At 43.9% G+C, this 115,343-nt stretch carries 94 protein-coding genes and 1 tRNA gene (1 of these 95 only partly in view); 43 read left to right on the plus strand and 52 right to left on the minus strand.

Going from position 1 to position 115,343, the window contains the following annotated elements:
* From HY064_08035 to HY064_08045, 3 genes are all read left to right on the plus strand, one after another.
* A protein-coding gene (locus HY064_08035; GenBank protein ID MBI3510598.1) for an aspartate kinase crosses the window boundary here: on the plus strand, nucleotides 1-225 show its end. Its footprint begins 1,056 nt before the window's first position; the window shows 225 of its 1,281 coding nt (coding positions 1,057-1,281); its start codon lies beyond the left edge, outside the window; its stop codon occupies nucleotides 223-225.
* Nucleotides 226-330: 105 nt separating this feature from the next.
* Nucleotides 331-990, plus strand: coding sequence for a response regulator transcription factor (locus HY064_08040; GenBank protein MBI3510599.1), 660 nt, complete (start codon nucleotides 331-333; stop codon nucleotides 988-990).
* A 126-nt stretch (nucleotides 991-1,116) separates the two neighbouring features.
* On the plus strand, nucleotides 1,117-1,317 hold the full coding sequence (locus HY064_08045) for a helix-turn-helix transcriptional regulator (GenBank protein MBI3510600.1): 201 nt from the start codon (nucleotides 1,117-1,119) through the stop codon (nucleotides 1,315-1,317).
* Here HY064_08045 and HY064_08050 read toward each other — a convergent pair whose 3' ends face one another.
* Complete coding sequence (locus tag HY064_08050) at nucleotides 1,318-3,384, minus strand: tetratricopeptide repeat-containing sensor histidine kinase (GenBank protein ID MBI3510601.1); 2,067 nt, start codon at nucleotides 3,382-3,384, stop codon at nucleotides 1,318-1,320. It abuts the gene before it with no gap.
* 222 nt (nucleotides 3,385-3,606) lie between these two features.
* Between HY064_08050 and HY064_08055 the strand changes: the two genes are divergently transcribed.
* Nucleotides 3,607-6,765 (plus strand): VCBS repeat-containing protein, encoded by a 3,159-nt coding sequence (locus tag HY064_08055; GenBank protein MBI3510602.1) that lies wholly within the window; start codon nucleotides 3,607-3,609, stop codon nucleotides 6,763-6,765.
* A 98-nt stretch (nucleotides 6,766-6,863) separates the two neighbouring features.
* The gene (locus HY064_08060; GenBank protein ID MBI3510603.1) at nucleotides 6,864-7,238 is read left to right on the plus strand and encodes a DUF1987 domain-containing protein; all 375 of its coding nucleotides are present in this window, start codon (nucleotides 6,864-6,866) and stop codon (nucleotides 7,236-7,238) included.
* A gap of 10 nt (nucleotides 7,239-7,248) precedes the next feature.
* Here HY064_08060 and HY064_08065 read toward each other — a convergent pair whose 3' ends face one another.
* The 9 genes from HY064_08065 to rplU all read right to left on the minus strand — a co-directional run bounded on the left by HY064_08065 (nucleotide 7,249) and on the right by rplU (nucleotide 15,638).
* The gene (locus HY064_08065; protein ID MBI3510604.1) at nucleotides 7,249-8,199 is read right to left on the minus strand and encodes a hydroxyacid dehydrogenase; all 951 of its coding nucleotides are present in this window, start codon (nucleotides 8,197-8,199) and stop codon (nucleotides 7,249-7,251) included.
* Between the two features lie 2 nt (nucleotides 8,200-8,201).
* Nucleotides 8,202-9,602, minus strand: a complete 1,401-nt coding sequence (mgtE, locus tag HY064_08070; protein MBI3510605.1) for a magnesium transporter — start codon at nucleotides 9,600-9,602, stop codon at nucleotides 8,202-8,204.
* Between the two features lie 44 nt (nucleotides 9,603-9,646).
* Nucleotides 9,647-10,420 (minus strand): 16S rRNA (adenine(1518)-N(6)/adenine(1519)-N(6))-dimethyltransferase RsmA, encoded by a 774-nt coding sequence (gene rsmA, locus HY064_08075; GenBank protein MBI3510606.1) that lies wholly within the window; start codon nucleotides 10,418-10,420, stop codon nucleotides 9,647-9,649.
* 18 nt (nucleotides 10,421-10,438) lie between these two features.
* On the minus strand, nucleotides 10,439-10,741 hold the full coding sequence (locus HY064_08080; GenBank protein ID MBI3510607.1) for a DUF4286 family protein: 303 nt from the start codon (nucleotides 10,739-10,741) through the stop codon (nucleotides 10,439-10,441).
* Nucleotides 10,742-10,812: 71 nt separating this feature from the next.
* Nucleotides 10,813-12,660, minus strand: coding sequence for a tetratricopeptide repeat protein (locus tag HY064_08085; protein ID MBI3510608.1), 1,848 nt, complete (start codon nucleotides 12,658-12,660; stop codon nucleotides 10,813-10,815).
* A gap of 2 nt (nucleotides 12,661-12,662) precedes the next feature.
* Nucleotides 12,663-13,250 (minus strand): hypothetical protein, encoded by a 588-nt coding sequence (locus tag HY064_08090; GenBank protein ID MBI3510609.1) that lies wholly within the window; start codon nucleotides 13,248-13,250, stop codon nucleotides 12,663-12,665.
* A gap of 2 nt (nucleotides 13,251-13,252) precedes the next feature.
* Nucleotides 13,253-14,521: a serine--tRNA ligase gene (gene serS, locus HY064_08095; GenBank protein MBI3510610.1), complete on the minus strand. Its 1,269-nt coding sequence runs from the start codon at nucleotides 14,519-14,521 to the stop codon at nucleotides 13,253-13,255.
* 169 nt (nucleotides 14,522-14,690) lie between these two features.
* Nucleotides 14,691-14,954, minus strand: coding sequence for a 50S ribosomal protein L27 (gene rpmA / locus HY064_08100; protein ID MBI3510611.1), 264 nt, complete (start codon nucleotides 14,952-14,954; stop codon nucleotides 14,691-14,693).
* A gap of 66 nt (nucleotides 14,955-15,020) precedes the next feature.
* Nucleotides 15,021-15,638, minus strand: a complete 618-nt coding sequence (rplU, locus tag HY064_08105; GenBank protein MBI3510612.1) for a 50S ribosomal protein L21 — start codon at nucleotides 15,636-15,638, stop codon at nucleotides 15,021-15,023.
* 168 nt (nucleotides 15,639-15,806) lie between these two features.
* On the opposite strand from rplU, the gene HY064_08110 reads away from it, so the two are divergent.
* Together HY064_08110 and HY064_08115 are read left to right on the plus strand one after the other, a co-directional pair.
* Nucleotides 15,807-17,312, plus strand: a complete 1,506-nt coding sequence (locus HY064_08110; protein MBI3510613.1) for a VWA domain-containing protein — start codon at nucleotides 15,807-15,809, stop codon at nucleotides 17,310-17,312.
* A gap of 245 nt (nucleotides 17,313-17,557) precedes the next feature.
* Nucleotides 17,558-17,875: a hypothetical protein gene (locus HY064_08115; GenBank protein MBI3510614.1), complete on the plus strand. Its 318-nt coding sequence runs from the start codon at nucleotides 17,558-17,560 to the stop codon at nucleotides 17,873-17,875.
* A gap of 95 nt (nucleotides 17,876-17,970) precedes the next feature.
* On the opposite strand, the gene HY064_08120 is transcribed toward HY064_08115, so the two are convergent.
* The 3 genes from HY064_08120 to kynU all read right to left on the minus strand — a co-directional run bounded on the left by HY064_08120 (nucleotide 17,971) and on the right by kynU (nucleotide 21,942).
* On the minus strand, nucleotides 17,971-19,146 hold the full coding sequence (locus HY064_08120; GenBank protein MBI3510615.1) for a Fic family protein: 1,176 nt from the start codon (nucleotides 19,144-19,146) through the stop codon (nucleotides 17,971-17,973).
* An 87-nt stretch (nucleotides 19,147-19,233) separates the two neighbouring features.
* Nucleotides 19,234-20,586, minus strand: a complete 1,353-nt coding sequence (locus HY064_08125; GenBank protein ID MBI3510616.1) for an FAD-dependent monooxygenase — start codon at nucleotides 20,584-20,586, stop codon at nucleotides 19,234-19,236.
* Nucleotides 20,587-20,673: 87 nt separating this feature from the next.
* A complete protein-coding gene (gene kynU, locus HY064_08130; GenBank protein MBI3510617.1) occupies nucleotides 20,674-21,942 on the minus strand; it encodes a kynureninase in 1,269 nt (422 codons plus the stop codon).
* A 132-nt stretch (nucleotides 21,943-22,074) separates the two neighbouring features.
* Here kynU and HY064_08135 point away from each other — a divergent pair, with 132 nt between their 5' ends.
* Together HY064_08135 and hemL are read left to right on the plus strand one after the other, a co-directional pair.
* Nucleotides 22,075-23,313 (plus strand): T9SS type A sorting domain-containing protein, encoded by a 1,239-nt coding sequence (locus HY064_08135; protein ID MBI3510618.1) that lies wholly within the window; start codon nucleotides 22,075-22,077, stop codon nucleotides 23,311-23,313.
* Nucleotides 23,314-23,372: 59 nt separating this feature from the next.
* A complete protein-coding gene (hemL, locus tag HY064_08140; protein ID MBI3510619.1) occupies nucleotides 23,373-24,665 on the plus strand; it encodes a glutamate-1-semialdehyde 2,1-aminomutase in 1,293 nt (430 codons plus the stop codon).
* Here hemL and HY064_08145 read toward each other — a convergent pair.
* Both HY064_08145 and HY064_08150 read right to left on the minus strand, forming a co-directional pair.
* A complete protein-coding gene (locus tag HY064_08145) occupies nucleotides 24,645-25,535 on the minus strand; it encodes a hypothetical protein (GenBank protein ID MBI3510620.1) in 891 nt (296 codons plus the stop codon). The two genes, hemL and HY064_08145, sit on opposite strands and share 21 nt — an antisense overlap.
* Nucleotides 25,532-26,164: a hypothetical protein gene (locus HY064_08150; GenBank protein MBI3510621.1), complete on the minus strand. Its 633-nt coding sequence runs from the start codon at nucleotides 26,162-26,164 to the stop codon at nucleotides 25,532-25,534. The genes HY064_08145 and HY064_08150 overlap by 4 nt, the downstream gene beginning before the upstream one ends.
* Before the next feature lie 165 nt (nucleotides 26,165-26,329).
* Between HY064_08150 and gcvP the strand changes: the two genes are divergently transcribed.
* From gcvP to HY064_08165, 3 genes are all read left to right on the plus strand, one after another.
* Nucleotides 26,330-29,185 (plus strand): aminomethyl-transferring glycine dehydrogenase, encoded by a 2,856-nt coding sequence (gene gcvP, locus HY064_08155; protein ID MBI3510622.1) that lies wholly within the window; start codon nucleotides 26,330-26,332, stop codon nucleotides 29,183-29,185.
* Nucleotides 29,186-29,313: 128 nt separating this feature from the next.
* A complete protein-coding gene (locus HY064_08160; protein ID MBI3510623.1) occupies nucleotides 29,314-30,330 on the plus strand; it encodes a T9SS type A sorting domain-containing protein in 1,017 nt (338 codons plus the stop codon).
* A 127-nt stretch (nucleotides 30,331-30,457) separates the two neighbouring features.
* Nucleotides 30,458-31,807 (plus strand): T9SS type A sorting domain-containing protein, encoded by a 1,350-nt coding sequence (locus HY064_08165; GenBank protein MBI3510624.1) that lies wholly within the window; start codon nucleotides 30,458-30,460, stop codon nucleotides 31,805-31,807.
* 61 nt (nucleotides 31,808-31,868) lie between these two features.
* Here HY064_08165 and HY064_08170 read toward each other — a convergent pair whose 3' ends face one another.
* Nucleotides 31,869-32,633 (minus strand): ABC transporter ATP-binding protein, encoded by a 765-nt coding sequence (locus HY064_08170; GenBank protein MBI3510625.1) that lies wholly within the window; start codon nucleotides 32,631-32,633, stop codon nucleotides 31,869-31,871.
* A complete protein-coding gene (locus HY064_08175; GenBank protein ID MBI3510626.1) occupies nucleotides 32,630-33,379 on the minus strand; it encodes an ABC transporter permease in 750 nt (249 codons plus the stop codon). The genes HY064_08170 and HY064_08175 overlap by 4 nt, the downstream gene beginning before the upstream one ends.
* A 100-nt stretch (nucleotides 33,380-33,479) precedes the next feature.
* Between HY064_08175 and HY064_08180 the strand changes: the two genes are divergently transcribed.
* Nucleotides 33,480-33,641 carry a hypothetical protein gene (locus HY064_08180; protein ID MBI3510627.1) on the plus strand — a complete coding sequence of 54 codons (162 nt, stop codon included), beginning with the start codon at nucleotides 33,480-33,482 and terminating at the stop codon, nucleotides 33,639-33,641.
* 474 nt (nucleotides 33,642-34,115) lie between these two features.
* On the opposite strand, the gene HY064_08185 is transcribed toward HY064_08180, so the two are convergent.
* The 7 genes from HY064_08185 to HY064_08215 form a co-directional block, all read right to left on the minus strand.
* The gene (locus tag HY064_08185) at nucleotides 34,116-34,277 is read right to left on the minus strand and encodes a hypothetical protein (protein MBI3510628.1); all 162 of its coding nucleotides are present in this window, start codon (nucleotides 34,275-34,277) and stop codon (nucleotides 34,116-34,118) included.
* Nucleotides 34,278-34,334: 57 nt separating this feature from the next.
* On the minus strand, nucleotides 34,335-35,834 hold the full coding sequence (locus HY064_08190) for a T9SS type A sorting domain-containing protein (protein MBI3510629.1): 1,500 nt from the start codon (nucleotides 35,832-35,834) through the stop codon (nucleotides 34,335-34,337).
* Between the two features lie 388 nt (nucleotides 35,835-36,222).
* Nucleotides 36,223-36,567, minus strand: a complete 345-nt coding sequence (locus tag HY064_08195) for a hypothetical protein (GenBank protein MBI3510630.1) — start codon at nucleotides 36,565-36,567, stop codon at nucleotides 36,223-36,225.
* Between the two features lie 225 nt (nucleotides 36,568-36,792).
* The gene (locus HY064_08200) at nucleotides 36,793-38,493 is read right to left on the minus strand and encodes a T9SS type A sorting domain-containing protein (protein ID MBI3510631.1); all 1,701 of its coding nucleotides are present in this window, start codon (nucleotides 38,491-38,493) and stop codon (nucleotides 36,793-36,795) included.
* A gap of 207 nt (nucleotides 38,494-38,700) precedes the next feature.
* The gene (locus tag HY064_08205) at nucleotides 38,701-39,411 is read right to left on the minus strand and encodes a response regulator transcription factor (protein MBI3510632.1); all 711 of its coding nucleotides are present in this window, start codon (nucleotides 39,409-39,411) and stop codon (nucleotides 38,701-38,703) included.
* A gap of 29 nt (nucleotides 39,412-39,440) precedes the next feature.
* A complete protein-coding gene (locus HY064_08210; protein ID MBI3510633.1) occupies nucleotides 39,441-41,660 on the minus strand; it encodes a response regulator in 2,220 nt (739 codons plus the stop codon).
* Nucleotides 41,657-42,064 (minus strand): STAS/SEC14 domain-containing protein, encoded by a 408-nt coding sequence (locus HY064_08215; protein ID MBI3510634.1) that lies wholly within the window; start codon nucleotides 42,062-42,064, stop codon nucleotides 41,657-41,659. Before HY064_08215 ends, HY064_08210 begins: the two co-directional genes overlap by 4 nt.
* A 242-nt stretch (nucleotides 42,065-42,306) precedes the next feature.
* Here HY064_08215 and HY064_08220 point away from each other — a divergent pair, with 242 nt between their 5' ends.
* Nucleotides 42,307-42,570 (plus strand): ferrous iron transport protein A, encoded by a 264-nt coding sequence (locus HY064_08220; GenBank protein MBI3510635.1) that lies wholly within the window; start codon nucleotides 42,307-42,309, stop codon nucleotides 42,568-42,570.
* Nucleotides 42,571-42,594: 24 nt separating this feature from the next.
* Nucleotides 42,595-44,760: a ferrous iron transport protein B gene (gene feoB / locus HY064_08225; GenBank protein MBI3510636.1), complete on the plus strand. Its 2,166-nt coding sequence runs from the start codon at nucleotides 42,595-42,597 to the stop codon at nucleotides 44,758-44,760.
* A 55-nt stretch (nucleotides 44,761-44,815) separates the two neighbouring features.
* Here the strand turns inward: feoB and HY064_08230 are convergent, their stop codons facing one another.
* A complete protein-coding gene (locus tag HY064_08230; GenBank protein ID MBI3510637.1) occupies nucleotides 44,816-46,366 on the minus strand; it encodes a T9SS type A sorting domain-containing protein in 1,551 nt (516 codons plus the stop codon).
* A 280-nt stretch (nucleotides 46,367-46,646) separates the two neighbouring features.
* Nucleotides 46,647-46,871, minus strand: a complete 225-nt coding sequence (locus HY064_08235; GenBank protein ID MBI3510638.1) for a PspC domain-containing protein — start codon at nucleotides 46,869-46,871, stop codon at nucleotides 46,647-46,649.
* A 425-nt stretch (nucleotides 46,872-47,296) separates the two neighbouring features.
* Here HY064_08235 and HY064_08240 point away from each other — a divergent pair, with 425 nt between their 5' ends.
* From HY064_08240 to HY064_08255, 4 genes are all read left to right on the plus strand, one after another.
* Entirely contained in the window at nucleotides 47,297-47,626 is a 330-nt protein-coding gene (locus HY064_08240) for a hypothetical protein (GenBank protein MBI3510639.1), read from the plus strand.
* A 107-nt stretch (nucleotides 47,627-47,733) separates the two neighbouring features.
* Nucleotides 47,734-49,035 (plus strand): tyrosine--tRNA ligase, encoded by a 1,302-nt coding sequence (locus HY064_08245; protein MBI3510640.1) that lies wholly within the window; start codon nucleotides 47,734-47,736, stop codon nucleotides 49,033-49,035.
* Nucleotides 49,036-49,229: 194 nt separating this feature from the next.
* Nucleotides 49,230-49,442: a hypothetical protein gene (locus HY064_08250; GenBank protein MBI3510641.1), complete on the plus strand. Its 213-nt coding sequence runs from the start codon at nucleotides 49,230-49,232 to the stop codon at nucleotides 49,440-49,442.
* Nucleotides 49,427-49,681: a type II toxin-antitoxin system RelE/ParE family toxin gene (locus tag HY064_08255; GenBank protein ID MBI3510642.1), complete on the plus strand. Its 255-nt coding sequence runs from the start codon at nucleotides 49,427-49,429 to the stop codon at nucleotides 49,679-49,681. Before HY064_08250 ends, HY064_08255 begins: the two co-directional genes overlap by 16 nt.
* A gap of 136 nt (nucleotides 49,682-49,817) precedes the next feature.
* On the opposite strand, the gene HY064_08260 is transcribed toward HY064_08255, so the two are convergent.
* Complete coding sequence (locus HY064_08260; GenBank protein ID MBI3510643.1) at nucleotides 49,818-51,134, minus strand: amidohydrolase; 1,317 nt, start codon at nucleotides 51,132-51,134, stop codon at nucleotides 49,818-49,820.
* Complete coding sequence (locus tag HY064_08265) at nucleotides 51,134-54,199, minus strand: amidohydrolase family protein (GenBank protein MBI3510644.1); 3,066 nt, start codon at nucleotides 54,197-54,199, stop codon at nucleotides 51,134-51,136. The genes HY064_08260 and HY064_08265 overlap by 1 nt, the downstream gene beginning before the upstream one ends.
* A gap of 117 nt (nucleotides 54,200-54,316) precedes the next feature.
* Between HY064_08265 and HY064_08270 the strand changes: the two genes are divergently transcribed.
* The 3 genes from HY064_08270 to hflX all read left to right on the plus strand — a co-directional run bounded on the left by HY064_08270 (nucleotide 54,317) and on the right by hflX (nucleotide 56,413).
* Complete coding sequence (locus tag HY064_08270; GenBank protein MBI3510645.1) at nucleotides 54,317-54,766, plus strand: cytochrome B; 450 nt, start codon at nucleotides 54,317-54,319, stop codon at nucleotides 54,764-54,766.
* Nucleotides 54,767-54,777: 11 nt separating this feature from the next.
* Complete coding sequence (locus HY064_08275) at nucleotides 54,778-55,122, plus strand: c-type cytochrome (protein MBI3510646.1); 345 nt, start codon at nucleotides 54,778-54,780, stop codon at nucleotides 55,120-55,122.
* 85 nt (nucleotides 55,123-55,207) lie between these two features.
* The gene (gene hflX / locus HY064_08280; protein MBI3510647.1) at nucleotides 55,208-56,413 is read left to right on the plus strand and encodes a GTPase HflX; all 1,206 of its coding nucleotides are present in this window, start codon (nucleotides 55,208-55,210) and stop codon (nucleotides 56,411-56,413) included.
* Between the two features lie 98 nt (nucleotides 56,414-56,511).
* Here hflX and HY064_08285 read toward each other — a convergent pair whose 3' ends face one another.
* A complete protein-coding gene (locus HY064_08285) occupies nucleotides 56,512-57,834 on the minus strand; it encodes a T9SS type A sorting domain-containing protein (protein MBI3510648.1) in 1,323 nt (440 codons plus the stop codon).
* A 193-nt stretch (nucleotides 57,835-58,027) separates the two neighbouring features.
* On the opposite strand from HY064_08285, the gene HY064_08290 reads away from it, so the two are divergent.
* Both HY064_08290 and HY064_08295 read left to right on the plus strand, forming a co-directional pair.
* Nucleotides 58,028-58,405 (plus strand): hypothetical protein, encoded by a 378-nt coding sequence (locus tag HY064_08290; GenBank protein ID MBI3510649.1) that lies wholly within the window; start codon nucleotides 58,028-58,030, stop codon nucleotides 58,403-58,405.
* A gap of 8 nt (nucleotides 58,406-58,413) precedes the next feature.
* Complete coding sequence (locus tag HY064_08295) at nucleotides 58,414-64,119, plus strand: gliding motility-associated C-terminal domain-containing protein (GenBank protein MBI3510650.1); 5,706 nt, start codon at nucleotides 58,414-58,416, stop codon at nucleotides 64,117-64,119.
* A 99-nt stretch (nucleotides 64,120-64,218) separates the two neighbouring features.
* Here HY064_08295 and HY064_08300 read toward each other — a convergent pair whose 3' ends face one another.
* The 3 genes from HY064_08300 to HY064_08310 form a co-directional block, all read right to left on the minus strand.
* Complete coding sequence (locus HY064_08300; GenBank protein MBI3510651.1) at nucleotides 64,219-65,991, minus strand: L,D-transpeptidase family protein; 1,773 nt, start codon at nucleotides 65,989-65,991, stop codon at nucleotides 64,219-64,221.
* 288 nt (nucleotides 65,992-66,279) lie between these two features.
* On the minus strand, nucleotides 66,280-67,206 hold the full coding sequence (locus HY064_08305) for a T9SS type A sorting domain-containing protein (protein ID MBI3510652.1): 927 nt from the start codon (nucleotides 67,204-67,206) through the stop codon (nucleotides 66,280-66,282).
* Nucleotides 67,207-67,407: 201 nt separating this feature from the next.
* Nucleotides 67,408-69,255: an ABC transporter ATP-binding protein gene (locus HY064_08310; protein ID MBI3510653.1), complete on the minus strand. Its 1,848-nt coding sequence runs from the start codon at nucleotides 69,253-69,255 to the stop codon at nucleotides 67,408-67,410.
* 136 nt (nucleotides 69,256-69,391) lie between these two features.
* Between HY064_08310 and HY064_08315 the strand changes: the two genes are divergently transcribed.
* On the plus strand, nucleotides 69,392-69,904 hold the full coding sequence (locus tag HY064_08315; protein ID MBI3510654.1) for an acyl-CoA thioesterase: 513 nt from the start codon (nucleotides 69,392-69,394) through the stop codon (nucleotides 69,902-69,904).
* Nucleotides 69,905-70,129: 225 nt separating this feature from the next.
* On the opposite strand, the gene HY064_08320 is transcribed toward HY064_08315, so the two are convergent.
* Together HY064_08320 and dusB are read right to left on the minus strand one after the other, a co-directional pair.
* Entirely contained in the window at nucleotides 70,130-70,720 is a 591-nt protein-coding gene (locus HY064_08320) for a TM2 domain-containing protein (protein ID MBI3510655.1), read from the minus strand.
* A 43-nt stretch (nucleotides 70,721-70,763) separates the two neighbouring features.
* A complete protein-coding gene (gene dusB / locus HY064_08325; protein ID MBI3510656.1) occupies nucleotides 70,764-71,756 on the minus strand; it encodes a tRNA dihydrouridine synthase DusB in 993 nt (330 codons plus the stop codon).
* Between the two features lie 144 nt (nucleotides 71,757-71,900).
* Here dusB and HY064_08330 point away from each other — a divergent pair, with 144 nt between their 5' ends.
* The 3 genes from HY064_08330 to HY064_08340 all read left to right on the plus strand — a co-directional run bounded on the left by HY064_08330 (nucleotide 71,901) and on the right by HY064_08340 (nucleotide 76,439).
* Nucleotides 71,901-72,722, plus strand: a complete 822-nt coding sequence (locus HY064_08330) for a CPBP family intramembrane metalloprotease (protein ID MBI3510657.1) — start codon at nucleotides 71,901-71,903, stop codon at nucleotides 72,720-72,722.
* A gap of 66 nt (nucleotides 72,723-72,788) precedes the next feature.
* Nucleotides 72,789-75,194 (plus strand): gliding motility-associated C-terminal domain-containing protein, encoded by a 2,406-nt coding sequence (locus HY064_08335; GenBank protein ID MBI3510658.1) that lies wholly within the window; start codon nucleotides 72,789-72,791, stop codon nucleotides 75,192-75,194.
* 171 nt (nucleotides 75,195-75,365) lie between these two features.
* The gene (locus HY064_08340) at nucleotides 75,366-76,439 is read left to right on the plus strand and encodes an HU-CCDC81 and SPOR domain-containing protein (protein ID MBI3510659.1); all 1,074 of its coding nucleotides are present in this window, start codon (nucleotides 75,366-75,368) and stop codon (nucleotides 76,437-76,439) included.
* 22 nt (nucleotides 76,440-76,461) lie between these two features.
* On the opposite strand, the gene HY064_08345 is transcribed toward HY064_08340, so the two are convergent.
* From HY064_08345 to HY064_08355, 3 genes are all read right to left on the minus strand, one after another.
* On the minus strand, nucleotides 76,462-77,022 hold the full coding sequence (locus HY064_08345; GenBank protein ID MBI3510660.1) for a CopD family protein: 561 nt from the start codon (nucleotides 77,020-77,022) through the stop codon (nucleotides 76,462-76,464).
* 140 nt (nucleotides 77,023-77,162) lie between these two features.
* Entirely contained in the window at nucleotides 77,163-79,100 is a 1,938-nt protein-coding gene (locus tag HY064_08350) for an NAD-binding protein (GenBank protein MBI3510661.1), read from the minus strand.
* Between the two features lie 251 nt (nucleotides 79,101-79,351).
* Nucleotides 79,352-79,645, minus strand: a complete 294-nt coding sequence (locus HY064_08355) for a hypothetical protein (GenBank protein MBI3510662.1) — start codon at nucleotides 79,643-79,645, stop codon at nucleotides 79,352-79,354.
* A gap of 171 nt (nucleotides 79,646-79,816) precedes the next feature.
* On the opposite strand from HY064_08355, the gene HY064_08360 reads away from it, so the two are divergent.
* The 4 genes from HY064_08360 to HY064_08375 all read left to right on the plus strand — a co-directional run bounded on the left by HY064_08360 (nucleotide 79,817) and on the right by HY064_08375 (nucleotide 84,829).
* A complete protein-coding gene (locus HY064_08360; GenBank protein MBI3510663.1) occupies nucleotides 79,817-81,292 on the plus strand; it encodes a hypothetical protein in 1,476 nt (491 codons plus the stop codon).
* A 288-nt stretch (nucleotides 81,293-81,580) separates the two neighbouring features.
* Nucleotides 81,581-82,327, plus strand: coding sequence for a 3-oxoacyl-[acyl-carrier-protein] reductase (fabG, locus tag HY064_08365; GenBank protein ID MBI3510664.1), 747 nt, complete (start codon nucleotides 81,581-81,583; stop codon nucleotides 82,325-82,327).
* A gap of 78 nt (nucleotides 82,328-82,405) precedes the next feature.
* Entirely contained in the window at nucleotides 82,406-84,496 is a 2,091-nt protein-coding gene (locus HY064_08370; GenBank protein MBI3510665.1) for a hypothetical protein, read from the plus strand.
* Between the two features lie 156 nt (nucleotides 84,497-84,652).
* Nucleotides 84,653-84,829 carry a hypothetical protein gene (locus HY064_08375; protein ID MBI3510666.1) on the plus strand — a complete coding sequence of 59 codons (177 nt, stop codon included), beginning with the start codon at nucleotides 84,653-84,655 and terminating at the stop codon, nucleotides 84,827-84,829.
* A 107-nt stretch (nucleotides 84,830-84,936) separates the two neighbouring features.
* Here the strand turns inward: HY064_08375 and uvrB are convergent, their stop codons facing one another.
* Nucleotides 84,937-86,964: an excinuclease ABC subunit UvrB gene (gene uvrB / locus HY064_08380; protein ID MBI3510667.1), complete on the minus strand. Its 2,028-nt coding sequence runs from the start codon at nucleotides 86,962-86,964 to the stop codon at nucleotides 84,937-84,939.
* 92 nt (nucleotides 86,965-87,056) lie between these two features.
* Here uvrB and HY064_08385 point away from each other — a divergent pair, with 92 nt between their 5' ends.
* Together HY064_08385 and HY064_08390 are read left to right on the plus strand one after the other, a co-directional pair.
* Nucleotides 87,057-87,809 carry a glycosyltransferase family 2 protein gene (locus HY064_08385; GenBank protein MBI3510668.1) on the plus strand — a complete coding sequence of 251 codons (753 nt, stop codon included), beginning with the start codon at nucleotides 87,057-87,059 and terminating at the stop codon, nucleotides 87,807-87,809.
* Nucleotides 87,810-87,948: 139 nt separating this feature from the next.
* On the plus strand, nucleotides 87,949-89,610 hold the full coding sequence (locus HY064_08390) for a T9SS type A sorting domain-containing protein (protein MBI3510669.1): 1,662 nt from the start codon (nucleotides 87,949-87,951) through the stop codon (nucleotides 89,608-89,610).
* A gap of 241 nt (nucleotides 89,611-89,851) precedes the next feature.
* Here HY064_08390 and HY064_08395 read toward each other — a convergent pair whose 3' ends face one another.
* From HY064_08395 to HY064_08405, 3 genes are all read right to left on the minus strand, one after another.
* Nucleotides 89,852-91,579 carry a glycosyltransferase family 39 protein gene (locus HY064_08395; GenBank protein MBI3510670.1) on the minus strand — a complete coding sequence of 576 codons (1,728 nt, stop codon included), beginning with the start codon at nucleotides 91,577-91,579 and terminating at the stop codon, nucleotides 89,852-89,854.
* The gene (locus tag HY064_08400) at nucleotides 91,576-92,220 is read right to left on the minus strand and encodes a phosphatase PAP2 family protein (protein MBI3510671.1); all 645 of its coding nucleotides are present in this window, start codon (nucleotides 92,218-92,220) and stop codon (nucleotides 91,576-91,578) included. The genes HY064_08395 and HY064_08400 overlap by 4 nt, the downstream gene beginning before the upstream one ends.
* Before the next feature lie 116 nt (nucleotides 92,221-92,336).
* A complete protein-coding gene (locus tag HY064_08405; protein MBI3510672.1) occupies nucleotides 92,337-93,242 on the minus strand; it encodes a hypothetical protein in 906 nt (301 codons plus the stop codon).
* Nucleotides 93,243-93,460: 218 nt separating this feature from the next.
* Between HY064_08405 and HY064_08410 the strand changes: the two genes are divergently transcribed.
* Nucleotides 93,461-93,534, plus strand: a tRNA-Met gene (locus HY064_08410).
* Nucleotides 93,535-93,581: 47 nt separating this feature from the next.
* The gene (locus tag HY064_08415) at nucleotides 93,582-93,833 is read left to right on the plus strand and encodes a GIY-YIG nuclease family protein (protein ID MBI3510673.1); all 252 of its coding nucleotides are present in this window, start codon (nucleotides 93,582-93,584) and stop codon (nucleotides 93,831-93,833) included.
* A gap of 153 nt (nucleotides 93,834-93,986) precedes the next feature.
* On the opposite strand, the gene HY064_08420 is transcribed toward HY064_08415, so the two are convergent.
* The gene (locus HY064_08420; protein MBI3510674.1) at nucleotides 93,987-95,135 is read right to left on the minus strand and encodes an alpha/beta hydrolase; all 1,149 of its coding nucleotides are present in this window, start codon (nucleotides 95,133-95,135) and stop codon (nucleotides 93,987-93,989) included.
* Between the two features lie 239 nt (nucleotides 95,136-95,374).
* On the opposite strand from HY064_08420, the gene HY064_08425 reads away from it, so the two are divergent.
* Both HY064_08425 and HY064_08430 read left to right on the plus strand, forming a co-directional pair.
* Nucleotides 95,375-95,713 (plus strand): hypothetical protein, encoded by a 339-nt coding sequence (locus tag HY064_08425; protein ID MBI3510675.1) that lies wholly within the window; start codon nucleotides 95,375-95,377, stop codon nucleotides 95,711-95,713.
* A gap of 10 nt (nucleotides 95,714-95,723) precedes the next feature.
* Nucleotides 95,724-99,086, plus strand: coding sequence for a PKD domain-containing protein (locus tag HY064_08430; protein MBI3510676.1), 3,363 nt, complete (start codon nucleotides 95,724-95,726; stop codon nucleotides 99,084-99,086).
* 192 nt (nucleotides 99,087-99,278) lie between these two features.
* Here the strand turns inward: HY064_08430 and HY064_08435 are convergent, their stop codons facing one another.
* The 6 genes from HY064_08435 to HY064_08460 all read right to left on the minus strand — a co-directional run bounded on the left by HY064_08435 (nucleotide 99,279) and on the right by HY064_08460 (nucleotide 106,323).
* The gene (locus HY064_08435) at nucleotides 99,279-100,175 is read right to left on the minus strand and encodes a universal stress protein (protein MBI3510677.1); all 897 of its coding nucleotides are present in this window, start codon (nucleotides 100,173-100,175) and stop codon (nucleotides 99,279-99,281) included.
* Nucleotides 100,176-100,224: 49 nt separating this feature from the next.
* Nucleotides 100,225-100,593, minus strand: coding sequence for a response regulator transcription factor (locus HY064_08440; protein MBI3510678.1), 369 nt, complete (start codon nucleotides 100,591-100,593; stop codon nucleotides 100,225-100,227).
* A gap of 11 nt (nucleotides 100,594-100,604) precedes the next feature.
* Nucleotides 100,605-101,084 (minus strand): hypothetical protein, encoded by a 480-nt coding sequence (locus HY064_08445; GenBank protein ID MBI3510679.1) that lies wholly within the window; start codon nucleotides 101,082-101,084, stop codon nucleotides 100,605-100,607.
* A gap of 166 nt (nucleotides 101,085-101,250) precedes the next feature.
* On the minus strand, nucleotides 101,251-101,943 hold the full coding sequence (locus HY064_08450) for a response regulator transcription factor (protein ID MBI3510680.1): 693 nt from the start codon (nucleotides 101,941-101,943) through the stop codon (nucleotides 101,251-101,253).
* A gap of 28 nt (nucleotides 101,944-101,971) precedes the next feature.
* A complete protein-coding gene (locus HY064_08455) occupies nucleotides 101,972-102,661 on the minus strand; it encodes a response regulator transcription factor (protein MBI3510681.1) in 690 nt (229 codons plus the stop codon).
* Nucleotides 102,658-106,323 carry a PAS domain S-box protein gene (locus HY064_08460; protein MBI3510682.1) on the minus strand — a complete coding sequence of 1,222 codons (3,666 nt, stop codon included), beginning with the start codon at nucleotides 106,321-106,323 and terminating at the stop codon, nucleotides 102,658-102,660. Before HY064_08460 ends, HY064_08455 begins: the two co-directional genes overlap by 4 nt.
* A gap of 599 nt (nucleotides 106,324-106,922) precedes the next feature.
* On the opposite strand from HY064_08460, the gene HY064_08465 reads away from it, so the two are divergent.
* Nucleotides 106,923-107,609, plus strand: a complete 687-nt coding sequence (locus HY064_08465; GenBank protein ID MBI3510683.1) for a response regulator — start codon at nucleotides 106,923-106,925, stop codon at nucleotides 107,607-107,609.
* Nucleotides 107,610-107,632: 23 nt separating this feature from the next.
* The gene (locus HY064_08470; protein ID MBI3510684.1) at nucleotides 107,633-108,091 is read left to right on the plus strand and encodes a response regulator; all 459 of its coding nucleotides are present in this window, start codon (nucleotides 107,633-107,635) and stop codon (nucleotides 108,089-108,091) included.
* A 284-nt stretch (nucleotides 108,092-108,375) separates the two neighbouring features.
* Here HY064_08470 and HY064_08475 read toward each other — a convergent pair whose 3' ends face one another.
* Nucleotides 108,376-108,828, minus strand: a complete 453-nt coding sequence (locus HY064_08475) for a response regulator (protein ID MBI3510685.1) — start codon at nucleotides 108,826-108,828, stop codon at nucleotides 108,376-108,378.
* Nucleotides 108,785-110,386, minus strand: a complete 1,602-nt coding sequence (locus HY064_08480) for a PAS domain-containing protein (GenBank protein ID MBI3510686.1) — start codon at nucleotides 110,384-110,386, stop codon at nucleotides 108,785-108,787. Before HY064_08480 ends, HY064_08475 begins: the two co-directional genes overlap by 44 nt.
* A 323-nt stretch (nucleotides 110,387-110,709) precedes the next feature.
* Here HY064_08480 and HY064_08485 point away from each other — a divergent pair, with 323 nt between their 5' ends.
* Nucleotides 110,710-111,114: a response regulator gene (locus tag HY064_08485; GenBank protein ID MBI3510687.1), complete on the plus strand. Its 405-nt coding sequence runs from the start codon at nucleotides 110,710-110,712 to the stop codon at nucleotides 111,112-111,114.
* Nucleotides 111,115-111,267: 153 nt separating this feature from the next.
* Here the strand turns inward: HY064_08485 and HY064_08490 are convergent, their stop codons facing one another.
* Nucleotides 111,268-111,759, minus strand: a complete 492-nt coding sequence (locus HY064_08490; GenBank protein ID MBI3510688.1) for a hypothetical protein — start codon at nucleotides 111,757-111,759, stop codon at nucleotides 111,268-111,270.
* 279 nt (nucleotides 111,760-112,038) lie between these two features.
* Here HY064_08490 and HY064_08495 point away from each other — a divergent pair, with 279 nt between their 5' ends.
* Both HY064_08495 and HY064_08500 read left to right on the plus strand, forming a co-directional pair.
* On the plus strand, nucleotides 112,039-112,575 hold the full coding sequence (locus HY064_08495; protein MBI3510689.1) for a hypothetical protein: 537 nt from the start codon (nucleotides 112,039-112,041) through the stop codon (nucleotides 112,573-112,575).
* Nucleotides 112,576-112,618: 43 nt separating this feature from the next.
* Entirely contained in the window at nucleotides 112,619-113,188 is a 570-nt protein-coding gene (locus tag HY064_08500; protein MBI3510690.1) for a DUF4382 domain-containing protein, read from the plus strand.
* A 23-nt stretch (nucleotides 113,189-113,211) separates the two neighbouring features.
* On the opposite strand, the gene HY064_08505 is transcribed toward HY064_08500, so the two are convergent.
* Nucleotides 113,212-115,323, minus strand: a complete 2,112-nt coding sequence (locus HY064_08505) for an MASE1 domain-containing protein (protein ID MBI3510691.1) — start codon at nucleotides 115,321-115,323, stop codon at nucleotides 113,212-113,214.
* Nucleotides 115,324-115,343: the final 20 nt, after the last annotated feature.

The raw sequence follows: 115,343 nt of genomic DNA on the forward strand, positions 1-115,343 counted from the left end.
AGTTTTTCCGTAAGTGTGGATGGAGATGAGCGAAAACTTCCGGAACTGATAAAGGAACTGCGCGAAAAATTCCGCGTACTCTACAATGAAAATGTGGAACTGGTCACCATCCGTTATTATGATCAGCCCACCATTGATCGTGTGACCGCAGGAAAAAGAATTTTTCTCGAAGTGAAATCACGTTACACGGTTCAGATCGTTATGAAAGACCTGAATGAAAAATGAAAATAAAAGCAAGCGTCAAATTCCAACCGGAGTCATTTTCTAAAAATATTTTTTTGGAATTTGTTTTTTGTTTTTTTGAGATTTTATACAAATTACCGGAATCAAATGAGTAAACCTGTCCGCATAGCGCTTGCCGACGATCATCCTTTGTATCTCGAAGGACTGGAAATGCTTTTAAATTCATCGAAGGAAGCGAAAGTGGTGGCCAAAGCAAATGAAGGCAATGCGGCGATGAAAATGATCGGCGAAAACGAATTCGACATTTTATTGCTCGATCTTCATTTGCCGGGAAAAAGCGGGATGGAAATTGCTACGGAACTCGGAAAGAAGAAAATTAATTTCAGGATCATCATGCTCACGATGCAGCGCGGCGGGCGTTACGTGGATAAACTGAAAAAGCTCGGCGTGAAAGGATACTTACTGAAAAATATTTCCATGGAAGAATTGATGAAAGCGATCGTTCTTGTGAATGAAGGAGGTGAAATATTTCCTGATGAGACAAAAGAATATGATCATGATGAAGATGTGCTCTTGCGTTCATCGGCCATTATCATCGAAAATCCCGATGCGCAACTCACGGAACGCGAAAAAGAAATTCTCGTTCTCGTGTGTAAAGAATTCTCGAGCGCCGAGATCGGAAAAAAATTATTCATCAGCACAGGAACCGTGGACACACACCGGAAAAATATTCTTCTCAAGCTCGGTGTGAGCAATGCCGTAGGATTGGTGAAGTATGCGCTGAAGCATGGGTTACTGGAAGAGTAGGGGGAACGAATTGCGAACTTCGCGCCTCTTCTGTTTCTCGCCAGGCGCGAAGTTCGCAATCCGTTCCCGTCCCAAAATCCCTTTTTACAGGATTGAAAATAATTTTTTCCCGCCGCAACTTGCGGCATGATTTCGAAAGAACTTTCAGGAAGGGAAAAAGAAATACTGTTGCTGGTGTGTGCGGAGATGTCGGCCGAAGAAATAGGAGAGAAGCTGAGCATAAGCCCGTGCACCGTTTATACACACCGGAAAAATATTCTTGCAAAGACCGGGTCGAAAAATAAAATAGGGTTGGTAAAATACGCGATCAGAAAAGGAATGATCTGATCAGGAAATTATTTTCGCGGTGAATGTACTTCCGGAAGAAGAACTTTCTATGCTGAGTTCTCCTCCCATCTTCGATAAATATTCTTTCACAAGCCCGAGGCCAAGACCCGTTCCGCTTTCACCCATGGTTCCTTTCGAAGATCCTACCGTTTTTCTCTGTTGAATTTTTTGCAGTACATCAACAGGAATTCCGGCGCCATGATCAGTGATTGAAATTGAAACTGCATTCTTTTCTTTTGCAACGCGAATGACGACTTGGGTATTTTCCGGTGAGAATTTGATCGCATTGCTGATGAGATTTCTCAGGACCAGCCGCAGCATATTCTTGTCGGTATTCACCATGATATTTTTTTCACCGTTGACGATCATGGAAATTTTCTTCAGCGCGCAATGTGCATCGTATAGGCCCGCCTGCTCGCGAATGATCTCGCCGGGCGAAAAAATTTCTTTCCGCACATTCACGCCCATGCGCTGGAGCGCCGACCAGTGAAGAAGATTATCGAGAAAACCCTGCAGCGGTTGAATGGAACGATCCAGTTTTTCAAATGAATCCGAGAGTTGTTCGCGCGACATATTTTCTTTCTGAGCAAGCACGGCCTGGTTGTAATTGCTGATCGCTTTCACCGGGTTCGAGAGATCATGCGAGATGATGGAAAATAATTTATCCTTCGAATGATTAAGCTCGGTAAGTTCATCTTCCGATTCAATGAGTTTTTTGTTCAGTTCTTTGAGCGTATTATTCTGCGCGGTGATCTGGTTATTTTTTTCTTCCAGTTTTTTTGCGCTGTTCTTTTTCGAACGGTAGGCATAGAAAGAGAAAGCGAGGATAAGCGCAAGAATTCCTACACCGGAAAAAAGAAAAACATTCTGTGTTTTTTCTTCGGCAAGAGCGAGATCGCGTTCACGTCCTTTTGCTTTCAGGTCGAGGTTTTCTTTTTCTTTTTGTGCGGTTTGAAATTTCACCTGCAATTCATTCAGCACTTTTAATTTCTGTTCATTGAAGATGGAATCTTTTTCTTCCTGGTAAAGTGTAAGATAGTTCAGTGCAAGATCATAACGTTTCATGTCGGAGTACAAGCGCGAATATTCCAGGTAAAGATCGCGGCGTGTTTCGCGCCCCTGGTAAATGGTCACGAGCGAGTCGGCGCTCTTCAGCAAAGCTTCTGCTGCGGGGAATTTTTTTTCAAGGCGTTTTGTAAAAGCAAGGTCGAGCAGGCAAATAGATAACGAATTTGTTTCGCCGATCACTTTTTTCAGTTCGTAGGATTGCAGAAGATATTTTTCCGCATTCGCATAGTCGCCCGTATTCCTGTAGAGGACACCGAGGTTGAGCAAACTCTGCGACATTCCCGATTTATCACCGATGCTGTCGCGTATGTGATAGGCGTGCAGGTGAAGAATGAGTGCGGTATCATACCGGTGAATGTCATCATAATGCGATGCGATGTTATTGAGAACTGCAGCAAAATTTTTCCATTGTTTCTGTTGCTCAAAAATATGTTCGGCCTTCACATAATAATTCAGCGACTGTTCCGTGTCGTTCATCGCGATGAGGATAAGGCCAAGATTGTGATAAGAAACGCCGAGTGATTTCTGATCATTTATTTTTTCACGGATGCCGGCAGAGAGGAGTACATATTTCAGCGCGGAATCGAGATCGCCTTTCTCTTTGAAATAAAGTCCGACATCGCTGTATCCATTGGCAAGCCCGCGTTGATAATTTTCTTTTTGCGCCAATTCAATTGCTTTCCACTTGTAAGCAAACGCCGAGTCCACCTTATCCATGTGATAAAAACAACTTCCCAGGATGGTATAGGCATCGCTCTCCCGTTTTGCATTCCCGCACTGTTTTGATTCGCGCAATAATAGTTTGCCATAATAAAATGCACTGTCTTCATTCATTCCCCAATAAGACTGCGAAAGTTTAACAAGTGTTGCAAGACGCGAAGTATCCTTCTGAACAGATAGTGCATGAAGAAGACTGTCCACTCTCTGGCGTTGTTTTGCAGCCATCGGTATTGCGAAAAATCCGGATAGCAGCAGGAAAATCAACAGGAACTTTTTCATTCGCATACTTCCGAAAAATAAGCATTTCCCCAATCAGGAAAGAAAATACCTAATTACGGGATTGTACAGGGGGCGTAATGGACGGACATTTGAAACGAAAATCAAAAAGAAAAAAATGCGTCGCCCCGTAGTGTATTCCGAATTGCATGCGAAGATATTTCACATCACAATCGCTTTTGTAGTGGTTACTTCCCTGGCCATTTTATTTTTTGTACCGGTAAAATGAGAACGGTAAAAAACATATTCATTTTTTTTCTTGTGTATGCGTGCGCAGATGTGTGCGCGCAGAACGTGACGAACTATACTTTTTCTGCGGTTGCAGGAACGTACACGCAGATTACCGGAAGTCCCGGTGTAACTTCTCCGAATCTGACCTGGGGATCACTTGATGACGGTTATATCAATTCTATTCCTATCGGATTTCAGTTTATTTACGAAGGATATGTTTGTACTTCACTCTCTGCATCAACGAATGGTTTCGTGAAACTCGGCGGAACTTTTTCATCTAATTCTTATGCAACGAATAATCTTGCAACAGGAACACCACGGGCTATGCTCGCCCCACTTTGGGATGATCTCATGATGAACGCTGCAAATAATATTTCCTACATCACTTCAGGAGTTGCACCGAACAGAATATTTACCATCGAATGGAATAATGTGCATTGGTCGTTCACTGCCGGATCGGCGGGCATTTCTTTCCAGGTGAAACTTTATGAATCAAACAGGAGAATTGAATTTGATTACCGCCAGGACGCAGGTGCGTTGAATTTTGCTTCAGCTTCGATCGGGCTTGGCGGATTTTCTTCAGGAAATTTTTTATCACTCAACGGAACGGGCGCTTCACCGGGCGCAAGTTCTTCCACTGAGACAACGAATCTGTCTGCAAAACCCGCAACAGGGCAGATCTATCGGTGGGATCACTATGCGATAAAACCATCGATCACTTCTTTCACTCCGGGCTCCGGGCAATATTCAAGTGTAGTAACCATAAATGGAAGTGGATTCGACGCGGTACCGGCTTCAGACATTGTTTTTTTCGGTGCGACCAAAGCAACAGTTCTTACTACAAGTTATAATTCAATCACTGTTTCTGTTCCAAAAGATCTGACGCATGAACGAATTACGCTTACCACTTTAAGTTCTCATTTATCAGCCAGGTCCGGTGATATTTTTGATCTGACATTTGGTTGCGGAGGATCGCTTTTCAATGGATCATTTGCAGCCAATGTAGATTTCAGTACATCCGCTACGTATTCGCTTACCATGGAAGATGTGGATCTTGACGGGAAAACAGATATTATCGCTACGGTAAGCGGGGGCGTGGAAATTTTCAGGAACACCTCGGCCAACGGTGTGATCAATTCATCATCTTTTGCATCACCGGTATTTTTTGCGACCTCAGGGAACTGTTCCAGTGTTGTGTTTGCTGATATGGATGGAGACGGAAAACCGGATATGATCGCAGGTGATGTTTCTTTAATCGGTGAAGACTCTGTTTGTGTTTTCAGGAACACCGGCACACCGGGAGTGATCAATGCAGCGAGCTTTGCTCCAAAAATAAATCTTGAAGCAGGAATTTATCCCCGCGTAACTACAGGCGATATTGACGGTGATGGCAAAATTGATATTGTTACTGCAAATGCCGGGGATAATAATATTTCAATTTTCCGGAATAATTGCACAGTAGGTTCAATTGTTTCCGGTTCTTTTTTTCTTCGTGTAGATTTTCCTGCGGGAAATAATTCCACAAAAGCACAGGTTGCCGACATTGATGGTGATGGCAAACCCGATGTGATCTGTTCCAATGGCGGGGATAATACAGTTTCAGTTTTCAGGAATACTGCAACTTCCGGCATCATTACTTCCGCGTCGCTTGCATCACGCGTAAATTTCGCAACAGGAGCGTGGCCGCTTTCAATACAGGTGGCAGATCTGGATCTTGATGGCAAAGCAGATCTTGTAGTAGGAAACAACAGTTCGAGTGCGAATTCTGTTTCTTTTTTCAGAAATATAAGTTTGGTGGGTACGGTAAATTTTACTCCCAAATATGATGTTGGAGTAGCTAACGGAGTTCAAGGTGCAGCTATCGGAGATTTGGACGGCGATGGTAAACCCGATGTAGCTGTTTCTGCCGCTTATAATGTTGGTGTGCTTTCATCTTTAAAAAACAATAGTGTACCAGGCAGCCTGAGTTTTATTAGTGGCGGAAATTATTTAGCAGCAGTTGCGCCGGCAGATATTGTGGTTGGTGATGTAGATCAGGATGGGAAGCCGGATCTTATTTCTGCAAATGGAGCAGGGGCTTCGATCTCGGTCGATCATAATCTCGTTTCCAATTTCAGCACTATTGCTGCTTCATCAGTTCTGAATTCTATTTCGTTTTGCGACGATGGTACGTGGAAGACCTATGCTAATCCTGCTAATCCAACTGAAGTTTTATTTGCAGTTAAGGACAATGGAAATAATCTCGGGACGGTTACTGTGAATGAATATCGCGATGCAGCTGTTGGTACTTACAATACGGTGCACTACCTGCAACGTCATTTCCAGGTCGCTCCTGCTAATCAACCTTCGACAGTTGTGCAGGTGAGATTGTTTTTCACGAATGCAGAATTTTCCGCACTGCAAACTGCAGATCCCACGATCATCAGCATTGCGAATTTGTGCGTAACAAAATATGACGGCCCAACGGAAGACGGAACGTATTATCCGAATGATGCAACTTCGCTCACAGCTATTCCATCTTCCTCCATTACCAGCGGAAGTATGTATGGTGGAGATTATCTTCAATTTTCGATCTCCTCTTTTTCCGAATTCTGGATCCACGGGCAAAGCGGCGTTCTTCCAATAGAATTGCTGAGTTTTGATGCCATGCAAAATGAATCGAACGTCGATCTTAACTGGTCAACGGCAAGTGAAACGAACAATCATTTTTTCACGATCGAAAAAACGCGCGATGGAAATAATTTTGAAACGGTGGCCATCGTGGACGGCGCAGGCAACAGCACTTCTACAAAAAATTATTCTACTGTTGATGCCGATCCTTACCCGGGAATTTCCTATTACCGGCTCAAGCAAACCGATTATAACGGGCAATATTCTTATTCGGAATTCCGCGAAGTTAATTTTTCCGATTCGCACGATCTTTTTTCTCTTTATCCCGATCCTTCCAATGGGAATTTCAATATTGCCTGCCCCGGCGCTGATGATGATGTGGTGACCCTTGAAATTTTTGATGAACAGGGAAGAAATATTTCCATGGAAGAGACGACCGTTGGCTCGGTCAGAAGTCAGAAAGTTGAACTCCCCGATGGTGTTTATTCAGTGGTTTTAATAAAAGGTGATGAAAGATTTGTGAAGAAGATGATCATCTATTGATCCGTTTTTACAGGATCAATAAATGTATTTACAAACGACAGATTTATTAAAACGGATGTTCTCATCTATTCAGGCGAAATTCCGATATTTGAGAATCTATGAATGACTTACACATCGCCTCAACCATCCGTACAGCCGGAGTTGATTTCAATGCGGCGAGCGCAACGCTCCTGATCCGCGGGAATTCTATCCCGGAAAATTCAGACGGATTTTTTCAACCGCTTCACGACTGGGTGGAAGAATTCCGGAATACGCACAAAGGGAAAGTGAAGTTCCGCGTGTTCATGACTTACTTCAACACGGCGACCATCCGTCATATTATTTCGCTCATGAAACGGCTCATCCATTATTATGGGAATGATCTTGTGATCGAATGGGGTTATGAAAAGGGAGATGAAGAGATCCGCGATCGCGGACAGGATATTTCCGAAGTGGTGAAATTCAATTTTGTTTTTGACGAAGTGAACGATTGATCATCAGTTTCTAATCCGGAATTTCGAATGCGGTGATGATTTTTTCGGCAAGAACTTTCGCGATCTTTTCGTGACTTTCAAAAGTCCATCCCGCAATGTGCGGCGAGAGCATCACCTTTTCCGAATGAATAAGGAACCGGAAAGGTTCAGGTAATTTTTCTGCATCAATATCTTCGAAGGAAATACTTTCGTATTCAAGCACATCAAGACATGCACCGATTATTTTTCCGGAACGGATCGCTTTCACCAGTGCAGAAGTATCCGCATTTTTTCCACGTGCAGTATTAATAAACCAGAATGGTTTTTTAAAATGCGAAATGAGATCTTCATTCACCAGGTGATGTGTTTCTTCTGTCAATGGTAAATGAATGCTGAGCACATCGCTTTCAGAAAAAACTTCTTTCATTGTCACTTCTTTTACAAATTCGTTCCCGAAATTCTTTTTGTATTTGTCGTATGCGATCACGTTTACATCAAATCCTTTCAGCCGTTGTGCAAAAGCACTTCCCATATTTCCGTAACCGATGATGCCCACCGTTTTTCCCTGTAATTCATAACCGCGGTTTTCTTCGCGTTTCCATTTTCCTTCCCGCACTTCGCGATCAGCCCGTGAAAGATTATTCATCAGCGACAATAACATTCCGATAGCATGTTCGCCCACGGCGTCACGATTTCCCTCCGGCGCATGCACACATTTTATTCCTTTCGATTCGGCATACTTCACATCAATATTTTCCAGTCCTGCACCTGCACGCGCAATGCATTTCAGTTTTTTTGCTGCATCGATGAATTGCACATCAATTTTAAAACGGCTCCGGATGACCACAGCATGATATCCCGAAATATTTTTTTCAATGGTAATTTTCGGATCCGAATAATTCTCATCGCACACGAATCCTTTTTCACGAAGAGCAGTGATCAGTGAAGGATGATTGGAATCGAGAAACAGAATTTTATTCATGATCAGAGCAGAATTCCATTGAGAAAAATTATCGCGATCGAAAAATAGATCACGATCCCTGTCACATCCACCAGTGTTGCAACGAATGGAGCAGAGGACGCAGCAGGATCGAGCCCGAGGCGTTTCAGGAAAAGCGGGAGAACAGATCCAACGAGCGTTCCCCATGCAACAACACCTACCAGCGTAATTCCAATGGTGAGTGAAATGAGTGTAACATGTTCTGTCAATGCCGGATCTTTCGTGATGAATGACCAGATGAAAACGCGAAGCACGCCGATCGCGCCGAGAATTAATCCAAGCACCAAACCCACGCGCAATTCTTTACTTACAATTTTCCACCAGTCGCGGATCTTTATTTCCCCGAGCGCGAGTGCACGTATGATGAGCGATGACGCCTGCGATCCCGTATTGCCCCCGCTTGAAATGATGAGTGGAATAAATGTGGCGAGGATCACAGCACGTTTCATCTGGTCTTCAAAATGCGCCATGGCTGATGCAGTGAATGTTTCGCCAATGAAAAGTATCACTAACCAACCTGCTCGCTTGCGGACCATTTGCCAGAACGGTGTGCTCATGTAAGGTTCTTCGAGCGCTTCCACACCTCCCATTTTCTGAACGTCCTCGGTTGTTTCTTCGCGGATCACATCTACGATATCATCAAAAGTTATTCTTCCCACGAGACGGTTGATACTGTCCACAACAGGAATTACAACGAGATCATATTTGTCCATCAGTTGCCCGACTTCTTCCGCATTCGTATTGACTTTCACGCTGATGATATCCGGATTATAAACTTCGCGGATCGGTGTATTGAGCGGAACGGTGAGCAGGTTTTTCAGCGAGAGAAGTCCCACTAATTTTTCATCATCATCAACCACGTAGATCGTGTAAATATTTTTTACTTCTTCGGCCTGCAGCCGTAATTCTTTCACGCATTGCCGGACGGAATTATTCAAATGCACTTTCACTAATTCTTTCGCCATCACCCCACCGGCAGTGTCGGGATCATAATTGAGAAGATCCACAATGTCTCCTGCCTGATCCGTGTCCTCTACGTGCGCAAGGACAGCATCCTGTTCTTTATCGGTAAGTTCAGCGAGAACGTCGGCAGCATCATCCGATGCAAGATTGTCAATGACCTGTTCCGCGATCTGCTTTGGTGAAAGTTTATCGAGAATTTTTTCACGCTTATCATCCTCGAGAAGAAGAATAGCCTGTGCCGCCATTTCTTCGCGCAGGTAATTATAAACTTCCACGGCTTCCTCATCTTCCAGCCGATTGAGAATTTCCGCTGCATCGGCAGGATGGAGTTCATCGAAAATATAACGCAATACATTTTCATTGCGCGAATGCAGAGCTTCACGCAGCTTGTCAAGAAAAGTATCCGTTACTTCGTACGACATTAAAAAACAAGATTGAATTGTCCGTTGAAAAAAGACGGGCAAAGTTAAGGTTTCCCCACTAAAAGCGAGAGTGCGATGAAATCATCGACGCTCAGTTGTTCGGCACGTTTGGTAAAAAAAACATGGCCTTCATTTCCGGGAAGGATTTTAAATGCATGAAGTGCATTACGAAGTGTTTTTCTGCGCTGGTTAAAACCGGCCTTCACTACTGCAGTGAAATGTTTTTCATCAACCGGTAATACAATGCGTTGATTTCTCACCAGTCGTATCACGCCCGATTTCACTTTTGGAGGAGGGGAAAAAACATGTTCACTTACGGTGAAAAGGTATTCGATGTTGTACCACGTTTGAAGGAGAACCGAAAGTATCCCGTACGTTTTATTCCCGGGTTGTGCTGCAACACGACCGGCCACTTCTTTCTGGAACATACCGGCAGCTTCCGGAATAAGATCACGGTGTTCAATGATCTTAAAAAGGATCTGCGAAGAAATATTGTAGGGAAAATTCCCGATGACCGCGATTGGTTCGTGGAATTTTTCAGAAAGTGTGAGCCGGAGAAAATCCCATTCGATGATGCGGCCGGTGAGAACCGGGTAATTTGTTTTTAAATATTCTACCGATTCGCGATCCACCTCCACTACCCAGGTTTCAAATTCCTTCCGCTCCAGTAAATATTTTGTGAGCACTCCCATTCCGGGCCCGATCTCCAGAACTTTTTTATAAGTATCGCTGTGTACGAGTGAAGCTGCGATCTTCCTGGCAATATTTTCATCGCGGAGAAAATGCTGGCCAAGATGTTTTTTAGCCCTTATTGTCATACAAAATATATCTAGGCCTCACTCCACTTCTTCGAGTAACGTGCGGAATGCAACAAATTGGTCTTTGTATTTTTCAGAATGTTCCTTCTGCAATTCCGCAGCAAAGTTTTGCAGGTAACGATCGATGGCCGCTTTATTCGGCGCGCGGTACTGGATGGAATAACTGGTTCCCGATTCTTCTTCGATCATCAAACGGAAAATTGTTCCGGAAGAAAAACACCCTGTCGCAACTACATCGGGAATGTGTTTGGTCTTCATCCAGTTCAGCCATTCGTCATGAACGGAGTCGTTGATGTTTACGGTGACGTTATAAAGGATCATCAGGACTTGTCTTCAGTTTTTGGTTTACTGTTTACTGTTGCACAAAACTGCAAACCGTAAACAGAAAACAGTTATTGTGAAATTTTATCTCCCCTCAGTTCACGGAAACGTTTCCGTGCATCAGTGGCAAAAGTACTTCCCGGGTAATTTGTAAAAACATCCTGATAATACTCCATCGCTTTTGCTTTATCGTTCAGTTTCGTGTCGTAAAGTTGCGCGAGTTCAAACGTGGCATCGTCACCAAGAATATCCGTACCATAATTTGAAATTATTTTTTCGAGATAACCTGCTGCTTCGGTCCACTTCTGCTGCTTGTAAGCGATTTGGTAACGCAGGTGAAGCACATCGTCTTCGAGTGCATGCGTGGGGTATAATTTGTCAATGGAATCAAGATCGAGAATGGCAATGTCGTAGCGATTCTGAAAGATCATCAGGTCGGCATGTGCAAATTTCATCAGCGGATCGGGATTACTGTCGAGCGCAAGATTTTCTGTAATGAGAATGGAAAGATACATCGCATCGTTCGAAATTAATTTTGAAGTGGCGCTCTTTAGAACATCCAGTTGCACCTGCGCCCATTTGAAATCGCCGATGTAAAAAGCAATTTTCGCATTGCGGTATTTTGCTTCCTGGCCTATAGGGTCATATTCAAATGCTTTCTCCACCTGCGAATAACGAAGCGATGCTTCCCACACTTGCCCGTCGAGCAGGAGCACATCACCGAGTTCGAGTTTTACCTGTGCCACCTGCATAGGAGAGAGGCCGGTGATCGTGAGCGCGTCCTCCAGCATTTTGATGGAATTCTTCGTATCAAAAAGATAAAAGGCCTGCAGGTGCGCGAGTGTGCGTATGAGTTCCACCGTTTTTACATCGCGGCCAAGTTCATCGAGCGTGGAATTCATTTCCGATTGCAAAGAAATAATTTCATCCTGCGTGTAATTTCCACCGACCGTGATCTTCTGGTATTCGGTATTTATTTTTTCAATTCTTGCTTCCCGGTAATTGAACCCATTCTTACCGAGACCGATCACATAATCATAAGCATCTTCTGCCGTTTCATAATCTCCATTCGCGCGCGCGGTCGCAGCGAGTGCAAGAATATCGGAGCCATCCAGTTTTTTTCTTTTGTCGATCGCTTTTGCCTGGATGAGTGCGGCCGGGAAATTTTTCTGCTGCATGTAAAACCAGATGAGCATTTCGGACCAGATCATCTCATCCGGATTTTTCTGTGCGCGCCTGATCAATTCTGTTTTCAGTACAGGTGCAATGAGATCGTTTTCATCTGCATCGAGTTTTGCCTGCAGGCGATTCTGCACTTGCTGTTTGTAAGCCACATTGATCGTGAGCATATCAAGGTATTCATTCACCATCGACACATAATCTTTTTTTATCGCGTACACATCGGCAAGTTCCACGTTGAAGGTGTAAACATCTTTCAACACTTTTCTTCCCTGTAATAATGCCTTGATCGCAAAATCCGGTTCGTTCACACCCAAAAATGCATTGGCAAGATCGATCACCGCGTTGGCCGAATAACTTGCGTCGACCGCATTCACACCATTCATAAATTCTTTTTTCTCTTTTGCAGAATCTCCTTCTGCTCCATAAACTCTACCGAGATCGACATGAAAAGTAAGATCGCCGGGATTGCGCGAACTCTGTTTCTTCACGGTCTTCTCTGCTTTCTTGAAATCTTTTGTGTAGAGCAGGCAATTCAGGTAATAATCATAATACACATTGATCGGCGTGCGATTATACAATTTCTCATAATACACTTCTGCTTTTTCATAATCACCCTCTGCGTAATACTGCGCTGCGAGTTGTTCATCAGTAGAATTATTTTTTCCGGGAATACTGTCCTGCGCTTTTACGAAAAGCGGTGCGATGAAAAGAAAGATCAGCAGCAGGAAGTTTTTCATGGTCAATGACCGTTTTGATTGCGAGCGGCGAGTTTCATATTGAGCCCGGCCATAAAGCCGGCAACCTTTGGTGAAAGTGTATCGTAACCTGACTTCGCCTGCTCAAGCATAGAACGCAGATCGCCGGCATGCTGGTATAAATAATTCACTCTTTCTGTTTCGCTCTCAATGCATTTTTCAGGTGTAAGCCCATCCGCAAGTGTATTATTCTTCAGATCATGTTCAAGATTATCAAGACTCCTGCGCGATGAGTCGGCTTGTAAAAGAATTTTAGAATAGGAATCGGCAACGGTCTGGTAATTTCTCAATAGCGAGCGATAATAATTCAGGAACAGCGCAGTTTTAAAATCGAGTGTGTCGCCCAGCAGGTTGATGTTGTACTGGATGAACTGGGCGTTGTTTTTCAGTTCTGCTTCCTTTTTTTCCGCTTCGTCTTTGTCCACTTTCAGGAGTAAACTGTCGGTCTGGCTGAGTTTCACTCTCAATGAATTGATCTCGGTGATCTCTTTGTCATTTCTTTCGCCGCATGAAAAAAGAAAAAGCAAGGGAAGAAATGCAATAAGAAGATGCCTGGCGATGCGGAATTTCATATTCAGTTAATGATTTTGAAACCGGTATAGGGTTGTAATGCTTCGGGAATTTTTATTCCGTTTTCAGTTTGATTATTTTCCAGCAATGCTGCTACGATGCGCGGGAGAGCGAGTGCGCTGCCGTTGAGCGTGTGTGCGAGTTGTGGTTTTGCATCGCCTTCTTTGAAACGCAATTTCAAACGATTGCTCTGGAAACTTTCGAAGTTGGAAACAGAACTAACTTCAAGCCATTTTTCCTGCGCTGCAGAAAAAACTTCCATATCATAAGTTTGTGCCGAAGCAAAACTCATATCGCCACCGCAGAGCAATAATGTGCGGAAAGGCAATTCCAGTTCTTTTAAAAGTGAGGCAACATATTCGCGCATCTCTTCGAGAACAGCATAGGAATTTTTCGGGTGAGCGATCTGTACAATTTCCACTTTGTCGAATTGATGCAGGCGATTCAATCCGCGCACATCTTTTCCGTACGATCCTGCTTCGCGGCGGAAACACGGGGTGTAACCGCAATTTTTTATAGGGAAATCTTCTGCTTTCAGGATCACATCGCGGTAAATATTCGTGATCGGAACTTCGGCGGTGGGAATAAGATAAAGATCATCGACAGTAGCGTGGTACATCTGTCCTTCTTTATCCGGAAGTTGGCCCGTGCCGAAACCGGAATCTTTATTCACCATAATCGGAGGTTGTATTTCAGCATAACCTGCCGCCGTAGCGCGATCGAGAAAAAAGTTGATGAGTGCTCGCTGCAGTTTGGCGCCCTTTCCTTTGTAAACCGGAAACCCCGCGCCGGTGAGTTTCACGCCCAATTCAAAATCAATCAGGTTGTATTGCGCTGCAAGATCCCAGTGTGGTTTTGCACCGGCATGAAGTTTTGGAATTTCTCCGTGTGTAAAAACGGTTTTATTTTCGGCAGGAGTTTTTCCTTCGGGAACAATTTCATTCGGAAGATTTGGTAAAAGCACCAGCGTATCGATCGTTTCTTTTTCTATGCCATCCAGGATCCCCTGCATTTTTTTTTCAGAATCTTTCAGCGCCAGGCTTTTATTCTTCACTTCATCGGCTTCCGCTTTTTTTCCCGCTTTCATCAATTCACCGATCTGTTTGGCGATTTGGTTTGCTTCTGCTTTGAGCGCATCAAGTTCGGCCTGTGTTTTTCTGCGGTCAGCATCAAGCGTAAAAACTTTTTCTACGATCTCGTTTTTAAAATGTTTTTTAGCAAGGCGGCGGATGACTTCCTCTTTGTTATCGCGGATGAATTGTAACTGGAGCATAAGTAGATTGAGAATGAGAAGTAAAGTTACGGAAAAGCAGCAGTGGCAGTCTGCCGCATCATTCGGAAAGTGAAAAATCCAAATAGAAAAAACCCGCAAGGTTAGCTTACGGGTTTTAATTTCTTAAAGAGCCGGTGACTGGAGTTGCAGCTAAAAAACTGCCGCTTGTTTATTCGGCTTTCGCGGGTTCAACAGAAACGTAAGAACGATCATCGCGTTTCTTCGTGAATTTCACAACGCCGTCTGTCAATGCAAATAATGTATGATCTTTTCCCATACCTACGTTCGCGCCTGCGAAGTGGCGTGTGCCGCGCTGACGTACGATGATGTTGCCGGCCACAGCGAATTGTCCGCCGTAGATCTTTATGCCCAATCGTTTTGCTTCCGATTCGCGGCCATTCTTTACTTTACCTTCACCTTTTTTGTGTGCCATTTTGTTATGAGTTATGAGTTATGAGTTATGAGTTCGGGAAGAACTTTCTACTCATGACAGTTCAACTTATTTTTTCTTAGTCGTTTTTTTTGCTGCTGTTTTTTTTGCAGGAGCTTTTTTTGATTTAGTAGTTTTCTTCTTCGGAGATTCTTCTTCATCGGTCGAATCATCTTCTCCCTCAATTTCGGGAACTTCTGTCACCTCTTCTTCTGATTCTTCTTCCTCTTCCTCCTGTCCCTCTTCGAGTTCTTCTTCTTCCTCTTCTTCACCGTTCTCAAAAGTCTGCGGAAGCAGTTTCACTCTTGAACGTTCTTTCAATTCGAGAATTGAAGCAAGTTCGAGTTTTGCATCTTCTGCAGAAAGTTTTTCTCCTTTGCCCAGAACCGCCTGGATGAGAAGTTCAGTGAGTTGCTGGCGGTGTCCGTTCAATTTGCGATAACCCTTGCGGCGTTTCTTTTTGAACACGATCACTTTGTCGCCCTGGAGATGAGAGATCACTTTTGCTGCAACACGCGCGCCGTCTACAACGGGTGTGCCGACGGTGATCTTTCCGTCGTTGTCAATGAGAAGGACCTTGCTGAATTCAACAGATGTACCTTCTTTAGCTTCGAGGCGGTGCACAAACACTCTCTGTTTGCGCGACACTTTGTACTGGAGCCCGGCTATTTCTACAATTGCGTACATGGTTATTTTTTAATTTGTTAAGCCAGCCCCGCATTGTGCGTAACCGGCGTTTTCCCTAAAAGGGAGGCGAAGATAAGAAGAATGTGGCAATTTGCCAATGGATATTAAAAAATGTGCTCACCTTACGTGGCATTGCCTTTGCGGAATAATTGAACTGAAAATAGCTGCGTGAAAACATTTTTTACTGATTCCATTCCACAAATAATTGCAACTATTTTTTGTTGCGTGAATTCTTATTTTCTCACTGCGCAGAATGGAAACCTTGTCATCAATCCGAGTTTCGAATCAAGCACAACTCCGCCGATAAAAACCTGGATCCCGTGGATGCATGCAGGCGATACTATTGTTCCGGGCTGGACAACTCCCAATGGAATGTCGTCCGATTATTTCAATTCAGATATTTCTTCCTGCGATGGAGTTCCCATCGTATTGGCAAGAACAGGGCAGGGCAGATGTGGATTGATATTCGGAAGAGAGGATTATTCCAGTGGAGAAGATGATAATTATCGTGAATATGTGCAGGGAAGTTTTTCGCATCCGCTCGTTGCCGGAAAAAAATATTCAGTGAAATTTTATGTGGCGCTCGATCGTTCCAGCAATAAAACTGTAAAGGATGTGGGCTGTTTTATTACAAAAGATCCGGGAAGGCCACATGCACTTGTTCTCGATCCGCAACTTGACACCAACAAACTGAAAGCGGCTCAATGTCCGTGGTGTCCGCAGGATATGATGCTGGATTTTCTTGCAAATCCGCAGATCGTGGATGATGAATACATCAGTGCTTCTGACGGATGGGTGAAAATTTCCGGGATCTATACAGCAACGGGCGGAGAAAAATATATCACGATCGGAAATTTTTCGCATTCGAAATACAAATCAATTGCTGCATACAACGACACGGTTCGCTCGTCCGATCATATTCGCCGCAGCGCTTACTTCTGGCTCGACGATGTTTCTGTTACGCTTTACGATAGCACTGCCTATAAAAACACGATGGAAGATCCGGGAGATTATTATTTATTTCTTCTCGATGTATCGGGCTCCATGAAATTTTCGGATCATCTTGAGTTGATGAAAAATGAAATAAAAAAATTTGCTGATAGTCTGAACCCCGATAACAATATCGGCCTCCTTGCTTTTTCAGATCATTGCAATTTGCTTCTTCCGTTCACACCTGCGACAGATTCCCGGCGCATCGATACGATGATCGGCAAACTTGTTGCCGGCGGAGTTACCGATGGTGATCTTGCCATTCGCACCGTGAGTTGGTTCCTGGATTCGCTGCAACTTCAATCACGTTGCCACATCATCATGGCGACGGATGGAATTTTTGAAATAAAAACAACAACGATGGAACTTGCCGATTCTCTTTTGGGAAAAGACAGTGCGGATCTTTGCGTTTTGCAATTCGGCAATAAAAGAAATGTTGATCTCCGGAAAATTTCTCAGTCAGTTCCTGGCAGCAAATATGTGAGTGTGCATCACGAAAAAAATATTGCTGCAATTCTCGACAAGCAACTTCCGCCGTCAAATGCAGCCGATCGCCCGCGAAGAGATCCGGATGCAGTTTATTACACGAGCACGCTCGAACTTCTTTACGAGAATATGCGCGCCTGCCCGCAGTGTTATCCCAATACTTCGCGCAGAACCTGGTGGAAAATTTATCATGAGTGACGGAAAGATTCGAGATTTGAGATTGGGAATTTGAGATTTGAGATTCAGGATTTGAAGGCTTGGAAGAGTTATCCGATAATTTATTGTAAGCAGTGTTCAAATTTCAAATCTTCGAATTATTAATTAACTCCGGATTATGCGCGTGATCAGTTTCTTTCCCCTATTTAACAAAATAAAAAACCGAATAATGAAGTTTGCGATTCCTAAACCGTAACTTGTGAACTTAACTAAAATCCCAAACCAATATGAAAAAGATTATTTTTTCTGCAATCGGCTTTGCAACACTGACCGCCGCAGTTCTTATCGGCAGTTCTTTTACTGCAAACAAAAAAACAAATGTGTCGGGCGAAATTGAATTCAGGGTGACGAATAACACCGGAAGTGAATTCGAATATTGTGTGAACGGCGGGCATAATGATATAGATAACGGATCGACAAAAATTTTCGACTACGAACCGGGCCAGGAGTTTTATCTTGTTGAGAATGATAATTGCGGGCATCTTTGGTTTAAAGTAACCGACGATATGGCGGGAAAAACCTATAATGTCACAGATTTGAAATAATTCAGAGTTTCAAAAAAAACAAAAACGGGCTTGCAGCAATGCAGCCCGTTTTTTTTTATAAAAAAAATAATTTCCCATTCTGCGAATTGTCGTTCTCACTTCCTGAAAAGTTCCATGTATTCTTCAAATACAAATATTCTGTTCCTTCTGAATCCTGTTCTCTCTTTCAGAATTTTCAGTCGCACGAGATCTTTCGCGAGCGCATGAGCAGTTGGTTTCGAAACGCTGAGTTCATCCATGAATTCACTGGCGTTGATGATCGGTTTCTGCAATAAAAAATGCAGCGCCTTCATCGCGAGTGGAGCGCGTTTGCCGAGTTTCGGAATTCTCTTCTGTTCAATGTTCGCTTTCAACGCGACGATCGCTTTCAGTGTAGCCGTGCTTTTATCTGCGGTCTCAATTATTCCGGTGAGAAAAAAATTCAGCCAGTGCGAAAGATCATTTCCAGTGTGCGCGCGCGTGAGATGCTCGTAATACAAACCGCGATTGCGTTCGAAATAATCAGAAAGATAAAGCGCAGGTTTTTCCAGCACTTCTTTGTCCACGAGATAAAGTGTGATGAGCAATCTTCCGATACGTCCGTTGCCGTCGAGAAACGGGTGAATGGTTTCGAACTGGTAATGCGCAATGGCAATTCGAACCAAATGCGGAACACTGATCGAATCGTTGTGCAGGAATTTTTCGAGATCGCTCATCAGTTCTTCCACGTGTGAAGCTTGCGGAGGAACGAACACTGCATTCTTAGGAGAGGAACCACCGATCCAGTTCTGCGATCTGCGAAATTCCCCCGGCGATTTATTTTTTCCCCGCCTGCGTAGCGCAGACCTGAGCTTCGGCGGGCAGGCCCGCACGCCGCGCATGAGCACACGATGCGTATCACGCAACAGGCGTTTCGACAACGGAAGTTTTTTCAGCGAGTTCATCGCCGACTTCAATGCGCTTATATAATTCTGTACTTCCTGCCAGTCGTCGCGCAGTTCCGGATCCACTTGTGTTTTCTCAAGTACAGTATCATCCATGAATGTCTGCGTTCCTTCGATGCGGCTGGAAGTGGTCGCTTCTTTCGCTACGTGCATGCGAATGAAAAGATCTGCATCGGGAAGCACTTCGCTGTGGGCATTCAATGCGCTGAGCTTGGCAGTGGCTTTCTCGAGAAGCGTATGGATCTCCGGTGCATGAATTTCCCAGGGATGATTCACTTTCTCCGGGAGGAAGAATTTGTAATCATCGGCGCTGAGGTATTTGCCCGCACGGAAGTCTTTGATGTCCATAGGACAAAGTTAACTATAAAAATCTATAGTTAAACATGTGTGATAAAGATTAACTAAGGAATTCTGTGGTTAAAGATGGGGAAATGCTCAGATCCTGGAGAGGATCGCCTTCTCCACTTCTTCCGTCTGAAAATTATTCTCAATTCCGGGAATGCCCGCCATCACTTCCTGCATGATCTGTTCATTGCGCATACCACGTTCTTTCGCTATGGAATATCGAATGTCCGGACGATATGTGACCATCGTGTATTGCGGGATCCATTTGTCCGGATGTTTTTCGGAAAACCACGCTTCAATTTTTTTCTGCAGAATAAATTTCGCATCCGCTGTTTTGTCGCGCATCTCCACAAAATTTCCGATGGCAAGATCCGCTACAGCATCTCCGTCGGGTTTTCGTAACTGCTGATATTCTTCCATGATATCGTGCCAATTCTCTTTGTGTTTATCAATGAGTTCGTTCAACACCACGCAATCTTCAAATCCGCAATTCATGCCTTGTCCATAGAATGGAACGATCGCATGTGCAGCATCACCGATCAATGCGAGTTTGTCATCGAACGTCCACGGAAAACATTTTACGGTGACGAGTGAGGCAGTTGGATTGTGCATGTAATCTTCGATCAGCGTTGGCATTAATGGAATGGCATCGGGAAAAGTTTTTTCAAAGAATGCTTTTACATCTTCTTTCGTTTTGATATTCCCGAATGAATTTTCTCCTTCAAATCGCATGAAGAGTGTACAAGTGAATGTTCCGTCAATATTCGGCAGCGCGATCATCATAAAATCTTTTCTCGGCCAGATGTGCAGCGCGTTTTTCTCCATGAGAAATTCGCCGTTTGGTCCTGAAGGAATGTGCAATTCTTTATAGCCGTGCTCGAGATAGAACTGGCGATACTCAAAACGATCGTGCCCGAGCATTGCGCTCAATCGCGCAGCGGAGAATGCGCCGTCACTTCCGAAAACGAGATCGCTCGTCACAGAATGTTCTTCTTTGGAATTTTCATTGGTGAATTTTGAAATTCCTTTTCGTGAATCGACAGCAGTGCAGAATTCGCTGAAATTTATTTTCACATTGCTCATTGATTCCGCGAGATCCATCAGCTTCATATTTATTCCCGCACGAGAAACAGAATTGATGAACTGTCCTTTCTTTCCGTACGGCTGAAAATTTGTAGAACCATCCTGCGCGTGAATGAAACGTCCGTGCATGGGAATGGCAATTTTCCTGATCTCATCACCAATGCCAACTCCGTCGAGTCCGCGCAAACCACGATCGCTCAATGCGAGATTGATGGATTTTCCCGCGCTCATTTTATTCTTGCGCATATCCGCGCGACGCTCGTACACATTCACATTATACCCGCGCTTCGCGAGATAAATGGAGAGGAGAGAACCGACGAGTCCTGCGCCGACAACTGTAATTGATTTTGAATTACTCATAAGGTGGGAACGAATTGCGAATTCATGCGAAAATGCGAATGTGCGAAATATTGAATGGTGTTATGATGATAATTATCAGATTAAATTCTATTTCATTGCTTCTACTAATTTCTCTCCGAATCTCCACACATCTTCAAACGAATTATACAGCGGCACCGGCGCCATACGAATCACATTTGGATTTCTCCAGTCGGGCCATACACCATTGCGCATAAGTTTGTCGAACAAATCGCGCCCGTATCCATGTGCGATCACGCTCACCTGGCATCCGCGCTGCGCCCAGTCGCGCGGGGTGATGATCTCGAGACAATTTTCATGGTCGGTGGAAATGTCATCGATCACGTATTCGAGAAAACCGGAAAGCCGGGTTGTCTTATTACACAACCTGTCCATTCCCACCTCATCAAAAATTTCCAGTGCCGCATTGTGGGCCGCCATAGAAAAAACAGGAGCATTGCTCAATTGCCATCCTTCTGCGCCGGGAATAGGAACGAATCCCTTTTCCATTTTAAAACGCACATCTTTATCATGTCCCCACCATCCGGCAAAACGTTTCAACTCTGTGTGCGCATGTTTTTCGTGAATGAAAACTCCGCCCACACTTCCGGGGCCACTGTTGAGATATTTGTAAGAGCACCAACACGCAAAATCCACATTCCAGTCGTGGAGATGTAAAATAATATTTCCTGCAGCATGAGCAAGATCGTAACCTACATACGCGCCCGCCTTGTGCGCAGCCGTTGTGATCGTTTTCATGTCGAACACCTGGCCGCTGTAATAATTCACTCCACCGATGAAAACGAGTGCGAGTTCGTCTTTATGTTTTTCGATCGTGGAAATAATATCTTCCGTGCGGATGTTGTGTTCTCCTTCGCGAGGATGCAATTCAATGATCGCATCTTCGGGATCGTATCCGTGAAATCTCACTTGCGATTCCACCGCATATTGATCGGAAGGAAATGCTTTTTGCTCGATGAGAATTTTATAACGCAATCCACGCGGACGATAAAACGAAACGAAAAGAAAATGAATATTCGAAGTGAGTTGATTCATAACTACAACTTCAATTGGTTTTGCTCCAACGAGCCGTGCTGTTTTTTCTGTAAGTAATTCGTGATAGGAATACCAGGGATTCTTCGCGTGAAAATGTCCTTCCACTCCGTGTACTTCCCAATCTTCGAGTTCCTGCTCAATGAATTTCCGAACTGTTTTCGGTTGAAGTCCGAGAGAATTACCGGTAAAATAAACAACATCTTCTCCGTTGAATTGCGGAATATGAAAACGGTCGCGGAATTTTCTCAGCGGATCTTTTTCGTCCTGTTCGCGCGCAAAGGCAATGGTGTTATCGAAATGCATGATGTTTTCTGTAGTGGCAAATATACGAGTGAAGTTCAGGTAATGGCTATGGAGGTTTGGGGTATTGGGAGCATTTGTTTAACTTGAACACCTAATCAAACCAATGAAATGAAAAAAAATTATTTTTTATTAATGATCTTGTTTTCGGTGATGGGGCTTCACGCGCAGCGCACAGAATGCATTACCGATCACAACGAAAATATTAAAAAACAGAATGATGCTGCGTACAGGAATGATCGCGCTGCCTATGAAAATTCTGTTCAGCAATGGATCGCGGCACACGCGGGAAATTCAGTTCAGAGTGTGATCACTATTCCGGTTGTCGTTCACGTCATCTACAAAACTGCAGTACAGAATATTTCCGACAACCAGGTTTATTCGCAGATGCAGGTGCTCAATGAAGATTATGGAAGAACAAATCCCGACACTGTAAATACGCCTTCAGGATTTCAATCTGTTGCTGCGAATACAGGAATTCAATTCTGTCTTGCGCAGGTTGATCCAGGTGGAAATGCAACCACCGGTATCGAACATATTCCTACTGCTGTCACTTCATGGACGCAGAATGACAATGTAAAACATACTTCACTCGGAGGAAAAGATGCGTGGGATCCGACGCGGTATTTCAATATATGGGTTTGCAATTTAGGAGCGGGACTTCTAGCGTACGGAGAATTTCCTACGGGAACCGTGAGCCAGACATTCGGAGCGGTGGTTTTGTATTCTGCATTCGGAAGTAATCACACTTCTTACGGAACTTTTGCAGATATCATGGCGCCTTATGATTATGGAAGAAGTGCGACGCATGAAGTCGCTCATTGTTTTAATCTTTATCATATTTCGCCGAGTAACACTTGCGTGGACAATGACCAGGTGACGGATACTCCCCCGATAGAACTTTTCCCTACCGGGGGATGTCCGGCTTATCCTTTGCTTGATGCATGCAACACGGTTACTCCGGGCGCCATGTTTATGAATTATATGTTTTATGAAGATGATAACTGCATGAATTTATTTACTGCGGGGCAAGCGGTGAGAATGAATGCCGTTCTGAATGTTGCTCCTTACAATTCGCTGGTTACTTCCAATGCGTGTGTGCCACTTGGGATAAATTCTTTTTCAAATGAGAATGAAATTTCGGTTACGCCAAATCCTTCTTCCGGAAAATTTATTCTGAATGTGAAGAAGAATTCCGGTGCGGATATAGTGGTGTATGATAATTATGGAAATCTGGTAATGAAGATTGATCGCGCTGAAGTGGAGAAAGGAATATTTGAAATGGATCTTTCGTCAATGGCGGATGGAATTTATTTTATCCGGATGAATGGGAATGAAGAAGCGGGCGGTAAAAAAATTATCATTTGCCGGTAGTTGGCAGGAACATCTTTCGCAGATTTGCATTTGAATTTAATCAGCGCTAATCCGCGACTATGAAACGATCGAAATCGGAAGAACTTTTTTCCAAAGCAAAAAAATATTTTCCCGGCGGAGTGAATTCTCCTGTGCGCGCATTCCGTTCGGTGGGCGGAACACCGGTATTTATTTCGAAAGGAAAGGGATCGCGTGTGTGGGATGCCGACGGAAATGAATTCATTGATTACTGTTGTTCGTGGGGGCCGCTCATTCTCGGTCATGCGAATGAAGAAGTGGTGAACGCGGTGAAAAAAACAGTGGAGAGCGGAAGTTCATTCGGTGCGCCTACGGAACTGGAAAATAAATTAGCGGAATTAATCCTGTCGAATAATCCGTTCATTGAGAAAATTCGTTTCGTCAGTTCAGGAACAGAAGCCGTGATGAGCGCGATACGCCTTGCGCGCGGATGTACCCAAAAAAATAAAATATTAAAATTCGAAGGATGTTATCATGGCCACAGCGATTCTCTTCTTGTAAAAGCAGGATCGGGGCTCGTTACGTTCGGAAATTCTTCTTCCGCGGGAGTTCCGGAAGTTTTTGTCAATGAAACCATCGTTGTCCCGTTGAATAATATCAAAGCGGTGGAAGAAGCATTTACGAAATTCAAAAATGAAATTGCAGGTGTGATCATCGAACCCGTGCCGGCGAATAACGGGTTGTTGCTACAGGAAAAAAGTTTCCTGGAATTTTTGCGCGATATCACGAAGAGAAATAATTCGCTTTTAATTTTCGACGAGGTCATTTCCGGTTTTCGAATTGGATTCACCGGCGCCGCAGGATATTTTAATATTCATCCTGACATTATCACGTACGGAAAAATAATCGGTGGCGGATTGCCGGTGGGAGCATACGGAGCTTCTGCAGCGGTGATGTCACACATTTCTCCCGATGGAAATGTGTACCAGGCAGGAACATTATCCGGCAACCCGGTAGCGATGGCAGCGGGAATTGCTCAACTGGGACAATGTCTTCAGAAAGATTTTTATTCTTCGCTCGAAAAAAAATGTGAACGACTCGTAAATGGAATCCGCAAATTTGTAAGCGAAAAAAAATATCCCGTAAAAATATTTTCCACCGCATCCATTTTCTGGCTGGCATTCACCGATAAGGAAAAAATTTCTGCCGCCGGGGAGATCGACCCCGCGTCAATGGAAAAATTCAGAAAATTCTATCACGCGCTGCTGGAAAAAGGAATTTACCTCGGCCCATCGGGATATGAGGTCGGATTTATTTCTTCAGCGCATACCGAAGACGACATTGACCGGACCATAACCGCGATCTGTGAAAGTTCAGAGTTGGCCTGCCAGTAAGATCATTCCACCGAGGAGCAGCATCGTGCCATCAATGAGAAACGAAAAATAATATTCGTGCCGTGATGTGGAACTTTTGTAAATGAGAATGGAAGTGATCATGCACCAGAGCGTGTACGCGGGCGCGAAGAGGAGATCACCGGTTTTGAAAAAGAAAAAAATCATCCAGCAAATTCCTGCAGAAAGAAAAAGTGTGAACAAAGCAAGAATAATAGAATTCCTGACACCGATCATCGCCGGGATCGTACTCAGTTTTTTTCCGTCATAATCATTATCACGGATATCGAATGGAATGGTGAGTGAAAATATCAGCAGCCCGATCACAAGCGACCAAAGCAGAATAGGAACAGAGAACCACGCCGAATGCGGAACGTGAGCGGCGGCGGCAGGAAGTAGCGCGCAACTCATCAACCACACTATTGTGATCACAAAAATTTTCGCCCCGGGAATGTCGCGCAACCGCAGCCATTTTCTTTTTCCTGGGATCACCGGAAATGCGTAAGCGAAAGAAAGCGCCGCAGGTATCAGTGCAATGATCTGTGAGCGGAAGAGGAGCCGCGAATACGACCAGGCAAATGCAACGGCAGCTGCAGCGGAAAGTACGGTGAGCAGTATTCGATGTTGCGTGTTCCAGTGATGACGGAAAAATTTCCGGTTGATGCTGTGCTTTTCATAAGCAGAAGGAAGCCGCTGCAGGTTGTACCCGAAAAAAGTTCCGCAGAAAATAAAAATGAAAAGTTCCCGGCGTAGTTGGAAACCGAAAAGATGCTGCGTCACCATCGTGAGCGCCACAGCGCACAGTGCAATGTGAAAATTACCGAACAGGTAGAAATTGAAAATGTATTTCGGAAAATTTCCGCGCGGGTTCATTTTTGGAAACCATTCACCGCACCCGACATCGCGAACCCTGCCACCATTCCTATTCCTCCCCACAGGAGCGTACGAGCGAGTCGGCGCTGGCGTGCGTCTTTTTCATAACCGAGCACATACGTATCGTACTTGATATTCTCCGGGTTGGAAACGCTGCCCGGTTTTATTTTCACCCGGAAAAAAGTGGAAGCGCCGCTGTAAATGAACGGTGGAAGAAACGTGAGGAAAAAACTTTGTGAATAACCGCCTGCTGCGCCGAAAAGAAAAGCACCAGCACACGCCATCCGACAATGATAATAGGCACGTGAATCACGTTCGCCGTAAATGAAATATTTTACTTCCTGGGGTGTGAAATAATTTCCGAAGAGCGTATCCTGTTTGTAGAAAACAGATTCACTTCCGTCTTTCGCATATTTTACCGAGTAAACAAGATCGAGATCCACGAAATCTGCTTTGAAATTTCCTTTCTTGGTCGGTGTGAGAATCTTTAATTGCTCATCGGTGGAATCTTTCACAATTCCCTGAACCGTTTTTCCGCTCATCAGGAAAACAGTGTCGAGAGGAGTGGTTTGTGAATGGAGAAATCCGGCGGAAAATAAAAGGCACAGTATAGAGTAAATCCTGTTCATACAACTTGTCTTGCTTTTTCAAAGATAACGAATCGGAAGTTATTCACCATCGTTGGAAACTCTTCCGCGCTAAATTTCAATTCTCATTATCTTTGTCCGCATTTTTCAAGATGATTTACTGAATAGAAAACGAAAATAATTATCTCTTTCAACACCAACTTCCCAATGGCTACAGATCAATTCTCAAGACGACACATCGGCCCATCCGAACAGGAAAAAAATGAAATGCTCCAGGCGATCGGCGTTTCCGATCTTGATCAGTTGATTAGTGAAGTGATACCTTCCGGCATTCGCCTGAAAAAACCGCTTGCTGTTGCCGATGGTATCAGTGAATTTGAATACCTCCGTGAACTCGAAAAAATTGCCGCGAAGAATAAAATATTTACCAGTTGCATGGGTCTTGGTTATTATGGCACCATTGTCCCGCCGGTCATCCAGCGTAATATTCTCGAGAACCCTGGCTGGTACACCGCCTATACTCCTTACCAGGCAGAGATCTCGCAGGGGCGCCTGGAAGCATTGCTGAATTTTCAAACTATGGTAATGGATCTTACCGCGATGCCAATGGCGAATGCTTCTCTGCTCGATGAAGCCACCGCTGGAGCTGAAGCGATGACCATGCTTTTTGCGAACAGGAAAAAAGATGCAGTGACCCGCGGCGCAAATAAATTTTTTGTAAGCGAAAAATGTTTTCCTCAAACGATTGATGTGCTCCGAACTCGCTCTGCTCCTCTGAATATTTCGATTGTTACAGGCGATCATCATTCATTTGAATTCACCGGTGATTTTTTCGGAGCTATGCTGCAATATCCCGATATCGACGGAGAAATTACGGAACTAAAAAAATTTACAGATGATGCGCATACTGCCGGTTGTGGTGTTGCTGTTGCAACAGATCTTCTCGCACTCGCGATGATCACTCCTCCCGGGGAATGGGGCGCTGATGTGGTATTCGGAAATTCACAGCGATTCGGTGTGCCCATGGGATATGGCGGACCTCACGCCGCTTTTTTTGCAACGCGTGAAGAATTCAAACGTCTTTTGCCGGGAAGGATCATTGGCGTTTCTGTCGACAGCAATGGAAAACATGCGTTGAGAATGGCGCTTCAAACGAGAGAGCAACACATCAAGCGCGATAAAGCAACATCGAATATCTGCACGGCGCAGGCATTGCTTGCGATCATGGCGGGAATGTATGCCGTGTATCACGGTCCTTCCGGCATACGCGCGATCGCTGACGAGGTGCATGCCAACGCGTGTGCGCTTGCAACTGCAATGGAAAAAACAGGATTCATCCGCATCAATAAAAATTTCTTCGACACGGTTTCTTTCCAGGTTCCTTCCGGAAAAAATATCGATGGAATAAAAAAATTGGCAGAAGCTGCGGCAATTAATTTCCGCTATGGAAAAAATTCAATTCACATCAGTCTCGATCAAACCATCCAGGATGCTGATATGGAAAAGATTCTTTCTGTCTTCGGGGTGAATGAAATTGTTGCTGCAAAATCTCCGAATGATAAATCGATCCAGCGTTCCGGAAAAATTCTTTCGCATCCTGTTTTCAATTCTTATCATTCGGAAACAGAGATGATGCGTTACATAAAAAAATTAGAGAACAAAGATCTTTCACTGGTACATTCCATGATTTCACTCGGATCCTGCACCATGAAACTGAATGCCGCCGCCGAACTGATGCCGATCTCCTGGCCTGCATTTGCAAATCTGCATCCGTTTGCTCCGTTGGAACAAGCAGCAGGATATAAGCAGGTAATTGATGAATTGAATGTTGCACTGAGTGAGGTCACCGGTTTTGCGGCAATGTCATTCCAACCTAATTCCGGTGCGCAGGGAGAATATGCAGGTCTTATGGTGATCCGCGCTTATCATGCATCGATGGGAAATTCACATCGCAACCTGGCGCTTATTCCTTCTTCTGCTCACGGAACAAATCCTGCTTCTGCTGCATTGGCAGGAATGGAAATAATAGTGGTGAAATGTGATGAGAAAGGAAATATAGATGTGAATGATCTGCGTGAAAAAGCAGAATTGAATAAGGAAAAACTGAGTTGCCTCATGGTAACTTATCCTTCCACTCACGGCGTTTATGAAGAATCGATCACCGAGATCACATCCATCATCCATCAATTCGGCGGACAGGTTTATATGGACGGTGCGAATATGAATGCGCAGGTTGGATTAACGAGTCCCGGAAATATCGGGGCCGATGTTTGTCATTTGAATTTGCATAAAACATTTGCAATTCCACATGGCGGTGGTGGTCCGGGTGTGGGTCCCATAGGCGTTGCAAAACATCTCGTTCCTTTTCTTCCATCACATCCGCTGATAAAAGCGGGTGGAGAAAAAGGAATAACAGCGGTATCGGCTGCTCCATTCGGAAGTTCACTCATCCTTCTGATTTCTTATGGCTATGTGAAAATGCTGGGAGGAAACGGAATGACGGAATCCACAAAAGCTGCCATCCTAAATGCAAATTACATCAAAGAAAAACTGAAGGGGAATTTCTCGACACTTTATACCAATAAGAATGGACGCGTTGCGCACGAGATGATCCTTGAATGTAGCGAATTCAAACGCACAGCGAAAGTAGAAGTAGGTGATATAGCAAAACGATTGATGGATTATGGATTTCATGCGCCCACAGTTTCTTTTCCGGTGCACGATACATTGATGGTGGAACCCACGGAAAGCGAATCGCGCGCAGAACTCGATCGTTTTTGCCATGCGCTTATCCATATCAGGAAAGAGATCACCGAGATCGCTGATGGAATTTCGGATGTGAATGATAATGTGCTTAAAAATGCACCTCATACTTCAGAGCAAACTACTTCCGATAACTGGAAGCATTCCTATTCACGGGAGAAAGCTGCTTACCCGCTGAGTTGGGTAAGAGAAACAAAATTCTGGCCATCCGTAGGAAGAGTAGATAATGCTCATGGCGACCGCAACCTCATCTGTTCGTGCCTTCCCATCGAGTCTTACATGGAGCCGGCCAGCATTTGACCAACATGTAAACGCGTAAGAATATTTTAAAATAAATTGACGGATCGCAAGAGCATTTTAATTCAGGCAAAGAACAAATAGTTATATTTGTTGCTGTTAACAAAGACCTCCAATAAAAACAAAAACAAATGAAAAAAATCTACACTACCCTTGCTATTCTTGGACTGGCGGGAGCAATGACCGCACAGCAGAGCAATCGCGTAGGACTTCCAAATCCTGGAGTTCCGGTTGCCATCAATCCTAATGTTCATACCCAGGCTATCGGAGATAGTTTATTGTTCACCGATGCAGAATATTGGTATGTGAATCCTACTGATGCTCCAACTTTCACTATCGCTACAGAAGATATTGACGGGCTAGCGCTTGCATCAGGATACGCTTCTGCAGGATACTCTCAGTCATGGGGCGTTTTCTACAGCCTTCTCACTGACGGATCTACTTTCGATTTCCATGAGGCGTATGAAGCACCAACTGATACTGCATTCACACTTTACGCGGTGTCTTGGTTTTCATCACCGGCACAAGCTGACAACTGGCTTGAGTTCGGACCGATCACCATTCCTGCAACCGGTGCGCACATCGCATGGACAGAAAAATGCAATCCTGCTTATCGTGACGGATATTCTGTTCTGTTGAGCACAACAGGTATGGCCAACTATACCGATTTTACCAATCCGGCAATTTATACACGTGCAGATGCTTATCCTTCTCCTACAGAAGCAATGGATACTATCTGGCAATTGAAAACGGTTGATATTCCTGCTTCAATGAATGGTATGCCAATTTATTTCGCTTACCATCACACTGCATTTGATATGGACGTTCTTTACATTGATGACATCAATGTGATCGAAGGACCATTGGGAGTTGCATCTGCTTCTTCAGAACTTTCGATCGGGCAGAACTATCCTAATCCGGCTAATGCTTCAACTACGATCAGCTACTCTCTTACCAAAAACAGCGACGTGGTGTTCAACGTTTACAATGCAACAGGTGCTCTCGTTTATACCGAGAATATGAATAACTCTGCTGCAGGATCGCATAAATTCGATCTGAACACTTCCAACTATGCAAATGGACTTTATTCCTACACTTTCACAGTGAATGGCATGAATTACACGCGTAAGTTTTCTGTTCAGAATTAATCATTGAAATTATTTCAGGAAAGGTGCTCTCAAGGCACCTTTCTTTTTTTAAGTTCTTCCGCTTAACAAAGCTCAATTCCGATTTTCCTATATTTGTATAAACTGAAAAACTGATAAATCCAAAGCCATGAAGAAAATCTACACTCTTGTTGTACTTGCAGCAGGAATTTTCACCGGCGTGAATGCGCAGCAGATCCTCAATGCAGGACAGAATCCTCAACACGCAGCACGCCAGATCCGGATGAAACCCGGAACTGTTCACAGTAGTGCGCGCACTGTTGACCCGAATGTAACTCCACAGAACTGGTCGGGTTGGATCACTTATGCCGATGCAAAAGACAATGACTGGGGCGGAGGAGTATCCGTCCTCAATGCAAATTATCTTTTCCCTGATTCAAATGTTCTAGGAAATTTCGGAACATGGGATTACGTGTGGATCCATAGTCTTGGCGATGTTCTCGACGTGGCTTCTCCATCGTTGAATAATTATTATGGGCCTATCAATGGTTACGCAATGTCGCGTACTGATGCGTATTCGATCGATTCAATGGAGATCGTTTATTCATACGCCCGTAATTATTCCAATCCCGGTGTTGTGGATACACTCATCGTTTATTTGTACAGCAATGGCACATCAGCCAATCTTTACAATAATGGTTTCATCGGTTCTACTGCTGCGAATTACGGAACAGATACCGTAACATTCAAAGGAATGCATTATAACGGAGCAGTGAATATGCCTTCACAATCTTCTACTTCTTATGTAATGCCCACCGGTATGGTAACCTTCAAACTTCCTCTTACCATTGCCGATACTTCTGTTACTTATTGGGGTGCGAAAGATTTCAGCACAAATGGATTCTCTGTTCCCGCTGGAAAACTTGCAGCAGTTGGCGTTGATTTCAAACCCGGCTATCCTTATTCAACCGGCGATACACTCGACACACAACTCAATTCATTCTACTTTGCTTCTTATGAAGAAGGCGGAGCGAATACCTATCCACTGTATCTCGACTGCAATTACCAGGCATCTTCTTGTGATTACGGATGTTCTTTCATCACACGTACGCAAGAGCGTTACAACGAAACCGGAAATTCCTGGAATGGAAATTATATTCCGAAATATGCTTTCACGCAGGCGTATTCGCTGGAGAATCACCTCTTCTCTTACAAGATCACTACTCCTCCTACTGGTATCGCTTCGTATACTGCACCCGGACTTTCACTCGGGCAGAATTATCCGAATCCTGCCAATGGAAACACGATGGTGAATTATTCCATTGCGGATGCAGGCAATATTGTTGTTACCGTGTGTGATGTTACAGGGCAGCAGGTGATGATTTTCAATGAAGGCCACAAAGCTGCAGGAAATTATCAGCTCGAAATGAATACACAGAATCTGAATGCAGGTGTTTATTTCTACACGCTTAACGTGGATGGAAAACAAACAACACGCCGCATGATCGTTGCACAATAATCTTCACGATTCATTCTTACAGAAAAGACCGGTATTCGACCGGTCTTTTTTTTTGAATTTTTTATCCGCCTTTCTCCAATCTTTCGCGGAAAGCTTTAAGGAATTTATTGGCATAAACAAAATCAGAAAGAATTTTATTGTCGGAGCGCAGCACTTCACTTTTAGTTCCTTCCCACGCTTTGTCTCCTTTGTGAAGGAATGCGATCCTGTCTCCGATCTCCAGTACCGAATTCATATCGTGCGTTATGACCACGGTGGTAATGTGAAATTCTTCCGTGATCTCTTTGATCAATTCGTCAATGAGAATTGACCCAAGTGGATCCAGACCGGAGTTAGGTTCATCACAGAAAAGATATTTCGGATTCATGGCAATTGCACGTGCAATCGCAACCCGTTTTTTCATTCCGCCCGAAAGTTCCGCCGGATAAAGTTTCCCTACGTTTGAAAGATTCACGCGGGCAAGGCAAAAATTTGCACGATCATCTTTGTCACTTTCTGACATTTGAGTGAACATAGACAGCGGGAATTTTACATTCTCATCAACCGTCATCGAATCGAACAGTGCGCCACCCTGGAACAGCATTCCTATTTGCTGGCGGATCTCTTTCCGTGCATTGAAATCAAGACGAAGAAAATCTTTTCCGTCAAAGAGAACCTGCCCTTCATCCGGCTGGATCAATCCCGTCATACATTTTATCAATACTGATTTTCCGGTTCCGGATTCGCCAATGATAAGATTGGATTTTCCTTCTTCGAACGTAAAAGAAAAATCGCGGAGGACCACTTTTTCCCCGAACGATTTGCTCAGATGCTTTACTTCTATCATACCAGTAAAAGTTGGGTAAGAATGAAATTGAAGATGAGCAATGTAATGATGCTGTACACCACCGCGCGCGTACTTGCCTGGCCGACTTCGAGCGATCCGCCTTTTGCGTAATAACCATGATACGCGGAAACAGATGGAATGATGAATCCGAATACGATCGTTTTTGTGATCGCATAAAAAACATTGTACGGTCTGAAATCATATTGAATCCCGTAAACAAATTCAAATGGCGTAACTACCCCGGCAGCAACACCAAGTACAAATCCACCGAGATGGCCGAAGAACATACTGATGGTGATGATGAATGGAAAAATAAAAACAGAAGCGAGAATTTTCGGAAGGATCAGAAAATTTGCAGAGTTCACGCCCATCACATCGAGTGCATCGATCTGTTCTGAAATGCGCATGTTACCAATCTCAGAGGCAATGCTCGATCCGACTTTTCCTGCGAGAATAAGACTCACGATGGTTGGAGAGAATTCGAGAATGATCGAATCGCGCGTGGCCACACCCACGGCATAGAGAGGGATCCACGGACTTTCGAAACCGAATGCCGACTGGATGGTGATAACTGCTCCCATGAAAATAGAAATGATGATCACGATCCCGAGAGAGCCAATGCCGATTTCATTGATCTCAAAAAAAACGCGTTTCCACAATACACTTCGTTTATCAGAACGGCGAAACACCTGCCTTAGTAACAGGAAATACCGGCCGAAATGATAGAATAAGATGAGTGGATTCATAAGTGAAAATCAAAAATAAGGATTATTCAACATCGCAAACCGATCCAAAGGCCGGCACAGGCAAATGAAAAAGAGGAGCCGTTTTTGTATCTTTGAATTGATGCGTTCGATCAGAAAAATATTTTTTACTTTTTCATTAGTCGCTTTCTGCAGCATGGCCATGGAAAGTTGCTGGCTGCTTCACGGAAAAAATCATTGCGGCGATTGCCCGAATTTCAGCACGAACGGAAAACCAAAGAAACAAAAGAAGCATCATCACTGAATCGTACAGTGTTCATTTTATCAGTATCAAAAATTAAAATGAATGAAACTGCCCCGGAAATATTTTATTCTCCTCACTGTTTTAGCTTTTTTTTCAGTGGCAAGTTGCAACTTCTTTAAACCCGGCGCCTGGGCACCGCTTCCGACCAAACACGCTGCCGCAAAACAGGAAATGAAAAAAAACAAACACAAATGAACAGGTTCTCGCAATGAAGAATTCTATAAAACAATATTTTCTCTTCCTGCTTATCCTTTCATTTTTGTCAATGTCAATGCAAAGTTGCCGCCTCTTTCATAAAAATATTTGCACGACTTGTGGAGTGGGTGATGGCACCAAAGAGAAAAAAGGAACGCATCACAACTGGCGCTGATTTTCCCCGTAGTTTTTTTCAATTCATCCACGAATTCATAATTCGCATATCCGCACTTTCCGCATTCCGTTCCCCCATTCGTAATTCGTTTCCGAATTCGCATCCTATAAATATTGTCTCAGCCACTGACGCGCTTTATTTTCGTCCGTAAAAAGTTTTGCCGGAAAAGGTGGTTTCTTCAATCCGAGGTAAAGATTGGCAAGCATTGAAGACACAGGAGAATTTGTAATGATGGAGGCCTCAAACTTTAATCCTGAAATATCCATAGAAGTTGTTTTTTATTTTGTTAGTTATATTTTTTTCATTTTAAATAAATTTCCCGGTTATTCAAATAAAATCTTCTTCGTCTCTATAACATCCCCCAATTGCATTTTCACAAAATAAACTCCAGCCGACAAATCATTTCTCTTGATTGCAGCAAGGTGTTCTCCTTCCGACATATTTTCATTTTCAACAACTTCAATTTCCCTTCCAGTTAAATCGTATAGGGAAATTTTCACATTCTGAGATTGATTAAGTGAAAAGGAAAGTGTGGCATTTTCATTTGTAGGATTCGGATACAGTTGAACATTATTTGAAATTTCATTTTGCATAATTCCGGAAGGTGTAATAAGATTTCGGAAAATGGAAAATACGCCCACTCCTGAAGAGTTGCTGTTGTTGACAATGATTTCATTTTTTCCATCACCGTCTATGTCAGCAAGTATTACACCGTCTGGATATTGTAAGGTTGCGAAATCAACATGGGCTGCCATTGAAGAGGTTGTAAAACTTCCAGGCGTAGAAGTATTCCGGAAAACAGCAATTGTATTTGCAACATTATTCGAAATGACAACATCCGGTTTGTTGTCATTGTCAATATTGCCAACAGCAATACTGAACGGATCACAACCGGAGACACCTGCGGAAAATGCAACTGGAGCCGCGAAGGATGTGGTTGAAATTGTTCCTGCTGATGTCATCAAACTTCTGAGAACGACCAATTGATCAACCTGAAACCTGCAAGCAGCAACAATATCTCTGTGACCATCCACATCAATATCTGAAATCGAGAGATCATAGGGTTGTCCGGGAGTTGTCAGATCCACTCTTGTTGCGAAAGAGATATTTCCAACTGTACTTGTATTCTGAAAAATTGCAATTGTTGGTGCCGCTTCATAACCTACGGCAAGATCTTTTTTTCCGTCGCCATCAATATCGGCAACTGAAAGTCTGCGAAGATTAGCGAAAGGAACTTGCATTGTTATTTCTGCTGCAAAACTAATTGTACCAATTGTACTTGTATTGCGCATGATCACAACTCTTCCTCTCTGATCATCACAAGCTACAATATCATCTTTTCCGTCACCATCAATATCGGCCAGTTGCAATCCTTTTGTATTGGCAATGGTATTGTCAAAAATCTGCTCAGCGGCAAAAGATAAATTTCCAACGGTACTTGTATTTCTGAAAACGGAAAATCCATAGGGATTGGAATCCCATTTGCTCGTCAGCACATCTTTTTTTCCGTCGCCATCCAGATCCGAAGTTTGCGCTTGCCATGAAGCACCGCTAACTAAAATATCTGCAGTAGTTGCGGAAAAAGAACTTGAATTAATAACGCCAACAGTACTTGTGTTGCGGTAAACAGAAATTGGTCCTGCATAAGTTACAGTCATATCCAGTTTTCCGTCGCCATCCATATCGGAAGCAGCAACATTTGACCCACCGTTGAAAAGGGGTGCAGATGTAAAATCAACTCGTGCAGCAAATGATCCTGTGGTAATTTGCGCTGCAAGAACAAAAGGAAATGCTGCCGTAATAAAAAGATAGAAGTGTTTCATAAGTTTAGGTTTTAGAACTTATTGAAAATTACTAAAATTTAGGTTGAAGAATTAATTGTGCCGAACGGATTTCAATTTTCTTGCTCGTTCCTCCGGTTGATGTACGCTGGTCAAGAATTTCACTCAATATTTCACCAACACTTTACAAGTGTATGTAATCTAAAGTATAAAGTCAAGTTTTTTACAAAATAGAGTAAACACTACGAAATCATTGGTATGATTATCTTTGGAAGGAAACCCGAATTCATAATTTGTAAATTCTCACTTTGCATTTTCGCACCTATTCTCACTTCGGTCCCCCATTCGTAATTGGCAAATTCGCACTTCGCATTTTCGTACCTATTCGCACTTCGTTCCCCCATTCGTAATTCGTTCCCGAATTCGCATCCTATAAATATTGTCTCAGCCACTGACGCGCTTTATTTTCGTCCGTAAAAAGTTTTGCCGGAAAAGGTGGTTTCTTCAATCCGAGGTAAAGATTGGCAAGCATCGATGATATAGGAGAATTTGTAATGATGGCGAGCGCTTTTACAAGTTTCGGCGTTTCCTCCGAAGCAAGTTCCCTGGTTTCTTTATCCGCACCGCCTACGTTCGTCACTTCACCCAGCCAGCAGATCTTTTTTCCATTCGAAAGCTCAGCGATCTGCCGGAAAGAATTATGGAGTGAATCTTTAGTGAGCACAGCTCCTTTATTGAAAACGGAACAGAAGATCCCGTCATCTTCAAACCACATTCTTGAAAGAGGTGAGTCAATTACATTGACATGATTTGGGGGAATCATTTTACAGGGAGATTTTTGGTTTTTATTTTGCAAAGTTCAAAATTAACCGGAAAAACTTTCGTGCATCAACATTAAAAAAATCATCCGAAGATGCGTGGTAATATTTTTTCAAAAAAAACCGGCAGGTGATCTGATCATCCTGCCGGCCCCTCATGAAATTGAAATAAAAAATCGTGATCAGTACTTTGAGATTTTTTGTGTGATGCGTGTGCCGTTCATCTGAACCTGCAACAAATAAATTCCTGCCGGCTGATCAGCAATGTTCAAAACATGCACTGCATCTTTTGCGCACGTGAAATTCTCACTGTAAATGGTTTTCCCGGTAATGTCATACAATGTGATCCGTAGATCTCCCGCAACAGAAGTTTTAATATTAATAACTGTTGAAGCCGGGTTTGGATAAATGAAGAAACCATTTGACAAGGAAGGAGTGCTGATGCCCGTTCCGTCATTGATGGAAACCGTATCACAAACAGAAGCACATCCGTTTGCATCTGTTACGCACACCGTATAAGTTCCGAGTCCAAGGCCAGAAGCAGTTTGTGTTGTTTGAGATCCTGGTGACCACAAATAAGTGTATGGGCCTGTTCCACCCGTTGGTGTAGCAGTTGCAGATCCATTGGTGCATCCAACACAAGTAGCATCTGTTCCGCTAGTGGTAACGGTCATCACCGGTGGTTGTGTTATGCTGAAGATCTGGTTGGTGGAGCAACCATTTGCATCCGTGACCACCACACCATGATTTCCTGCGCAGAGATTCGAATCGTTCTGTGCAGTTCCACCTGACGTCCATGAATACATAAACGGAGATGTACCTCCTGTTGGATTTGCCATTGCAACTCCATCGCACGATCCGTTGCACGATGCATTGATCATCGTAACGTTTGCCATCAGCGGATTCGGTTGCATTACAGTTACAGTTGAGGTGGCCATACATCCGTTCGCGTCTGTTACTGTTGCAGTGTAAGTTCCCGCTGTTAAACCGTTGATCATTGTTGTAGTTTGATTTCCCGGCGACCACATGTAAGTGTAAGCGGGTGTTCCGCCACTTGCGCTCACTGTAGCTGATCCGTCGTTGCCGCCATTACAAGAAACAGAAGTGGAAGTTGTAGTTGCCATTACTGCGGTGGAAGGTTGTGCGATGGTTGTAGCGACAGAAGTTGCGCATCCGTTCGCATCAGTGATCGTACACGCGTAAGTTCCCATTGGTAATCCGGTAGCTGTTTGCGTCATTTGTGCGGGTGTTGAATTCCAGCTATAAGAATAAGGAGGCGTTCCGCCGAATGGAGTTGCAGTTGCAGTTCCGTCACTTCCGCCAAAACAATTTACAGAAGTGTTGGATGATGTTGCACTAACAGCAGAGGAAGGCTGAGTAATAATTGAAACAACAGTTGTTGAACAACCATTGTTATCTGTCACTGTGCAAGTGTATGAACCCGGTCCGAGATTAGTTGCAGTTTGTGTATTCTGTACCGGCGTTGAATTCCAGGAATAAGAATAGTTGGGAGTTCCTCCCGAAGCAACTGCAGTTGCAGATCCGTTCATTCCACCGAAGCAGGCAACGTTTACATGCGATTCTGTTGCGGTAAGCATTGTAGGTTCCGTGATGGTCACTGTTGCTGTGGCCGATTGCACGCCATTGGTAACAGTAACGGTATAACTCCCTGCACACAGGTTGGTCGCTGTTTGTGTTGTTTGCGTGGGTGTGGAGTTCCACGAATAAGTTCCTGCAGGAACAAAACCGGATTGATTTGCCATTGCAGATCCAATACATTGTCCGTTGCACGACTCATTCACAACGTTACTGATCGTCACAGTTTGAGCGAATGCGTAATAAGAAAGGAACATTGCAAAAAAGATTGTGTAAATTTTTTTCATAATTTTTTTTTTAGTGTTGGGTTTTTGATTTGAGGTTGACCGATTCAAATATCAACCACACCGCTGCAATAAAAACGGCGTGGAAGAATTGGTTACGATAAATATGAATTAAGATGTTCGCCTTTATTAATTGCAAAATAATTTACATTTCCCTCGGGGCGGGACTGATTTCGATAACCAGCGGTTAATTTTCGATACCCGGGAAGATTATCGCAGAAAACTTTTGATGGCAGTGCCCAGTTCTTTTTTCCTGGAACGGCTCACCGGTAATTTATATCCTGCCACACTCAGGAGACTGTTTTCATAGCTCGAAATTTTATCGAGACGCACAATGTAAGAATGATGAACACGAAGAAACTGTCCCGCAGGCAGGCGTGCGAGAATCGTTTTCATGGTGGAGTGAGCGGTGAATTTTTCGCGCAGTGTGTGAATGACCACGTAATCGGCCAGCGATTTGATGAAGATGATCTCGGCCGGATCAATCTTTACAATACGTGCTGTGGTTTTGACGTAGAGCGGATTTGCGCCGGGATTTTTTTTATTCTGTTCAAAAACTTTCTGTGCTTTTTTTACTGCTTTCTGAAATCGTTCGGGAAGAATAGGTTTGACCAGAAAATCCAGTACGTCGAAATCAAATGCGCTGGCTGCATATTTTTTATGTGATGTGATGAGGACAACCGGTGGAAGATTGTCATTGTATTTTTCAAGCATTTCCAGTCCGCTCATTCCCGGCATTTCCACATCCAGAAAAATAAGGTCCGTTTTATGATCCTTCAGGTAATTCAGTGCATCCTGTGCGCCGGAAAAAGTTCCGCAGGGTTCAAGCGAGGCATTTTTCCTGATCATGATCTCCACGATCCTGCAGGTCATTTCGTCGTCATCGACAACGATACAATTCATCCGGTTGGGTGCAGCCATGCGTCGAAATTAATTAATCCGCGTTAATTTCATTTTATGAAATCAAGTTGTTCCAGTTCTTTGAGCGCGATCAGTGTCATTTGCCGGAGTTTCCCGATTTCCGCCAGGTTTTTTTTCAGGGAATTTTTCCGGCACTGATCTTCCAGTTGTTCTACCATCTTCATTTTTTCTTTCCGGAAAATATTTCCTGCTCCCGATCTGAATTTATGAGCCAGCTCACCCAGCTCGTTGTTTTTTTTCTTCTCCGCAAGTTTCGACATTTTCCGGATCATTTTCGGCGCGTTCACCGAAAAGATCCTGATGAGTTCTTGTTGCATCTCCTTGTCGTTATGCGTTATCTTTTCGAGATAGCGGAGATCGATCACTTTAAAATTATTTTTTTTCGCCGGAGTCTTTTCAGTTTTCTTCGCGGGCTTTCGCTTTTTTCCGGTCCAGTAAATGATCTTTGAATACAATTCATCCGGATCAACAGGTTTGGAAACATAGTCGTTCATTCCTGCTGCGAGGCATTTTTCTTTTTCTCCTTCAATGGCGTGAGCAGTCACCGCAATGACCGGGACATTTTTCCATTGATTAATTATCCTGATGCGCCGCGTTACTTCATATCCATCCATCTCCGGAAGTTTAATATCCATCAGGATCACATCGTATTTATTTTTCTCAAGCATCTTCAGCGCAATTCTTCCATCTTCTGCCATGTCGATAGTGATCTGCTTTTTCTGAAAAAGGATACGCATCAATTCCCTGTTCATCTCGTTGTCCTCGACAAGCAGAATCCGCAACGAAGAAGTTCTTCCACCTGATAATTTTTTTTCTGCCTCGTAAATTTTATTTGATTCCGGTTTTTTACAATTTGCTTTTTCGTAAGCAAGCGTGAAATGAAAAGATGTGCCTTCGTTCAATTTACTATTGACAGAGATCTCGCCGCCCTGTAATTCCACGAGATGCCTCGAGATCGCAAGGCCAATACCGGTTCCCTCATGTTTTTTCCAATCAGAACGATTCGCTTTTCCGAAACGGTCAAAAATGTAAGGAAGTTCATTCATCGATATTCCCACGCCGGTATCGGAGATCGTAAAACCTGTTTCAACATGATCTTCTTTTTCATCGAGCATTGTGCAGTAAACCGAAATTTTTCCACGCTCTGTGAATTTTAATGCGTTAGAAAGAAGATTGAGTAAGATCTGCCCTAAACGAACCGGGTCGCCGATGAGAGAAATTTCCAGTCGCGGATCAATCTGCGATTCAAGTTCTATTCCTTTCTGATTTGCAGTCACGCTGAATACACGCAATGCATCATTCACGATCTTGGGAATATTGAAATCGTGTTTTTCCAGTTGTATTTTTCCTTCCTGCAAACGGGAAAGATCCAGCAGGTCATTGATGATCACCAGTAGATTTTCGCCCGAACTACGTATGATGTCAGCATATTCTTTTTGTTCGCCGTTCAATGGCGATTGAATAAGGAGCCGCGCAAAACCTACAATGGCATTCATCGGTGTGCGTATCTCGTGGCTGATATTGGCAAGAAACATTTCGGAAACATTTCGCGCAAGCTCAGCGCGCTCCGATCTGTCTTTTTCTTTTTTCAGGAATTCTTCCGTTTGTTTTCTCTTCGTTACATCGCGGATAATGGAAATGAGTTGTGTTTTTCCACCGGAAACAACCGGCTTGAGTGAATACTGAATATTTATCCGCTGTCCGTCTTTGCGAATGATAATTGTTTCACCGGAATCGGAAGAATTTTCATGATTCAAACGCTGACGGAGACGCTGCATCAATTCGTCACGAAGTTCAGGCGCTACTATTTCAAAGAAGGAAGACATTTTCTGTAACTCTTCCAGCGAGTAGCCATATAATTTCTGCAACGCATCATTGCAATAAATAAAATTGCTGCCTTCTGTAATGGCAACACCTTCTCCCATTTCACTCTGTGCGCGAAGAAGTGTTTCATAGCGTTCGGTCTGTGCGCGCAAAAGTTCTTCTCTGCGGATGATCTCTTCAGTGCGCTGTTCGACTTTTTTTTCCAGCGTCTGGTTGAGCTCTTTCAATTCTGCCAATTGTTCGCGCGCCACTTCGAGTACCAATTGCACCCCGACAAAAAATTCCGCGAACTCATCATCATGTTCGGGAAGATTCACGTTTTCAGAAAAATCTCCTATTGCTGCTTTGGCGAAAACCGGAACGATGCTCTCGAGCCGTTCTTTTACAAAACGACGGTACGCTGCAATATCATTTTCATCATTCATTTTATTTCCCCGGGCATTAACCAGTTTTTTGCTTCCTGCTCGGTGTCAAAATATTTTACTTTATCCGATCGGCCAGAAGCCATGATGATAAAATTGGCAACATATTTCAGGAATGTGTTTGCGCCGTAGATCGCTACCTTGTCGAATACCATCAGCTTAAGAGCTTTGTTCGCAGCACTGCGCGATGCCGCATTGGTCTTACCGATCTTCTGCAGATCAGTAAGTATGAGAACGGGAATATTTTTTTTCGCCAGTTGGTCAATGAGAAGCAGTGTATCATCCTGCATTTTCGTTACCGTTTCTGCGTCCTGGTTACCGCGGTAAATATTCCTGATCAGGTTTTCATGGTCAATGAACACTTCATTTACCATTATGGCAGTCGTTGCTGTGTCAGATCCTTTCATACTGATTTATGTAATTCAGCCAATTTAGAAAAATGGTGCGAAAGAACAAACGGAACATCATGACCAGAGTTTCGTATACAATCAAAGCATGGTGGACTCCCGAACAGGTTAGGAATTTAGTACTCTTTCGTATTTCGCAACTTTTCCCGAATTAATTCGGGATTTCGTACTCTATAAAATACCCTGTTTTAGGTACGCGGTGCATTTCTGAAACGCACCCGTCATGGCTACCTTTGTTTATGATGGTGAAGAAGAAAAATAACAAGAGAACCGGGGATTATCTTTCGATGTTGTTGCCCGGCGAAAAAGCGATCATCGATTCTTTCACCGACCCTGAATTATCCATCAAACTTCTTGAAATGGGATGCACTCCCGGTGAAGAAGTTATTCTCGAAAAAATGGCACCGCTCGGCGATCCCATCGCGATCAATATTTCGGGATACATTCTCAGTTTGAGAAAAGCGGAAGCTGCAACGATCCGTATTCGCCGGACCGAAAAAAAATAATTTCCCGATCGGGAGATCTTTCAAGTGGAAAATAATTATTGCCCGGTAACTCTTCGCAAGATCGCGCTCATCGGTAATCCGAACAGCGGGAAGTCGACGCTTTTTAATGCGCTCACCGGGCTTCACCAGAAAACAGGAAATTTTCCCGGAGTGACCGTCGACAAAAAAACGGGCACCGCACATCGCAGGATCAATAAACAGGATTACGAATTTTTTTACGTCGATCTTCCGGGAACTTACAGTTTGTATCCGAAATCGCCGGACGAAGAAGTGGCGACGCATGTGATCACGGATGAAAAAAATCCTGATCACCCGGAGATCGTTCTCATTGTTGCCGATGCGATGAACCTGAAACGTTCACTCTTTCTCGCGGGACAGATCATCGATATGAATATTCCCTGCGTTCTTGCGATGAACATGATCGATGAAGCAGAGAAGGCAGGATTGCATATTGATGCGAATCGTCTTTCGAATCGTCTTGGAATTCCTGTGGTGGCCGTGAGCGCGCGCGATAAAACGGGAATAGATGTGCTTGAAAATATTCTTGCCGAAGAAGTGCAGGAACCGGCGTTTCGTTTCATCGATCCGTCTTCTATTGCACCAGGCGCAGTGAAAATTCTCAAGACAGAAAATGCAGCGATGAAAGATTACCAGGCGCTGCATCTCGCACACATTCTTTACGAGCGCGATGAAAAGTGGAGAGAGAAATTGAATGCCGTGGGATTTTCTCCTTCGGGCGCGCAGGCGGAAGAGAGTTTGATCCGTTATGGCGTGATAGCGCAGCATCTTGAAGAATGTGTGGGGAATGAAAAAGCGGAACGGCCGCTGCTCACCAAAAAAATAGACAAGTGGCTTACGCATAAAATATGGGGCTATGTTATTTTCATTGTGATGATGACGATGGTTTTTCAATCCATTTTCTATCTCGCGAAATATCCGATGAACTGGATCACGTTCGGATTCTCCTATTTGCAACAATGGTGCAGTGCACATTTGCCTGCAGGAATTCTTTCTGATCTTTTTACCAATGGAATTCTGGCCGGGCTGAGTGGCGTGGTTGTATTCGTTCCGCAGATCGCACTTTTATTTTTCTTCATTGCGCTTCTCGAAGATTCGGGTTACATGGCGCGCGTGAGTTTCATTCTGGACAAGCTGATGCGAAGAATAGGATTGCACGGGAGATCTGTAATTCCGCTCGTGAGCGGGATGGCATGCGCGGTGCCCGCGATCATGAGTACGCGCACGATCAGCAACTGGAAAGAAAGGATCATCACGATCATGGTCACTCCGTTCATGAGTTGTTCCGCGCGGCTACCGGTTTACGTGTTGTTAATCTCGCTGATTATTCCCAACAGAATTGTTTTCGGAATTTTTCAACTGCAGGGATTGGCATTAATGGCCATGTATCTTCTGGGATTTTTCACAGCAATTATTTCTGCATGGGTTTTGAGTTTGATCATCCGCGCTAAAGGGAAGAGCTGGTTCATTATGGAACTTCCGGTGTACCGGATGCCGAAGTGGTCTAATGTTTTTTATGTGATCTTCGAAAAAGTAAAAGTGTTTTTGTTTGACGCAGGAAAAGTGATCATGGCAATTTCTATTGTATTGTGGGTGCTTACATCTTTTGGCCCGGGCGAAGAATTTCAAAAAACACAAACGCTCATTGATGCGTTGAAACAAAGCCCTCCCGAATTCCCAATAACAACAACCGATGACCCGAAACAGTTGCATGAATTCAGACGGGCATATATTGTTGATTCAGCAGCTTGGAGCAATTCGATCAAACAGGAGGAATCAAAAAAATTGGAACTTTCTTATGCAGGGCATCTCGGAAAATTCATTGAGCCCGCGATCAAGCCACTCGGTTACGACTGGAAAATGGGTGTTGCGCTGATCACCTCGCTCGCAGCGCGCGAAGTTTTTGTGGGAACGATGTCCACGATTTACGGAACGGTGGATTTGCAAACGAGAATGAAAAAAGAAAAAGATCCGGTAACAGGAAAACCGGTTTACACTTTAGCAACAGGAATTTCGCTGATGTTATTTTATGCCTTTGCGTTGCAATGTATGAGTACGATAGCGGTGGTGCGGCGAGAAACGAAAAGCTGGAAGTGGCCGCTGATACAATTTACCTACATGGGAATTCTCGCGTACCTGGCGAGTTTGATCACGTATCAGCTTCTCAAATAATTTCCAATTTGTCAATGCCCAATTACCAATTACGAGATTACAAATTACAGATTGATTAGTGGGAAAGAATGAGTTTACCCTGTGAAATTGTTTGTTGACCATTGATGATGTGGTAAAAATAAATTCCGGATTCATTTTCGCTGAGGTCAAAGGTTTCGTTCGCAGATCGAATTGTTTTTTGAAGAATGATCCTTCCGGTGAGATCGTAAATTTCAATTTTATTTCCGGGAGAAAGATTTTGAAAAGTGAATTTTCCGGAGGAAGGGTTTGGAAATACCAATGGAGAATTTTGAGAATTTTGTGTTACATCGATTCCAAGAGTGCAGGGATCAATGATTGGGCAAGTAAAATCGAACGCAAGAACATTTGCATTCTGAACGGCTGAATTGAGATTCTGAAACGGGATGTTGAAAGATGTTTGCGTGACATTTTCATTGGCGAAGACGTATGTTCCTGGATAACCATTGCAAGGAATATTTCCGAGCGCATCCGTCTTAATAAAATATCCAGCGCCAGACATTCCCATTCCGGAATAACCACCATTCAGAAATCCGCCATCGGCCGTTTGCTCAATTGCATTTCCCCAATCGGTTGAATTTCCATCACCACCATATTCTTTGAACCATTGAACATTGCCACTGCTGTCCAATTTGGTAATGTCGTCGTTTTCAGCGAAGAGATTTCCTGCCGGAGATCCGCTAGCGCCAGTGATGATAAGACCGTGATCTGAGGTTTCTGAAATAGCATCACCATCACATCCTGCGTTCGTCTTAAGTATTTTTGACCAGATAATATTTCCTGAACTATCCACACTTGTTATATAAGTCTGACTTAATCCGAATGAGTCCTGGATATCTCCGCATGCTGCATATCCATTATTTTGTGTTTTACAAATGGAGTAACCATAAACATAAGAGAAGGCGTGAATTCCTTTCGACCATAATGGTAATCCGGAGCTATCTATACATGTCAGAAGCAATTGTGCGTAGCCAAATGACGGAAGAACGATATTTCCCGTCACAACACATCCATTAGTTAAAGTTGATACAATTCCAGTGGCTCTCGCGCCTGTTGGATGATCGAGCTCTCTTTGCCAAACAAGATTTCCGAGAAGGTCGACTTTGATCAGGAAAATATCTTCAGTGGATGCCGATTGATCTATCCGATCGCCAGTGATAATATAACCATCCTGAACTTCACATACGGCATTGCAATATTCGAGCGTACTTGTTACGAAGGTTCGCGCCCACTCTACATTTCCTATGCTGTCGGTTTTGATCAGAATAGGATCAATAGTAGTATTGCTTGTCGTTCCTGTAAGAATGAAGCCGTGATCGGAAGTAATTCTCATGTCGTTACAAATGGTATTGGATCCATTCACATAAGATCTCGACCAGAGCGTGTCGCCCAGTGGATCTGTTTTGATTAGAAAAGCAAATGCTCCTGTTCCCCTGGAACTTCCGGCACAAACATAATTTCCATCAGCAGTTTGATGTACAGCCCAGATCTCTTCGTAAGCAGATGATTCAAATCCTTCCTCGAATGAGTTTTGTGCGGCGAGGAAAGTTGGTAAGATGAAAAGCAATAGCGAATAAAACTTTTTCATGCCTCAGGGTTTTGAACTAAAATAGATCAAGTGACACGGAGAAAGAATCTTGAATGAATAACTGGTACGAAAAAATTCTTCATTGGTCACCAAACGGCAAGTGATGGTGAAGTTTTGCCGCACTGAACTGACATAACCAGCCCCGATATACGCGCCTGCCTTCGACTAGCACTCAGGCTGACAATAGCGCGTGTAGCGGGAACACAGGTATTTTAAAGCGCAAGTGTTCCGCTCCAAAAAAAATCAAAGAAAAAATTTGTAATTCGTAATACTGTAATTACTAAAGATCCCAAACTGTTCTTCGCACTTTTCTCGGTTTAAAATATTCTTTGTGTTCGAGAATGAACGCCATGATAAAGTACATAATGACGGGCGAACCTACCGTGAAGAAAGAAAGATAAATGAAATACATGCGGATGCGTGTGGGGCGAATGCCGAGTTTGCGTCCCCACCAGGAACAAACGCCGAAAGCGCGGTCTTCGAACCAGCCGGCAATGCGATCAATAATTTTTACAGGGGTCATTGGAGGAGGAATGGTTACACTAAAATAAGAAAATTCGGGGAGTACGAAATACGAAATCCCGAATGAATTCGGGAAAAAGTTACGAAAGGGTAGTGGGTCAGTTTGAAAATTCTTAGCGCCTTAGCGTCTTTGCGGTTTAATAAAAGAATGGTTTAGGAACCGCGAAGGCGCCAAGGCGCGAAGTTGAATCGGAAAAGAGCAAACTGAGCCACTACCTACGAAAGGCCTCCCGCAAGATTGCTTCTCCCGCTAAAATCGGGATCGCAATGACCACCGCACGTTTCGTATTTCGTACTCTGCCATTTGCATAACGCGGATTACCACTTGTTATTTTCGAACGCAAAATATTTCGCCGGAACGTGTCTTTGGTAAGGGATGTGCATTATTTATTTTAAAAGAAACATCCTATGAAAACTTCAGCCGCCCTCATCCTCGCCATTTTTCTTTTCGTGGCTCCTGCATTTGCAAGGAAACATGATTCCTGCCCGCTAAATGGGAAAGCAGGAAAAAGATCTACTGTTCAACGTAAGCGCTCCATGGATCACCGCCGTTCTCTTCTGAGTTCTGCAAAAAGTCCGCGCGCGATTCGCAAGAGAAATAAAAAATTTGAAACGCCAAGGAATACTCTTTCCCATTCTGCTTCCAGCAGAAATGTAAAGTCGCATACAAAATATTCCAGCGGTGGATTCTATTCTTTCCGCAGGCATAATTACAGTGCACATATTTTTCACAGGTAGAATTCGGGTAGTGGGAGAATTTGAGAATGAAAGCAGGGTAGAATAATTTCCATTTTTATTCTGATCCATTCTTCCATTCTTCCGTCCTTCCATTCTATATTTGTCTTATGAAGAAAAATTTCATGGAAGAACTGCGCTGGAGAAAAATGCTCCAGGATGCCATGCCGGGAACGGAAGAATTACTGAAGAATGAAATGGTGCGTGGTTATATCGGGTTCGATCCTACAGCAGATTCGCTGGGTGTTGGAAATCTTGTGCAGATCATGACCCTGTTGCATTTTCAGAATTGCGGACATAAACCGATCGCGCTTGTTGGTGGCGCTACGGGAATGGTGGGCGATCCTTCCGGAAAAAGTGCAGAACGGAATTTATTGTCGGAAGAAATTCTCAATCACAATCTTTCCTGTCAGAAGAAACAACTGGAAAAATTCCTTGATTTCAATTGCGGGGAAAATTCGGCGGAGATCGTGAATAATTATGACTGGTTCAAAGGAATGGGTTTCCTCGAATTCATCCGTGATATCGGAAAACATCTAACGGTGAATTATATGATGGCGAAGGATTCGGTGAAGAACAGAATAAGCGGAGAAGACAGAGAAGGAATGTCGTTCACAGAATTCGCGTACCAGTTGGTGCAGGGATATGATTTCTATTATCTCTGGAAAAATCACGGAGTAAAAATGCAGATGGGAGGAAGTGACCAGTGGGGAAATATTGTAACCGGAACAGAACTCATTCGCAGGAAAGATGGAGGAGAAGCGTGGGCGCTCGTAACCCCATTGATAAAAAAAGCGGATGGAACGAAGTTCGGAAAAACAGAAAGCGGAAATCTCTGGCTCGATCCGAAACGCACTTCTCCTTATGAGTTTTACCAGTTCTGGATCAATGCGGCAGATGCTGATTCGGAAAATTACATACGCATTTTTACGTTGCGTGGCAAAGAAGAAATTGAAGCGCTGGAAAATGAACATCGTGCAGAACCACATTTGAGAAAATTGCAGAAAGCGATCGCGGAAGATATTACCACGAGAGTTCATGGGAAAGATGCGCTGAATGCAGTGATGGGAATTACTTCGTTGTTCATGGCGAAGGATGCTCTTGCACAGTTGGACGCAATGGATGAGGCGGCGTTTGCAAAAATGATTTCAGATTCAGGAATGAATGCTGCGGAAATTTCTGTCACTGAATTTGCGAATGGCATCAGCATCATTGAACTTCTCACTTCGCGCACAAAGATGTTTGAATCAAATGGTGATGCGATGAAAATGATAAAGGGAAATGGTGTGTCGCTGAATAAAGTGAAAGTGACGGATCAGAAAATGATAGTGAATACTTCGAATCTGGTGAAGGGAAAGTATATGATCGCCCAGAAGGGGAAGAACGACTATTGTCTGGTCATTATACAATAGTTCTTTGGGGGAACGAAGTGCGAATTTGTCAGACGAACTGACTGCGAAAATGCGGAGTGCGGATGTGCGAATCTCGAACTCCCCAACTTCGAATTTCGGAAGTCCGCACTCCGCATTTTCGCGCGGTTCGCAATTCGTTCCGCCTACTGATCCTTCAAATTATTTTTCGTATTTTAGTATAAATAATTTTAGTTATGAAAACTCAATTTATTACTGATAGCAAAGGCAAGAAGATCGCAGTTGTTCTTTCCGTTGAAGAGTACAATCGTATTGTTGAAGAGCTGGAAGAGTTGGATGATATCAAAGCATACGATCGTGTTAAAGTTTCGAAGAGCAGTTCTGTTCCTGCGGCACTCGTATTCAAATCGATCGAAAATAAAAGAGGGCGGAAATGGGCTACGAAGTAATCATCCGCAAACAAGCGGTGAAGCAGCTTGAAAAGATCAGCGATCCGGATTATTCTAAAGTGAAAAAGACAATTCTCAGTTTAAGTAATAATCCAAGACCTTCAGGATATAAAAAGTTGAAAGGGAGAGATGGATTCAGAGTGAGACAAGGAGATTACAGGATCATTTACGAAATTCTTGATCATGTGTTGATTGTAGATGTGATCACGATCGGGCACAGGAAAGATATTTATGATTGATATAGTGAGGAACGAATTGCGAATCTTGTGAAGGGAAAGTATATCATCGCCCAGAAGGGGAAGAACGATTATTGTTTGGTCATTTTTGTCAGACGAACTGACTTCGCATTTTCGCGCGGTTCGCAATTCGTTCCGCCTACTGATCCTTCAAATTATACTTCTTCTCATACCGGTGATATAATTCCTGCTGTTCATTGCGAAGATCAAGTGTTTTTCCCTGTATAAATGCCCACGTCACATTATTTGTTTTCATATCGAGCGCATCGCCATCAGAAACAAAAAGTGTTGCATCTTTTCCAACCTCCAGCGTTCCCATGAATCCATTTACGCGAAGGATCTGCGCCGCATTTCCGCTGAGTGAAGCCACCGCATCTTCCTGCGATAAACCGAATGCAACTGCAGTTCCCGCCATGAAGGGAAGATTGCGCGCTCCTGTCGCTTCCTGGTCTCCTTCATTCTGCAAACAGAAAAGAATTCCTGCATCCTGCAATTCTTTCGGCGTCTTGTAAGGTTGATTCACGTCGTCCTCGTTGCGCAACGGGAGCGAGTGCACGCGCGTGAGCATGACCGGAATATTATTCTGCTTGAGAATATCGGTACACTTCCAGCTATCAGCTCCGCCAACGATGACGGCGTGCTGGATGCCGAATTTTTTCACGAACGCGCAGGCTTCATTTATTTCTTTCAGCAGATCGGCGTGGATATAAAGATTTTCTGTGCCGTTGAAAATATTCCGCATCGCTTCGAAGCGAAGATTTTTTTCCGGGTTATTCGGGGTTTCGCAATATGCTTTTGCCTCAGCGAAAAATTTTTCGAGATTCTGTTTCTGTGTCTCGTAATTTTTATTCTGCGAATACGCGCTGAATCCGTCATCTTCATTCCAGCTGCGCTGGTACCAGCCCGGCCAGTTGAGATGAACACCGTCGTCGGCTTTCAATGTTGCATCCATCCAGTTCCATCCGTCGAGCGATAGGATGCTCGATGTTCCTGAAATTCTTCCGCCGCGCGGTGTGGCCTGCGTAGCAAGAACTCCATTTGTGCGGACCGTAGGAGGGATTTTTGAATCGGTGTTGTATGCGATCTGTGCGCGCACATGCGGATTCATTCCGTCGATATCACGGTAATCATTGGTGGCGCGCACGGCGTCAATGTCGGTGAGCCCGAGCGTGATGTTAGTGGCGATGAAGCCCGGGTACAATTGTTTGCCTGCGCAGTTGATCGTGGTGTCCCATTGCGTTTTGTTGATGCTGATCACGGTGGCATCGGCCACGAGCGTGAGTTTTCCATCTTTGAAGCCGATGGCCGAATTGGTGATCACTTTTCCGTTACCGAGATGTGCGGTCCCGTTCATCAGGAGAATACTTTTCGTTTGTTTTTTTGCAGGAACGGGTTGTTGTGCTAAAACACAACCTGCGGAGAAAAGAGCGAGCGCTATGGAGAAATATTTTTTCATCATTCTTCGGTATTAAGATAATTTCCATTAAGGATCACGTCGTCACATTCCCAGTTATGAGGTTTTTTGAAATGCGCTTGCTGCACGCTGGCGCCACCGTTCTTTTCTGCCACCATTTTCTGGATAATCCTTGCTTTATCCGATTCCATGTCGGTGCGCAACTTTGCATCGGCATCATAATCGAAGAGTAATTTCCCATCGACAAAAGTTTTTTCCACGTGAGAATAGATGGAAGTGGGATCACCGCTCCAGAGTACAACGTCGGCATCTTTTCCAACGGCAATACTTCCCATGTGCTGATCGAGGTGCAATAATTTCGCGGGATTGAGTGTCGCCATTTTTATCGCTTGTAATTCGGTCATTCCACCGTATTTTATTCCTTTCGCTGCTTCCTGGTTGAGACGCCGCGCCATTTCAGCATCATCTGAATTCACTGCAACTACAATTCCCATTCTCGTCATCAATGCGGCATTGTAAGGGATCGCATCTTTCACTTCGTATTTGTAAGCCCACCAGTCGGAGAAAGTAGATCCGCCGATACCACGCTGTTTCATTTGATCCGCAACTTTGTATCCTTCGAGGATATGTGTGAATGTATTCACTTTGAATCCCATTGAATCGGCAACGTGCATGAGCATCGTCAATTCCGATTGCACGTACGAGTGACAGGTGATGTTGCGCGTTCCTTTCAGGATTTCTCCAACTGCTTCGAGGTCGAGATCGCGTCGCGGAGGAGTTCCTGCAGCACGTTGTACGGGGGTTAATTTATTCCACGCATCCCATTTTGCATTGTATTCTTTTGCGCGCGTGAAGTAATCGTAGTACACCTGTTCAACTCCCATTCTTGTTTGGGGAAAACGCGTTACGTTGTTGTCGCCCCAGTTACTCTGTTTCACATTTTCTCCCAATGCAAATTTGATGAAGCCCGGTGCATAAGCAATTTTCATTTGTTCTGCATTGTCGCCCCATCGTAATTTCACAATTCCGCTTTGTCCTCCAATAGGATTTGCACTTCCGTGAAGCAATTGTGCGGCAACAACTCCGCCGGCAAGATTGCGGTAGATCTGAATATCTTCCGGATTGATCACATCGCCTATGCGCACTTCCGCGCTCGACGCCTGCGTGCCCTCATTCACGCCACCCGCGATCGCGATGTGTGAATGTTCGTCAATGATGCCCGCTGTGAGAAATTTTCCGGTGCCATCGATCGTCATTGATTTTCCGACAGAAGGAGTTTTAAGATCTTTTCCGATGGCAGAAATTTTTCCATTCACGATGAGTACATCGGTATTCAGAAGCAAACTGTCTTTTTCATTCGTCCAGACCGTTGCATTTTTTATGAGCACAGATGCGTATGAAGAATAAAATTTACTGATGTTGAGCGAATCATCTTTTGTTCTTCCATAATCAGAAAAAGGATAGATCACATCATCGAGCGTCGGAATATCTTTCAATTCTGTTTCTTTTGATTCCGGTTTCGGAACATAAGCGAGTGTTTGTATTGCCCACCATTTGAACCATCTTCCATCGGGATATTGTCCTTCGCCACTCATCTTTTTACTGTCGGGATCTGCTGTTCCCGAAAGCCGGATGGTTCCTCCCTCTTTTTTTGAATTAAAAGAGAGGGTAACATTTGTGCCGGAGATCCTTGCGGAAATATTTTCCTTCGAGGAATCAAGAGCAACAGTTCCTTTCAATTTGAACAGGTCTCCTTCAACATTCATCTGGTAATTCGTCACATCACACATCAGTTTGTAATTCCCGCGCAGATCGATCGTGTTGTAATCTTTGATGATGTAGCGATGTCCCTTGATCCAGTTTTCCCAGACCATGGCATCGGGAGAAAAAATATTTCCATTGGTGATTATAAAATTTGCGAGCAACCCTTTTTTGATCATTCCGGCTTTGTCTGAAATTCCGAGCAGTTGCGCGGGAGTTGTGGTCAATGCTTTCAGCGCAGTTTTTTCGCTCAATCCGTATTTGATCGCTTTGCGCAGATTTGCCCAGAAATCTTTTTTGTCGTGCAGATCGGAAGTGGTCAGCGCAAAAGGAATATTGTATTTCTCAAATGCACCGGGATTCAGCGGCGCCATTTCCCAATGTTTAACGGTTGCATAATCGATCAACTCCGCGTCATAAGGATCTTCCACATCATACGGTTCCGGAAAATTCACAGGAAGAATAAAAGATCCGTTCGTTGCTTTCATTTCATCCATCCGCTGGTATTCATTTCCGCTTCCTTTGAAAATATATTGCACTTTAAATTCATCGCCTGCTTTATCGGCACGCAGCACATTCCATTTATCAGTGGTTTCGAAGATCTGCGGATACGATTGAATTGCATTCCACGCTTCGAGTGTGAGATTATATTCTGTTTTATTTTTCGCCGTGCGGTACCAGTCGCCATCGCAATACGCCTGTCGCAGGATCGCGATCGCGCCCATGAGCGACGATGGATAATCCTGTTTCGAACTTCCTTTGTCGAATGAATAACAAGCCGCAGCTTTGTCTTTCACCATCGTGAGATTATCTCCGTCTTCTGCATTCAGCGTTACACACGAAGAAGTTCCCCGCACAATTCCATCGGGATAATAAGTCATCACAGTTCCGAAACCGAGTTCGCGGAATTCTCCCGCAGCTTTTGCATCGCTCACAAAAATTTTAGTTGCATCTGTTTCCGGTTTCAAGGCATCATTCCAACCGAAAGCGCCATTGCGCTGCGATTCGTAATTCGGCCCGGGCGACCACGGCGCTTTTTTTACTTCCGGCATTCCGTAAGTGGTGTAAGCGTCAATGAAAGAAGCATAGATCCATTTTCCTTTCAGGTCAGTTACATCAGTTCCTTTCGGAATCGTCACAGCAGTTCCAACATCGGTGATGATGCCGTCTTTGATGATCAGCGTGGCTTTATCAATGGAATTTTCTGCATCGAGCTGGATGTGCGCATTGGTAAATGCAAAACAGGTGTGGCGGTTATCGACTGCGCCATTGGCAGGAAAAGTCACGGTTTGTCCAGCGATCGACGTGGAGAAAAGAAGCAACGAAGGAAGAAAAAGTTTTTTCATCAGCATGAATTTCAGCAGGAACAAAAATATCCTTTTTTCGCTGAGAAAAACGGTTGTGTGATGAGCGGTAATGTCCACTTGTTTTTCCTTACTTTTGGCTGATAAAAATCTACCGCTATGGAAATTCTTCAACATGTACATTCTGTTCTCCGATGGGCGCTTCTTCTTCTGCTCATCATGGCAATTGTAAAATCCTTTTCAGGATGGAAAGGAAAAAAAGCATTCACCGATGGCGACAGAAAAGTCGCACTGTTCACGGTTATATTCGCACACACGCAACTCGTGATCGGGCTCGTGTTGTACATCATGGGAAAATGGTACCAGCATATTGATACGACAGATGAAATGGTGAAATCGGTTCATCGTTTTTTTGCAATGGAACATAGTACGATGATGATTCTTGCCATTGCATTCATCACTATCGGGAGTGTGAGTTCGAAAAAAGCAAGTGCTGCAGAAAATAAACACAAGCGGATCTTCGCATGGTTTCTCACTGCGCTCATGCTTATTCTTGCTGCTATTCCCTGGCCATTCATGATGAAATTCGCAAATCTCAGTTGGTATTAAAATTAATGAGTATGAAAAAAATATTTTCTGTTCTGATCATTCTCGTTTTTGCAATTTTCATTTTCTCGTGTGGTAATGACAATGGAAGCAATGTTCCGGTCGATTCTGCTTCCGGAAAAAATAAAATGGCAATGGGTGGGAAAGATATTTTTTCTGCTAATTGTGTTTCCTGTCATGGTGAAGACGGAAAAGCCGGAGTGATGGGGGCGAAAGATCTTTCTCTAAGTACGATCGATCATGCAACAGCGGTTTCCATTGTGAAAAGCGGTAAGGGTATGATGAAATCGTTCAGCGGGCAATTGAGTGATACGGATATTGATGCGGTGGTGAAATATGCGGAGTCGTTGCGAAAATAGAAGATGGAGGATGGATTTATTTCAACTATGGGAATTAATTCATTTTTCAAATACTATATGAAGTCCATCCTCCAACATCCTCTAAGTGAACGAGCAATCAAATAATCCTGCGAACGAGCAGAAAACCATTCTTGTCGGAGTTATAGATAAACGCCAGGATAGTTCGCAACTGGAAGAATATCTAAATGAACTTTCTTTTCTTGCGATCACGGCAGGACTTCTTCCCATAAAAAATTTTTCGCAGAAACTCGATCATCCTGATCCGAAATTCTACATCGGTTCGGGGAAAGCGAAAGAGATCAAAACTTTTATTGAAGCAAAGAATATCGATGTTGTTATTTTCGATGATGAACTTTCTCCTTCGCAACAACGCAATCTTGAAAAAGAATTTCAGCGAAAAGTCATTGACAGAAATTTATTGATCCTCGATATTTTTGCTGCACGCGCACGCACTGCTCATGCGAAGACGCAGGTGGAGCTCGCACGTTACGAGTACCTGCTCCCGCGCCTCACGGGTATGTGGACGCACCTCGAGCGCCAGCGCGGGGGCACAGGCACACGTGGTGGATCGGGCGAAAAAGAAATTGAAACAGACAGGCGTATCGTGCGCGATAAAATAGCTGCACTGAAAATTCAACTCAGGGAGATCGACAAACAAATGGCCACGCAGCGCAAGGGCAGGGGCGAGCTCGTGCGTGTGGCGCTGGTGGGCTACACGAACGTGGGAAAATCGACGATCATGAATGTAATTTCGAAATCGAAAGTTTTTGCGGAGAATAAATTATTTGCAACACTCGATACTACGGTGAGAAAAGTGGTGGTTGGAAATCTTCCTTTTCTTCTTTCTGATACGGTCGGATTCATCCGCAAACTTCCGCATCAACTGGTTGAATCTTTTAAATCGACGCTTGATGAAACCCGCGAGGCCGATATTCTTCTTCACGTGGTGGATATTTCTCATCCTGATTTCGAGGGCCAGCTGAACGTGGTGAAAGAAACGCTGCTGGAGATAGGCGCCGGGAATAAAAAAACAATTTTAGTTTTCAATAAGATCGATGCTTATCGCGAGCCGCCGGAGAAAGAACATGAACTGAATCCATTGGGAAAACAGATCCTTTCATTGAGGGAAATGGAAAAAAGCTGGATGAGTAAACTGCACGATCAGTGTATTTTTATTTCAGCGGTGAACAAAGAGAACATTGATGAGTTCCGCGAATTATTATTCGAAGAAGTGAAGAGCATTCACACGAAACGGTACCCGTATGATAAGCTGGAATTCTGGAAAGGGTAATGTGCAAATGTGCTGATCGGAAATTTGCTAATGGTGCAAATGCTTGCCCGACTAAGTGTAACAAAGGCGGGTGCTAATGGCTTTCGGAAGAAATTTTCTTATTCAACAATGAATTTCCCTTCTGAGATCAGGTTTCCATCCGCAAGAATCCTGTAAAAATAAATTCCTTCTGCTTCGCCGGAGAGATTGATCTGAGCAGTTTCCTTTTTCAGTGCAAATGAATTTATTTTTTCTCCATTCACATTGTACACTTCAATAATGTTTTCGCCTGAAGTATTTTTAAGTTGAATATTAAAAATTCCGTCTGATGGATTTGGAAATATAGTTATTTCCCCGGGCGCAGAAATTTCAGAAATGCCGACGCCGGCGATGGACCATTTAGCAATATGGGATGCCGGGCTTCCTCCGGCATTGGCAAGCGCTCCTGCTGCAAATACAATTCCTTCATCGGCAGAAATAGCGTTAACTGTATTATCGACCCCGCCGCCAAGCGGATAAAAAGTAGTTCCGTCCCACCGGGAAATGCGAATAGCAGACGTACTTCCCGCCGTAACAAAATCGCCGCCTAAATAAATGTCAGTTCCGTAATGAGTAAGTGAACGAACGATATTATCAGCTCCGCCGCCTGCAGCCATCCATTGTGTGCCATCCCATTGTGCAAAATTATTCACGAGATGATAACCTGTTGTCCAGTAAAAATCTCCGCCCGCATACAGAATTCCGCCAAGCGGTTCGAGACAATAAACCGTGTAATCAAAACCTTCTCCTACGTGCGACCAGGAATTTCCATTCCACTTTGCGATGCTGTAAGAAATAGAATCATTACCGGCAAGATCGAAAAGTCCGCCTGCATAAATTTCATTGCTGAATGTGCGCAGGCAATAAACAGTTGAAGTTCCCCACACCGATGAAATTCCATTGCCGACAGCCGACCAGGCCGTATCATTCCACACACCGATATTATTTACAATGGTATATCCTGCGAGTCCGAATTTTCCTGCCGCATACAATTGATCATGATAAACTTCGAGCGCATAAACCGATGCTCCGTTTATTCCGTGGCCCACGCTGTCCCATTGTGTTCCGTTCCATCGCGCAATTCTTTTTGCCGCCACACCACCAGCGTTGAGAAAACTTCCGGAGGCATATAATTGCCCGTGATAAACACAAAGCGCACGTATTGTATTTGTAGTACCGGTTCCCAAAGCAGTCCATGAACTTCCATCCCATGCCGCAATATTATTTACTGTAACAGTTCCTGCAGAAGTGAAAGATCCGGCTACGATCAATTTTCCGTTATAATAAGCGGATGCAAAAACAGTTCCGCTTACGCCTGAACCGAGCGTGGACCAAACATAAGATTGAGAAAAAACATTCGCGGAAAAAAACAGAAAAAGAAAGAGAGTAGTATATTTTTTCATGGTCATTGAATCAGGCATGCAAGTTAAAATTACTATTGGCAATATGCTTTACCGGAAAGAAGAAAAGTGCTGCCGGTTATGAATAATGACCGTAAAATAAATGCCAATGCACAGAATTGCATACGTCAATGTAATGTCGTACTTTTAGAATGGCATTGAAACATGTATTCCAATTACATCTAAAAATTTCAGCATGAAACTGAGACATTTATTTCTCTTTGTGCTTTTGATGACGTATGCATCATCAAGAGCAACTGCGCAGGTAGTAACTCCTGCCAATACTTTCGTTGTTACAGCGAAAGCCGGAACGCCCGAAGCCGACCAGGCAAGCGCAGCCGTGCAAGCAGCAGATTTTTCCGATTATCGCTTGCGTACTGCGCACCGTACACTCACTTTCACCAATGGTGTAGTGATCGAACTGCTTTCTGCTACCGAATTGAAAGTGATCGGTTATAATATCGATCCTTCTTTCTACCCGGAATCAACTCCGGCCGGTTACATTGATCCACAATACACCGTGAATGAAAACGGCTACCTCATTGTTATTTACCAGCACGCACCAACGAAATAATTCCTGCGATGAAAAAAATACTACTCTCGATATTCGCTCTATCATTCTCCGGAATATTATTTGCACAGGTTCCGGCAAATGATAATTGTTCCAGCGCTACCAATCTTGGTTCTCTTCCAACTCCTGCGGTTTGTCCGAGTGGAATTGGAGCATCGATAACTGTGAGTGGAACTACAGTGAATGGAACGGCATCAAATCCGTATCCGTACATCATCGGTTGCGCAGTGGGAAATCCTGTTCAGCAGGCGCCTGCTATTGACGTTTGGTATTCATTCGTTGCAACTGGAACTATTCTCAACGTTACTATTGCTTCCACATTTGCACAACCGAATATGGCGGTGTGGACTGGCCCGTGTGGATCTCAAACTGCAATTCAGTGCGGAAGCGGAAACAACGCAGGAAATCTTTCACAGACCATTCAACCGCTCACTCCCGGACAAACGTATTACATTCAGATCAGCGGAAATACTACCTCCGCAACAGGAACTTTCAATCTTACGCTGAGTAATGATATGGATTGTAATAATTGTCTTACCACATCTTCATTCACAGCTTCACCTAATCCTGTGAATGGAACTTATCAGGCCGGACAAACAGTTACATTTTGTTTTACTGTGAACGGATATGTGCAGGTTTCTTCCAATTGGCTGCATGGAATTCAATGGACATTCGGGCCGGGATGGAATATGGCAACACTTGTACCCACATCTCCTCCTCAATGTCCGTATGATCCGACTCCGGGTCCCGGTAATGCCGGCGATGGTGCGTGGGGATGGTATGCTTCGGTCACCAGTTCTGCAACAGGAAATACTTATGGCCCGGGATTTTTCTTCGACAACTTTAATGTCGCGGGAAATAATCCCGGACAGAATTTCGGAGATCCCACCAATGGATCATGCACGTGGACTTTTTGTGTGCAGATCACAACGAACGCCGCGTGCGTTCAGGGGCAGAGTCTCAATATTGTTATCAATACACTTGCAGATGGAGAATCCGGATCATGGACAAGCCCTGCTTGTGCGGGAGATCCCAATTTTACATTCCTTGCAAATTCTTCTTGTTGCTCAGTGCCTACAATTGCATCGACCAATCTTGCCTGTAACGGAGGAAGTAATGGTTCTGCTACTGCTACTCCAACAGGAGCAAATTCACCCTGGACTTACACCTGGAATAATTCAGTCGGAACTTTTGCAACGGTAACTTCTTCGAGTCCGAATACACAAAGCGGATTAACTGCAGGAACCTATACTGTTTCTATTCTCGATAATAATGGTTGTACTACATCACAAACCTTCACCATTACACAACCAACTGCGGTTGCTGCTACGCAATCACAAGTGAATGTAACCTGTAACGGAAGTTGTAATGGAAGTGCAACCGTTGTCGCCTCGGGCGGAACGCCCGGATATACTTATTCGTGGGCCCCAAGCGGGGGCACGGGTGCGACCGCCAGCGCGCGCTGTGCGGGTACATACACGTGTACAATTACCGATGCAAATGGTTGTTCCATTACAAAATCATTTACCATAACACAACCTACTGTTGTCGCCGCCACGCAATCGCAAGTGAATGCAACGTGTAACGGAACGTGTAATGGAAGCGCAACTGTTGTTGCTTCGGGCGGAACACCGGGATATACTTATTCGTGGGCGCCGAGTGGAGGAACAGCAGCAACAGCAAGTTCACTGTGTGCAGGAAATTATACTTGTACAATCACCGATGCAAACGGATGTTCACTCACAAAATCTTTTGCAATAACACAACCGACCGCGGTGGCTGCAACTCAATCACAGGTGAACCTGACATGCAACACAGTTTGCAATGGAAGTGCAACCGTTGTTCCCTCTGGCGGAACGCCTGGATATACTTACTCATGGGCGCCGAGTGGAGGAACAGCAGCAACAGCAAGTTCATTATGCGCGGGAAATTATACATGCACGATCACAGATGCAAACGGATGTTCATTGACAAAATCATTTGCGATCACGCAGCCAACAGTTGTTGCTGCTACACAATCGCAGGTGAATACAACTTGTAATGGAACCTGTAATGGAAGTGCAACGGTTGTTGCTTCAGGTGGAACGCCGGGATATACTTATTCATGGGCGCCGAGTGGAGGAACAGCAGCAACAGCAAGTTCACTCTGCGCAGGAAATTATACATGCACGATCACGGATGCGAACGGATGTTCACTCACAAAATCATTTGCGATCACCCAACCAACAGTTGTTGCTGCCACACAATCACAAGTAAATGCAACATGTAACGGAACTTGCAATGGAAGTGCAACTGTTGTTGCTTCCGGCGGCACACCGGGATATACTTACTCATGGGCGCCGAGTGGAGGAACAGCAGCAACAGCAAGTTCACTCTGCGCAGGAAATTATACATGCACGATCACGGATGCAAACGGATGTTCACTCACAAAATCTTTTGCAATAACACAACCAACAGTGGTCGCCGCAACACAATCGCAGGTGAATACAACTTGTAACGGAACTTGTAACGGAAGCGCAACTGTTGTTGCTTCCGGTGGCACACCGGGATATACTTACTCATGGGCGCCGAGTGGAGGAACAGCAGCAACAGCAAGTTCACTCTGCGCAGGAAATTACACATGCACGATTACGGATGCGAATGGATGTACATTGACAAAATCATTCGCGATCACGCAGCCAACTGCTATAGCTTCTACTACCGCACAAGTGAACGTAACGTGCAATGCTTCCTGCAATGGAAGTGCAACAGTTTCTCCTTCGGGTGGCACACCGGGATATACTTTCTCATGGGCACCGAGTGGAGGAACAGCAGCAACAGCAAGTTCTCTCTGCGCAGGAAATTACACATGCACGATTACGGATGCGAATGGATGTACATTGACAAAATCATTTGCGATCACGCAACCGACTGCAGTTAGCGGAACAGCAACTTCAACACCAACTGCATGCGGAGGAAGTAACGGAACAGCAACAGCTTCTCCATCGGGTGGAACACCGGGTTATACTTATTCATGGGCGCCGAGTGGAGGTACTTCTGCAACTGCAAGCGGACTCACAGCAGGATCATATACTTGTACGATCACCGATGCGAACGGATGTACAGGAACTGCGATCACAACAGTGAATAATAACTCCGGGCCAACAGTTACGATTGCATCAAGCGGCAACAATAGTTGTTTTGGCGGAAGCAATGGAACCGCAACAGCCAATGTCAGCGGAGGAACTGGTCCTTATACTTATTCATGGGCTCCATCGGGAGGAACAGCAATTACAGCTTCCGGTCTTGCTGCAGGATCTTATACTTGCACAGTTACGGATGCGAACGGATGTATCAGTTCTGTTTCAGTTACGATCACGGAACCAACGCAGGTTACCGGAACAACTTCTTCCACGCCTGCAAACTGCGGAGGAAATAACGGAAGTGCAACAGTTGTCGCTGGTGGCGGTTCACCCGGATATACTTATTCGTGGGCACCATCGGGCGGCACTGCAGCGACGGCTTCAAATCTCATTGGAGGAAATTATACAGTGACAATCACGGACGCGAATGGTTGTGCAATTACTTCCACAGTGAGCGTTGCAACATCAGCAGGTCCTACTTCAAGCATAGCATCATCATCAAATATTCTTTGCTTCGGAGGAAATACCGGATCAGCAACTGCAAGTGCAAGTGGCGGAACACCCGGTTATACATATTCATGGGCACCAATAGGAGGAAGTGCTGCAACAGGAACGAATATGACTGCAGGATCATACACATGTACGATCACTGATGCGAACGGATGTACAACAACTTCTTCCGTCACGCTCACTGAACCTCCGCAACTCACAGCGAGTGCAACTTCTACTCCGGCAAACTGTAGTGCTTCTGATGGAACTGCAACTGTTACTCCCGGCGGAGGAACTGCGGGATATACTTATTCATGGGCTCCATCAGGTGGAACGGGTGCAACAGAGAATAATATTCCTGCGGGAACTTATACTTGTACTGTTACAGATGCTAACGGTTGTACAACAACAGCAACAACAACAGTTACAAACCTGAGTGGCCCAACTGCGTCGATCACTTCTTCTTCTGATGTTTCTTGTAACGGTGGTAACAATGGTTCTGCACTTTCAAACGCGAGTGGCGGATCGGGAACTTATACTTATGCATGGACCCCGGTTGGTGGAACGAATGCGAATGCAACAGGATTAACAGCGGGAACATACACATGTACGATCACTGATTCTAACGGATGCTTAGCAACAACAACTGTCACCATCACTGAACCAACTGCGATCGTAACAACAATTAACGTAACACCGATCGGTTGCAACGCTACTACTTCTGCTACTGCGAATGTGTCGGGTGGAACAGCTGGGTATACCTACTCATGGTCATCAGGAGGAACAGCTGCAACAGAGAATAATCTTGCCCCCGGAAATTATACAGTAACGGTAACCGATGCGAATGGTTGTGTTTCAACACAAACCTGTACTGTCGGGCCTTCTACCACGATCACTGCTACTTCGACGTTCGCCAACTCATCCTGTTTCGGAAGTAATAATGGAACAGCAACGGTAACTCCATCGGGCGGAACCACGCCTTATACTTATTCCTGGTCACCGAGCGGCGGTACCAGCGCAACGGCATCAGGACTCACACCGGGCACGTACACCTGCACGATCACGGATGCGAACGGTTGTACTACAACACAAACAGCAACTGTTACCGAACCAACGCAGATCACTTCTTCAGCAACATCGACGAACATACAGTGTAACGGTGCATCCACCGGAACAGCATCTGTTACTGCGAGTGGCGGAACAGGCGGCCTCACTTATTCCTGGACTCCATCGGGAGGAACGGCAAGCAGTGCAAGTTCACTTACCGCCGGAACCTATACGTGTACGATCACCGATGCCAATGGTTGTACTATAACACAAACCGTCACGCTCACTCAACCACCGGCTCTCACAGTTACTGCCAATAGCGATTCGATCTGTCCGGGAATGCCAGGCACCATCACTGCGAATGGCGGCGGTGGAACAGGCCCTTACTCTTATTCCTGGTCGAACGGGCCGACAACTGCTTCACAGAATGTGAACCCGGCTGCAACAACTGTTTACACCGTGACGATCACCGATGCGAACGGATGTACGAGTACGGCCACTTCCACAGTGAGCATCAAACCAGCTGCTGTTGCGAACATCACTTCGAATGCTTCGAGTGGAGTTTATGTTGTTGATGCATCAAACCCGTTGTGCTTCGATGGTACGGGAACCAACCTGAGTTCATGGAACTGGGACCTGAACGGAAGTCCGTCGACACAGCCGAATCCGTGTGTTGCGCTTACTGCTGCGGATACCGGAACTTTCTGCGCGAATCTTATCGTTGATAATATTTACGGCTGTTCGGATACTGCACAAACATGTATTGAAGTAACGGAAGTGACCTATGTAATACCAAACGTGTTTACGCCGAATGCAGATAACATCAATGATGTATTCATGATCTCGAATTCCGGAATGAAAACATTGCATTGCGAGATCTTCGATCGCTGGGGTGTGAAAATGTATTCGTGGGATGGCCCGGGTGGCGGATGGGACGGAAGAACCACGAGCGGCATGCAGGCGACGGATGGTGTTTATTATTGGGTGCTGCACATGGAGGATTATGCCGGAAAGACGTACGATTACCATGGATTCGTGCAACTGATAAGAGGGAAATAACTAATTCTTTAAAAAAGAAGAGCGTGGAAAATTTCTCCGCGCTTTTTTTTGCGGTTGTTTTTTAATACAACCGTTCAAATTTTTCATTGATTTGTTTCATCAACACATCAGCACATTTTCCTTTCTTCGCCACATCGTTGTTTTAGTATTCGTGGTCGCAGCCGGTTTATCCGCAGGAGCCGGTTTCGTATCGTCCTTACTCCAGTTTCCGCTCTTGTAAAGCACTTTCATCATGCGCTGATCGCGAAGATAAATATCGGTGTGAATGAAAACATTTCCATTGGTATCCACATCGCACGTATTGTAGCGCACGTGAATAGGAAGAGGTTTGCGCAGATTTATTTTCATGTTTGAGTCGAGCGTGGTGTAATAATCAAAAGTATCCTTCGGCAATTTCACACTGTCGTCGCGGATGAGAAAGTGCGCGAGTTGCATGTATTTTTCCAGGCGCATGCACCCATGCGAGAACGCGCGCGTTTCGAAACGGAAATATTTTTTCGCATTCGTATCGTGCATGTACACGCTGTACTTATTCTGGAATTCGAATTTCATGATGCCAAGGGCATTCTCGTCGCCGGTCATTTGCCGGAATTTGTAAGGAAGATTTCCGCGGCCGTACCTTTTCCAGTTGACCTTCGTGTAATCCACCAGTTCATTTTTTCCATTGAGTACTTCGTAATGATTTTTGCGGAGATACCCGGTATCACGTTTCACATGCGGGAGAATTTCTTTCCATGAAATGGAATACGGAACATTCCAATACGGATACAGAACGATCTGGTACATTTTACTATCGAGTTCCGGTGTTTGTGTTTTCACCGCGCCGCAAACTATTTTCGATTCCATCACGATCGTGTCGGATTCCCACACCGTCATTTTAAAACAGGGAAGATTCACGATCATGTGCCGCTTCTCGAATTTCGCAGGTTCCCATCTCCACCGTTCCATATTCATTGCTAATTGGCGTTGCCAGTCGTCGGGTGTCATGTCGAGCGCAAGAATAGTATTGCGCCCGATCTTTCCGTCGGACTCAAGAAAATATCTTTCCTGGAATTTTTTCAGTGCGTTCGCCAGTTTGATCGAATCGCTGCCAGTTCCTGTAGAATCATAATCACCAGTCTCAACGAGTCGCGTTTTTACACCGGCAAAAAATCCGATGCTGTCTTCTTTGCGATCCGGAATTTTCACCCAATTCACTGCTGCATATTTTTTCCGGTATTCATTCATGTATTTTTTGATGGACTGGTATTCGTTGCATTGCGGCTCAATTCCATTGAAAACAGAATGAACATCGGTAATCTTCGATGCATCCACACAGAGTTTGACAAGGTCAGTATCCACCTGGTTTAGTTTCCACACACGCGCTGTTGAACTGTCGTTGTCAATTCTTCCTTTTGAAACGTGAACGCAGAAAGTGATGAATGAATTCGTGAGCATCATATCGGAAAAAGAAAGTTTGTTCACGTTGTAGCTGCCCGCTTTGCTGTCGAATGAAGTAGTCATCATGCTGTCGATAGTGGAAACGGAATAATCATCGTGGATCAACCCGTATTCTTCCGCATCGTTCAGTATTTCATAGAGTGATTTTCCGGCCGCAGTAAGTTTTCCTTTATTGCTCCACAAAGCTTTGAAATCATTCTTCGCATAAATTCTTTCGACAAGAGCAATAGCAATGAGCGAATCATGATTGATGTGATAAAGTTTCGACGTGTCGATCTTTTTAAAATGATCCGTAAGGAAATCTTTCACGAGATTATTTACAAGTTCCGGATCTTCGGCCACCACCTGCTTTTCCTTCGATGGATCCTTTTCGCCGCCGCAACCGAAAGTTGTAACGAGAAATAAAAAAAACAAAAAACGGGGAGTATTCATTCGGGTTAATGCTGCATCAAAATTAGATAAAAGAGAATTGCAACAGCAAAGAAATTATCAGTGCACGGAATTGTTTATCAACTGTAGATTATAGAGGGAAATCTGAACGGGAACGAATTATCCCGAACATGTTCGGGACGAAAAGGCGAATCGCATAGGAAAGATTGCGCCTTCGTACTTCGCATTTTCGCACCTATTTGCACTTCGTTCCCCCACGCTGGCACGCACGCTGAAAAAAATCCCGGCTCAGTTCTCACCGGCCGGGACTGAAAAATTATTTCAGAAAAATTATTGTGTCACAGAAAATTTTCCACGGTTCAATTCTTCGCCATTCTTATTGATGATCGCGTACGAATACATTCCGGCAGGCAAAGTGTAGCTGTTCAATTGTGCATGCTTATTTACGATGCTTGTTTTTTTCACATCACGTCCGGTCATATCATACACCACAACTTCCACTGCAGAATTATCCGTTACATCAAAATTGGTGATGTTATCAGAAGGATTCGGATAAACATCAACACCGTTATTCGTTGCTGATTCATTGATGCCGACAAATCCTGTGAATGAAAGCGCATCAACAAAAAATGTAGAATTTACCTGTGGTGTATTGAAACTACTTGAGCTGAACCAGATCGTACAAGTGTCCGGGGCAGTTGTCTGCAGGTAGTTAATGGAAAAAGTACGCATCGTGTAAGCTGCAATTGCTGACGGGATGTAATCTAATCCCCAACCAATAGTGTCGCGCATGTTCGTGGATGTATTCCAGTGTGTGAGCGTAACAATTGCCCACGCAGTATCTGTATTCACCGGCGAATATTTTGCGTAGTAAGTAAAAGTTGCGGGACGTTGTGCTGTAGCATAACCCGGGCGGATGTTTGGGGCTGAGATAGAGAATTGACCGGTCAGAACATAACCGGAAGTATTCGGAATATTATTCGTGTCAGGATTCTGCACAAGTGTCTTTGTAACGATTTTGCACGAATAAGTTCCCTGGTAATTATCGGGAGATCCGGCAGCGGTGGCTACAGTTGGATTAGCAGGATTGTAAGCCGGTGATGCAAAAATATTCGGTGAGATCCAGCCCTGCGGTTCCTGCGGCTCTCCCAGGTACTGTTGCCAGGTTTCAAATCCGGCATTGGGAATATAAGCCTGCGCATTCATCATAGTTGCAACTGAAACGCCGACGAGAAGAGAAAGTAGTTGTTTTTTCATGGTTGATTTTTTTTCTGATTGTTGTAAAGCAAAGGTAGGAAACGTGTTCTATTCCGGTAATCATTCAGTGAAAAGTCTTACTTATTCAGGGGGGATTTCAGATAACACAGATCATCACGCTTGACCCTCGCTCAAAACCGACTTGCTTCACTCGCGATGACCAACGCACAATTTGTATATCTGTATTATCTGTAATTCTCCCTAATTGAATACCTGCAGATCGTAAAGGTTTTTATACACACCTTTTTTCTCCAGCAATTCGGTATGTGTGCCGCGTTCAATGATCTCTCCTTTTTGTAAAACAATAATTTCGTCTGCGTGCTGAATAGTGCTCAGCCGATGCGCAATAATAATTGAAGTCCTGTTTTGGAGAAGCCGATTCAACGCATCCTGCACCAATCTTTCGCTGCTCGTGTCGAGCGCTGATGTTGCTTCATCGAGAATAAGTATCGGAGGATTTTTCAGCACGGCTCTTGCAATAGAAATGCGCTGGCGTTGTCCGCCCGACATTTTATTTCCGCGATCACCTATGTTGGTGTCATAGCCATCCGGCATTTCCATAATGAAATCGTGCGCGTTCGCAACTTTCGCCGCAGCAATCACTTCTTCGCGTGTTGCATTTTCAACTCCGAAAGAAATGTTGTTGTGAACAGTGTCGTTGAATAAAATAGATTCCTGCGAAACAATTCCCATGAGCGCGCGCAGGTCTTTCGTGCGCACCTCGCGCGTATCGGTTCCATCAATGAGTACCTGCCCTGATGAAGGTTCGTAAAATCGCGGGAGCAGATCAGCAAGTGTTGTTTTTCCCGAGCCGGATTGACCGACGAGCGCTACCGTTTTTCCTTTTGGAATTTTTAGTTCTATATTTTTCAACGCATAACCTTCGTCGCCGCGCACGTAGGCGAAAGAAACATTCCGGTAATGAATTTCATTTTTAAAATTTTCAAGTGGCTTCGGATTTTCTTTATCGCGAAGGGCAACTTCGGCGTGCAATATTTTATTGATGCGGTCGATGGATGCTAATCCTTTCTGAATATTGGAATAGGCGCCGGTCAGCGTTTTTGCAGGAGTGATGAGTTGAGAAAAAGTGAGGATATAAAAAATAAATGTTTTTCCGTCGAGCGATGCTTCATTGCCCAATACAAGTTTTCCGCCGAAATAAACGAGCACCATCATAATCGCAGAGCTGAGAAATTCACTCATCGGTGAAGCGAGATCGACTTTACGGTACGTGTGAACCATTTGCTTCGTGTATTGTTGATTAACGTGAGCAAATTTTTCATCCATTTTTTTCTCCGCATTGAATCCTTTGATGATGCGCAACCCGCCGAGCGTTTCTTCCATAATGGAAAACAGCAAGCCGAGTTGTTCTTTCGCACGCGAAGAAGATCTTTTCAGGCTTCTTCCGACAATGGAAATAAGTGCGGCGCCCAGAGGAAGAAGAATAAATGCAATAAGTGTGAGCCCGGGGCTTACATAAATAAGAACGCCGAGAAGAATAATAATGTTCACCGGGTCGCGGAAGATCATCTCGAGTGAACTCATCACGCTCCATTCCACTTCCTGCACATCGCTCGTAATGCGCGACATGATATCGCCTTTGCGTTCGTTGGAATAATAGGAGAGCGGAAGGTCGAGCGATTTCAGGTAAACGGAATTACGCAGATCTTTCACAACGCCATTGCGGATAGGCGCGAGGAAAAACATGCCGAGATAACGGAAAAAAGCTTTGAAGAAAAAAACGATGACCACGGAAATACAAATGAGAACGAGCGCGTGCATTTTTCCTTTTTCAAGAATGATCCCGCTGAATTCATAATTAAAATATTTGGTCAGCGAATCCACAGAAAGTCCAAGCTTAGGTTTTCCCTGTGCAAGGATGGAACTGTATTCTGCATTGGATTTATAAATGAGAAGATCCAGGAAAGGAAGTATCATGGCCAGTGTGAACACACCGAAAACGACCGAGAGAATATTCGAAATAATATTGCCGATGCCGTAACGCCAGTAACCACGCACGTATTGGAGGACACCGAATAGATTTTTCATTGGGACAAATATAGTCAGGAGGGAGGAGGGGGGAGTTTGGAGAGGAGCAGTATTTCAACGTATGTGCGTTAATAATTGTGAGAAAAAAAACAAATCTCATTACTTCTCCCTCCATTCTCCATTCTACATTTACACTATGAAACCAAAAGCTCCCAAAGAATCACTTGCTGTGGCAACGCATCATGTTTTGCCGAACGACACGAACAACCTGAATAATTTATTCGGTGGGCGGCTGCTCGAGTGGATGGATGTGATAGCAGCGATCTCCGCACACCGCCATTGCCGCAGGGTGGTGGTGACTGCAACGGTGAATCATGTTTCATTTCATTCGGCGATAGCGTATGCGAGTATTGTTACGCTGGAAGCAAAAGTTTCGCGTTCGTTCAATTCTTCGATGGAAGTTTTCATTGATGTTTTTGTGGAAGATCCCGTTTCGGGTGAGCGCGTGAAAAGCAATGAAGCGATCTACACGTTTGTTGCCGTTGATCAGAACGGGCAACCATTGCCGGTTCCTCCTGTGGTGCCGGAAACAGAGCAGGAAAAAGAAAGGTATGAAGGAGCGTTGCGCAGAAGGCAACTGGCGTTGATCCTCGCTGGAAAAATGAAACCGGAAGATGCGACTGAATTGAAGAAGTTGTTCATTAACTAGTTTTCCTTCTGGAAATTCAAAAATTCAAAATTGAATTCTTCCGTGGGGAAAAACCAGCCACAAAGTTCACAGGAAGACACAGGAGAAAATTAAAGGTGATGAAGTGAATACGCATAGCCCCGGCCACGTCCCCGCTCTGGCGGGACACGGACGGGCACACAGAAAATTCGAAGTGAAAGCGGTGCGCTCCAAAAAAATTTCATTCACAAACTGATCATTCTCCTTCTACTTTTTATCAAGAAATTCCAGATCGAAATAATATTTCCGGCGATCCTTACGGTCGCGGTAGATAAAAGTTTTTTCGTGAATGTCAATGAGCATTTTCAACGTGATCTCTTCCCGATCCATCACCGGGCTGCGGAAGATCTCGTTATTGTGTTTGAAAATGATCACCGATTGCTGACGGCTTATTTCTTTTTCTGAATTGGAATTGCGCAATGCAGAACTGATGAGCGCGCCGGTACCGCCAATGGCAATGAGCGCGAGATCGACAGCGTCAGACCGGTTTTGATTTTTATCGACCGTCTCCACCCAGGAATTACTTTTCACTTCGCACTCGCGCAGGTTCACCGGAATTTTTTCCCCTTCTTTTTTTATCCGGCTGATAACGGTGAAAAGATCATCCGCTTTTTTCTTATCGGTATTTTTTTTGACCGAAAGAAGCAGGATAAATCCCGCTAATGAAAAAAATCCGCTGATCAGCAACCACAGCAGAGGATAGGGGATGATGTGGCCGCGATAGAAACGAAAAAAAAGCACGGCGAACAAACCGAGAAAGATGCAGAAGGTGGCGAGTAATGCTTTGAATTTTTGCATGGCATTAATTCATCAGGTGATAAAGGGAACGTTGAACGGCTGATCAAAAAATCACAACCCGTGAAAATTTTTCTTTTACTGCGTCCAGCATTTCATTTAATCGTTGCAGTGAATCTTCCGTCACCAATTGAGTGCGCACTTCTTTGAAATCGGGAAGGCCTTTGAAATAATTTGCATAGTGGCGGCGCATTTCAATAATACCAAGACGCTCGCCTTTCCATTCCACCGATTTTTCCAAATGAGTCCTGCACACATTCACGCGGTCTTCGATGGAAGGAGGAGGCAGCTGTTTTCCTGTTTTAAGAAAATATTTTATCTGGTTGAAGATCCACGGATGTCCCACGCTCGCGCGGCCGATCATCACACCATCGACCCCGAATTTATTTTTCATCTCGAGCGCTTTCTCCGGCGAATCCACATCACCATTTCCGAAAATGGGAATTGCTATGCGCGGATCATTTTTCACTTCGCCAATGAGTGTCCAGTCGGCCGGGCCTTTGTAAAGTTGCGTGCGCGTACGCCCGTGTATAGCGAGCGCCTTCACACCCGCGTCCTGCATACGCAAAGCAACTTCAAGAATATTTTTTGAATTATTATCCCAGCCCAATCGTGTTTTCACTGTGACAGGAAGCGAAGTGGAATTCACAACAGCTTTCGTGAGGCGCACCATGAGATCGATATTTTTCAGCACTGCTGCACCGGCGCCTTTACAAACAACTTTTTTCACAGGGCAACCGAAATTTATATCCACAAGATCGGGCTGAACGGTTTCCACAATTCTTGCCGACATCGCCATTGCTTCTTCATCACCACCGAAAATTTGTATTCCCACCGGGCGTTCGTAATCGAAGATGTCTAATTTTTTTCTGCTCTTGATCGCATCGCGGATGAGTCCTTCGGAAGAAATAAATTCGGTGTACATGAGATCGGCGCCATGCTGTTTACAAACAAAACGAAACGGCGGATCGCTCACATCTTCCATCGGTGCGAGGAGGAGCGGAAAATCGGGGAGTGTTATTTTGCCAATGGAGATCATAACCCTTCGTAAGTGCAGAGAAATATTTTACTTCGGAATAATCGGCCGGTAGCCCTTACCTTAGCGCAAATTTACTCATAAAGCGCCACTTCATTGGATCAGAATAATCCACCACCACGACCAGTAATTTCATTCAGTCCGGGCATGCGTTTGTGGCTGCTCATCGTTCTGAATTTTGCCTGCGTGGGATTGTTCCAGCTTTTTGCAAATGCGAATAGTCTTGCGTGGTTGGGCGCAACTTCTCCTTCCGATGGTTACCCGCTGAGTTATGCGAGAACAGGGCAAGTGATTTCAGAAATTTTATTTTTCATGATCCCTGCAATGGTTTATGCGAATATTTTTCCGATGGAACGTTTTTCTTTTTTCCGCCATGGTGTGAAAGTGGATCTTAGAATTCTTCTCATCGGAATTCTTGTGATGATACTCATCATTCCCGGCCTTGATGCGATCGCCCAATACGTGGAGATGAAACTGATGAATCCCGATCTGAAAATAATGCAGGAAACGGGGCAGCAGGCGAGCGACTGGATGGAGAGCATGCCTGATGCGGGAAATCTTTTTATCGTGATCCTCGTGAGCGGGCTGGTGCCTGCGGTGTGCGAGGAACTTTTTTTCCGTGGCTGTATTCAGCAGGTGATGATCGAGTGGACGAAGAAAAAAAATATTTCTGTTTTCGTTACGGCGCTTTTCTTTGCATTCATTCATTTCAATCCCGCAGGATTTTTATCGATCTTTCTTGCCGGGCTCATTCTTGGTTATGCGTTTCTGTGGACCGGCTCCTTACGAACGAATGTGCTGATGCACTTTTTTTTCAACGCCACTTCCATTCTTATCGAATATGGCAACCAGCATTCCAAAGCGGTTCACGATTGGGAAATGCCAATGATGGTTGTTGCGGTGACAATGCTGCTCGGCGCCGGCTCATTTTTCTTTTTGTGGAAATTTTCGAAGAAAAGCATCGCCTGAACTCCTGCATTTGTAAGCGAAAATTTCCTAATTTTAATTTCGCAAACGCCCTTAAAATCCTTACCCATGAATTTCATCCGGCAATTGATGAAGTTGCTTTTCCCTTTGCTGATCACACCGGTATTATCTGCACAACAATATTTTCCTGCCGGACTGAATGCTCCCCTGCAAACCTCTGAAAAAGATTCAACTTCTTCCCGTGCTCTTCTTGCTGATCGCGATCAATGGCAGGAAGTGGTCACTGAAAGAAAATTAAATTCCAGCACATACATTACGCCCGACGGGCGCGTGATCGTGCACACCTGCGAGCGGCCGATCAATTATTACAGGGAGAACGGAGATCTGGTTCCCATTAACAGCACACTTTCTCCAATGGAAAATGGCGGATGGAGTGCAACAGATCAGCCGCATCCTGTTTATTTTTATTCGGATGGTAGCATGGCGCTTTCCACATTGAACGGAGAATTATTTTCATTCGGGAATAATTGTAAGGTGAATGGTACCTGGAATTTCTCCGGGAATATTTCAGTAGAAGATAATCGCTGCTTGATGAATAATGTTGTTCCGGGCGTGAACAGGATCGTAGAAATGCACGAAAATGCGGTAAAGTACAGTTATGTTATAACACAACCTCTGAATATTTCCACCACGGATTTCTCGGTTAGTGAAGAGCTGAATATTCCGCATGGAATGAATCTGCAGAATGATGTTACCTATGGGCGGAAAGAAAATGATGGATGGAAAGGCGACATGATCCTGGTGGATGCAGAAAAAAATGTGAATGCAACATTGCATTTGCCCATTGTGTACGATGCGAATCACCAATGGACGCTCGGCACTTACAAAACAGAAATTGAGAACGGAAAAACGATCCTTGAAATTAGTATTCCTGCTTCCTGGCTCAATGATCCTTCAAGAACATATCCTGTTACGATTGATCCGCTCATTACGGGGCCAACAGCGTTGTGGGTTGGCGGATACATGCCTTCCTGCCTGGCGCCCGCTTATAATTCCGATAGTATTCTTGTTACCCTTCCCGGACAAATATCTGTGACCGGCCTCGTGGTCACTTCCAGTTTTTATGCTGATCCATTTACGACGGCGATCATGGCTGATGGTGCAATGTGGTTCAGTACTGTTTGTAACATCTCGCAGGTTTTTACTATTCCAATTGCAAACGGCGGCAATCTTCCGGGAACTGCCTACCTCGATACATTCAACATGCGTTCTCCGCTGATGTGTTGTTTCCCGCAATCCTGTTCGCAGAGTACTTTTTATTTGCGCATGCATTTGCAGCGAACACAACCGGGTGCAGGTTGCAACACCACTTACATCCGGCATGATCCATTTACAACACTGTGGCCATTCCAGGCATTCGTTGTTGGACACACGGTGGAAAAATTCGGAAACGGATTCAGTGTGCAGGCGGCGGGAGTCTGTTCGCGTAATTGTACATTCACAGGAACAGCATATTTCAAATACGGAGTGCCACCATTTACTGTCACGCATCCATGGCTAAGCGGACCTGTTGTGGTGGGAACGCCGGTCGGTTGCAGTTTTGCAACCACTATTCAATCGCTCACATTTCATATTCCGAATTGTCCTGTTTTCTGTGATACATCTACTTCGCTTTTCGTTTCACCACCGGTGATCACTGATGCGTGTGGGAATACAGTGACCGGGCTTGTGGGAAGATATCTAACAATAAAACCAACGCCGGATATTACAGCATCGCCAGATCCGGAAACAGTTTGTTCGGGCACACCATACAATATTGCATTGACAAGTTGTTTAAATGGTTCAGCTTTTACATGGACGACTGTTGTGGATACCGGCAACGGAAATATTTCAGGCAATGCAATAAATAATTCCACTACGGATTCTACTACGAATTACACAGCATACGCCACGCTCAATGGTTGTTATTCCGATACCATTCATCCTGTGCTTGTGATTGCTCCGGATCCGAGTGCTGCATTTACTTTTGCGCCGCAACCTTTTATCGCGGGGGTTGCTGGAAATTTTATTGATCAGTCGAATTATTATTCGGGCACACCATTCGCCTGGTTCTGGGATTTCGGCGATACCACTTTGTTGGGAACATCGCAGAATCCTGTGCACACGTACACGCATCCGGGCACACACACGGTTTGCCTCATTGTTGAAACCAGTCAGACTTGTCTCGATACTATTTGCCAGGATGTAGATGTGATACCTGCAGAAGTAGAAGCGGTGAATGTGGTTACGCCGAATGGAGATGGCATCAATGATCATTTGCAATTCAAGTATCTCGAATACTATGCAAGCAATCACCTCGATATTTATGATCGCTGGGGAGTGTTGTTGTATTCGAAGAATAATTATGCGAATGACTGGGACGGAAGTAAATATTCTGATGGAACGTATTATTACATTCTCTCGGTGCAGGACACGAAAAAGAATTACAAAGGATTTTTTGAGATAATAAAGTGAGGGGTTATGGGTGATGAGTTAATGAATTATTCTGAACATTAGCAGATCACCTCATTAGCCCATTAGCAATATTATAATTCCCTTATTCTGAAACCGTTGATATTTCGTTGAAAAAACAAAATTTATTTCGGGCGGTGTTTGACTAATTTTGACGCTTAGGACAAATCCGAAGTGAATATTCCGCATTACATCAGTGAATTGCTTTTTAAACACGATTGTGTTGTTGTGCCCGGCTTCGGCGCTTTTGTTTCCAATTATTCTTCAGCGAAAGTAAATCCAACTGAACATACCTTCACTCCTCCTTCTAAGCAGATCGTTTTCAATAAGCATCTCCGGCAGAACGATGGACTGCTTGCCCAAACGATCGTGAATGAGAATGGATGCAGTTTTGATGAAGCGATGAATGCCATCCGTTATTTTTCTGAAGATCTTGCACGCAGAATAAAAAATAATGAGCGCGTAGAATTGCATCATCTCGGAATGATCTCGGGTGATGTGGAAGGAAATATTTCTTTCGAAGCGACCACGGAAGTAAATTACTTCATCGGTTCATTCGGATTGACCTCTTTCCGTTCGTTGCCTGTAATAACGGATGTAATTCCTGATCGGAGGAAACCAATTGAGCGCATCGATCGTGTTGTTCCGGAAGAGAAAAAAACGATCACCGAAAAAGCAATTGCAACGCGCCCCCGGCGCACTCGTGCCGCCCTGGTGACTGTCGCTATACTGCTGCCATTACTAATTGCGGGATTATGGTTTACTTCTGTGAAGACAAATGCTCTTGCCGGATTCAGCTGGTTCGGAAATAAAAAGTATTCATTGTACAACCCGGAAAAAATTTCGCGCAATCTTCCCGGGAAAGATGAAGGAGATCTTGTTCCCGATGCAAATGGAATTGCGCACATCAATCTTGCAGATAACGCGCCGGATATTATCGTTGACATTCACAAAGTTGTTCCCGATTCCACAATGGTGGCGAAAATGAATGATCTTCATTTGAAAAATAGTTCATCCTGGGGCGAAAAAAAATATTATGTAATAGCAGGTGCGTTTGCTGTTCCGGAAAATGTGACAAAATATCTGCGGGTGCTGGAGAAAAAAGGATTCAAACCGGAAATAGTTGAACGCTTGTCAAGCAAACTCACCCACATCGGCATCGCTTCATTCGACTCAAAAACGGAAGCGGAACAATTTCTTTCAACGGTGAATAAAGATCTGCCGGGAGTCTGGATATTGAAAAAATAATTTTCTCCGCACTGCCTCCTGCTTATTGCTTGCCTCCTGCCTTCTCCTTCTTGTCCCTGTTTATTTTGTAGATCGCAACGCTTGCCAGCAGGATCGCGGTGAGCACAAGCAGGCCAAGTGTGACCCACACCCAGTCGGAATTTTTTTTCGGGATCACGAGAAACATGATCGCAAAAAGAAAAATGGTCGCAACTTCATTCCACAATCTTAAATTGAACGACGACCATTTAAAAACATCTTTCTGTTGCATTGCGAAAATAAAATGAGTTTGAAAATGATAAAGAAGTAATCCTGCGACGAAAGATAATTTGAGAATGAACCATCCTTCCTTGAGCAAACCGGGATTTAAACCGAACATCCACATACCGAAAATAGTGGCGAGCAGCATCGAAGGCCAGCCGATAGCATACCACAATCTTTTCTGCATGAGTTTGAATTGTGTGCTGAGAATTGTTCTCTCCGGTTCCTGTTTTGCATCAGCTTCTACATGATAGATGAGTAAACGCGGCATGTAAAATAATGCAGCGAACCACGTAACTACAAAAATGACGTGCAGTGTTTTTATGTAAACATAATAATCCATAGTGTGAAGGTAAATGAAGATTGGTTATTATGTAGCATTAGAATTGATAAAGAATAAAGCATCTGTAGATGATGTCGCTATTGAAATCATTTCATTTCCGCATGATAACTAATTTATAAAACAAATAAAGTTCAAAAATTCTAATCCTCAGCAAGAACAATGATCTTGTCGGCTGGAGAGAAAGTGATCATTTCTGATTTCGACGGATTCACTTTCACACCATACGCTTTTGCCGGATCAGAAGATTGTGCGGTGATGCGATAACCGATAGCAGTTTCTCCCCGTTGCGATGCTGCTTCGAGAATGGTATAAAAATTCATGGGCTTGCCCATCTGCACATATTCTTTCGCCGGCTTAAGATAAATTTCTGAACCTTCTGAACGGAACAGATCTTTGAAAACAGCTTCGAGACGTTTGTTCTCCGAGATCTGGGAAAGCAAAAGACTGATCAGTTTATCACTCACGATAAAATCATCTGCTTTCGCCACTTCTGCGAGCGCGCGGTTACGTACGTCGCGCATTTCAGAAACAATTGAAAATTCTTTTCCCCCTGCTTCCGAAATATTCCGCAGGTGAAGCAGCGTGATCAGCACTTGCGCATCTGCTTCCTGCACATCCATGTCGTTATAGCAAAGAAGAATGATGTGGTTGTAAGAAGGAATATCCAGCGACTGAATAACGGCTTTCTCTGTGATATTTGCGTGGCGGTAAACAAGATTCTGACGCTGCAGATTTTTTTTGATCTCCTTAGTGTCTTCTTCCGAAGAATTGTCTGACGATACCACCATCACATCTGAACCCTGCGCAACATAATTATCGAGTTCGCTGATGATCGCAGATCCTTTTTCATTCCACCCCAGAATAAGCGTTCTTTCCTTTCCTGGTTTTTCTCTTTCGCCAATGCTGATCACCGACGTGTCGGCTTTCGGCGGCAAAGTTTTTCCAACAACAAGTGTATCGTCATCTTCCGTAATGGCAATCACCTGGTCTCCTTTTGCAAATTTGGTATCCATTGGCGGATTGATCAGTAATTCTCCATTCGCACGCATCATTCCCATTACGGCAGAATCTTCAAATGCGCTGATCACCTCGCGATAGGTTTTTCCTGTCAATGTCGCTTCGTCTTTAAAATAAATTTCCGCGCCATCAAAATCCATGAGTTCGGTGTACACTACACTTAATCCCGACTGGCGGCAGGTTTGCGCAGTGACACGCGCAATGATGTCGCCCGAAAGCATGATCGATGCTTCATTCCCACCAACCAATTCCGCTGCTTCCATATTTTTTTCATTGCGCAATTCAGCAACAATGTGATAAGGATCTTTTTTACGATTCGGATTATTGGTAAGTGCAAGAATAGATTTGATCACGTACGTGTCGGGGTTGCCCACATCTTCCGGCGAAAGAATGATTACTGATCTTGCATCATGCGGACTCGCCACTTCAAGATCATCAAGATCAAGCGGACTTCCTGTGCGGCAAATGATCTTGGTGTTTTTTGTGGAAGGAAATTTAGAACGGATCTCATCTTCCATTTCCACTTTGTCTTTATCAGCGAGAATAACGATGCGCGGTTTTTTCTGATTTTCATTAGCGATCAGCAATTCAGAAATGATCGTGAAAATTTTTGGCGACCATCCGAGGATCAGCGTGTGCCTGTTCTCAAGGACCTTCGATCTTCCTTTGCGCAATTCTTCAATGGTGCTTTCCAATCCGGAAGTGATGGTACCAATGAGTGTACTGAGAATGAAAATTCCGCCGATTGTTACCACCAGCATCAGTCCGCGTACGCCCCACTTTTCGACTCGTGTATATTCAAGACTGTTTCCATCATTCGCAAGATTTCCGGAATCCATTGTGCGCATCAGACTCTGCCACATGGATTCGGCAAACCCTGGTTTAGTTCCCGGATTGTTTGAATCGGCACAAAGATGTGCGATCACAATGATGATCGCGGCAATGATCACAATGAGTACAGAGAGTACAGCGAGCCAGCCGATGATAGCTATCGGGCCCTTGGCAATGGTATTCTCAAATGAATAACGAAAACGCTGGCGGAAACTGGGTTTGGAAGACATAAGCAGTGATTTTGTTTCAGGCGATGAAGGTAAATCAAAATCGGAAAGAAGAAAATGGATGGAAAAGTTTAGGAAAAAATAAAGCACCGGCCGTTACGACCGGTGCTATTTCAGGACATTCGTTCAGCTAATTTTCCTGAAATTTGAAAGAAAGGCGAATAAAAAAGTGTTGCTTTAATAAAAACAAGCTGTATCCATTCAAAAAATTATTTGTAAAACAAACAACAGATTAAGCAGATCAATTCATTTTTTTATCCGTTAACAACATCGTAACCTGTGATCACGCCATTGCTGATGTAAACGATGTATTTTATATTGTTCACATCATACACATACACGTTGCAGCTTCCTGGGATCGTCTCGATGGACTTAATGGTAATTCCATGTGAAAGCATGTAATCGTATATCTGTTGCGCTGTTACGCCACAATAGCTAGTGGTGTTGTCAATAGAAGCTGACTTTTTGGGCGCCGTATTCGTTCCTGCAAGAACAGGAGAAAGAGAAAGAAGTACGGCAGCTGCGAGGAGTAGGAATTTGTTTTTCATGAGAGGTGGTTTTAAGTTTTGCGATTAAAATAATTTTAGCAAACCTCTATAATAATAGTCAGGAACAGGCAGACATTACCGTTTATCTTGGACATTCGTTATATTTAATCCATCATTTTTATGGAGAACCTATTTAAGCTTCTCAAATCACTCTCACCCATACAAAAAAAAGTGACGAAAAAATTTCTCACTTCTTTCAGTATGCGCAATGAGAAGACGAAGTATTGGGAACTCTCTGAATATGTTCTGGCGCGGGAAGAGTGTCCCACCCTCGAAGAATGTTCCCTTCACTTGTACAATTCACAAACAGATTCAAGAATTATCCGGATCAAGAACCGTGTTTTTGCGCGTGTGCTGGATTCACTGCTCATCGACATCAACATTTCAAGATTCGGTTACGAAGATGAGATGCATCCGATCCAGATCCATTTGCGGAAGAAAATGATCCTTCACGAATTGTTGCGCTACACTCCGCTTCGCGTTACGGTTGGCGCGACTATCCTGCGGGAAGTGATCAGCACATCGAAGCGATATGAATTATTTTCCATTCTTCTCGACGCGTTATATATCAAGAAATGGTTGGGCGGAATGAAGGAAGGATTTGAATATTATAAAAAAATTGGTTCGGAGATCGAATTCTATGAAGAGGCAAAAATGGCCAATCAGAAAGCGAATGACCTGCTCATTGAATTAAACAGTTACGATGTATTCAATCCGAATGCAGATCCTGAACAGATGGAATCTTATATGGAGAACACGCTGAAATCGCTGAGATCCGGTTATACAAAATTCAAAACAAAAAATATTCTGTTCACTATTTATTATTTCGAACTCGCTTTGTTTCACCAGCGGAATCAGTTCAAAGAGGGACTCGCATTGTTGGAGGGAACATTAGAGTGGTTGAAAAATGATAAAGTGGTTGGAAGAAAATTCCGCATTGGTACATGGTACAGCCAGATGGCCGAATTCCAGGCGTTGCTTGGTAATTATGAATTGGCTCTGGAACAGCTCAGGAATTCAAGAAAATATTTTTCAGAATCTTCCATGAATGTTGTAGTGAGTAAGCGAAGCGAGATCAATTATATTTTCCAGTTGGGAAAATACCGGGAAGCAAAAGACCTGATCGATGAACTCATAAATAAAGGAACCCGGGTAATGGGAGACTTCAGGCGGGATATTCTTGTTTACACAAAAGCATGTTGTCATTTTATGCTCGGTGAATTCAAAGAATGTTCCCGCATCGTCAGTCAGAAATATGTGATCATGAAAGACAAACTCGGATGGGAACTCAATTTGCGATACCTGCGCATCATGACCATGATTGAACGCGGGCATCCGGATGAAGCGATGGCGATGGTGGAAAGCACATCGAAATTCATTGAGCGGAACCGGAATAACAAAATGCTCACCATCCGCGACAGGACGATCTGCAAACTCATGCAGGAACTTGCGAAAGAAGGATTCTCATTCCATTCTCCTTCTGTGCAAGCGTATCATTATATCCTGCTATTGATGGAGAAGAATAAGCCACACCGCTGGGAATTACTCGGAACAGAACTTGTGAGGCCGCACAATTGGGCAAAAAACAAATACAAACAATTTACAATTGCATCACCGAAAAAAAGAAAAGGAAAAAAATTGGTTTAAAAAGCGAAGAGCAACGCTTAACCCCAAAAGCGCTGCTCTTCTTAAGTCGTCCTGCCGGGCGGCAGAACTAATACAAATGTAGTCGTTCATTTTACTTATCCAAATTTCAAGGCATTTTTTTTATTGTACCGGCTCATAAAACAAGAAGAATGCCGGTTATGACAATTTTCCGACAGAAAGCAGGAAATATTTTTTCGTTGATTCCCAATGAGAGATGCCTTCCGGCCGCAAGAATGCGTCCCTTCTTTTTCTGTTATCTTTGAAAATTCAGTAACTCATTCATCCTCTATGAAAATTTTAGAAGGGAAAAAAGCGCTCATTACCGGTGCGTCCCGCGGAATAGGAAACGGAATTGCTCTTCTGTTTGCAAAACACGGAGCCGATGTTGCATTCACCTATTTATCCTCAGTAGAAAAAGGGGAAGCGCTCGAAAAAGAATTGTCTTCATTCGGAATAAAAGCAAAAGGATATCGTTCAGATGCCGCCGATTTTAAAGCAGCAGAAGATCTCGTGAACGCAGTTGTCACTGATTTCGGAACGGTCGATGTGCTCGTGAATAATGCAGGCATCACGCGCGATACGCTCCTCATGCGCATGAGCGAACAACAATGGGACGAAGTGATAAAAGCAAATCTGAAATCTGTTTTCAATCTCACAAAAGCAGTACAGCGTCCCATGCTCAAACAAAGAAAAGGATCCATCATCAACATGAGTTCAGTGGTAGGCGTTCGCGGAAATGCGGGACAGGCGAATTACGCGGCATCAAAAGCCGGCATCATCGGGTTTACAAAATCAATTGCACTCGAACTCGGTTCAAGAAATATCCGTTCCAATGTAGTTGCTCCCGGATTCATCGAAACAGAAATGACCGCAGCGCTCGATCAGAAAGTGGTGGAAGGATGGAGAGAAGGAATTCCGCTGAAACGCGGCGGAACTCCGGAAGATGTAGCGAACGCATGTTTGTTTCTTGCTTCCGATCTTTCTTCATACATCACGGGCCAGGTTCTGAATGTTTGCGGAGGAATGCTGACTTAAGTCCTGAGACAGGAGGGAGGAGAGTGAAGATTAATTTCACTTCAAATTCCGATCTCCATTCTCTAAATTCCCAGCCGAATGAAATTTTCCATTGTCACAGAAGCTCCACGCTGGTACACGCTCTTATGTGTGCTGTGCGGCATCGCATACGCACTCGTGCTGTATTTCCGCGACAAACGGCTGAGTGAAGTTTCGCGCAGATTGAAAATTGCAATGGCGATCCTGAGGGGAACAGTCATTTCTATTCTTGCTTTTCTTTTATTGAGTCCGCTGCTGAAAACTATTTTCCGCGAAGTGCAGAAACCTGTAATTGTGATCGCACAAGATGCATCAGGATCACTTTTGCTCGGAAAAGATTCTGCGTTTAATAAAAAAGAATTTCCTGAAAAACTGGATGCGCTCATTGCAGCGCTCAGTGAAAAATACGATGTTCAGACGTATTCGTTCGGCGATCATTTCCGCGAGAAAACAGATTTTAGTTTTAAAGACAAGCTCACCGATTTTTCGACGATGTTCGATGAATTACAAACGCGTTATTCTGATCGTAATCTCGGCGCTGTGATCGTGGCAAGCGACGGGATCTACAATGAAGGACAAAGTCCTGTTTATGCCGCTGAACAGATCCGTGCGCCGGTTTTTTCAATTGCACTCGGCGATACCACCATCCGGAAAGATCTTGTGCTGACAAAAGTCGTTCACAATCGTATTGCATTTCTCGGGAATACTTTTCCGCTTGAAGTGGTGGTTGATGCTCATCGTTGCAATGGTTCTGCTTCTACACTCACTGTTTCAAAAGGAGGCCAGATTCTTTTTTCGCAACCGGTGAATATTAATTCCGATCCGTTCAATACTACCATTCCGATTCAGTTAACGGCAACAAATGCGGGCATGCAGCATTACGTGGTGGCGCTCTCCGTTCTTGATGATGAAAGTAATATTCACAATAACGCGGAAGATATTTTCATTGACGTTCTCGACAGCCGCGAAAAAATTCTCATCGTTGGCGCCACTCCTCATCCTGATATGGGCGCACTGAAAGAAAGCATTGAGTCGAATGATAATTATGAAGTGGAATCTTACCTGCTCGATGATTTCGATCAACCGGTGAGCAAATATAATCTCGTAATACTTCACAGCATTCCTTCTGATAATGCGCAGGGACAGAAATTACTTTCCGATCTCGCTGCTGCAAAAATTCCGGTGTTCTATATCACCGGCTCGCTCAATCGTTACCAGCAGTTCAACGCACTCGGTACGGGTGTCACAATAAATGTGAACAGTTCGAACGCGAATGATTGTGAAGCGGTTCCGGTAAATGATTTTCCACTTTTTAACCTGAGTGATGAGGCACGGAATTACATTCCGAGATTTCCTGCAGTAAAAACTCCGTTCGGGAATTTTCAATCGAAACCTTCCGTCATTCCATTGCTCAAACAAAAGATCGGCTCGCTGAAAACAGATTACCCGCTCTGGGTTTTTTCACAGCAGGGCGATCGCAAAGTTTCTGTTTTTGTAGGAGAAGGATTCTGGCAATGGCGGTTGCATGATTTCGCCGATCACCAGAACCACGATATTTTCAATGAACTCATTGGTAAAACAGTGCAATATCTTTCCGTGCGCGACGACCGTAGTTTTTTCCGCGTGTCGGTGAAAAATAATTTCCTGGAGAATGAACCGGTTTTGTTCGATGCAGAAGTTTACAACCAGAGTTATGAATTGATCAATACTTCCGAAGTGAGCATCGATATCATTGATGAAAGCGGCAAACGTTACCAGGGAATTTTCACGCCTACTGCACACGCTTATCATTACGATGCGCGACAGTGGAAAGTGGGACAATACAAGTACGAAGCAAAAACAAAAGTGGGCGATAAAATTTATACACAGTCCGGAACTTTTTCGGTAAGCCCTTTGCTGATAGAAACAGCGAATTCCACCGCCGATCACCAGGTACTTTTCGATCTCTGTGCAAAACACAATGGAACGATGGTGCTTCCCGGCGAAATGCAGAAACTCGTGGAGATCCTCAATGCCCGCGATGATATCAAACCGGTTATTTACAATCCGAAAAAATTAGTCGACCTCATTAATGTGTGGTGGATCTTTGCGCTTTTACTTTTTCTTCTTTCACTCGAGTGGTTCATGAGAAAAAGACATGGCGCTTATTAAATTCAAAAATTCAATGATTTGAATGGGAGTAAAACCCATTTGTTTATCGTTATAATAAAAGCATTGGTCGGAGGTTCATGCACATTTTACCAACAAATTGTTTTTGGAGTGGAATTGTTGTAATATTGTTCTACAAACACGAAATAATACCCAACCATGTTGAAGTCACTCCAAAAAATTGTAACCGGCAAAGTGATCATTGCCCTCCTCGCTTTTTCTGTAGTTGCATTTGTAGCAGAGTCCTGCGGGCCTAAGCACGCCTGCGGAACCAAGCACCAGAAAAAACAGCGTAACAAACGCATCAAGCATAACACCACGTTCATGACCTACTGATCATAAGGTTGTGTTAAAACACAAATGACCTGCGGAAACGCGGGTCTTTTTTTTAACCGCAGATTTTCGCGGATTTATTTTTATCCGGGAGGACTCAATTCCTGCAATTACTTTTGCTTCGCTAATTTTTCCAGCGCAAACATTTCATCCCGCAATCGTGCCGCCTCCAGGAAATCCATTTCCTTCGCCGCCGCCTCCATTCTCTTCCTCGTAACAGAAATGGTTTTTATCAATTGATCTTTCGTCATGTATTGAAAAACCGGTTCAGCCGCAATATTCGCACTCAATGTATCCGGTTCCACGTAATAATCAGTTTTCATTTGTTTTCCGCGCGTCAGCTCGAGCACATTCGACAAAGCATCTTTCGATTTGATGATCTGCCGCGGAATGATCTGGTGATCGAAATTATAAGCGATCTGTTTTTTTCTCCGGCGATCCGTTTCTGCGATCGTCTTTTTCATCGAGTCCGTCATCCGGTCCGCGTACATGATCACTTTTCCATTGATGTTCCTCGCCGCTCTTCCCACGGTTTGCACTAATGATCGTTCTGAACGGAGAAATCCTTCTTTATCCGCATCGAGAATTGCAACCAGTGAAACTTCCGGCAGATCGAGCCCTTCGCGAAGAAGATTTATACCAATGAGAACATCGAACATTCCCTTGCGGAGATCCTGCAGAATTTCCACGCGGTCCAGCGTTTCAACATCACTGTGAATGTAACGGCATCGAACGCCGAGTCCTGAAAAATATTTGGTGAGTTCTTCCGCCATTCGCTTCGTGAGCGTGGTCACGAGTACGCGCTCATCACGCTCCGCCACACGGTTTATCTCATCCAGAAGATCATCCACCTGTCCTTTGCTCGGACGTATTTCTATTTGAGGATCCAATAATCCCGTCGGGCGGATCACCTGTTCAACAACAACTCCTTCCGATTTTTCCAATTCATAATCTGCCGGAGTTGCACTCACGTAGATTACCTGGTTCTGCATTAATTCAAATTCATCAAACTTCAGCGGACGATTATCAAGCGCCGATGGAAGACGGAATCCGAATTCCACGAGCGCCTCCTTGCGCGAGCGGTCGCCACCGTACATGGCGCGCACCTGTGGAACTGTCACGTGGCTTTCATCGATCACCATAAGAAAATCATCCGGAAAATAATCGAGCAAACAGAACGGGCGTGCGCCGGCATTACGTCCATCAAAGTAACGCGAATAATTTTCTATCCCGGAGCAGTAACCGAGTTCGCGCATCATTTCAAGATCATACGTTACGCGATCTTCCAGTCGTTTCGCTTCCGCGGTTTTACCAATGGAATTGAAATATTCCACTTGCTTCATCATGTCGTCCTGGATGGAGTGAATAGCATTCTTCATTGTATCCTGCGAGGTGACGAAAATATTCGCCGGAAAAATATTGATGCTGTCGAATTTTTCAAGAATACGTCCCGTAGAATTTTCAAACGTTTCGATCTCTTCGATTTCATCACCAAAAAAATAAACACGTACAGCGTGATCGGCATAAGCAAGATAAACATCCACCGTATCGCCTTTCACACGGAAATTTCCGCGGAGAAAATCACCTTCGGTTCGGGAGTAAAGTGAAGTAACCAACTGGTGAAGAAATTTATTCCGGCTGATCTTCTGCGTTTTTTCTATGTGAATGACATTCTGCGCAAATTCATCAGGATTACCAATGCCGTAAATGCAGGAAACGGAAGAAACCACGATCACATCACGCCGGCCCGACAATAAAGAAGAGGTAGCGCTCAGGCGGAGTTTTTCAATTTCATCATTGATGGAAAGATCTTTTTCAATGTAAGTATCCGTTGTGGCGATGTAAGCTTCCGGCTGATAGTAATCGTAATAAGAAACAAAATACTCCACCGCATTTTCCGGGAAAAATAATTTGAACTCACTGTACAATTGCGCAGCAAGCGTTTTATTATGGCTGAGCACCAGTGTAGGTTTCTGAATTTTGTCAATGACATTTGCGATCGTGAATGTTTTTCCGGAACCGGTAACGCCGAGCAGCGTCTGGAATTTTATTTTTTTACTCAGTCCTTCCGTAAGCTGGCGTATTGCTTCAGGTTGATCGCCTGTAGGTTTGTAATCGGAAACAATGTCAAATTCCATTCGGTAAAGGTAATTAGGTTATCGGTTAAAGGTTATTGGGAAAAACCAATAAGCAATAACAAGTAACCAAATGCCATCTTATATTTGTCGCCGTGATCCTCGGAAAAAAATTAGTCGTGGTATTGCCGGCGTACAACGCAGAAAAAACGCTGCGTGAAACTTACGGCGAAATTCCAATGGAGATCGTTGACGAAGTGGTGCTGGTGGATGATGCGAGTAAGGACAATACCATTGGTGTTGCGCGCGAGATCGGGATCAATCACATTATCCGTCACGAAAAAAATAAAGGTTATGGCGGAAATCAGAAATCATGTTACGATAAAGCTTTATCGCTCGGAGCCGATATTGTGATCATGCTTCATCCCGATTACCAGTACACACCGAAACTTATTTACTCGATGTCGTACCTCATCGCCAATGATGTTTATCCCGTTGTGCTTGGTTCGAGAATTTTAGGAAAAGGTGCGCGCAAAGGAGGAATGCCTTTTTACAAATATGTTTTCAATCGTTGTCTCACCTTCGCGCAGAATATTCTCATCAGCCAGAAACTTTCGGAATACCACACCGGTTATCGCGCATTTTCAAAAAAAATTCTTACCTCGATAAATTACCACGCCAACTCCGACGATTTTGTTTTTGACAATCAAATGATATCACAGATCGTTTACGCCGGATTTGAAATTGCAGAGATCACCTGCCCGACAAAATATTTTGATGAAGCATCGTCCATTAATTTCAGCCGTAGTTTGAAATACGGATTAGGATGCATGAGTGTTTCCTTTAAACACCGATTCAACAAATGGGGGCTTATGAAGAGTGAGATTTACCAGGTTCCGAAGCATTGATATTAACCGGAAACCTTCAAAAACCAACCTTTCCTTGCATTTTATTGCTAATTCTCAACATATTTTGATCTGCTATTGACTTATATCAATTTTTTTTTGAAAATTGAGTACAAATTAAAGCCGTCCTAAAAAAACAAACATGAAAAAAGCATTTACTCTTCTAGCAGGTATCGCGCTCACCGCGACCAGTGCATTTGCGCAGCTCACCAACGGAAGCACAGCTCCCGATTGGACGCTGACTGACATTAACGGAAACAGCTGGCATCTTTATCAGTTGACCGCAATGGGAAAAACAGTATTCTTTGACGTATCCGCAACATGGTGCGGCCCTTGCTGGAATTATCATAACGGTCGCGCACTCGACAGTTTGTACGATCAGCATGGTCCGAGCGGAACCATCGACCAGATGTGTTATGTTTTCTTCATTGAAGGAGACGGCACAACAACTTCTGCCGATCTCAATGGAACAGGAACGAACACACAGGGTAATTGGGTAGCTGGAACAAATTTCCCAATCATTGATCCTCCTGCGGCAACCATCAATCCGTGGAATACGCAATACAACATTGCTTATTTCCCAACGATCTATATGGTTTGCCCGAACAATAAAGTTTATGAAGCAGGCCAGCAGAATCTTGCAGGACTTGTAAGCTCCATGAATATCTGTCCTTACAATCTGGATGCACTTCCAAACGGAGCAGCTTCACTTGCTTGCACAACAACTTATGCGCCGCAATTCACTTTGAAAAATAACAGCATAAGCACTGCGCTCACTTCCTGCGACGTAAACTGGCACGTTGATTCCAACGGTCCGGCAACTTACAACTGGAGCGGAAATCTTGCAGCAGGCGCTTCTACTACTGTTACTCTTCCTACGCAAACGCTCACTGCCGGTAACCACGTTCTTTATGTGGCCACCACCAACCCAAATGCATCTACGGATAACAACATCAATAACGATTCTCATGCTTATCCTTTCGGAGTTGTTACTGCATCAGGAACAACAACGCCTTACACTAATGCAATGACCAGCACTGCATGGCCATATACGAACTGGATCGTGAGCAATTCTGATGGTGGATTTACATGGTCGCACAGTACGCCTAATGGTGGAGCTGCGAAATATGATTTCTACAATAATCCGAACATTGGTGATGTGGATGACATGATCGTTGAACCGATTGATATGAGTGCAATGACATCCGCTTCACTTTCTTTCGATGTGGCTGATGCACGTTACAGCGCATCTTACATTGATCAGCTTGATGTTCTTGTGTCAACCGATTGCGGCGCAACATGGACAAACGTTTACACCAAATCCGGTTCTACACTTGCAACTGTTCCTGACCAGACTTCCGCTTTCCTTCCAACTACTGCTAACCAGTGGAGAAATGATTGCGTGAACATGACTCCGTTTGTCGGAAACAATAAAGTGTTCATCGCTTTCCGTGCAACGAATGGTTATGGCAATGATCTTTACATTGACAATATCAACGTTTCAAATGCTGCGTGTGCAACAGGAATTGCAAATGCAGGAGTTGGCGTGAATAACCTCACGCTCTTCCCGAATCCTTCGAACGACCAGGCCAACATCAATTTCAACCTGGATCATTCTTCTGATGTAACGATCAACGTTTACAACATGGTTGGAGAACTTGTTTACTCCAAACTCATGGGCAACGTTGCAAACGGAACACAGAATGTACAAATGAATACAGCGGAACTCAGCAACGGCCTCTACATGGTAGAACTCATTGCCGGTGGCAACCGCACGGTAACAAGAATGACAGTAAGCCACTAAGGCCAACTGGAATAAAAAATGAAAACCGCTCTCAGCAATGGGGGCGGTTTTTTTTATTGGTATTTTATGTTGAAGCAAAAGGAAGTAAAAAAATCAGCCAGCACATTCGAAAATATTACGTCGAAAAAAAATGGCCCGAAAATTATTTCCTTCACGGTCGTGATTTCCAAATACTCAGTTTAAATTTTTCTGCCGCTGCCGCTTATTACTGCCACGACTGCCTTCTGCTTACTGCCAACTGTTACGGCACTCTTTCCCAGAATACAAACCCATTCTTCTCACCGGTGTACCGGAGAAATGGATAACTTTTTTTCACGTCGTCTTTAAAAGTATTCTTGCAAATGAAATAAGCGGGATAGTCGATCGTTCCGTGCAGCATCCATTCGCGCTGCAGGCGAATCTCATTTTCAGATTTTGATAAAGATGAATTGTAATAAGTTTTTGCATATTTTTTCCGGAATGCAATATAGAGATGATTGTTGCTGATATGATCCTGCACTTCTCCGTAGAAATAATGCGCGTAACTTTTGAAGCCGAGTGTCTCGAGATAAAAATCGGAACAGTCGTGGCTGATCCAGTAGTCGATTGCTGTTTGCTGCGAATATTCTTCTACGCGCGGAACAAACAGTATTGCTGAAAGTGTGATGATCACGATCATCCCGGAAAAAAGAAAATAAATTCCGCGGAAATCCTTTTTGAATATCATGAAAAGAAAAAATGCTATCAGTGCCAGCAGAATAATTCCCGTGGTCCATTCCCATCCGTTCCAGTGTGCATTCACTTCAAGATTTGCAACCGCGAAAGGATCTTTTATCCAACCCGAATCAATGAGTTGCGTTTTGAATTTATCGATGAACGGAAGAAGTGTGAATACAGCAGCAAAAAATATTCCGAGGAAAATGAAAAGTATCGTCATCCATTTTTTCCATTCGAATGCACCGCTAAGTAATTTATAGATCGTGTAGGCCGCAAGGAAAGTAAGCGGGAACCAGCAGAGGGAAGAGTAGTGAATGATTTTCGTTTTTACAATGGAAAATAAAATGAGTACTACCCAGAAAAGAATGCGCATCCATTTCAGGAAATGAAGTTCAAATGGTGTGTCATTTGCTTTGCGCACGAGCGCACGTATCGCGAACACAGACGCAGGAAAACATCCGAACAGGAGAATGATCCAGTGATAGAAAAAACTTCCACCATGTCCGGCATCTTCCGTTCCGAATAAACGAACCTGGTAGAGAAGAAATTCAACGACAAGATTTCCTTTTCCATGCACGATCAGTGTCAGCAGCCATGTCCCGGGAATAAGTGTTGCAATGAAAGAAAAAAGAAAAAAATGTTTCCAGCTCATGATCGGTCGTCTTTTCATGAACCGCCACACAAGAAAACACAAAACAAAAATGAGGAGTGCTACAGGACCCTTTGTGAGTACGGCGAGCGAAATAAAAATTGCCGAATAAATGATCCTGCTGTGAAATAATTTCTGTGTAGACAAAGAAGGAAATTCATTCGTGTAAATAATGAACTGGTAAATTCCGAGAAAAATGAAAAGGTTAAACCAGGGATCGATGATGCCCGAATGAAAATAAAATGCCGGGAGAATGCTTCCCGCGAATGCAAGCGCCCATATACGCGCGAACTTCTCGTCGTAGATCTTTTTCCCAATGAAATAAACAGTGAGCAGCGTGATGATCCCGCAAATAGCATTCGGCAATCGCGCTGCAAATTCATTCACGCCGAAAAAATTCATCGACGCGGCCTGCATCCAGATGAAGAGCGGCGGCTTTTCCCAGAAAGGAAGAAAACCGATCTGCACCGTCGAATAATTTTTACTCAGCAGCATTTCTCGCGCACACTCCGCAAAATTTATTTCATCCCAGTCGAAAAGATGAACCGCACCGAGATAAGGGATGAAAAGTACAGCAGCGATCACTGCAATGACGAAATAAGGAAACAGGTTGCGGATCTTCATTTCTGAAAAGTGAGTGCCGGCAGATTTATTTTTTTAAAATGAAGCGCGAACGAAAGTACTGTGACCGATGAAAGTGTACCGATCAGCGAACCCGCGTAAACATCTTCCAGGAAATGCTGAGAAAGGTAAATGCGCGAATAGCCGGCAAGCAGGGCAAGGAAGAAAAATAAAAATTTCATCCACAATTTATCGGTACCGATACAAAGGCAAATGAAAAATGCAAAAGCAAGAGTAGTGTGTCCCGAAGGAAACGTTTCGAAAAGATTATTTTCCACACCGGGAACAAGACGTATTTCATCCGGGCGAAAAAGCAATGCAGGCCGGGGATCACCGGGAAAAAAAACATGCTTCAGCAATTGTGTTATTCCCGAAGCGAGGATGCAACTTATTCCTGTAAACAAAGAGAAATTCCGATTCAGTGCGAAAAGTAGAAGAATGAGAACGGTAATCGTCCATCCATCGCCAAGCAGCGTGATCCATGGCATGAGCAAATCACCTGCAGAAGAATAATGCCGGTTGATGAAAAGATGAATTTGTTCTTTTCCGAAATGTGCGAGAATAAAACCGGCGCCCAGCAGAAAAATAAGATACAGGAGAAGAATGCTCCGGTTCGAGCGGAGAATGAAAACAAAGCTGCGCATGTGCAGCGTAAAAATACAGCAATAAAAATGGAAAAAAGTAAAAATTCCCTGTCTGCGGCCCGTCCGACCGGGCAGGCAGGCAAACTCCGGATTTGGTATTTTTATTTTAGAATTTTTCAGTAGGTGCCAAGCGCCTTGATGAGTCGCTGGATCTGTGAAGCCCACAATCGTTTGCCGGTTACAATATCATCTTCACTATCGCCGAAATCAGTAACAACGAGAGAAACTTCACCGGTCATTTCATCCTGCGTCATGCTGAATTCGAAATAATATCCATCCGGTTTATCGAGCCAGCGTAAGCGCAGGTAGCTATCGATCTTTGCATTCACGATCGCGGCACTTTGCTTTGCACCATCCCAGTTGAATGTATAAATATCATTTTTCAGATCCACACCATCGGCAAACCATTCGGCTAGTCCATTCGGCGTGGTCAGAAAATCATAGAGAAGAGAAACAGGTGTGCGGATGATATATTCGAGTGAATATTTCCCTTTCGGTTCCGGTTTTAATTTTTTCTGATCTTCCAGAGGCATATCGTGGATCACGTGATGTGTGATCACTTCAGTCTTCAGAACTCTTTTTTCTCCCGGTGCCAGTTTTCCTTTTTGTTTTTTCAGGTGAAAAGTTTTCGGAAGGCGAGGAAGTTTCATCAACTCCGGTGACAATACAACAGGTACTTTCACTTTCGATTTTGGTGCCGGTTTTTTCAGCGGTGTCGTGTTATGGGTAACAGGAGGAGTTGGAACTGCAGTTGCCGGTTTGATGATCGCTTTTGGTACAGGGGTTTCTTTTTGTTTCGGATTGATTTTTTTTGATTTGATCACAGCTTCGGATTTAATTTTCTTTTTCACAATGGCCACAGGTTTTTTAGTCGCGGCTTTCACTTTCTTTGATTTGGGCAATGGTTTTTTTACAGCGGGTTTCGCTTTCGGTTTAGCAACTTTTGTTTTGCTCTTCACCTTTGCTTTCGCCTTTTTTTTCGGCGTCTGCTTCTTCGGTTTTTTCGCTGCTTTCTTTGTCATTTTTCATGAAGATTCCCGTTAAGGAATCTCATTTACGAATCGGTGGGAAAAGTAGAAAAAAATCTTAATCTCACAACTTTAACTGAAAATTCCTGAAAAAAAGAGCCGGAAATCGAGATGGGCAAAATGCTATATTTGCGCTCCATTTTTGAATTTCAGGTGGGGAAGACAATCCTATAGTCCTGATTGTCACTATACCAGCAAAGAATTCAACAGTTGGCGAGGTAGCTCAGCTGGCTAGAGCGCAGCACTCATAATGCTGAGGTCGAGAGTTCGAGTCTCTCTCTCGCTACTTAATGTAAGGCATCTTCGATTGGAGATGCCTTTTTACTTTTGATTATGGTAACGATTTACGTCATCAGCTGTCTTGCTGCGAAAAAGAAATATGTTGGCATGACAGAAAATATTGATCAGCGATTGAAAGATCATAATTCGGGAGCATCAAAATTCACATCTGGATACGGTCCATGGGTTTTAATTTATTCAGAAACAGCAGAAGATTTTGCAAGAGCGCGCGTAAGGGAAAAATATTTGAAGTCAGCAGCGGGAAGAAGATTTATAAAAAAGGTCGAGAGTTCCCCGCCCGCCTGACCGGCGGTCGGGCGGGGAGTCTCTCTCTCGCTACTTTATGTAAGGCATCTTCGATTGGAGATGCCTTTTTACTTTTCGATTATGGTAACGATTTACGTCATCAGCTGTGAGAAGAAAATGTTCTGCGTCTTCGCAATATTTGAAAATAATTTTTCATTGAACATTCGTTCCTCCGGTCACCGAAAAAATAAATTCCTCCACTGCATAAGTCGACAGTTGTCCGCTCGGCCCATTAATGTTATAATCGCAGCCATGTGTTGCATCCGGAAGATCGAGCAGGTAATTTTTCACATGAAATTCATCCAATTTTTTCTGAAGGCGAATGCTGTGCCGGAAAGAAACCATCGCATCAATTTCGCCATGAACAAGAAGAGTAGGAGGGGAATTTGCATCAACATATTCGCAGGAAGAACTTTCTGAATATTTCTGCGGCACTTCATCAATGCTGCCTCCAAGATAATCGGCAAAAACTTTATCCGTGTTCAGCACCCAGGGATTGCCTTTGATCCTTCCGCCCCAAACCATATCCGCAGGCGCATAAAAAGAAATGACTCCTTTTATTTTCGGATCATGAAAACTGTAAGCTGAAACAAGCGCGATCTGTCCGCCGGCAGAACGGCCGAGTAAAATAAAATTGTTCGTGTCAATGTTCAACTTCCCGGAATTCTCCACGAGAAATCGCAAGGCATCTTTCGTGTCTTCCACCTGCGCAGGACTTTTGAATTGAGGAGCAAGGCGGTAACTGATCGCCGCCACATTTATTCCGCGGTTGGCGAGATAAGAATTAAGATCAGGCAATTGCTTTTCATCTCCTTCCGACCAGGAACCACCGTGAATGACAATAAGACAAGGAGTTTTTTTTGATGAAACGGATGAAGCATAAAAATCAATGACAAGATCATTCCCGGGAATTTTTTTGTAAACGAATTTCTGCGGAGTTACTTCCCGGATCCCGATGCCGGAAAACATTTTGAAAAAAGAATAAGGATCTTTTTTCCCGCCAACATTTTTTCCTAATGGAAATATTTTTGCAAGTTCATCCGGAAGATATGCAGCGCGCTGGTATGCTCTGATCACCGGCAACGAAAAAATGATCATGGAAATTCCGCTGATAGCGAGGGAAATTAATTTATAGCGCTCCGCCCAAAAACAGGAAATGAAAAGAAGTAAAGCGGTGAAAATAAAGATCCACGGAAATTCAGTTACGGCAACAGCAACCCGCCAGAAAAAATTAGTAGGCGCCCGGAAAAGAACCAGGAGCGAAAGCAAAAAGAGAAAAGCGGCAAAAAGTATTCTCCACATAAAACAAAACGATTAGTTATTTTCTAAAAAAAAATCTACTGGCGAAAGTTATAAAAACCAACGGACGCGACAGAAAATCTCTGCTAAACTCCGATAACATCAGTTTTAATTCATGAATGCATAATTGAGTGTGAAAAACAAGAGCGAAAACGTGCATTTTTGCTATAGGAATTCAGGTTTTTTTGATCTACATTCGCTCTGCGATTCCCCAACTGGCTCTTATTAAAAAAACATACATCATGATCAGAAGATTATTTTTTCTTTTGCCTTTGCTGTTTTTCATGCACACCAGTCATGCACAAACAGCTGCCGATTCTGCAAGAGCGGAGTCGAAACGACTGATGGCTTTGTACCAGCAGTTGCAAGGCACTTACCAGGTGCAGGTCATCAACTCGCGCGACAAAGTGGAAATTCCATTACAGTACATGGACAATATCGTTTCCATGCGCCAGCAGAATGAAGTAACTTATTTCTATTACCCGAATAAAAAAAATGTGCGCATCATGATCCTTCCGTATTCGGAAATTCAGTCGAAAGATTTTGTTCCCGTTCAACAGGTTGCTTATATAACCGAATAACAAACACAACATGAAAAAAATTACAACTTTCTTCCTGTTCTGTTTGCTGTTCGTTTTTCCATCTGGAAAAATTTTCGCGCAATCCATGAACTGCGTTACGGCAACTTCACTTACACTCACGAATAATTCTGTTTGTGTGAATGGAACAGATGTAGGAGCAATTACAGACAACACACTTTATGGCGGATGCAATACCGTTCCCGTTGACATGGTGTGGTACACTTATGTTACAACAGGATCTTCCAATCAATTTGTAGTTACGCCGGGAACACTTACGAATGCAGAAATTGTAATTTACCTCGGAGGCTGCCCCACAACAGGTGGTGTTCTCCAGATTTGCAACACTGCAGTAGGAAGTTCACCGATGACCACCAACTGGGGAATTCCAGTAGGCACACAGGTGTGGGTAGGCGTTGCATCGAATGCGGGAACCGACGGAACTTTTCAATTGTGTATCACTTCTACAATTCCTCCTCCTACCGGCGGACAATTCTGTAACACACCGATTATTCTCTGCAATGAAAATGCGTACACGCAATCCAGCATGGCGCAGTACGGATCATCTGGGCAAACGCCGAGTTGTTTTGCAAATCCTACGCAGCAGGATATGTTCATTGAATTCACTGTTCTGCAAACCGGATTATTCGCATGGACCGCGAATCCTGCAAATCCCGCAACAGAATTTGACTGGTGTTTGTGGAATGTTACAAGTGGATGCCCGGGAACAGAAGTGTGTTGTAATTATAATTATGGGGCCGGATCAAGTTTGGGATTCGGGCAACAAACTCAAGCGGGAACTGTTCCCTGCGGATACAATCTCGCAAGTGGAATTCCTTCCCAGGAATTTTCTCCACCAAATACACTTGTTGCAGGACAAACTTATTGTTTGCAGATTTCCAATTACAATACCAACAGCACAGGATTCACATTGAACTGGACGAATTCTACTTGTGTTATTCAACCCAATGCACAATTCACTATCAATCCAACCGGCCCTATTTGCGGTGCGAGTGCAACTGTTTCGATCACGAATACTTCTCTCGGCGGGCCACAACAATGGAATTACGGCGATGGTTCTCCAATCTACACAGGAACAAATCCTCCGAGTCATACTTATAGTTCACCCGGAACGTATGCGATCACGTGTACCATCAACGGACAATGTCCTTCCACATTTACACAATTCATTCAAGTGCTTGATCCGCTTGCTGCGTCCTCCACATCTGCAAATGCAAGTTGTTCTGCATGCAATGGAACTGCATCAGTTACAAACGTAACGGGTGGAGATGGAATTTATACTTACGCATGGTCGCCCGGCGGACAAACTACTCCATCAGTAAATGGATTATGTGCGGGCACTTACACAGTAACGGTAAGTAATGCAGCATGTGCATCTTCAGTTCAGCAAACAGTAACGATTACTTCAACAGGATCAATGACCGCATCTCTCACTGCATCTTCGAATGTTTCCTGCAACGCAGCCAATAACGGAAGTGCAACGGTTACTCCGTCAACAGGAACACCACCTTACACTTATTCCTGGAATCCATCAGCACAAACTACACAAACTGCAACGAATCTCGGACCCGGAACTTATACATGCACAGTAACTTCTTCCGACGGATGCACTACTACTGTTACGGTTACCATTACAGAACCGCCTGCGCTCACTTTAGCATCGACAGGACTTTCGACAACTTGTTCTGCGAATTGCGACGGACAACTTGTAGTAATTCCAACCGGCGGAACACAACCTTATACTTTTTTATGGAACACCGGATGTGCTACTGCGAGTTGTACAAATAATTGCGCAGGAAATTATACAGTGACAGTAACTGATCTCAATGGCTGCACGCAAACTTCAACTACAACAATCACATCACCTCCTCCAATTACAGCAGCCATGTCATCGACCACTGCGCATTGCAATAATCCGGATGGAAGTGCAACTGTAAATGCATCGGGAGGAACAGGAGCATTTACTTATTCATGGGCACCATCGGGAGGAAATGCGGCAACAGCAAATAATCTTACACCGGGAACTTACACCGTAACAGTTACAGATGCGAACAATTGTGTAATAACAAATACGGTAACAGTTGCCAATGCACCGGGTGTGAATATTACACAGCAGGCATTTTCGAATGTAAGTTGCTTTGGTGCGTGCGATGGTTCTGTAACTATTTCTGCTTCGGGTGGAACTACTCCTTATACTTATGCATGGTTACCGAGCGGAGGAAATGCAGCATCAGCTTCGAATCTCTGCAATGGAAATTATACATGCACTGTTACCGATGCAACAGGTTGTGCAAATACTTACACGATCAACATCACGCAACCGGTTTTACTCACAGTGAATACTCCTGCAGCACCTTCCATCTGCAGCGGACAAAACCAACAGTTGAATGCAAATGCTGCCGGCGGAACAACTGCGTATTCTTATTCGTGGCAACCCGGAAATATGAATACTGCAAATCCTACAGTGACTCCTGCAACAACTACAACTTACACAATTACTGTTACGGATGCGAACGGATGTACAGCCATAGATTCTGAAATGGTTTTTGTGAATGCAGTTCCTATTGCAGCGCTTGTTGCCGATACTACGCAGGGATGCGCACCACTTTGTGTGAACTTCACGGATCTTTCTACAGTTGCAAATCCTTCGGTGATCAATGCGTGGTCGTGGAATTTCGGTGACAACGGAACAAGCACTTCACAGAATCCGCAGCATTGTTACGCGCTCCCGGGTGTGTACACGGTGACGCTGCAGGTAACGGGCACGGGTGGGTGCGTAGGAAATATTACAATGAATAATTACATCAATGTTTCCGGAAGTCCGAATGCAAGTTTCAGTGCAACACCGCAACCAACCGATATTCTTGACCCGACCGTTTTCTTCACGGATCAATCAACAGGTGCAGTAGCATGGTTGTGGGAATTTTATGATCCGTCCAATGCAACTTCCATTTTGCAGAATCCATCTTTTGCTTTTCCTGATACGGGATGTTATCCTGTAACGCTCATCGTGACAAATAATGCAGGATGTATTGATTCTGTGACCGAACCGGTTTGCATCGATCCTTACTGGACATTTTATATTCCGAATGCATTCACGCCGAATGCTGACGGGCTGAATGATGTTTTCATGCCGAAGGAATACGGAATAGAAGAAGACAATTATAAATTCTGGATCTTTGACCGCTGGGGAAATTTAATTTTCTACACCGATGATCTTCACAAAGGATGGGATGGCCATGCAAATGGGGGAGCGGAGATTGCGCAGATTGACACCTACGTATGGAAAGTCCAATGCCGCGATATTCTCGGTGGAAGACACAAGTACATCGGGAAAGTTTCGCTGATCAAGTAAGGAGAGGAAGAGGGAATTTAAAGCACAGCAGGAACAACCTTAGCCCCGGCCACGCGCGTTCCCGACCGCGTTCTGGATGCGCACGGACGGGACAGGAGGTGATAAGAAGAACAGGCGGTTGTGCTCCAACACAACATCATTTTTAAAACATGGGTTGTGAAATAACACAACCCTTCTCTTTTTCTCCGCTCTTCAGTAAATGAGCGAATTCCCGTCCAGTCCCATGGATTCGAAGTGGCCGTAGTGCGGTTTAATGCTCATGACCGGTATCCGGGAATGATTCACGATCTGTTTTGCGAGCGGGCCGAGAAAAATTCCGGTGAGCCGCGATTCGTGATCGGTCATGATGATGATAAGATCGGCATTCATCCTTTCTCCGTAACGCAGCGCTTCGTGCGCCATGTTTTCACCGGCCGCCGTCTGGCATGTGCATCTCACCCCGGAATTTTTTACAAAATGTTCAACCTGGTGAAGAATGATCTGCAGTTTTGCATATTCATCGCTTTCGGAATTATCAGGCAGGCCCAGGATGTGCAGTGTCGAATCGTAAGCAATAGCAAGCTTCACAGCGAGGTTCACTTTCTCTCTTGAATGCGGCGAACGATCGATAGGGAGAATAATATTTTTGAAACCGGGATCTTTCGCGTGAGGTTGAATGGTGATCACCGGGCATTTTGCAAGCGTGACCACTTTGTGCGCATTGCTTCCGAGAAATAATTCTTCGAATCCTTTCGCGCCGTGTGTTCCCATAATAATGAGATCAACTTTTTCATCTTCTGCCGTCTGGATGATCTCGTTGGCAACTCTTCCGCGGCTCCTGATCTGGCGCGGATGAATATTATAATCGGAAGTTGCCTGTTCTGAAAGATCGTTGAGTTGCTGCTCTGCTCTTCTGCCGATCTCTGCACGGCTGTCTTCAACGAGGACAGGTTCGGGCATTTCGAAATAATAATTATTCAGCGGAAGAACATGAAGCAGGAGCATGTCGGCTCCTGTGAGGCGCGAAAGATAGGATGCATGTGCAGCCGCTTTCGTACTGGTCTCGGAAAAATCGACGGGAACCAGTATCTTTTTAAATAAATTTTTCATGATGGTGGGTTTTTGAAAATTGTTAGGAAAAGTTTTTAATATATTTTTTTCAACTGGGTTGTTCATTCGAAATTTTCTGTACACGCCGTATCAGTTTTTCGACATTGACGGGCTTCACAAAAAAATCGACCACGCCAAGCCCTATTCCCGACAAAGCAAGTGTTGGGCGATCGAGACTGGTAATGATGATGACCGGCATTTTATCGAATGCATAATTCTTCAATAAGCTGATGAGTGTGAGTCCGGAAATGTCGGGCATCAGCAGGTCAGTAATGAGCAGGTCATATTTATTTGCAGATAACTCGTGAAGCGCATCCCAGCCGTTCGTGGCAACATTCACATGAAATCCCTTTGCGCTCAATTTGAGATTGAGCATTTCTGCAATCATCGCATCATCATCTACCAACAGGATATTCATGGCTCTGAGATTTATTTATTGAACTGAATTTCTTTACGGTCATGCTTGTGAACTTTTTTATCGCCGATGTAGGAAAGAAAAATATAAGCCATAACAAAGCCGGATGATATTCCCTCTGCAAATACAGCAATGCCGGCAGTTTCCGGTGCGAGATATTGGCTCGCGCCTGTCGCATGTTTCAATTGTTCCATCAATCCGGTATCGAAGTTCAGATAGATCACGATGAAGACAGAAAAAATTGCAACAGCAGTGATCACAGTAAGGCAACCTTTACCAAGCCGTTCGAAAAAAGAAAAATCACTTCCGCCCGTTTCTCTTTTCATCGACCAGAAAATTCCGGCGAATAGAATAATAAAATTGAAAAGGCGGAACTCCGGTATGCGTGCAAGCCCTGCTACGCGCATGATCAGGAAATAACCAATAAGCGCCATCGCAGTAATGATCCCGATGTTGAGATGTTTTTTATTGCTTTTAATTTTTTCGGTTTCCATGACGGTCGTTTTTAGTTTCAATCAGGTGAATCAGGATTATTCAACAGCAGCAAATCCATCTTCCCCTCATGAGTTTTTTACGCGCGGAATGAAGAAAGCATAATATTCTTTCGACGCCTTGATGTTCTTCTTCGATGGTCAGTAAAAATTATGAAGGCCCCGGACTTCAGTGAAGCATGTTCACTTTGTGGAGCAGGGGTTTTACATGTGAGCGGCTTACCGGGATAAGTTTTTTGTCGATCACCACCATATTGTCCTCTATCCTCGTAATTTTTTCCAGATTGATGATGAAAGAATTATGCACACGGAAAAATTCAGCTGCCGGTAATGTTTCCAGGATGGTTTTCATTGTGGAATGAACGGTATAGCGCTGCGTGGGAGTGTGGATCGTCACATAATCGGCGAGCGCTTCCACGTAAAGTATTTCACTCGTTTCTATTTTATTCAGGCATCCGTTCACTTTCACAAAAAGATGTTTACTCTTCAGCGACACGGATTCAGGCGCGTTGTGTAATGAGATAGCACGCATCACCGCTTTCAGAAAACGTTCGCGCGAAAAAGGTTTGACCAGGAAATCGGTGACCTGATGATCGAAAGCATCTACCGCATATTTTTTTTCCGATGTCACCAGTATGATCTGCGGATGATGCGCAGTCATGGTTTCGAGCAACTGCATGCCCGTCATTCCCGGCATGAGTATATCGAGAAAAACAAGATCGATATTCTCTTTCGATATTATTTCTGCCGCATCGAGCGCCGAACTGCAGGAACCCGCCAACCTGAGGAAGGGGATTTCCCGAATTTTTTTTTCGAGATCAATGCGGATCATTTCGTCGTCATCAACAATCAGGCAATTCATAGTTTTTGGTTTTAGCGGTGTGAATGATTTAAAGAGGTTTGAGTTTTCGGAACACTTCTTCACGGTAGGATTTACCGATCGGAATGACCTGCTTGCTGAAAGAGATCAGGTTGTCTTCAATTTTTTCTATTTCATCCACCTTAACGATGAACGACCTGTGCACGCGCAGGTGTGAGCGCGCCGGTAATTTTTCTTCGATCGCTTTCAGTGTGCAATGAACAATGAACCGGTCCTTCGGTGTGTTCAGTATTACATAATCGCCGCGCGCCTCTGCCCATAATATTTCCGACTTTCTTATTCTCACCATCAGGCGGTCTTTCTTGATGAAAACAATATCCTCATCCATTTCCTGCACCTCGTTATGACGCATCCGATCTTTCACAGCGGAAACTGCATTGAAAAATCGTGCGTAGCTCACGGGCTTCACCAGGAAATCGAGCACGTGATGTTCGAATGCCTGCACTGCAAATTCAGTATGACTGGTAACAAGAATTATTTTCTGGGAAGGATCAGAAAGCGCATGAATGAATTCCAATCCGTTCATGCCCGGCATTTCTACATCGAGAAAAATAAGATCGGTTTTATTCAACGCAAGAAATGATAACGCCTTCGCAGGATCCCTGAAGATCCCCGAAAGTTCCAGGAATCCTGATCGCGAAACATACTGCGCGATCACTTTCCCGGAAAGATCATCGTCATCTATCACAATTGCATTCATACCATTGTACTTATTTTTTTATTCAGTTCAACTATTACTCCATTACAAACCGTTGTAACTTTTTTTACCATGTCTGGAAATTCTTCCGTGGTTTCTCCCAGCCCGGCTTTTTTTTCAAGGTCGGCCACCGTGGTTTTCAGTGAATGTATCCCAATGAAGTCGAGCGACGGTTTCATTTTATGAGCCACACCCGACAACTCTTTCCATTTTTTTTCATTCACATATTTCCACATATCTTCCAGCATGACCGGCGTTTGTTTGAGAAATGTTTCGAGCATTTTTTTTACGAATTCATGATTTCCTTCGGCGATCTGTTCGAGGTAGGTGAGATCAATATTCGTTTCTGATGTGGACAACGGATTTTCTATGTTCGGTTTTTCAGGTTCACAATGGCAATTCGCTTTTTTCTTCCGGAGCAATGCACTTATTTTTTCGTGCAATGTTTTCCTGCTGAATGGTTTTGAAATGTAGTCGTCCATTCCAAGTGCAAGACATTTTTCGGCTTCTCCCACCAGCGCGTGTGCGGTCATGGCGATAATAGGAACTTCACTTTTCGGCAGCGGCATTTTTCCGCGGATGAATTGCGTGGCTTCATAGCCATCCATTTCCGGCATCTGGATATCCATGAGAACAATATCATAGTCCTTTGCATTCATTTTTTCTATTACCTCTTTTCCGTTGCACGCAATATCAAGATGCAATCCCCATTGTTCAAAAACTTTTGAAGCGAGCATCTGGTTCATCTCGTTGTCTTCGGCAAGGATCACATTGAGATTTTCGAATTTTTCCTTAACGCCTGAATGAGTTTCAATCTGAGCCGGGACAAGATCAGACTCACATTTCCTGAATGGAAGTGTTATCCGGAATGTAGAACCATAACCGATCCTGCTTTCCACTTCGATGGTGCCATCAAGAAGTTCGGTGAGTTGTTTTACGATCGTGAGGCCGAGCCCGGTGCCTCCGTATTTTCTTGAAGTTTCATTGCTCGCCTGTGTGAAACTTTCAAAAATGGTTGCGAGCCGGTCCTGCGGTATGCCGATGCCCGTGTCTTTTACAATGAATGTGAGTTTATAGTTTTCTGCATCTTCAGCAGTAATACCAATGCTGATGTCCACCCTGCCACTCTCCGTAAATTTTACCGAATTGCTTACGAGATTTAAAAGGATCTGTCGCAGCCGCAACGGATCTCCTTTTACAAATTCCGGGATGCGGTCTTTCCCTGGCGAATAAGAAAGTGCAATTCCTTTGCGCGAAGCAGAAATGCGAAGTGTAAGCAAAACTCCATCTATCACTTCCTGCATTTTGAACGGAATCAATTCAACAGAAACTGTTCCTGATTTCAGTTTTGAAAAATCAAGAATATCATTGATGATCGACAAAAGGTTGTCGGACGAAAGCTGTATCGCTTCGAGACATTCTTTCTGATCTTCCGAAACATTTCCATCGAGCAGGATATCCGTTAGCCCGACAATCGCATTCATCGGCGTTCGTATTTCGTGGCTCATTTTTGCAAGAAACTGTTCTTTCACCTGCATGGATTCTTCAAGATCTTTTTTTGCTTTGATGAGTTCGTTCAGCGCCTTGTTTCCTTTTTTCAACGAATGTTCAGCGATCCTGTTGGCGAGAATGAGATCTTCTTCAATGCGTTTTCTTTCTGTAATATCGGAATCGATGGCAATAATTCTTTCCAATTTTCCGTCCTTGCCTATTACAGGTGTAAGCGTAGTGATGACCCAATATTCATTTCCGGTTTTTGTATAATTCTTGCTTTCATACACCACCGGTTTTTTATTCGTGATGAGATTTTCAAAGAATTCCGAATTACCGGTGAGGCCGGTGTCACTTCCTTTCCTCAAAAGTTCACCGTGCGTATTCCGGATTTCTTCGAGTGTGTAACCGGTAAGTTTTGTGAATCCTTCATTCACCCATTCAATATTTCCATTGCTGTCGGTAATGAGAACGGAGTTGTTCGATTTGGTTGCGGCCATTACTAATTTTTCCATTTCTTCTTCCTGGAATCTTTCCGTGATGTCCTGGTCGGTTCCAACTACTTTGATCGCCTCTCCCGATTCATTCACTATTACTTCTCCTTTCGCACTCAATGTCCTCAATGAATTATCGGGACGGATAATGCGATGCTGAAAAGAAAATGGTTTATGATTTTTTCTCGCTTCAACAATTATCCGGCTTATGCGTTGTTTGTCTTCCGGGTGCATCATGGAAAAAATTTTCTCATAGGAGATTTCGCCGTTTTTTTGTTCGAGGCCGTAAATGCGGTACATCTCTTCAGACCAATCGATCGCGTTGTCGGCGAAAGTCCATTCCCAACTCCCGATGTGCGCGAGTTGCTGCGCGCTCGCGAGTTGTGCCATGCTCTGGACTAATTTATTTTCCGTTATTTTCCGGTTGGTATTGTCGCGGACAATCTTCGCGTATCCTTTCAGATTTCCGTTATCGTCAAACAGTGATGTATAAATGATATCGGCCCAGAATAAAGAACCATCTTTTCTCAATCGCCATCCTTCACAGGTAAAATTTCCGTTTTCATAAGCGCTGTCGAGATTTTTTTTCGGTTCACCTGCCGCTACCATTTCCGGTGTGTAGAAAACCGAAATGTGTTTTCCTACAATCTCTTCTTCGGTGTAACCGCATATTCTTTTCGTTCCTTCATTCCAGCTTTTCACATAACCCGAGTGATCGATCATGAAGATCGCGTAGTCGCTGATGCTCCCGGAAAACAGCCGGAATATTTCTTCGCTTTCTTTCAGCAATGTTTTCGATCGTTTTTTTTCAACCGTGGTATAATTCAGTTCTTCTGTCATCCGGTTGAATGAATCGGCAAGCACGCCGATTTCATCGCGCGAATATTTTTTTGCGCGTGCACTAAAATCACCCTTTGCAATTTTTTCAGATGCGTTCAGAATTTCTTTCAATCCTTTTTGAATTCCCTTGCTTACTGAAACCGTCAGCAACAGGCCGGTGATCTCTACCGTGAGCGCAATGGAAAATAATATTTTCAGGATCAGATTTTCCAGCCAGCGTGAACCTTCGCCGAGCGTATAGGAAAAATCATCTTCGAGTTTAGTAAGTTGTGTGTTGATGGGGCCTATCGCGAGAAGTGTACTGTCGATTGCAGATTGGGAAGGATTTGGAGAATTTATTTCTGCATGTAATTTACTTGCTATAGGAATGAGTTGCGAACTGATGCTGTCGGCAACGGCCCAGATGGAGATGGCTTTGTTGATGTAAGAAATATTATGAAATCTCCGGAAGAGATTGATCATGCCATCTATGTCATGTTCATTGTTTCGCCCCTCGCGTAAACCTTCGCGCACCTCGCCATAATCAGGATATTTTTTTTCCAGTTCTATCCGCGCTTTGTGATCGCCGATAGGAACACGCATAAAATTTTCATATTCACCGAAGTAAGTCGCGTTCCTGGTGTAGCCGTATTTTTCAAGATGGTAAATTGCATCTTTCTGCGCCTTCGACCATAAACCTTCTCCGCCCACGTATGCACGCACAGAAGAAAGTGTGTGAATGGCAAACCAAAGCGTGAATAATTCCAGCGCAATGAGCAGCGCCATGATCCCCATCGTGAAATAAAGTTTTTTCTTTATGGAAATATTAGTCAGCCATTTAAACAGGAGAAAATTTTTCATGATCCGGGAATTGAAAGTGGGTTAAACAGATCTTCCGGTTCAGGGCAGAAATTTACTGGTGCTTGCTGTGTTACAAGTTGATTTTTTATCCGGGCAAATGACAGGGGCGGAAATTTTACGCTCAGAAAAAAATAACAAAACATTTCGACCGGAAATAATTTCTCACGGAGGAAATGGAAAATTTCCTGAAAAAAAAAGCATGATGAAATGATGATTGTCATGACCGCTCCTTTGTTTATACCCGGTGCCATCCTGTGGTAGTAAACTAATGAAGCCGCTCAATACTTCCCAAACGGAAGAAGGTTTCGAAAAAGAAACAGGCGTAAAAGACGTTTTTTCTTTTACGTATGGTTAGGTGTTACATCATTATACTGAATTCGCGCCCAAAAGGTTTTTTAAATAATCGAAAAATTAATATTGAACAAATGAGAACTACGGCACGCAAAACCGGTATCATTTTTTTGAACGGTTCGGCCCCTTGTTTTTCTTTCGCATCACCATTCATTCCATTCGTCTTCATTATCCTGCACGTTCAACGAATTATTTCCCGGTCGATTTGTTTGCCGGCTAATTTAGAGAGTGAATAAAACCGGAAAACCATGGAAACTGTATATGATTATGAGAAGAGGGTGTTTCCGCACGGAGCGAATAAGGCGGATGATGTGAAGATAGCTATCGTGGAAGATGATCCTATGTTTCGACAAGCAATGGAATATTATCTGAATAAAGTTCCGGGCCATCGTGTTTTCTCTTTCGGTTCCGGCGAAGAATGTTTCAAGCATTATCACCAACTCGACCCGGAAATACTGATCCTTGATTTCAAACTTTCAGAAAGCGCCGGCAGCAATAAAATGAACGGACTCGATATTATGGAAGAAGTAAAAGCAGTAAAACCTGAAACGGAAATAATATTTCTCACCGGCCAGGGTAATTTTGACATCGCAACTGCTGCCATAAAAGGAGGCGCCGTTGATTACATTATTAAAGATGATAAAGCGCTTAATAAAATGATGGACGAAGTGAAAAGAATTTCCTTTATCGTGCGCCTGAAAAGGCAGGAGTCTAAAAATTTTAAAGGAATACTAACACTCACAGGCATCGTAATTGTGATGATGCTGATCATTTATTTCTCAGGATTCGGTTGGTTCTCTTTACCAATGAAAATTTTCGTGATCGCTTCCTGTGCGGGAATAGCAACCTGGTATTTTATTGCCATGCGCAACAGGAAAAAAATGAGTGAACATTTTGAACACAAAGCAGACAAACCCGGGGCGTGGGTGGATTGATTCATACCGAAAAAATAAAAACTATGAACACACAAACGCGAATGACACACGACGAAAACACTTTTCTCAGAAAAAAGTTTTCGGTTTTCATAGTCGACGACGATGAATCGTATTTGTCTGCTCTTGGCTTTCGGCTGATGAAAGATAATAGGAAGCACGAGTACAGTGTTTACTGTTACACATCAGGCGAAGAGTGTATCAATAATCTTGACCTCTCGCCGGTAGTGATCATTCTCGATTATTATCTCAATGCGGGAGATCCTCTTGCCATGAGCGGGCTCAAAGTGCTCAGAAGAATAAAAGAGTTGAAGCCCGATATTCCGGTCGTTGTTCTTTCGGCGCAACACAGCGTGAATGTCGCGCTCGATACGTTGCACGAAGGCGCATACACCTACGTGATCAAAGACAGGCACGCACTTTTCACTATAGAAAAGATCATCGAAAATATTGCAGCACCCGATCATGAAAGCATGGTGCATTGAGTGGGAAAACTCCGTTGCGGTTATTCGTCGGTACATATTTCATACGTGAATGGTGAGGAAGTGTAAATGGTCTGATTAATCCGACTGATTATCGAAATTCATTTTGTTAAATTTTAAAGTTATTTTATATTTAGTGGACATTATAAGTGAATGTATTTTTTCATTCGGACGGCAGTTGTAATAATAAATTCCGGATGAGAGATAAAAATAAAGTTCACCCGGTGCCATCCGGATTTACCGGCAGGAATGAGAAACAAAACCCATAAACCTGCCGGTATTTTTTTTTAAATTCTCGTGTGAGGATTTTCATTCAGCAGCATCCAGTAAAGTCCGAGTTCAGAAACAGCTTTTACAAAAAATTCGAATCCCACCGGTTTTACCACGTAGCTGTTCACACCTAATTTGTATCCTTCTATAATGTCTTTTTCTTCGCGCGAAGAGGTCATGATCACAACCGGAATAGTTTTCAGGGACTCGTCTGCTTTTATTATTCTTAAAACTTCAAGCCCGTCCACCTTCGGTAGTTTAAGATCGAGAATAATGAGTCGCGGGTTAACCGCCCCATTTGTATTTTCATATTTTCCTTTCCGGAAAAGTAAGTCAAGCGCTTCTGCACCGTCTTTCACGTGATGAAGACGGTTGACGAGATTATTTTTGTGAAGCGCCCTGATCGTCATTTCGGCATCATTCGGATTATCTTCCACGAGAAGGATCTCGACGTTCTGTAAATTTTCCATTGGAATTCGGTTTTATTTTTTCTGTGTTTGCGGGCAATGCAATAAAAAAAGTAGCGCCTTCATTCACCGCCGCTTCTGCCCACACGCGGCCGTGATGTTTTGTTGTGATGCGTTTCACGATGGCAAGGCCAACGCCGGTTCCTTCGAATTCTTCACTGGTATGCAAGCGCTGAAAAACACCGAAAAGTTTTCCGGCATATTTCATGTCGAATCCGACCCCGTTATCTTTCACACGGAAAATAATTTCCTTATCGGTTTCTTCCGAACTGATCTGTACAACCGGTTCTGCTTTTCCCGCAGAATATTTTATGGCGTTGGAAATAATATTATAAAACGCCTGGTGCATGAGCGCATAATCGACATTGGCATTGTGCAATTTACCAATGACAATTTTTGCATGATGACTGATATTTTTATTCACTTCGAACAACACTCCTTCCACAAGCAGATTCATGTCTTCCATTGACCGGTTCAATTCTTTACGGCCAAGCCGGGAAAATGAAAGAAGATCGTCAATGAGTGTTCCCATCTTCGCGGCATTGTAACGGATTATTTTCAGCAGGCGTTTTCCTTCTTCATCGAGGCGCTGTCCGTAATCTTCTTCCAGCATATTGGCATAACCATTCACTGCGCGCAGCGGCGCACGCAGGTCATGCGAGACGGAATATGTAAATGCTTCCAGCTCTTGATTCAACTGCAATACTTCTTTTTCCCTTTTTTTCTGTTCGGTAATATCTTCTGAAATACCAAGCAGGTAAGCAGGTTTCCCGTCTTTTCCAACGATCGGAATTTTTTTTGTGTGCAATAAGCGTTGGCCTTTAGCAAATGTATCGATGGGCTCTTCGCTAATGTCACATAGTTTCATTTGAGCAAGAACATTGCGGTCATTGGAAGTGAAAAACTCCGCCTGGCTTTTCGGAAAAAAATCGTAATCATTTTTACCAATGAGTTTTTCTCTTGTTAACCCAACCAATTCTTCCCCGGCTTTATTGAAACGCACGAAGCGTAATTCGTTCGCGTCTTTCACAAATATCATGTTCGGAATATTTTCAAGGACCGCATCGAGAAAGTGATTCGATTCGGTGAGAGCCGCTTCTGTTTCCTGTCGCCAGCGAAACATCATGCTGATGGCTTCGTTCTGTACCATGGAATGAATATCTTCCAGTTCATTTACAATAGCCACAATTTTTTCCGGATCGGAAGTGTAATGTGGAATGAACTTATGCAGCGCTTTTTTCTGAGCGGCATAAACCAATACAAGATCCACCGGTTGTATCTGTCCTTTTGATACACCCTCCAGTTTATCGTCTTCCCAATTTTTCAGATTCTCTTTTTGTTTTTTAATATAAATTCCTTGTGATAAATAATTGGAAAATTCAGTAAGCGATTTCATGGATCTGGGAAGAATGGCTTCGTCGGGAACATTTGCGAATAATTTCATAAGCGGAATATCCATTTCCCTCGAAATCCGTAAACTTTCCCTTGCGACTTTTTCAAGCATATTATCCCTGATGAATGCAAGAAATTCTTCTAAGTTTTTTGTTTCTGGATTTTTCATACGCAATCGGGGAAGAAAACAATTTCGCCCGCAATCAATTTAAGAATGTGATTTGTACGACGACTTGAAATTTCTATTTGCTGTTGTAATTTGTCGATGCATGGAAGAAATCTATCGATTCTTTGTTGGCATCAGAAAAATTCCGCGAAGCGTGATGATAGTTTTCAGCAGTGAACAGTTGAAATTATTATTTCGATTTTGATTTATTTCTTATCTTTTATTAGGCGCTAATTATTATTTTTACCTCCGAAATTCCCTCTGCTGATTTCCCCCATTACCTGATCAGCAGTATTTCGAACCAGTAATTGATGAGTGAAGGCGCAATGAAAAAGATCACAGTTTTTCTGATCGATGATTCGCAGGAGGATATTGAGCTAACGATGCATGTCCTTCGTGGAAACAAATTTATTTCCGGCATCTATACTTTTCGTGATGCAGAAATTGCGTTGCGGTCGATCGTGCAGAAAAATATTGCTGAAGAAATTTCATTGCCGCTGATCCTTCTCGATATGAATATGCCCGGTATGGGAGGGCTTGAATTCATCAGGAGGATCAAAGGTGAAAAGCATACGCGCGAAATTCCTATCGCAATTCTTACCGGCACCACCGACCTTCCGGATATCAAAGAAAGTATCCGCATGGGTGTGAATCATTACATCCAGAAACCGATTGAAGAAGAAGACCTGGAAAAGATCGCAGTTGAACTCGGGGTGAAAGGAACAGAATGATTTTTATTTTTTTGTAAACGGAAAAAAGCACCGGCAGTTCAGCAACCCACTCATGCTGATACTGCCGGATTCCGTGCGCTTAACACGATTGTTCACCCTTTTCCCACAACTTCTGCATGTTCCGTTCGATCTTTTCTCCTTTCGTTTTTATAATTACAAAATAAACTCCGGAAGACAGGACTGCACTACCTGACTTTTTTCAAGGCAGCCGCAGCCGCATATTCTTCGCCAAAAAATAATTATCCCTGTGTTATCATGGTTGACCGGCCACACCTTGCTATCAGTAGAAGCCGCTGCGTAGATAAAGTATGCAGGAACGAGGTGAACTTTTATTTCAATGAACGGAATTTCTTCCATCCCATTTTTGCAATTAACGCTGGTTATCCAGTAGTTGTGTTCTGATACAACCCTTGTATGCTGACCAAAGGCCATGAACCGGGTGAAGACAGCGATCGCAGGAAGGTAAATTCTTCTCCTAAAATAATTTCCCGCGTTATGCATTAATTCTATTTCCCTTAATGAATCCATCACTCTGTTTTTTTTTCCTCTTTTTCTCTGAACTGATTCCTGTACAATGTTAGCCACGTTTCGGAAGGAGTGCTTCCTGATTTCGATGGGAAGATATTCTCCTGCGATTCTTTGCATGAAAATACCGGCAGCCGGCAGATGAAATATTGGAATTCTGGAAGGGATGCACAGGAAGAAATTGCGTAAAGAATGATCACTGACCGGAAATGCATTCCGGGGCTACAATTGCCGTCCTGGAAGAATCAAAAAATTATCATTTTAAAAATCTTTTTCTCAAAATGAAAATGAGAAGACGGTATTAAAAAAAGAAAAGCATTGAAAATCATATCCTTAAAAAATTGCACGAAGCTTGCTGCCAACCAATAAAATTCACCAAAAGAAACGGAGGTAAGAATTATGAAAACGATCAGAAGAATTTTCATTCTCGCAATTGCAATGTTCATGAATTATTCCATGACAGCGCAATCAACGCAGAGCATGACCGCAAATGTTGTCGGTTATAAAACGGCGGTCGGCCTCAGGGCGGGAGAAATGTCGGGCATTACATTCAAGCGATTCAGCGGACAGAATCATGCGCTTGAATTTATTGTTGGCGACTGGCCTTATGGTTTCAGAGCCACCGGGCTTTATGAAAAATATTCAGGTTCCGCTATTGCTGGACTGAATTGGTATTATGGCGGAGGTGCACACTTTGGATTTGAAACCGGTCGCGTCTATTATTATTATCCTTATTACGACCGGTACTATAATTATTACTATCGCACCAGTGGCAACATGGCTTTAGGAATCGACGGCATCATCGGTATAGAATACAAGATCAAACCGATTCCGTTTGCCGTAAGTCTTGATATGAAACCATTTACTGAGATCAATTCATTCGGTGATATATTCTTCGGACTTGATCCGGGGCTCGGAATAAAAGTGGTTTTCTGAAAACAGATTTGCAATTCAAACCTAAATCAATAATTCAAAAAAAATGAAAGGAGAGATCATGAAAACGAGAAAAATAATTCCGGCGATCATCACGCTCATTGCAATATTGTTTTTTTCCTGCACGAAAGACAGGATGGGCGCAGCGATGATGGTAAAAATGACGGATGGTTCTGCGGTAACATTCACCACGCATGCTGATGCTTACCAGGCGGTGAATGTTGAAATAACAGGTGTGGAGATCAACTATGAAGGCACAACTGATGCGTGGGTAGCGCTTCCTGTTCATGCAGGAATCTACAACCTGATCGATATCCAGAATGATATCACCACAGTTCTTGCTGATCATTCGTCGATCCGTGCCGGAAAAGTGAGCCAGATGCGAATGATACTCGGAGATCACAACACGTTGGTCACGGGTAATGGTACGTTCGATCTGAAAGTTCCTTCCGGAGCGGAAACCGGTTTGAAAATTAATCTTGATACGGAGATCAAACCCGGTAAAACAGTTACGATCACAATAGATTTTAATTCTGAAAAATCTGTTGTTGATGAAGGAAATAATTCTTTCCTCTTGAAGCCATATCTTGAATTGAAAGCGGTGGATCAGTATTAGTGCAGATGTGGCGGGGGGCTGTCTCAAAAGGACAGCCCTTTTTTTGTTTCACTCATTACGGAACGTATTTTTTCGAAGAGCGCTTTTTTTGAGAATGGTTTTGTGATGTATCCGTTCATTCCCGCTTCGAAACATTTTTCTTCTTCGCCATGCATGGCATGCGCGGTCACTGCAATGATCGGAACTGCGTTTCCGGTTGCGGTTAATTCACGCCTGATATAACGGGCAACTTCATACCCGTCTTTTTCCGGGAGTTGTATATCGAGCAGAACAAGATCATATTTATTCGCTGTTGTTTTTTCGATGGCGATTTTTCCGTTCCATGCAAGATCTGTTTTACTTTTCAATCCTTCCAGCATTTTCATGATCAGCATCTGGTTCATCTCGTTGTCTTCTGCAACAAGTATGTTCAATCCTTCGATGGCAGAAAAATTTTCATTCGCATGACCAGTAGTTTTATTTTTCGGAAACGGAATATTTTTGCCGAACGGAAGATTGAAAGTGAATACGGATCCTTTCATCAACCGGCTTTCGAGATGAATGGAACCGTTCTGCATTTCCACCAATTGTTTTACAATGGCGAGTCCCAATCCTGTGCCTCCGTATTTTCTTGTCGTTTCATTGCTGGCCTGTGTGAAACCTTCGAACACCGACGAAATTTTATTTTGCGGAATACCGATCCCTGTGTCACTTACTTCAAACCTGAGCATCACACTGTCGTCATTTTCGGAAAGGAGACGAACACTTATTTTCACTTCTCCTTTTTCTGTGAACTTGATGGCGTTGTCAGCAAGATTGATCAGGATCTGGCTCATACGTGTGGGATCGCCGGTAAGAGCATCGGGAATTTTATCATCGCAGTGAACGGAGAGCGATATTTTTTTTTCATTGGCTTTCGGCAGCATAAGCATCATCATCGAATCGAGCAGTGAGGAAAGTTTAAGTTCTGTTTTTTCAAAAATAATTTTACCCGAACGGATCTTGGAGAAATCCAGGATATCATTGATGATGACAAGAAGATTCTGTCCCGATTTTTTTACCGCGTCTACGTACTGTTCCTGTTCGCTGTCCAGTTTTGTTTTTTCCATAAGTTCTGTAAATCCCACGATCGCATTCATCGGCGTACGTATCTCGTGGCTCATATTCGCAAGGAAAGTATCCTTCACCTTCACCGACTCTTCCAGTTCCTTCTGCGCTTTTTCAAGATTGCTGTTTAATTTTTCAAGTTTCTGTTCTGATTCGCGCCGCTCATTGAGCGTAGTGCTCAAAAACATCATGATGATCGAGCTCACGCAAATAAAGATCTGCAGCGATAACAAAGAATTATTCTGCGTGTCGGAGATGAATGGCCCTTTCCCGCCCAGTGTATTCCAGATGGCCAGTCCAGATACCAGAAGTACAATGAGCGACGACTGCCATTGCTCGATCGCAAAAACACAACCGGTAAGAATGATCAGCAAAAGATAGATGGAAGAATTAAGCGGGAAGAAAGAAAGCCGGCCGTTGAATTCTGCTTCCATGTAAATGATGAGGAGGATAAAGATCACGGAGAATTTCCAGAAATTTTTAAACTGAATTTTTTCCCGGAACGAATTCCAGCAACTGAGTAAGACCGGAGTGAGTACAATAATTCCGGCTACATCTCCCATCCACCACGTGAACCACACCGTCTTGTACGCGCTCGCCTGGATCACTCCTCCTTCCAATAAACTGGTTGCGCCGAATGTGCAACTGACCATGCACATGAGCAAAGCAGCAAAAATAAAAAGAGAAAAATCTTTTGTTAAGCTGAGTATCTGCTTCGAACGAAAAAGATTGAGCAGATAATTTCCGGTAAGCGCTTCGAGCGTATTTCCGGCCGCAATAATTCCCGACATAAAAAGAATGGTATTCAGGCCGGCGGCTTTGTTCGATAAAAAAACAACGACGTTCGCAGCAAAAGCGCCGATAAATATTCCCGGCCACGAGCGGGAACCAAGAATAAGTATTGCAGCAAATGCAAAACCGGAAGGAGGCCACACCGGGGAAGCATTCGTATTTCCGAGCGCAAGCAAAAGTCCCGCTCTTGCAGAAAAATAATAAATGACAGCAACAGCTATAATCCTCGGAATCGATTTCAGGGAAACTTTATTCATCGATCTTTAGTAAACAACTA

This window comes from Bacteroidota bacterium (assembly GCA_016194975.1).
Lineage (GTDB): Bacteria > Bacteroidota > Bacteroidia > Palsa-965 > Palsa-965.

Coding starts and splice junctions, on each gene's coding strand:
- HY064_08040 (MBI3510599.1), top strand. CDS start 331: ATGAGTAAACCTGTCCGCATAGCGCTTGCCGACGATCATCCTTTGTAT.
- HY064_08045 (MBI3510600.1), top strand. CDS start 1,117: ATGATTTCGAAAGAACTTTCAGGAAGGGAAAAAGAAATACTGTTGCTG.
- HY064_08050 (MBI3510601.1), bottom strand. CDS start 3,384: ATGAAAAAGTTCCTGTTGATTTTCCTGCTGCTATCCGGATTTTTCGCA.
- HY064_08055 (MBI3510602.1), top strand. CDS start 3,607: ATGAGAACGGTAAAAAACATATTCATTTTTTTTCTTGTGTATGCGTGC.
- HY064_08060 (MBI3510603.1), top strand. CDS start 6,864: ATGAATGACTTACACATCGCCTCAACCATCCGTACAGCCGGAGTTGAT.
- HY064_08065 (MBI3510604.1), bottom strand. CDS start 8,199: ATGAATAAAATTCTGTTTCTCGATTCCAATCATCCTTCACTGATCACT.
- mgtE (MBI3510605.1), bottom strand. CDS start 9,602: ATGTCGTACGAAGTAACGGATACTTTTCTTGACAAGCTGCGTGAAGCT.
- rsmA (MBI3510606.1), bottom strand. CDS start 10,420: ATGACAATAAGGGCTAAAAAACATCTTGGCCAGCATTTTCTCCGCGAT.
- HY064_08080 (MBI3510607.1), bottom strand. CDS start 10,741: ATGATCCTTTATAACGTCACCGTAAACATCAACGACTCCGTTCATGAC.
- HY064_08085 (MBI3510608.1), bottom strand. CDS start 12,660: ATGAAAAACTTCCTGCTGCTGATCTTTCTTTTCATCGCACCGCTTTTC.
- HY064_08090 (MBI3510609.1), bottom strand. CDS start 13,250: ATGAAATTCCGCATCGCCAGGCATCTTCTTATTGCATTTCTTCCCTTG.
- serS (MBI3510610.1), bottom strand. CDS start 14,521: ATGCTCCAGTTACAATTCATCCGCGATAACAAAGAGGAAGTCATCCGC.
- rpmA (MBI3510611.1), bottom strand. CDS start 14,954: ATGGCACACAAAAAAGGTGAAGGTAAAGTAAAGAATGGCCGCGAATCG.
- rplU (MBI3510612.1), bottom strand. CDS start 15,638: ATGTACGCAATTGTAGAAATAGCCGGGCTCCAGTACAAAGTGTCGCGC.
- HY064_08115 (MBI3510614.1), top strand. CDS start 17,558: ATGAAAAAGATTATTTTTTCTGCAATCGGCTTTGCAACACTGACCGCC.
- HY064_08120 (MBI3510615.1), bottom strand. CDS start 19,146: ATGGACATCAAAGACTTCCGTGCGGGCAAATACCTCAGCGCCGATGAT.
- HY064_08125 (MBI3510616.1), bottom strand. CDS start 20,586: ATGAGTAATTCAAAATCAATTACAGTTGTCGGCGCAGGACTCGTCGGT.
- kynU (MBI3510617.1), bottom strand. CDS start 21,942: ATGCATTTCGATAACACCATTGCCTTTGCGCGCGAACAGGACGAAAAA.
- HY064_08135 (MBI3510618.1), top strand. CDS start 22,075: ATGATCTTGTTTTCGGTGATGGGGCTTCACGCGCAGCGCACAGAATGC.
- hemL (MBI3510619.1), top strand. CDS start 23,373: ATGAAACGATCGAAATCGGAAGAACTTTTTTCCAAAGCAAAAAAATAT.
- HY064_08145 (MBI3510620.1), bottom strand. CDS start 25,535: ATGAACCCGCGCGGAAATTTTCCGAAATACATTTTCAATTTCTACCTG.
- HY064_08150 (MBI3510621.1), bottom strand. CDS start 26,164: ATGAACAGGATTTACTCTATACTGTGCCTTTTATTTTCCGCCGGATTT.
- gcvP (MBI3510622.1), top strand. CDS start 26,330: ATGGCTACAGATCAATTCTCAAGACGACACATCGGCCCATCCGAACAG.
- HY064_08160 (MBI3510623.1), top strand. CDS start 29,314: ATGAAAAAAATCTACACTACCCTTGCTATTCTTGGACTGGCGGGAGCA.
- HY064_08165 (MBI3510624.1), top strand. CDS start 30,458: ATGAAGAAAATCTACACTCTTGTTGTACTTGCAGCAGGAATTTTCACC.
- HY064_08170 (MBI3510625.1), bottom strand. CDS start 32,633: ATGATAGAAGTAAAGCATCTGAGCAAATCGTTCGGGGAAAAAGTGGTC.
- HY064_08175 (MBI3510626.1), bottom strand. CDS start 33,379: ATGAATCCACTCATCTTATTCTATCATTTCGGCCGGTATTTCCTGTTA.
- HY064_08180 (MBI3510627.1), top strand. CDS start 33,480: ATGCGTTCGATCAGAAAAATATTTTTTACTTTTTCATTAGTCGCTTTC.
- HY064_08185 (MBI3510628.1), bottom strand. CDS start 34,277: ATGGATATTTCAGGATTAAAGTTTGAGGCCTCCATCATTACAAATTCT.
- HY064_08190 (MBI3510629.1), bottom strand. CDS start 35,834: ATGAAACACTTCTATCTTTTTATTACGGCAGCATTTCCTTTTGTTCTT.
- HY064_08195 (MBI3510630.1), bottom strand. CDS start 36,567: ATGTGGTTTGAAGATGACGGGATCTTCTGTTCCGTTTTCAATAAAGGA.
- HY064_08200 (MBI3510631.1), bottom strand. CDS start 38,493: ATGAAAAAAATTTACACAATCTTTTTTGCAATGTTCCTTTCTTATTAC.
- HY064_08205 (MBI3510632.1), bottom strand. CDS start 39,411: ATGGCTGCACCCAACCGGATGAATTGTATCGTTGTCGATGACGACGAA.
- HY064_08210 (MBI3510633.1), bottom strand. CDS start 41,660: ATGAATGATGAAAATGATATTGCAGCGTACCGTCGTTTTGTAAAAGAA.
- HY064_08215 (MBI3510634.1), bottom strand. CDS start 42,064: ATGAAAGGATCTGACACAGCAACGACTGCCATAATGGTAAATGAAGTG.
- HY064_08220 (MBI3510635.1), top strand. CDS start 42,307: ATGGTGAAGAAGAAAAATAACAAGAGAACCGGGGATTATCTTTCGATG.
- HY064_08230 (MBI3510637.1), bottom strand. CDS start 46,366: ATGAAAAAGTTTTATTCGCTATTGCTTTTCATCTTACCAACTTTCCTC.
- HY064_08240 (MBI3510639.1), top strand. CDS start 47,297: ATGAAAACTTCAGCCGCCCTCATCCTCGCCATTTTTCTTTTCGTGGCT.
- HY064_08245 (MBI3510640.1), top strand. CDS start 47,734: ATGAAGAAAAATTTCATGGAAGAACTGCGCTGGAGAAAAATGCTCCAG.
- HY064_08250 (MBI3510641.1), top strand. CDS start 49,230: ATGAAAACTCAATTTATTACTGATAGCAAAGGCAAGAAGATCGCAGTT.
- HY064_08255 (MBI3510642.1), top strand. CDS start 49,427: ATGGGCTACGAAGTAATCATCCGCAAACAAGCGGTGAAGCAGCTTGAA.
- HY064_08260 (MBI3510643.1), bottom strand. CDS start 51,134: ATGAAAAAATATTTCTCCATAGCGCTCGCTCTTTTCTCCGCAGGTTGT.
- HY064_08265 (MBI3510644.1), bottom strand. CDS start 54,199: ATGAAAAAACTTTTTCTTCCTTCGTTGCTTCTTTTCTCCACGTCGATC.
- HY064_08270 (MBI3510645.1), top strand. CDS start 54,317: ATGGAAATTCTTCAACATGTACATTCTGTTCTCCGATGGGCGCTTCTT.
- HY064_08275 (MBI3510646.1), top strand. CDS start 54,778: ATGAAAAAAATATTTTCTGTTCTGATCATTCTCGTTTTTGCAATTTTC.
- HY064_08285 (MBI3510648.1), bottom strand. CDS start 57,834: ATGAAAAAATATACTACTCTCTTTCTTTTTCTGTTTTTTTCCGCGAAT.
- HY064_08290 (MBI3510649.1), top strand. CDS start 58,028: ATGAAACTGAGACATTTATTTCTCTTTGTGCTTTTGATGACGTATGCA.
- HY064_08295 (MBI3510650.1), top strand. CDS start 58,414: ATGAAAAAAATACTACTCTCGATATTCGCTCTATCATTCTCCGGAATA.
- HY064_08300 (MBI3510651.1), bottom strand. CDS start 65,991: ATGAATACTCCCCGTTTTTTGTTTTTTTTATTTCTCGTTACAACTTTC.
- HY064_08305 (MBI3510652.1), bottom strand. CDS start 67,206: ATGAAAAAACAACTACTTTCTCTTCTCGTCGGCGTTTCAGTTGCAACT.
- HY064_08310 (MBI3510653.1), bottom strand. CDS start 69,255: ATGAAAAATCTATTCGGTGTCCTCCAATACGTGCGTGGTTACTGGCGT.
- HY064_08315 (MBI3510654.1), top strand. CDS start 69,392: ATGAAACCAAAAGCTCCCAAAGAATCACTTGCTGTGGCAACGCATCAT.
- HY064_08320 (MBI3510655.1), bottom strand. CDS start 70,720: ATGCAAAAATTCAAAGCATTACTCGCCACCTTCTGCATCTTTCTCGGT.
- dusB (MBI3510656.1), bottom strand. CDS start 71,756: ATGATCTCCATTGGCAAAATAACACTCCCCGATTTTCCGCTCCTCCTC.
- HY064_08330 (MBI3510657.1), top strand. CDS start 71,901: ATGCGTTTGTGGCTGCTCATCGTTCTGAATTTTGCCTGCGTGGGATTG.
- HY064_08335 (MBI3510658.1), top strand. CDS start 72,789: ATGAATTTCATCCGGCAATTGATGAAGTTGCTTTTCCCTTTGCTGATC.
- HY064_08345 (MBI3510660.1), bottom strand. CDS start 77,022: ATGGATTATTATGTTTACATAAAAACACTGCACGTCATTTTTGTAGTT.
- HY064_08350 (MBI3510661.1), bottom strand. CDS start 79,100: ATGTCTTCCAAACCCAGTTTCCGCCAGCGTTTTCGTTATTCATTTGAG.
- HY064_08355 (MBI3510662.1), bottom strand. CDS start 79,645: ATGAAAAACAAATTCCTACTCCTCGCAGCTGCCGTACTTCTTTCTCTT.
- fabG (MBI3510664.1), top strand. CDS start 81,581: ATGAAAATTTTAGAAGGGAAAAAAGCGCTCATTACCGGTGCGTCCCGC.
- HY064_08370 (MBI3510665.1), top strand. CDS start 82,406: ATGAAATTTTCCATTGTCACAGAAGCTCCACGCTGGTACACGCTCTTA.
- HY064_08375 (MBI3510666.1), top strand. CDS start 84,653: ATGTTGAAGTCACTCCAAAAAATTGTAACCGGCAAAGTGATCATTGCC.
- uvrB (MBI3510667.1), bottom strand. CDS start 86,964: ATGGAATTTGACATTGTTTCCGATTACAAACCTACAGGCGATCAACCT.
- HY064_08390 (MBI3510669.1), top strand. CDS start 87,949: ATGAAAAAAGCATTTACTCTTCTAGCAGGTATCGCGCTCACCGCGACC.
- HY064_08395 (MBI3510670.1), bottom strand. CDS start 91,579: ATGAAGATCCGCAACCTGTTTCCTTATTTCGTCATTGCAGTGATCGCT.
- HY064_08400 (MBI3510671.1), bottom strand. CDS start 92,220: ATGCGCAGCTTTGTTTTCATTCTCCGCTCGAACCGGAGCATTCTTCTC.
- HY064_08405 (MBI3510672.1), bottom strand. CDS start 93,242: ATGACAAAGAAAGCAGCGAAAAAACCGAAGAAGCAGACGCCGAAAAAA.
- HY064_08415 (MBI3510673.1), top strand. CDS start 93,582: ATGGTAACGATTTACGTCATCAGCTGTCTTGCTGCGAAAAAGAAATAT.
- HY064_08420 (MBI3510674.1), bottom strand. CDS start 95,135: ATGTGGAGAATACTTTTTGCCGCTTTTCTCTTTTTGCTTTCGCTCCTG.
- HY064_08425 (MBI3510675.1), top strand. CDS start 95,375: ATGATCAGAAGATTATTTTTTCTTTTGCCTTTGCTGTTTTTCATGCAC.
- HY064_08430 (MBI3510676.1), top strand. CDS start 95,724: ATGAAAAAAATTACAACTTTCTTCCTGTTCTGTTTGCTGTTCGTTTTT.
- HY064_08435 (MBI3510677.1), bottom strand. CDS start 100,175: ATGAAAAATTTATTTAAAAAGATACTGGTTCCCGTCGATTTTTCCGAG.
- HY064_08440 (MBI3510678.1), bottom strand. CDS start 100,593: ATGAATATCCTGTTGGTAGATGATGATGCGATGATTGCAGAAATGCTC.
- HY064_08445 (MBI3510679.1), bottom strand. CDS start 101,084: ATGGAAACCGAAAAAATTAAAAGCAATAAAAAACATCTCAACATCGGG.
- HY064_08450 (MBI3510680.1), bottom strand. CDS start 101,943: ATGAATTGCCTGATTGTTGATGACGACGAAATGATCCGCATTGATCTC.
- HY064_08455 (MBI3510681.1), bottom strand. CDS start 102,661: ATGAATGCAATTGTGATAGATGACGATGATCTTTCCGGGAAAGTGATC.
- HY064_08460 (MBI3510682.1), bottom strand. CDS start 106,323: ATGAAAAATTTTCTCCTGTTTAAATGGCTGACTAATATTTCCATAAAG.
- HY064_08465 (MBI3510683.1), top strand. CDS start 106,923: ATGGAAACTGTATATGATTATGAGAAGAGGGTGTTTCCGCACGGAGCG.
- HY064_08470 (MBI3510684.1), top strand. CDS start 107,633: ATGAACACACAAACGCGAATGACACACGACGAAAACACTTTTCTCAGA.
- HY064_08475 (MBI3510685.1), bottom strand. CDS start 108,828: ATGGAAAATTTACAGAACGTCGAGATCCTTCTCGTGGAAGATAATCCG.
- HY064_08480 (MBI3510686.1), bottom strand. CDS start 110,386: ATGAAAAATCCAGAAACAAAAAACTTAGAAGAATTTCTTGCATTCATC.
- HY064_08485 (MBI3510687.1), top strand. CDS start 110,710: ATGAAAAAGATCACAGTTTTTCTGATCGATGATTCGCAGGAGGATATT.
- HY064_08490 (MBI3510688.1), bottom strand. CDS start 111,759: ATGCAAAGAATCGCAGGAGAATATCTTCCCATCGAAATCAGGAAGCAC.
- HY064_08495 (MBI3510689.1), top strand. CDS start 112,039: ATGAAAACGATCAGAAGAATTTTCATTCTCGCAATTGCAATGTTCATG.
- HY064_08500 (MBI3510690.1), top strand. CDS start 112,619: ATGAAAGGAGAGATCATGAAAACGAGAAAAATAATTCCGGCGATCATC.
- HY064_08505 (MBI3510691.1), bottom strand. CDS start 115,323: ATGAATAAAGTTTCCCTGAAATCGATTCCGAGGATTATAGCTGTTGCT.